The sequence below is a fragment of the Devosia sp. Soil_C_22 genome (assembly GCF_057657195.1).
On record NZ_JBDGIY010000002.1, the window covers coordinates 1 to 113,289 of the forward strand.

General features: G+C 66.1%; 104 protein-coding genes and 2 tRNA genes (1 of these 106 only partly in view). 48 read left to right on the forward strand and 58 right to left on the reverse strand.

The features are described 5' to 3' along the window. Positions 1 to 1,136: 1,136 nt before the first annotated feature. From AC3A6I_RS17040 to AC3A6I_RS17050, 3 genes are all read right to left on the reverse strand, one after another. Positions 1,137 to 2,432, reverse strand: coding sequence for an enolase C-terminal domain-like protein (locus tag AC3A6I_RS17040; RefSeq protein WP_487545676.1), 1,296 nt, complete (start codon positions 2,430 to 2,432; stop codon positions 1,137 to 1,139). Between the two features lie 95 nt (positions 2,433 to 2,527). Next, positions 2,528 to 4,483: an ABC transporter permease gene (locus AC3A6I_RS17045; RefSeq protein ID WP_487545056.1), complete on the reverse strand. Its 1,956-nt coding sequence runs from the start codon at positions 4,481 to 4,483 to the stop codon at positions 2,528 to 2,530. Positions 4,484 to 4,624: 141 nt separating this feature from the next. Then, complete coding sequence (locus AC3A6I_RS17050) at positions 4,625 to 6,028, reverse strand: ABC transporter substrate-binding protein (RefSeq protein ID WP_487545057.1); 1,404 nt, start codon at positions 6,026 to 6,028, stop codon at positions 4,625 to 4,627. A gap of 442 nt (positions 6,029 to 6,470) precedes the next feature. Here AC3A6I_RS17050 and kdgD point away from each other — a divergent pair, with 442 nt between their 5' ends. Further along, a complete protein-coding gene (gene kdgD / locus AC3A6I_RS17055) occupies positions 6,471 to 7,376 on the forward strand; it encodes a 5-dehydro-4-deoxyglucarate dehydratase (protein WP_487545058.1) in 906 nt (301 codons plus the stop codon). Between the two features lie 135 nt (positions 7,377 to 7,511). On the opposite strand, the gene AC3A6I_RS17060 is transcribed toward kdgD, so the two are convergent. Then, complete coding sequence (locus AC3A6I_RS17060; protein ID WP_487545059.1) at positions 7,512 to 8,543, reverse strand: mannonate dehydratase; 1,032 nt, start codon at positions 8,541 to 8,543, stop codon at positions 7,512 to 7,514. Between the two features lie 123 nt (positions 8,544 to 8,666). Here AC3A6I_RS17060 and AC3A6I_RS17065 point away from each other — a divergent pair, with 123 nt between their 5' ends. Then, complete coding sequence (locus tag AC3A6I_RS17065; protein ID WP_487545060.1) at positions 8,667 to 9,389, forward strand: FadR/GntR family transcriptional regulator; 723 nt, start codon at positions 8,667 to 8,669, stop codon at positions 9,387 to 9,389. 138 nt (positions 9,390 to 9,527) lie between these two features. Here AC3A6I_RS17065 and AC3A6I_RS17070 read toward each other — a convergent pair whose 3' ends face one another. The 5 genes from AC3A6I_RS17070 to AC3A6I_RS17090 all read right to left on the reverse strand — a co-directional run bounded on the left by AC3A6I_RS17070 (position 9,528) and on the right by AC3A6I_RS17090 (position 14,966). Then, entirely contained in the window at positions 9,528 to 10,403 is an 876-nt protein-coding gene (locus AC3A6I_RS17070; RefSeq protein ID WP_487545061.1) for a carbohydrate ABC transporter permease, read from the reverse strand. Beyond that, positions 10,400 to 11,281 carry a carbohydrate ABC transporter permease gene (locus AC3A6I_RS17075; RefSeq protein ID WP_487545062.1) on the reverse strand — a complete coding sequence of 294 codons (882 nt, stop codon included), beginning with the start codon at positions 11,279 to 11,281 and terminating at the stop codon, positions 10,400 to 10,402. The genes AC3A6I_RS17070 and AC3A6I_RS17075 overlap by 4 nt, the downstream gene beginning before the upstream one ends. A gap of 69 nt (positions 11,282 to 11,350) precedes the next feature. Continuing rightward, positions 11,351 to 12,625 (reverse strand): extracellular solute-binding protein, encoded by a 1,275-nt coding sequence (locus tag AC3A6I_RS17080; protein WP_487545063.1) that lies wholly within the window; start codon positions 12,623 to 12,625, stop codon positions 11,351 to 11,353. Positions 12,626 to 12,888: 263 nt separating this feature from the next. Continuing rightward, positions 12,889 to 14,298 carry a sensor histidine kinase N-terminal domain-containing protein gene (locus AC3A6I_RS17085; protein WP_487545064.1) on the reverse strand — a complete coding sequence of 470 codons (1,410 nt, stop codon included), beginning with the start codon at positions 14,296 to 14,298 and terminating at the stop codon, positions 12,889 to 12,891. After that, the gene (locus AC3A6I_RS17090; RefSeq protein ID WP_487545065.1) at positions 14,295 to 14,966 is read right to left on the reverse strand and encodes a response regulator transcription factor; all 672 of its coding nucleotides are present in this window, start codon (positions 14,964 to 14,966) and stop codon (positions 14,295 to 14,297) included. The genes AC3A6I_RS17085 and AC3A6I_RS17090 overlap by 4 nt, the downstream gene beginning before the upstream one ends. Positions 14,967 to 15,044: 78 nt before the next feature. On the opposite strand from AC3A6I_RS17090, the gene AC3A6I_RS17095 reads away from it, so the two are divergent. The 5 genes from AC3A6I_RS17095 (at position 15,045) to AC3A6I_RS17115 (ending at position 19,912) form a co-directional block, all read left to right on the forward strand. Further along, on the forward strand, positions 15,045 to 16,106 hold the full coding sequence (locus AC3A6I_RS17095; protein ID WP_487545066.1) for an ABC transporter substrate-binding protein: 1,062 nt from the start codon (positions 15,045 to 15,047) through the stop codon (positions 16,104 to 16,106). 367 nt (positions 16,107 to 16,473) lie between these two features. Continuing rightward, entirely contained in the window at positions 16,474 to 17,424 is a 951-nt protein-coding gene (locus AC3A6I_RS17100) for a Bug family tripartite tricarboxylate transporter substrate binding protein (protein WP_487545067.1), read from the forward strand. Next, the gene (locus AC3A6I_RS17105; RefSeq protein WP_487545068.1) at positions 17,424 to 17,951 is read left to right on the forward strand and encodes a tripartite tricarboxylate transporter TctB family protein; all 528 of its coding nucleotides are present in this window, start codon (positions 17,424 to 17,426) and stop codon (positions 17,949 to 17,951) included. Before AC3A6I_RS17100 ends, AC3A6I_RS17105 begins: the two co-directional genes overlap by 1 nt. After that, positions 17,948 to 19,465, forward strand: a complete 1,518-nt coding sequence (locus AC3A6I_RS17110; RefSeq protein ID WP_487545069.1) for a tripartite tricarboxylate transporter permease — start codon at positions 17,948 to 17,950, stop codon at positions 19,463 to 19,465. The genes AC3A6I_RS17105 and AC3A6I_RS17110 overlap by 4 nt, the downstream gene beginning before the upstream one ends. Before the next feature lie 288 nt (positions 19,466 to 19,753). Next, positions 19,754 to 19,912, forward strand: coding sequence for a hypothetical protein (locus tag AC3A6I_RS17115; protein ID WP_487545070.1), 159 nt, complete (start codon positions 19,754 to 19,756; stop codon positions 19,910 to 19,912). A gap of 1 nt (position 19,913) precedes the next feature. Here AC3A6I_RS17115 and AC3A6I_RS17120 read toward each other — a convergent pair whose 3' ends face one another. From AC3A6I_RS17120 to AC3A6I_RS17130, 3 genes are read right to left on the reverse strand one after another with little or no spacing between them, the layout of a single operon-like run. Next, positions 19,914 to 22,139, reverse strand: coding sequence for a CHASE2 domain-containing protein (locus tag AC3A6I_RS17120; RefSeq protein WP_487545071.1), 2,226 nt, complete (start codon positions 22,137 to 22,139; stop codon positions 19,914 to 19,916). A gap of 27 nt (positions 22,140 to 22,166) precedes the next feature. Beyond that, positions 22,167 to 23,843 carry a FecR family protein gene (locus AC3A6I_RS17125; RefSeq protein WP_487545072.1) on the reverse strand — a complete coding sequence of 559 codons (1,677 nt, stop codon included), beginning with the start codon at positions 23,841 to 23,843 and terminating at the stop codon, positions 22,167 to 22,169. 2 nt (positions 23,844 to 23,845) lie between these two features. Further along, entirely contained in the window at positions 23,846 to 25,213 is a 1,368-nt protein-coding gene (locus tag AC3A6I_RS17130) for a surface lipoprotein assembly modifier (RefSeq protein ID WP_487545073.1), read from the reverse strand. A gap of 306 nt (positions 25,214 to 25,519) precedes the next feature. Between AC3A6I_RS17130 and AC3A6I_RS17135 the strand changes: the two genes are divergently transcribed. Continuing rightward, on the forward strand, positions 25,520 to 26,182 hold the full coding sequence (locus tag AC3A6I_RS17135; RefSeq protein WP_487545074.1) for a L,D-transpeptidase: 663 nt from the start codon (positions 25,520 to 25,522) through the stop codon (positions 26,180 to 26,182). Between the two features lie 253 nt (positions 26,183 to 26,435). Continuing rightward, positions 26,436 to 27,161: a Crp/Fnr family transcriptional regulator gene (locus AC3A6I_RS17140; RefSeq protein WP_487545075.1), complete on the forward strand. Its 726-nt coding sequence runs from the start codon at positions 26,436 to 26,438 to the stop codon at positions 27,159 to 27,161. 6 nt (positions 27,162 to 27,167) lie between these two features. Here the strand turns inward: AC3A6I_RS17140 and cydC are convergent, their stop codons facing one another. Together cydC and cydD are read right to left on the reverse strand one after the other, a co-directional pair. Then, positions 27,168 to 28,826 carry a thiol reductant ABC exporter subunit CydC gene (gene cydC, locus AC3A6I_RS17145; RefSeq protein ID WP_487545076.1) on the reverse strand — a complete coding sequence of 553 codons (1,659 nt, stop codon included), beginning with the start codon at positions 28,824 to 28,826 and terminating at the stop codon, positions 27,168 to 27,170. Beyond that, entirely contained in the window at positions 28,823 to 30,643 is a 1,821-nt protein-coding gene (cydD, locus tag AC3A6I_RS17150) for a thiol reductant ABC exporter subunit CydD (RefSeq protein ID WP_487545077.1), read from the reverse strand. Before cydD ends, cydC begins: the two co-directional genes overlap by 4 nt. 141 nt (positions 30,644 to 30,784) lie before the next feature. Between cydD and AC3A6I_RS17155 the strand changes: the two genes are divergently transcribed. Genes AC3A6I_RS17155 through cydX form a run of 3 tightly spaced genes read left to right on the forward strand, consistent with a single transcriptional unit; the run spans position 30,785 to position 33,693 of the window. Then, a complete protein-coding gene (locus AC3A6I_RS17155; RefSeq protein WP_487545078.1) occupies positions 30,785 to 32,386 on the forward strand; it encodes a cytochrome ubiquinol oxidase subunit I in 1,602 nt (533 codons plus the stop codon). An 11-nt stretch (positions 32,387 to 32,397) separates the two neighbouring features. Further along, positions 32,398 to 33,546: a cytochrome d ubiquinol oxidase subunit II gene (gene cydB, locus AC3A6I_RS17160; protein WP_487545079.1), complete on the forward strand. Its 1,149-nt coding sequence runs from the start codon at positions 32,398 to 32,400 to the stop codon at positions 33,544 to 33,546. Positions 33,547 to 33,558: 12 nt separating this feature from the next. Continuing rightward, positions 33,559 to 33,693 carry a cytochrome bd-I oxidase subunit CydX gene (gene cydX, locus AC3A6I_RS17165; RefSeq protein ID WP_487545080.1) on the forward strand — a complete coding sequence of 45 codons (135 nt, stop codon included), beginning with the start codon at positions 33,559 to 33,561 and terminating at the stop codon, positions 33,691 to 33,693. A 144-nt stretch (positions 33,694 to 33,837) separates the two neighbouring features. Here cydX and AC3A6I_RS17170 read toward each other — a convergent pair whose 3' ends face one another. From AC3A6I_RS17170 to AC3A6I_RS17215, 10 genes are all read right to left on the reverse strand, one after another. Continuing rightward, the gene (locus AC3A6I_RS17170) at positions 33,838 to 35,118 is read right to left on the reverse strand and encodes a metal-dependent hydrolase family protein (RefSeq protein WP_487545677.1); all 1,281 of its coding nucleotides are present in this window, start codon (positions 35,116 to 35,118) and stop codon (positions 33,838 to 33,840) included. Positions 35,119 to 35,403: 285 nt separating this feature from the next. Beyond that, positions 35,404 to 36,309 (reverse strand): dihydrodipicolinate synthase family protein, encoded by a 906-nt coding sequence (locus AC3A6I_RS17175; protein ID WP_487545081.1) that lies wholly within the window; start codon positions 36,307 to 36,309, stop codon positions 35,404 to 35,406. An 11-nt stretch (positions 36,310 to 36,320) separates the two neighbouring features. Further along, entirely contained in the window at positions 36,321 to 36,632 is a 312-nt protein-coding gene (locus tag AC3A6I_RS17180; protein WP_487545082.1) for an L-rhamnose mutarotase, read from the reverse strand. Positions 36,633 to 36,643: 11 nt separating this feature from the next. Next, a complete protein-coding gene (locus AC3A6I_RS17185) occupies positions 36,644 to 37,429 on the reverse strand; it encodes an IclR family transcriptional regulator (RefSeq protein ID WP_487545083.1) in 786 nt (261 codons plus the stop codon). 17 nt (positions 37,430 to 37,446) lie between these two features. Continuing rightward, a complete protein-coding gene (locus AC3A6I_RS17190; protein WP_487545084.1) occupies positions 37,447 to 38,637 on the reverse strand; it encodes an enolase C-terminal domain-like protein in 1,191 nt (396 codons plus the stop codon). Between the two features lie 26 nt (positions 38,638 to 38,663). Continuing rightward, positions 38,664 to 39,662: an ABC transporter permease gene (locus AC3A6I_RS17195; protein ID WP_487545085.1), complete on the reverse strand. Its 999-nt coding sequence runs from the start codon at positions 39,660 to 39,662 to the stop codon at positions 38,664 to 38,666. Then, the gene (locus AC3A6I_RS17200; protein WP_487545086.1) at positions 39,659 to 40,648 is read right to left on the reverse strand and encodes an ABC transporter permease; all 990 of its coding nucleotides are present in this window, start codon (positions 40,646 to 40,648) and stop codon (positions 39,659 to 39,661) included. Before AC3A6I_RS17200 ends, AC3A6I_RS17195 begins: the two co-directional genes overlap by 4 nt. Before the next feature lie 180 nt (positions 40,649 to 40,828). After that, positions 40,829 to 41,881, reverse strand: coding sequence for a sugar ABC transporter substrate-binding protein (locus tag AC3A6I_RS17205; RefSeq protein WP_487545087.1), 1,053 nt, complete (start codon positions 41,879 to 41,881; stop codon positions 40,829 to 40,831). 56 nt (positions 41,882 to 41,937) lie between these two features. Beyond that, entirely contained in the window at positions 41,938 to 42,744 is an 807-nt protein-coding gene (locus tag AC3A6I_RS17210) for an ATP-binding cassette domain-containing protein (RefSeq protein WP_487545088.1), read from the reverse strand. A 167-nt stretch (positions 42,745 to 42,911) separates the two neighbouring features. Beyond that, positions 42,912 to 43,562, reverse strand: coding sequence for a GntR family transcriptional regulator (locus AC3A6I_RS17215; protein WP_487545089.1), 651 nt, complete (start codon positions 43,560 to 43,562; stop codon positions 42,912 to 42,914). Positions 43,563 to 43,807: 245 nt separating this feature from the next. Between AC3A6I_RS17215 and AC3A6I_RS17220 the strand changes: the two genes are divergently transcribed. The 12 genes from AC3A6I_RS17220 to AC3A6I_RS17275 all read left to right on the forward strand — a co-directional run bounded on the left by AC3A6I_RS17220 (position 43,808) and on the right by AC3A6I_RS17275 (position 61,206). Next, a complete protein-coding gene (locus AC3A6I_RS17220) occupies positions 43,808 to 45,133 on the forward strand; it encodes an ABC transporter substrate-binding protein (protein ID WP_487545090.1) in 1,326 nt (441 codons plus the stop codon). 72 nt (positions 45,134 to 45,205) lie between these two features. Continuing rightward, entirely contained in the window at positions 45,206 to 46,126 is a 921-nt protein-coding gene (locus AC3A6I_RS17225) for a carbohydrate ABC transporter permease (protein ID WP_487545091.1), read from the forward strand. Next, positions 46,126 to 47,010: a carbohydrate ABC transporter permease gene (locus tag AC3A6I_RS17230; RefSeq protein ID WP_487545092.1), complete on the forward strand. Its 885-nt coding sequence runs from the start codon at positions 46,126 to 46,128 to the stop codon at positions 47,008 to 47,010. The genes AC3A6I_RS17225 and AC3A6I_RS17230 overlap by 1 nt, the downstream gene beginning before the upstream one ends. Positions 47,011 to 47,070: 60 nt before the next feature. After that, complete coding sequence (locus AC3A6I_RS17235; protein WP_487545093.1) at positions 47,071 to 48,132, forward strand: mannonate dehydratase; 1,062 nt, start codon at positions 47,071 to 47,073, stop codon at positions 48,130 to 48,132. A 283-nt stretch (positions 48,133 to 48,415) separates the two neighbouring features. Further along, the gene (ahcY, locus tag AC3A6I_RS17240; protein ID WP_487545094.1) at positions 48,416 to 49,816 is read left to right on the forward strand and encodes an adenosylhomocysteinase; all 1,401 of its coding nucleotides are present in this window, start codon (positions 48,416 to 48,418) and stop codon (positions 49,814 to 49,816) included. 722 nt (positions 49,817 to 50,538) lie between these two features. Then, complete coding sequence (locus AC3A6I_RS17245; RefSeq protein ID WP_487545095.1) at positions 50,539 to 52,962, forward strand: sensor histidine kinase; 2,424 nt, start codon at positions 50,539 to 50,541, stop codon at positions 52,960 to 52,962. 39 nt (positions 52,963 to 53,001) lie between these two features. Continuing rightward, entirely contained in the window at positions 53,002 to 53,442 is a 441-nt protein-coding gene (gene tsaE, locus AC3A6I_RS17250; RefSeq protein WP_487545096.1) for a tRNA (adenosine(37)-N6)-threonylcarbamoyltransferase complex ATPase subunit type 1 TsaE, read from the forward strand. A gap of 42 nt (positions 53,443 to 53,484) precedes the next feature. After that, positions 53,485 to 56,439, forward strand: coding sequence for a double-strand break repair protein AddB (addB, locus tag AC3A6I_RS17255; protein WP_487545097.1), 2,955 nt, complete (start codon positions 53,485 to 53,487; stop codon positions 56,437 to 56,439). Then, positions 56,436 to 59,867: a double-strand break repair helicase AddA gene (gene addA / locus AC3A6I_RS17260; RefSeq protein ID WP_487545098.1), complete on the forward strand. Its 3,432-nt coding sequence runs from the start codon at positions 56,436 to 56,438 to the stop codon at positions 59,865 to 59,867. Before addB ends, addA begins: the two co-directional genes overlap by 4 nt. A gap of 83 nt (positions 59,868 to 59,950) precedes the next feature. Further along, on the forward strand, positions 59,951 to 60,274 hold the full coding sequence (gene trxA / locus AC3A6I_RS17265) for a thioredoxin (RefSeq protein WP_487545099.1): 324 nt from the start codon (positions 59,951 to 59,953) through the stop codon (positions 60,272 to 60,274). A gap of 149 nt (positions 60,275 to 60,423) precedes the next feature. Next, positions 60,424 to 60,747 carry a thioredoxin gene (trxA, locus tag AC3A6I_RS17270; RefSeq protein WP_487545100.1) on the forward strand — a complete coding sequence of 108 codons (324 nt, stop codon included), beginning with the start codon at positions 60,424 to 60,426 and terminating at the stop codon, positions 60,745 to 60,747. 84 nt (positions 60,748 to 60,831) lie between these two features. Then, positions 60,832 to 61,206, forward strand: coding sequence for a YciI family protein (locus AC3A6I_RS17275; protein ID WP_487545101.1), 375 nt, complete (start codon positions 60,832 to 60,834; stop codon positions 61,204 to 61,206). Here AC3A6I_RS17275 and AC3A6I_RS17280 read toward each other — a convergent pair whose 3' ends face one another. The 12 genes from AC3A6I_RS17280 to AC3A6I_RS17335 form a co-directional block, all read right to left on the reverse strand. Next, positions 61,207 to 62,526, reverse strand: coding sequence for a bifunctional folylpolyglutamate synthase/dihydrofolate synthase (locus AC3A6I_RS17280; protein ID WP_487545102.1), 1,320 nt, complete (start codon positions 62,524 to 62,526; stop codon positions 61,207 to 61,209). It lies immediately after the preceding gene. 58 nt (positions 62,527 to 62,584) lie between these two features. Beyond that, on the reverse strand, positions 62,585 to 63,544 hold the full coding sequence (gene accD / locus AC3A6I_RS17285; protein WP_487545103.1) for an acetyl-CoA carboxylase, carboxyltransferase subunit beta: 960 nt from the start codon (positions 63,542 to 63,544) through the stop codon (positions 62,585 to 62,587). Between the two features lie 132 nt (positions 63,545 to 63,676). Then, on the reverse strand, positions 63,677 to 63,898 hold the full coding sequence (locus AC3A6I_RS17290; RefSeq protein WP_487545104.1) for a type II toxin-antitoxin system HicB family antitoxin: 222 nt from the start codon (positions 63,896 to 63,898) through the stop codon (positions 63,677 to 63,679). A gap of 241 nt (positions 63,899 to 64,139) precedes the next feature. Beyond that, entirely contained in the window at positions 64,140 to 64,970 is an 831-nt protein-coding gene (trpA, locus tag AC3A6I_RS17295; RefSeq protein ID WP_487545105.1) for a tryptophan synthase subunit alpha, read from the reverse strand. Further along, positions 64,967 to 66,187, reverse strand: a complete 1,221-nt coding sequence (gene trpB, locus AC3A6I_RS17300) for a tryptophan synthase subunit beta (protein ID WP_487545106.1) — start codon at positions 66,185 to 66,187, stop codon at positions 64,967 to 64,969. Before trpB ends, trpA begins: the two co-directional genes overlap by 4 nt. Positions 66,188 to 66,210: 23 nt before the next feature. Next, the gene (locus AC3A6I_RS17305; protein ID WP_487545107.1) at positions 66,211 to 66,861 is read right to left on the reverse strand and encodes a phosphoribosylanthranilate isomerase; all 651 of its coding nucleotides are present in this window, start codon (positions 66,859 to 66,861) and stop codon (positions 66,211 to 66,213) included. 11 nt (positions 66,862 to 66,872) lie between these two features. Continuing rightward, positions 66,873 to 67,229 (reverse strand): lipopolysaccharide assembly protein LapA domain-containing protein, encoded by a 357-nt coding sequence (locus AC3A6I_RS17310; RefSeq protein ID WP_487545108.1) that lies wholly within the window; start codon positions 67,227 to 67,229, stop codon positions 66,873 to 66,875. Between the two features lie 15 nt (positions 67,230 to 67,244). Continuing rightward, positions 67,245 to 67,529 carry an integration host factor subunit beta gene (locus AC3A6I_RS17315; protein ID WP_273955781.1) on the reverse strand — a complete coding sequence of 95 codons (285 nt, stop codon included), beginning with the start codon at positions 67,527 to 67,529 and terminating at the stop codon, positions 67,245 to 67,247. A 34-nt stretch (positions 67,530 to 67,563) separates the two neighbouring features. Further along, positions 67,564 to 68,511 carry a signal peptide peptidase SppA gene (gene sppA / locus AC3A6I_RS17320; protein WP_487545109.1) on the reverse strand — a complete coding sequence of 316 codons (948 nt, stop codon included), beginning with the start codon at positions 68,509 to 68,511 and terminating at the stop codon, positions 67,564 to 67,566. Positions 68,512 to 68,566: 55 nt separating this feature from the next. Then, a complete protein-coding gene (locus AC3A6I_RS17325; protein WP_487545110.1) occupies positions 68,567 to 69,283 on the reverse strand; it encodes a Crp/Fnr family transcriptional regulator in 717 nt (238 codons plus the stop codon). 10 nt (positions 69,284 to 69,293) lie between these two features. Then, positions 69,294 to 69,548 (reverse strand): DUF6894 family protein, encoded by a 255-nt coding sequence (locus AC3A6I_RS17330; protein ID WP_487545111.1) that lies wholly within the window; start codon positions 69,546 to 69,548, stop codon positions 69,294 to 69,296. Between the two features lie 62 nt (positions 69,549 to 69,610). Then, the gene (locus AC3A6I_RS17335; RefSeq protein ID WP_487545112.1) at positions 69,611 to 72,097 is read right to left on the reverse strand and encodes an ATP-binding protein; all 2,487 of its coding nucleotides are present in this window, start codon (positions 72,095 to 72,097) and stop codon (positions 69,611 to 69,613) included. Between the two features lie 152 nt (positions 72,098 to 72,249). Between AC3A6I_RS17335 and AC3A6I_RS17340 the strand changes: the two genes are divergently transcribed. Continuing rightward, positions 72,250 to 72,441, forward strand: a complete 192-nt coding sequence (locus AC3A6I_RS17340) for a hypothetical protein (RefSeq protein ID WP_487545113.1) — start codon at positions 72,250 to 72,252, stop codon at positions 72,439 to 72,441. A 3-nt stretch (positions 72,442 to 72,444) separates the two neighbouring features. Here the strand turns inward: AC3A6I_RS17340 and AC3A6I_RS17345 are convergent, their stop codons facing one another. The 3 genes from AC3A6I_RS17345 to AC3A6I_RS17355 all read right to left on the reverse strand — a co-directional run bounded on the left by AC3A6I_RS17345 (position 72,445) and on the right by AC3A6I_RS17355 (position 75,556). Then, positions 72,445 to 72,951 carry a GNAT family N-acetyltransferase gene (locus AC3A6I_RS17345; protein ID WP_487545114.1) on the reverse strand — a complete coding sequence of 169 codons (507 nt, stop codon included), beginning with the start codon at positions 72,949 to 72,951 and terminating at the stop codon, positions 72,445 to 72,447. A gap of 86 nt (positions 72,952 to 73,037) precedes the next feature. Then, entirely contained in the window at positions 73,038 to 74,744 is a 1,707-nt protein-coding gene (rpsA, locus tag AC3A6I_RS17350; RefSeq protein WP_487545115.1) for a 30S ribosomal protein S1, read from the reverse strand. A gap of 173 nt (positions 74,745 to 74,917) precedes the next feature. After that, the gene (locus AC3A6I_RS17355; RefSeq protein ID WP_487545116.1) at positions 74,918 to 75,556 is read right to left on the reverse strand and encodes a (d)CMP kinase; all 639 of its coding nucleotides are present in this window, start codon (positions 75,554 to 75,556) and stop codon (positions 74,918 to 74,920) included. 194 nt (positions 75,557 to 75,750) lie between these two features. Between AC3A6I_RS17355 and AC3A6I_RS17360 the strand changes: the two genes are divergently transcribed. Further along, a complete protein-coding gene (locus AC3A6I_RS17360; RefSeq protein WP_487545117.1) occupies positions 75,751 to 76,176 on the forward strand; it encodes a TIGR02300 family protein in 426 nt (141 codons plus the stop codon). Between the two features lie 162 nt (positions 76,177 to 76,338). Then, positions 76,339 to 76,414, forward strand: a tRNA-Ala gene (locus AC3A6I_RS17365). A 95-nt stretch (positions 76,415 to 76,509) separates the two neighbouring features. Here the strand turns inward: AC3A6I_RS17365 and AC3A6I_RS17370 are convergent. The 4 genes from AC3A6I_RS17370 to AC3A6I_RS17385 all read right to left on the reverse strand — a co-directional run bounded on the left by AC3A6I_RS17370 (position 76,510) and on the right by AC3A6I_RS17385 (position 80,143). Next, entirely contained in the window at positions 76,510 to 76,770 is a 261-nt protein-coding gene (locus tag AC3A6I_RS17370; protein ID WP_487545118.1) for a hypothetical protein, read from the reverse strand. A 243-nt stretch (positions 76,771 to 77,013) separates the two neighbouring features. Next, positions 77,014 to 78,291, reverse strand: a complete 1,278-nt coding sequence (locus tag AC3A6I_RS17375; protein ID WP_487545119.1) for an ABC transporter substrate-binding protein — start codon at positions 78,289 to 78,291, stop codon at positions 77,014 to 77,016. 56 nt (positions 78,292 to 78,347) lie between these two features. After that, entirely contained in the window at positions 78,348 to 79,190 is an 843-nt protein-coding gene (locus tag AC3A6I_RS17380) for a carbohydrate ABC transporter permease (RefSeq protein WP_487545120.1), read from the reverse strand. Next, a complete protein-coding gene (locus tag AC3A6I_RS17385) occupies positions 79,190 to 80,143 on the reverse strand; it encodes a carbohydrate ABC transporter permease (RefSeq protein WP_487545121.1) in 954 nt (317 codons plus the stop codon). The genes AC3A6I_RS17380 and AC3A6I_RS17385 overlap by 1 nt, the downstream gene beginning before the upstream one ends. Before the next feature lie 201 nt (positions 80,144 to 80,344). On the opposite strand from AC3A6I_RS17385, the gene AC3A6I_RS17390 reads away from it, so the two are divergent. Continuing rightward, the gene (locus AC3A6I_RS17390; RefSeq protein ID WP_487545122.1) at positions 80,345 to 80,644 is read left to right on the forward strand and encodes a hypothetical protein; all 300 of its coding nucleotides are present in this window, start codon (positions 80,345 to 80,347) and stop codon (positions 80,642 to 80,644) included. Positions 80,645 to 80,709: 65 nt separating this feature from the next. On the opposite strand, the gene AC3A6I_RS17395 is transcribed toward AC3A6I_RS17390, so the two are convergent. The 3 genes from AC3A6I_RS17395 to AC3A6I_RS17405 are packed head-to-tail and all read right to left on the reverse strand — an operon-like array spanning position 80,710 to position 82,689. Then, positions 80,710 to 81,663 (reverse strand): DUF3618 domain-containing protein, encoded by a 954-nt coding sequence (locus tag AC3A6I_RS17395; RefSeq protein ID WP_487545123.1) that lies wholly within the window; start codon positions 81,661 to 81,663, stop codon positions 80,710 to 80,712. Further along, positions 81,663 to 82,079: a phage holin family protein gene (locus tag AC3A6I_RS17400; protein WP_487545124.1), complete on the reverse strand. Its 417-nt coding sequence runs from the start codon at positions 82,077 to 82,079 to the stop codon at positions 81,663 to 81,665. The genes AC3A6I_RS17395 and AC3A6I_RS17400 overlap by 1 nt, the downstream gene beginning before the upstream one ends. Further along, positions 82,066 to 82,689, reverse strand: a complete 624-nt coding sequence (locus AC3A6I_RS17405; RefSeq protein WP_487545125.1) for a hypothetical protein — start codon at positions 82,687 to 82,689, stop codon at positions 82,066 to 82,068. Before AC3A6I_RS17405 ends, AC3A6I_RS17400 begins: the two co-directional genes overlap by 14 nt. A gap of 238 nt (positions 82,690 to 82,927) precedes the next feature. On the opposite strand from AC3A6I_RS17405, the gene AC3A6I_RS17410 reads away from it, so the two are divergent. Next, complete coding sequence (locus AC3A6I_RS17410; RefSeq protein WP_487545126.1) at positions 82,928 to 85,228, forward strand: putative bifunctional diguanylate cyclase/phosphodiesterase; 2,301 nt, start codon at positions 82,928 to 82,930, stop codon at positions 85,226 to 85,228. A 6-nt stretch (positions 85,229 to 85,234) separates the two neighbouring features. Here the strand turns inward: AC3A6I_RS17410 and AC3A6I_RS17415 are convergent, their stop codons facing one another. Continuing rightward, positions 85,235 to 86,152, reverse strand: coding sequence for a FecR domain-containing protein (locus tag AC3A6I_RS17415; protein ID WP_487545127.1), 918 nt, complete (start codon positions 86,150 to 86,152; stop codon positions 85,235 to 85,237). Positions 86,153 to 86,450: 298 nt separating this feature from the next. Here AC3A6I_RS17415 and AC3A6I_RS17420 point away from each other — a divergent pair, with 298 nt between their 5' ends. Further along, complete coding sequence (locus AC3A6I_RS17420; protein WP_487545128.1) at positions 86,451 to 87,710, forward strand: Hsp70 family protein; 1,260 nt, start codon at positions 86,451 to 86,453, stop codon at positions 87,708 to 87,710. 388 nt (positions 87,711 to 88,098) lie between these two features. On the opposite strand, the gene AC3A6I_RS17425 is transcribed toward AC3A6I_RS17420, so the two are convergent. Together AC3A6I_RS17425 and uxaC are read right to left on the reverse strand one after the other, a co-directional pair. Beyond that, positions 88,099 to 88,428 carry a cupin domain-containing protein gene (locus AC3A6I_RS17425; RefSeq protein WP_487545129.1) on the reverse strand — a complete coding sequence of 110 codons (330 nt, stop codon included), beginning with the start codon at positions 88,426 to 88,428 and terminating at the stop codon, positions 88,099 to 88,101. Then, on the reverse strand, positions 88,425 to 89,837 hold the full coding sequence (gene uxaC / locus AC3A6I_RS17430; protein WP_487545130.1) for a glucuronate isomerase: 1,413 nt from the start codon (positions 89,835 to 89,837) through the stop codon (positions 88,425 to 88,427). Before uxaC ends, AC3A6I_RS17425 begins: the two co-directional genes overlap by 4 nt. Positions 89,838 to 89,991: 154 nt before the next feature. Between uxaC and AC3A6I_RS17435 the strand changes: the two genes are divergently transcribed. After that, positions 89,992 to 90,741, forward strand: coding sequence for a copper homeostasis protein CutC (locus tag AC3A6I_RS17435; protein ID WP_487545131.1), 750 nt, complete (start codon positions 89,992 to 89,994; stop codon positions 90,739 to 90,741). A 41-nt stretch (positions 90,742 to 90,782) separates the two neighbouring features. Here the strand turns inward: AC3A6I_RS17435 and AC3A6I_RS17440 are convergent, their stop codons facing one another. Next, positions 90,783 to 91,757: a helix-turn-helix transcriptional regulator gene (locus AC3A6I_RS17440; protein WP_487545132.1), complete on the reverse strand. Its 975-nt coding sequence runs from the start codon at positions 91,755 to 91,757 to the stop codon at positions 90,783 to 90,785. A gap of 85 nt (positions 91,758 to 91,842) precedes the next feature. Here AC3A6I_RS17440 and AC3A6I_RS17445 point away from each other — a divergent pair, with 85 nt between their 5' ends. Further along, positions 91,843 to 92,076 (forward strand): hypothetical protein, encoded by a 234-nt coding sequence (locus tag AC3A6I_RS17445; protein ID WP_487545133.1) that lies wholly within the window; start codon positions 91,843 to 91,845, stop codon positions 92,074 to 92,076. A 5-nt stretch (positions 92,077 to 92,081) separates the two neighbouring features. Here the strand turns inward: AC3A6I_RS17445 and AC3A6I_RS17450 are convergent, their stop codons facing one another. After that, a complete protein-coding gene (locus tag AC3A6I_RS17450) occupies positions 92,082 to 93,044 on the reverse strand; it encodes a complex I NDUFA9 subunit family protein (RefSeq protein ID WP_487545134.1) in 963 nt (320 codons plus the stop codon). A 149-nt stretch (positions 93,045 to 93,193) separates the two neighbouring features. On the opposite strand from AC3A6I_RS17450, the gene AC3A6I_RS17455 reads away from it, so the two are divergent. Together AC3A6I_RS17455 and AC3A6I_RS17460 are read left to right on the forward strand one after the other, a co-directional pair. Next, positions 93,194 to 93,278 (forward strand) — tRNA-Leu (locus tag AC3A6I_RS17455). Between the two features lie 55 nt (positions 93,279 to 93,333). Next, on the forward strand, positions 93,334 to 93,816 hold the full coding sequence (locus AC3A6I_RS17460; RefSeq protein WP_487545135.1) for a group III truncated hemoglobin: 483 nt from the start codon (positions 93,334 to 93,336) through the stop codon (positions 93,814 to 93,816). A 2-nt stretch (positions 93,817 to 93,818) separates the two neighbouring features. Here the strand turns inward: AC3A6I_RS17460 and AC3A6I_RS17465 are convergent, their stop codons facing one another. Further along, a complete protein-coding gene (locus AC3A6I_RS17465) occupies positions 93,819 to 95,678 on the reverse strand; it encodes a polysaccharide biosynthesis protein (RefSeq protein ID WP_487545136.1) in 1,860 nt (619 codons plus the stop codon). 123 nt (positions 95,679 to 95,801) lie between these two features. On the opposite strand from AC3A6I_RS17465, the gene AC3A6I_RS17470 reads away from it, so the two are divergent. The 9 genes from AC3A6I_RS17470 to AC3A6I_RS17510 all read left to right on the forward strand — a co-directional run bounded on the left by AC3A6I_RS17470 (position 95,802) and on the right by AC3A6I_RS17510 (position 104,041). Further along, positions 95,802 to 96,416, forward strand: a complete 615-nt coding sequence (locus tag AC3A6I_RS17470) for a ribonuclease D (protein ID WP_487545137.1) — start codon at positions 95,802 to 95,804, stop codon at positions 96,414 to 96,416. Positions 96,417 to 96,421: 5 nt separating this feature from the next. Beyond that, a complete protein-coding gene (locus AC3A6I_RS17475) occupies positions 96,422 to 97,054 on the forward strand; it encodes a hypothetical protein (protein ID WP_487545138.1) in 633 nt (210 codons plus the stop codon). After that, positions 97,051 to 97,509 carry a lipopolysaccharide transport periplasmic protein LptA gene (gene lptA / locus AC3A6I_RS17480; RefSeq protein WP_487545139.1) on the forward strand — a complete coding sequence of 153 codons (459 nt, stop codon included), beginning with the start codon at positions 97,051 to 97,053 and terminating at the stop codon, positions 97,507 to 97,509. Before AC3A6I_RS17475 ends, lptA begins: the two co-directional genes overlap by 4 nt. Next, a complete protein-coding gene (gene lptB / locus AC3A6I_RS17485) occupies positions 97,506 to 98,276 on the forward strand; it encodes an LPS export ABC transporter ATP-binding protein (RefSeq protein ID WP_487545140.1) in 771 nt (256 codons plus the stop codon). The genes lptA and lptB overlap by 4 nt, the downstream gene beginning before the upstream one ends. Positions 98,277 to 98,346: 70 nt before the next feature. Continuing rightward, entirely contained in the window at positions 98,347 to 99,393 is a 1,047-nt protein-coding gene (locus AC3A6I_RS17490; protein ID WP_487545141.1) for an aldo/keto reductase, read from the forward strand. Positions 99,394 to 99,584: 191 nt separating this feature from the next. Further along, positions 99,585 to 100,061: an iron-responsive transcriptional regulator RirA gene (gene rirA, locus AC3A6I_RS17495; protein ID WP_487545142.1), complete on the forward strand. Its 477-nt coding sequence runs from the start codon at positions 99,585 to 99,587 to the stop codon at positions 100,059 to 100,061. 280 nt (positions 100,062 to 100,341) lie between these two features. Further along, positions 100,342 to 102,153 carry an ABC-F family ATP-binding cassette domain-containing protein gene (locus AC3A6I_RS17500; protein ID WP_487545143.1) on the forward strand — a complete coding sequence of 604 codons (1,812 nt, stop codon included), beginning with the start codon at positions 100,342 to 100,344 and terminating at the stop codon, positions 102,151 to 102,153. Positions 102,154 to 102,246: 93 nt separating this feature from the next. Beyond that, entirely contained in the window at positions 102,247 to 103,278 is a 1,032-nt protein-coding gene (locus AC3A6I_RS17505; RefSeq protein ID WP_487545144.1) for an aldo/keto reductase, read from the forward strand. 553 nt (positions 103,279 to 103,831) lie between these two features. After that, complete coding sequence (locus AC3A6I_RS17510) at positions 103,832 to 104,041, forward strand: hypothetical protein (RefSeq protein ID WP_487545145.1); 210 nt, start codon at positions 103,832 to 103,834, stop codon at positions 104,039 to 104,041. An 81-nt stretch (positions 104,042 to 104,122) separates the two neighbouring features. Here the strand turns inward: AC3A6I_RS17510 and AC3A6I_RS17515 are convergent, their stop codons facing one another. Continuing rightward, a complete protein-coding gene (locus tag AC3A6I_RS17515; protein WP_487545146.1) occupies positions 104,123 to 104,425 on the reverse strand; it encodes a DUF1127 domain-containing protein in 303 nt (100 codons plus the stop codon). Positions 104,426 to 104,617: 192 nt separating this feature from the next. Here AC3A6I_RS17515 and AC3A6I_RS17520 point away from each other — a divergent pair, with 192 nt between their 5' ends. The 5 genes from AC3A6I_RS17520 to AC3A6I_RS17540 all read left to right on the forward strand — a co-directional run bounded on the left by AC3A6I_RS17520 (position 104,618) and on the right by AC3A6I_RS17540 (position 108,984). Continuing rightward, on the forward strand, positions 104,618 to 105,502 hold the full coding sequence (locus AC3A6I_RS17520; protein ID WP_487545147.1) for a LysR family transcriptional regulator: 885 nt from the start codon (positions 104,618 to 104,620) through the stop codon (positions 105,500 to 105,502). A 53-nt stretch (positions 105,503 to 105,555) separates the two neighbouring features. Further along, on the forward strand, positions 105,556 to 106,080 hold the full coding sequence (locus AC3A6I_RS17525; protein ID WP_487545148.1) for a hypothetical protein: 525 nt from the start codon (positions 105,556 to 105,558) through the stop codon (positions 106,078 to 106,080). 81 nt (positions 106,081 to 106,161) lie between these two features. Then, positions 106,162 to 107,331 carry an MFS transporter gene (locus tag AC3A6I_RS17530; RefSeq protein WP_487545149.1) on the forward strand — a complete coding sequence of 390 codons (1,170 nt, stop codon included), beginning with the start codon at positions 106,162 to 106,164 and terminating at the stop codon, positions 107,329 to 107,331. Between the two features lie 2 nt (positions 107,332 to 107,333). After that, complete coding sequence (locus AC3A6I_RS17535) at positions 107,334 to 108,521, forward strand: MFS transporter (protein WP_487545150.1); 1,188 nt, start codon at positions 107,334 to 107,336, stop codon at positions 108,519 to 108,521. After that, positions 108,514 to 108,984: an MmcB family DNA repair protein gene (locus tag AC3A6I_RS17540; protein WP_487545151.1), complete on the forward strand. Its 471-nt coding sequence runs from the start codon at positions 108,514 to 108,516 to the stop codon at positions 108,982 to 108,984. The genes AC3A6I_RS17535 and AC3A6I_RS17540 overlap by 8 nt, the downstream gene beginning before the upstream one ends. Positions 108,985 to 109,131: 147 nt before the next feature. Here AC3A6I_RS17540 and AC3A6I_RS17545 read toward each other — a convergent pair whose 3' ends face one another. The 5 genes from AC3A6I_RS17545 to rpoN form a co-directional block, all read right to left on the reverse strand. After that, positions 109,132 to 110,802 carry an MBL fold metallo-hydrolase RNA specificity domain-containing protein gene (locus tag AC3A6I_RS17545; RefSeq protein ID WP_487545152.1) on the reverse strand — a complete coding sequence of 557 codons (1,671 nt, stop codon included), beginning with the start codon at positions 110,800 to 110,802 and terminating at the stop codon, positions 109,132 to 109,134. 162 nt (positions 110,803 to 110,964) lie between these two features. Beyond that, on the reverse strand, positions 110,965 to 111,516 hold the full coding sequence (locus AC3A6I_RS17550) for an ActR/PrrA/RegA family redox response regulator transcription factor (RefSeq protein ID WP_487545153.1): 552 nt from the start codon (positions 111,514 to 111,516) through the stop codon (positions 110,965 to 110,967). A 49-nt stretch (positions 111,517 to 111,565) separates the two neighbouring features. After that, positions 111,566 to 112,033: a PTS sugar transporter subunit IIA gene (locus tag AC3A6I_RS17555; RefSeq protein ID WP_487545154.1), complete on the reverse strand. Its 468-nt coding sequence runs from the start codon at positions 112,031 to 112,033 to the stop codon at positions 111,566 to 111,568. 48 nt (positions 112,034 to 112,081) lie between these two features. After that, entirely contained in the window at positions 112,082 to 112,651 is a 570-nt protein-coding gene (locus tag AC3A6I_RS17560; RefSeq protein ID WP_487545155.1) for a ribosome hibernation promotion factor, read from the reverse strand. A gap of 179 nt (positions 112,652 to 112,830) precedes the next feature. After that, positions 112,831 to 113,289, reverse strand: partial view of an RNA polymerase factor sigma-54 gene (gene rpoN, locus AC3A6I_RS17565; RefSeq protein WP_487545156.1) — the final stretch only. 1,050 nt of this gene lie beyond the right edge of the window; 459 of the gene's 1,509 nt are visible here — the last part of the coding sequence; its start codon lies off the right edge, out of view — the gene reads right to left on this strand; the stop codon is at positions 112,831 to 112,833.

Below are 113,289 nucleotides of genomic sequence, written 5' to 3' on the forward strand. Positions count from 1 at the left end.
CCGCCCCGGCATCGGCCTCGAGCTCAACGAGGATGTCGCCAGGAAGTACCAGTATCCGGACACCTCCTGGTTCGAGTGAGGCCTTTGGCGGGGCGGCGCACCAGCCTGCCGCCCCACCCCCTCCCAACCTCCCCCATCAAGGGGGAGTGCTACATCGAGTATGTGGCACGTTCTAGCCAAATCCACCGGCCCCACCTCCCCCTTGATGGGGGAGGCAAGCGCAGCTTGTGAGCGAAGCGAACTAGCGCAGCTCGGAGGGGGTGGGGTCACGAGCTCTGCCAGGGCATAGGCCCCACCCCACCCAGTTGCGCTAGGCCGCAAGCGGCCAAGCTCCACTACCCTCCCCATCAAGGGGAGGGAGACTGCGGGCAACCTCCAGCACCGGGTTCGCAGTCGGGTTCATCCGAACTCTCAGTCGTCTCTCCCTCCCCCTTGTGGGGAGGGGGTACCCGCGTAGCGGGTGGGTGGGGGTGGCCACACGCACTGGACCTGCGGAACAATCTTATCCCCCTCCCTCGCCACCCATCATATCCTCCCCCCGTTCGCTGCACCGAAGCGAGATCATGACGAGTGGTTGGTGCGGTGGAGATTGGGTGGGTCGGCAGTCGTGCCGGCCCAGGCCCAAAGCACGTCGGCACGATCCGGTTCGCCGGGGACGCCGCTGGCAACGCGAGGAGACGCTCGATGCGGAGCGGGCTCCAGGGTCGAGGCTGCCACGCACAAGGCAGCCGCAACGTCGTGGCGGTGGGGCGGATGCCAGCCGTTCATGGCCTGCACGATCAGAAGCGATGCGGTACGGGATGCGCCCGGGCCCACGTGCCATAAGCCCAAAACCCCGATCGGCCGGCGAGGCGGGAGCCTCATTTACACTGCGGACTAACCGCGAGGGGCAAACGCCTCGCCGGCACGTCGCTTCGCTCTTTGACATCCTCCGGGGCCAATGGCCGCCGGATGCATCGGCACGCCCACCGATAGAGACGGCCCCCTCCCGGCCTCCCCCATGAAGGGGGAGGTGAAGAGTCGAGGTCGTGGCTTCGATCGTGCCTCACGCACCGGCAGGGCACCTCCCCCTTTATGGGGGAGGCTGGGAGGGGGTCGTCTGCTTCCCTGACGCACCGAAACCACCCAGCAGGCGCCTACCGCACCAGCGATGGCCGCTTCGCGTCGAACGTCCAGCCCGGGATCAGATACTGCATCGCCACCGCGTCGTTGCGGCCGCCGGCCGGCAGCTTACGGTACAGCTCGTTGGCCCGCTCGAGCGCCACCTCGTCGAGCTCCACACCCAGCCCAGGCCGCTCCGGCACCGCCACCTCGCCGCCGATTATCTTCGGGGGCTCCTTGGTCAGATGCTGGCCATCCTGCCAGATCCAGTGCGTGTCGAGCGCGGTGATCTCGCCCGGGGCGGCGGCGCCGACCTGGGTGAACATGGCCAGCGAGATGTCGAAATGGTTGTTGGAGTGGCTGCCCCAGGTGAGGCCCCAGCGGGCGCAGAGCTTTGCCACGTCGATCGAGCCGCGCGGGGTCCAGAAATGCGGATCGGCGAGCGGGATATCGACGCTCCCCAGCACCACAGTGTGCCCCATCTGACGCCAGTCGGTGGCGATCATGTTGGTGGCGGTACGGATGCCGGTGGCGCGGCGAAACTCGGCCAGCACCTCGCGACCGGAGAAACCCTGCTCGGCTCCACACGGATCCTCGGCATAGGCGAGATACGGTTTCAGATAACGGGCAACCTCGATCGCTTCCTTCAGCGACCAGCCCCCGTTCGGGTCGAGGGTGATGCGGGCATCGGGGAAGCGCTTGGCCAGCGCCACGATGGCCTCGGCCTCCTCCATGCCGCGCAGCACGCCGCCCTTGAGCTTGAAGTCCTTGAAACCATAGCGTGCCTCGGCGGCCTCCGCCTGGCGGACGATCGAGGCCGCATCGAGCGCCGTCCGGTCACGCACCCCGAGCCAGTCGTCACCGCCCTCAGCGCGATAGTCGAGGTCGGTCTTGCTGCTGTCGCCGACATAGAACAGGTAGCCGAGCATCTGGACGCGCTCGCGCACCTGCCCGTCGGCCAGCAGCTCGGCCATCGGTACATTGAGGAACTGGCCCGTCAGGTCGAGCAATGCGCATTCGAGCGCGGCGACGGCGTGGACCGTAACGCGCAGGTCGAAAGTCTGGGCGCCGCGGCCGCCGGAATCGCGGCTGGCAAAGGTCTCGCCGACCTTGCGCAGGATGGTGCGGTAGGCGCCAATCTCCTGCCCGACGACCAGCTCGCGTGCATCCTCGAGCGTGCGGGTGATGTCCTCGCCGCCCGGCACTTCGCCCAGCCCGGTATGGCCGGCGCTGTCGGTGAGGATGACGATGTTCCGGGTGAAGAAGGGCCCGTGGGCGCCGCTCAGGTTCATCAGCATGCTGTCGCGGCCGGCAACCGGCACCACGCGCATGCCCACCACCTTCGGTGTCGCGTTGGTCACTTTGCAGTTCTCTCGATGGAAAGGGCGGGACCCGCAGGCCCCGCCCTGGAAGGATCAGGTCGGGATCAGCCTTTCACGGCGCCGACGGTAAGGCCGCCGACGAGGAAGCGCTGGGCATACATGTAGAGAATCGCCACCGGGATCGCCGTGAGCAGCGAGGCCGCCATCAGTTCGCCCCAGGGCAGGATGTCGCCGACCACCATGGACTGCAGCCCGATCGGCAGCGTCCTGATCGATTCCGAGGTGATGAACACGAAGGCGAACAGGAACTCGTTCCACGCATTGGTGAAAGCGAAGAGCGCGACCGACAGCATGGCCGGCGCCGCGAGCGGCAGGGTGATGCGGATGAAGGCGTAGAGCCGGCTCGCCCCGTCGATCATCGCGGCTTCCTCGAGCTCCACCGGGATCGAGCGGAAGTAGCCGATCAGCACCCAGGTGGCGAAGGGAACGAGGAAGGTCGGGTAGGTGGTCAGCAGCGCGCCATAGCTGTTGATCAGCCCCAGGTCGCTCAGCGTCTGGTAGAGCGGGATGAAGATCAGCGTACCCGGCAGCAGGTAGGTGATCAGGATCGCCGTGGTCAGCAGCCCGGCCCCGAGGAATTTCAGACGCGTCAGGGCATAGGCCGCGAGCGCCGCAATCGCCACCGAGATGACCGTCGACAGCGTCGCGACCAGCACCGAGTTGCCGAGCCAGACGAGGAAACGCGACCCGAAGAGCAGTTCCTGATACTGGTTCAGGGTCGGCGGACTGGGCCAGAAGATCGACTGACGCTGGCTGATCTGGGTCGTCGTCTTGAACGAGGTGATCAGCACCCAGTAGAATGGGAACAGCACGAAGGCCATGATCGGCAACAGGATCAGGATGCGCAGGCCGATGCCCATGCGCTCGCGGCCCTGCGGCTTGAATACCGGCTTTGCCGCCGAGCCGGTCATGCGCTTGCGCAGGACCTGGCCCAGCTTCTCGATGCCGCGGTTCAGCATGTCGAACGGCCAGAACAGGATGTCGAGCAGGAAGCTGAAGATGCCACCAAAGAACTTGCCGATGCCGAGCCCCTTCTTGCTGACACCGGCAGCACGCTCGTCGTGCCGCATGTATTTCGACAGCAGGTAGATGAGGAAGGCCATCAGCGGCGCGACCGAGAGCGCGATGGCGCTACCCGGGCCGTATTGCAGCGAGCCGATCGCCTTTTCGTAGGCGAGGATGGAGTAGAGGCGCGTCGCGCCGCTCGGCCCGCCGCCGGTCATCAGGAAGATGAGGCCGAACTGGTTGAAGGTCGAGATGAAGCTGAGCAGCAGCACCACGAGGATGACATAGCGCATGCCCGGCAGCGTGACGTAGCGGAAGCGCTGCACGGCATTGGCGCCGTCGACTTCGGCGCTCTCATAGAGCTCGGTATCGATGGCCTTGAGGCCGGCGAGCAGCAGCAGGGTGAAGAAGGGAATGCCCTTCCACACGTTCACCGCGATGACGCTGCCCAGCGCAAGGTTGGCGTCCGAGAGCCAGCCGAGCGGACGATTGATGACGCCCATGCTCTGCAGGATGGGGTTGAGGCCGCCGAACAGCGGATCGTAGATCGACTTCCAGGCGAGTGCGGTCACGATCTCGGGCACGATCCAAGGCAGCAGCATGATCGCCGACAGCAGGTTCCGCCATGGCAGCTTGGAGTGGAGGATCATGGCGATGGTCATGCCGGTCACGAACTTGATCGACAGCGACCAGAAGGTGAAGTTGATCGTGTTTGACAGCGACAGCAGGTAGTCCGAATTGGAGAGCAGGCGCTCGAAGTTGCGGAAGCCCACATTTGTCGTCGCGCCGGTCAGGAAGTTGAACGTCGTCGTCGACATCAGGATAGCGCTGATGAAGGGCCAGAAGATCAGGCCGGCCATGAGCAGCACCATGGGCAGCACGAACAGGTAGGCGATCTTCCAGTCGCGACCGAAGATGTTCTTGAGCTTGAACCGGGGACGCGCGGCAGTACCGGCGCCGCCAACGGGCATGTCGAGAGTGATGCGCTTGTCCATGGTCAAGCCTCTTTCCAGCTGAAGCACCCGGTGGTCGAAGGTGCAGGAGTGGGAGCGCCGCCGGGCGTCACAGGGTGACAGCCAGGTCCGGCGCGAGATGAGCGGAGGGCGTCACCGCCCCCCGCCGGGAATAGTGCAGCCTCAGGGCTGCGGAATCCCACCTTCCTCGAAGATGTCACGCATCTTCTGGTGCGCATCCTTCACCGCATCGACGGCCGACATGCGCTTGGCGATGACGTTGCCGATCGACTGCTCGAGCACGCCCTGGGCACGGATGGCATCGACACCAGCATTCGGGTTCGCCGGCCAGGACTGGCCGAGGAACGGATCGGTGACGCTGACCTGCTCCTTGATGACGGCAAGGTTCGGGTCGTTCGCCATCAACTCTTCGGTCCACAAGTTGGCGTAAGCCGGCGTGAACAGCACACCGCCCAGGGCCGAAATCTTGCCGAAGTTGGCCGGGTCGAGCAGGTTAAGCGCCAGTTCCTTGGCGAGCGCCGCGTTGGGCGCGCCCTTGAACACGGTCATCCAGCCGCCGACATTGCCGCCGCCCCGGTTGTCGCCGTTGATCGCCGTCGGTGCCGGCAACAGGACGGTATTCGGATAGACCGGGTTGTTGTCGCGCTTGGACTGCGCATAGACCGAGAAGGCGTTCTGCGTGAAGCCGATCTGGCCGGCGAGCCAGGCTTCGTTGTTGCCCGTGTCGTTCCAGCTCTCGACGCCCGGCGGCAGCATGGCGGCATATTTGCCGTTGCGGTCGTAGGTCTCGCCAAGGAACTCGAACGCGGCCACCGTCTCCGGTGAATCGAACTGCACGATCATTCCGGTTTCGTCGGTGAAGTGACCACCGAAGGCCTGCACGACGCTGATCAGGAAGCCGAAGCCGTCACCCGACTGGTTGGGCGTGAAGCCCCAGCCGTAGAAATCCGGCCCCGAGATGGCAAGGGCGGCCTCGCGGCGGTCGACGATGGTCTTGAGCGAAGCCGGGTCGATGCCCTTCTCGTCCAGCTTGTCCTTGCGGGCGTGGTAGGCGGTGGTGGTGCCGATCAGCGGGATAGCCTTCCAGCGCCCGTCGAACTGCGCGGTCTTGGCGGCATTGAGACCCGGCATGATTTCGCCATAGCGCTTCACCGCCTCGTCGACGACGTCGGTCACGTCCTCGACGAGATCGAGCAGATGCAGCTGCGAGATCGAGACGTTCGAGGTATAGGCGAAGTCGGGCGGATTGCCGGCCTTCACGGCAGCCGTCATCTTGCCCATGAAGTCGCCGAACGACTCCGGATTGGTGGTCGAGATGTCGAGTTGAACGCCATTGCTGTCGGCGAAGGCCTGGACCGTATCACGGAAGGCCGTCTGCGCCGCCTCGAAATACTCGGTGCGGTGAATGACGGTGAGCTTGCCGGAACCGCCCTGCGGCAGCGGCGCATCAGGCGCGGGCGCGTCCTGAGCGAGAGCCGGCAGTGCGCCGGCACCCAGCGCAATACCAGCGCCAGCGACGGCCGTACCACGCAGGATCTCGCGGCGGCTGAATTTGTTGTCGTCCATGGATAGTCTCCTCCTCATTGCTTTCTCAGGCCTGGGCGTGGGTCCCTCAACCGCCGCCCCGGCCCTTTATGGACCGTCAAATCATTGCAGCGACGCCAGCCTCCCTGGGGTCTGGGCCTCGCCAATGGTCGATTCATGCTTGGTTGCGGTCGGCAAAACGATGACCGGCAGATCCGGCCGGGTCAGCCGTATCCGGAGCTTAACGGCGCGGGCAGCTGCAAACCGATGCCTCATGTCGTCTCCCTTGTCGGGTCGTTGCCCGGCCATCGGCTCAAGTTCTGATGCCGAACGTACGTCAATCTGTCGGGCATCGATCTCTCTGTCAACGACGAATCATACTGCTTGTGGACGGTGAGGGCGTTTGAGCGCCTTTCGCTTGCGTTGACACGACTGGTTTGCTGGTGTTAGTCGCGAGAAATCATACTAATTTTCGGAGGCAACGATGACGTTTGAGGAAATCAAGGCCAAGATCGGCTCGGGCCTGCTGTCATTTCCGGTCACCGACTTCGATGCGAACGGCGAGTTCGATGCCGCCGGCTATGCCAAGCGCCTGCAGTGGCTGTCGTCCTATGGGGCTGCCGGCCTGTTCGCGGCGGGCGGCACAGGGGAATTCTTCTCGATCGGCTATGACGAGTATGACGCGGTGATCCGCACCGCGGTCGACAACAGCGCGGCCGACGTGCCGGTGCTGGCCGGCGTCGGCTACGGCACGCGGATGGCGGTCGATCTCGCCAGGCGCGCCGAGAAGGCCGGGGCGGCAGGCATCCTGGTGCTGCCGCACTACCTGATGGTGGCCGAAGAGGCCGGCGTGATCGCGCACATGAAGGCGATCTGCGCAGCGGTGGGCATCGGCGTCATCTACTATGCGCGCGACAACACCAAGCTGTCGCCGGCAGGGCTCGAGCAGCTGGCCGAGGCGTGCCCGAACTTCATCGGCTATAAGGACGGGATCGGCGACCTGCAGCTGATGCAGCGCATTCACTACCGGCTCGGCGATCGGCTGGTGCATATCGGCGGCCTGCCGACGGCAGAGGTGTTCGCACAGCCCTATCTTGAGATGGGCGTCACCACCTATTCGTCCGCGGTGTTCAACTTCGTGCCCGAGCTGGCGCTGCGCTTCTACAAGGCCGTCCGCCAGCGCGACGCGCAGACGGTTGACGCGCTGATGAAGAGTTTTTACCTGCCGGTGATCGAACTGCGCGACCGGAAGCGCGGCTATGCCGTATCACTGGTGAAGGCCGGGGCGGACCTGGTCGGGCGGTCGGCCGGCAAGGTGCGGGCGCCGCTGACCGAGCTCGACGCAGGCGAGCGGGACATGCTGCAGGCGCTGATCGCGGCGCATAGCTAAGCCACTACACGATGTCATCCCGGCGGAGGCCGGGATGCATCCTGAGATGCCTCTACCCTCACTGAATGTGGAAACATCTCAGGATGGGCCCCGGCCTGCGCCGGGGTGACCCTGTGATTGTGGGGAGTTCGAAGGCTAGCGCAAACCGCCCGAAATGCCCGCACCGTAAGGGTCCCAACCGTTGGCCTGGAACAGGGCGATGATGTAGCCGAAGCAGAAGGCGAAGGCGGTTTCCATCGAGTTGTCGGCGTCGATATGCGGCACGTGATCGGGCATGATCATGCCGTCATAGCCGGTCTCGCGGTAGATCTTGAGCGTCGCCGGCATGTCCATGTCGCCATTGTCCGGGAACTCCTCGGTGAAGGAGTAACGGCCGCCCTTGATGTTGCGGAAGTGGACGTTGAAGATTTTCTTGCGCTCGCCGAACCAGCGGATGATCTCGCCGATCTCCTCGCGCGGGTTTTCGAGCCCCTCGGCCACCGTACCCTGACAGAAATTGAGCCCATGATAGGGACTCTCACAGGTCTCGACGAACCGCTTCAGCCCATCGGCGCTGGCCAGCACGCGCTTTTCGAAGCCGCGGAAGCCGGGCGGGGTCATGGGATCGTGCGGGTGGCAGGCAAGGCGCACGCGGTTGGCCGTGGCGACGGGGACCACGCGCTCGAGGAAATACTCGATGCGCTCCCAGAACTGGTCGGCCGTGACCTCGCCGGCAATAGTCAGCGTGGCGGCGTTCTCGGCCTTGTCGGCACGCCAGGTCGAGAGCACCGCGCCGCCGCGGCCGGTTTCGGACGTGGTGCGCGGGATGCCGAGCACGTTGAAGTTGTACTTGGCGGCACCGATCCGGGCCTCGGCCAGCGCCTCGATGATGCGGCAGATGCCGTCGATCTCGCGGTCGCGCTCGCCGGGGCGGCCGAGCACTATGCCGGGGGCCTGATGGTTGCGCTCGATGCCGCCGGACGGCAGCGGAATCTGCACCATGTCGAGGATCAGGCCGGCATTGTCGATATGCTCGGCGTGGCGCATGAGGATATCGCGGTCCCACTGCCAGGGGTCGCCCACGGGGTCGATGCACACATGCCTGACCCCGAGCTGGGCCAACTGCTTGAGATAACGGTCGCCGACCTTAGCGTATTGGTCCCCGCCCAGCTGAGTACCGACGTACATAATCCCCCCTAAGTTCTATGACTTCTGAGAAGAAGTATGATATATTTGCAATTGGGGCAACCCGGCCAGACACTGCCTCACAGCAGCCGGCGGCTGGCCATGTTGATGAACGGTCTTTGAACGATGTCTGTCGTTTCTGTCCACCTCACCGACCGGGTGAAGCTGGACCTGATGCGCCTGATCGAGGCCTCTGGGCTGAAGGACGGAGACAAGCTCCCGCCCGTCGACCGCCTGTGCGAGCAGTTCGCGGTCAGCCGCACCGTGGTGCGCGAAGCCATTGCCACGCTGAAAGCCGAGGGTCGGTTGCGCTCGCTGAGAGGCAGCGGCGTGTTCGTTGCGACTCCGGCAGCACGGCCCAGCGGCGGCGCGATGTTCATGGCGGCGCCGCAGGACATCACCGAGGTGCTCGACCTGATGGAGTTCCGCATCTCGATCGAAGTCGAGGCCGCGGGGCTGGCGGCCGAGCGGCGCACTGAAATCCACCTGTTGCGCATGGAGCAGGCGCTGGCGCAGTTCCGGCACAACCTGAACGACAAATCACTGGCAACCGATGCCGACCGTGCCTTTCACCGCGCGATCGCGGAGGCGACCAGCAACAGCCGCTTCCGGCTGTTCGTCGACGAGATGGGCGACCGGCTGATCCCGCGCCGGGCGCTGGGCGCCGGCTTTGCCGACGACAAGGCCAAGGCCGAGTTCCTCGAAGGGATTCTGGCCGAGCACCGGCGGATTTTCGTCGCGATCTCCGAACGCAAGGCGGACGAAGCGCGGGTGGCGATGCGGAAGCATCTCGAAGATGGCCGCCGGCGCTATCGCGAATGGCGGATATTGCACGACGCCAATGGGTGAGGCAGCCACCGCTTACCGAGATGCCGTATGGGTCCGCGGGTCAAGCCCGCGGATGACAACTGTGGTTTTGGCCGCCCCCTCCACCAGCTTCGCCGGTCCCCCTCCCCCGCCCCGCGGGGGAGGATCAGTGTGGCGCTATCAGCCCTTGATGCCGGCCGACAGCGTGATCGCCTGGGTCACGCGGCGTTGGAACACCAGATAGGCCACCGCCACCGGCAGGCTGGCGAGAACCGCGCCCGACAGCACGCGCGCATAGGCCACGCCGAACGTATCCTGCACCGCCGTGATGCCCACGGTCACTGTCATCATCCGCTCGTTCTGGGCCGCGAGGAATGGCCACAGGAACGAGTTCCACGCACCGATGAAGGTGATGATCGCCAGCGCGGTGGTGATGCCCCAGTTCATCGGGATGAAGATCCGGAACAGCATCTGGAACTCGTTGCCACCGTCGATGACGGCCGCCTCGCGATATTCCTTGGGCACGGAGTCGAAGAAGTTCTTGTAGACGATCACGGTGACCGGGGTGATCAGCATGGGCAGGATGATGCCCGCGTGAGTGTTGAGCAGACCGACACCGGCGATGATGATGAAGTGGTTCACGATCAGGGCGGAAACCGGCACCATGAAGCTCGCCAGCACGGTGTACCAGAGCAGCATGCGGCCTGGGAAACGCAGCTGCGAGATGGCATAGCCCGCACAGGCGGCCATCAGCACGGCGAGTACCGTCACCGACACGGCGACGATGGTGGAGTTGAGGTACCAGATCGGCAACTGCGAATTCTGGATGACGAAGGCGTAGCCATCGAGGTGCAGCCCGTCGGGCAACAGGTTGACGCCGGGGCGCACGGCTTCGTCGTCGGTCTTGAAACTGGTGATCAGCGCCCAGTAGATGGGGAAGAACCAGATCGCGGCACCGACCGCCGCGAGCAGGGTCAGCAGCCAGGCGCCGATATCGAAGAAGCCGCGACGGCGGGAGACAGTGGGGACCGGGCCGGTCAGGGTTTCACTGGTCATTGGTTGCTCCCCCGCATGCGCAGCACCTGGTATTGCAGAAGCGAAAACACGATGACGATGACGAACAGGGCCACTGCGATGGTCGCGCCGTAGCCGCTCGAATTCTTCTGGAACGCCTGCTCATAGATGTACTGCACCAGAACCATGGTGGCGTTGGTGCGGCCGCCCTGGGCGAACAGATAGACCTGGTCGAAGATCTTCAGCTGCAGGATGAGCTGGATGGTGAGGCAGAGCACGGTCACCGGCCAGATCAGCGGCCAGGTGATGGAACGGAACACCTGCCAGCGCGTCGCGCCGTCAAGCGCAGCTGCCTCGTAGAGCTCGCGCGGGATGTTGCGCAGGCCGGCGAGGAACAGCAGGATCGAGAAGCCGTTGGTCCACCAGATGGTCAGCAGCGCCGCCATGGGCAGGAACCAGGGCGTGGTGCGCCACACATTGATGCGCTTTCCGGCGAGCGGCTCGATGATGTACTGGGCGATACCGAACTGCAGGTTCAGCATCCAGTCCCAGATCAGATAGACCACGGTCACCGGCAGGATGAACGGCAGGAAGAAGGCGGCGAGGATGATGCTCTGCACCCAGCCCTTCAGGCGGCTGACCATGAGGGCGATGGACAGCGCCGCCGCCGTGCCGGGCACCACTGTGAGCAGCACGAAATAGGATGTGTTCCACACCGCGGTCCAGAAGATGCGGTCGTCGAACATGCGGATGTAGTTGTCGAAACCGACCCACTCGCCCGCGCCGATCAGCGGGGACTTGGTGAAGCTGATCTGGACCATCTGGATGGTCGGGTAGATGAACATCCACCCGAAGATGAAAACGAAAGGCGCAACCAGTACGGCTGCGACCAGGTATTCGCTCCGGCGATTTCTGAGCATTGGTCGTCCCTCAAGGCCGAAAGGCAACTGGCCGGCACAATGGCCGGCCAGTCAGCTCTGCTTGGATGCTTACTGCAGCGCGTCGAGGGCCTGCTTCATCTCCTCAACGGCCGTCTGGGCATCGACTTCGTTGTTGAGGGCGGCCGTGAAGGCATTGCCAGCCGCGTCAAACAGCGGCGAAGCGACGCCGGCATTGGGCGACTTGGGGTCAAACACCTGGTTGGCGGTCACCTTGGCGTAGGTCGCCTGCGGCTGCATGGCCTTGTATTCCTCGGTCGCAGTGACCGAGCTGTTGGCCGGAATGTGACCGGCGGTGGCCCAGAACAGCGAGTGCTCCGACATCCACTTGATCACTTCGAGCACGGCAGCGTGCTTTTCGGGCGTGGCCGGCTTGCCGACATTGTTCGGGATGGCGAACGAGTGCGAGTCGGCATAGGTGCAGGCGTGGTTGAACATCACGGGCAGCTCGATGGCGCCCCAGTTGAACAGCTTACCCTGGCTCTCGAGATCGGCCATGGTGGGGACTTCCCACACGCCGTTGATCATCATCGCGCTCTCGCCCGAGGTGAACAGGGCCACGGCGGACGGGTAGTCGGTGTATTCGGGCGCGTAGCCGTCCTTCACCCAGTCGGCGACGACCTGAACGCTGTTCTTGAGCTTTTCGAGATTGTCTCCCTCGAGCCAGGCGCCGTCGATACCGATCGAGCCATCCTGCTGGCAGAGGAACGAGTAGATGGTGCGGAAGGCGAAGGTACCGTCGGCGGTGGTGAGCGACACACCATAGGTGGTGCCACCGTCCTTGAGCTTCTGCAGCGCGGCCTTGAAGTTGTCGACGCCATCAAGACCGGTCGGCAGGCCATCGGCGCCGATCAGGCCGGCGGCCTCGAGCTTGTCCTTGTTGTAGTAGAGGACGATCGGGTGCGTGTCGAAGGGCACGGCATACTGCTTGCCATCCACATTGACGGCGTCCCAGGTCTCCTTGGCGAAGGTTTCGGGCGTCATGCCCATGGCCGCCAGGTCATCGGCGCTGAATTCGGCCAGCGAGCCCTGGCTCACAGCGAGCGGGATACGCGAGGCGTGATAGGTCATGACGTCCGGCCCCTCGCCCACGGCGGCGGAGGTCTGCACCTTGGTGTAGAACGGCACGCCCCAATCGAGCGTGGTGCCCTGAATCTCAATCTGGCCGGCATGCTCGGTGTTGAAATCCTCGATGAGCTTCTTCATGCGGACGCCATCGCCGCCACCCAGGAAGTCCCACCAGACTACGGTTTCCGCGGCACTGGCCAGCGATGCGAACGACATCAGCGCCGTCGAGACGAGCGCCGTCCTAAGCAGAGATTTCATATCAAAATTCCTCCCAATGGATGTCCTGCACGGTTTTGCCGGCACCCTGCGGCGGATGGTTATCGGATGGCATCGCCGTGTCAACGGCTTGCATGATATAAATCAGACAATCGAATACCGTAGCCACTTTTGGCAGCACGCCGCCAATTGTGCTGCGCCCGAGGCAAGGGTCGCACCCCACCGGATCGCGGCGTTCGTGGAGACAGATCGCAGCTGCTCAGACTCCGGATATTTGAATCCGACCCGAAGCCGTCGATCGGTTTTCATATCCCTCTTTCGGATATTAAAAGAGCCATCGTTCCGATGTCCTGCAAAGCCGGCTTGAACGTCAGGGTGACGCTGAACCCCTGCCCGGGAGTCGAAGCCAGCTCGAGCCGACCGTCGAAGAGCGTGGCGATCTCCTCGACGATGGACAGGCCCAGGCCGGCGCCCGGCCTCATGGTGTCGCCGCGGCGGAAGCGCTCGCGCAGGGTCGCAAGCCGCTCTGACGGGACGCCGCGGCCCGTATCCTCGACGGTGAGGGTCACGACGTCGCCGGCCGTAAGCCGCACTGTCGCCTCGGCGCCGCGACCGGCATAGGCGAGGGCATTGTCTATGAGGTTGCGCACCAGTTCGCGCAGCAACATTGCATCGCCATGGATCAACATGGGCCCCTCGCCCTCGAACCCGAGGTCGATGCCGGCGGTGCGGGCGGCGACCACGTGCTCGGCGGTCTCGGCGGCGGCGATCTCGGCGAGATCGACCGTGCCGGATTTCAGCCGGTCGGACGCAGCCTCATCGATACGGGCGAGCAGCAGCATCTGAGCGAGGATGCGCTCGGCGTGGACCACCGCGGCGTCGGCGGTGGCGAGCGCGGCGGCACGTTCCTCACTGGTACGGGCGCGGGTCGCGAGCGCGATCTGGGTGCGCATGATGGCGAGCGGGGTGCGCAACTGGTGGCTGGCATTGCCGGTGAAGTGGCGCAGGGCCGCGATGGCGACACCGAGGCGCGACATGAACGAGTTCACCGTATCGACGAGCGGGCGCACCTCTTGCGGAACGTCGTCGGCGATGGGGGCGAGATCGGACGGGCTGCGGCGGGCGATGGCGGTGCCGAGCCGGTGCAGCGGGCCGAGCGCGAGCGATACGGCGAACCACAGGATCACCGCGGCGGCGAGGATCAGCACGCCGAGACGGAGCGCGGAGCGCCACAGCAGCTGCTCGGCGAGCTGGCTGCGGGCGATGGTGGTTTCGGCGACCGTCACGGTGAAGGGGATGGCCTGCACCCCGGACGAGGCGGCGCGCTGCAAGAGGGCAACGCGGATCGGCTCGCCGCGGAAATCGGCGTCGAAGAAGGCGAGCTCGCCGGCGGCGGTGCGGGTCGGCAGGTTCTGGTAGCCGGTGATGAAGCCCGCCGGGCCATCGACGCGGTAGAAGACACGGTCCTGCGCGGCGGAGGTCAGCATTTCGAGAGCGACATAGGGCACGTCGACCTCGAGCGAACCATCCTCGGTGACGATGACGCGTTCGGCGATGGCGAGGACCGAGCCGGCGAGGACGCGGTCCGATACGGTGTTTGAGGTGTTGACCGCCTCGCGCCAGGTATCGAGCAGCGCGAGGATGCCGATGGCGGCGAGTGCCACGAACAGCCCGATCAGCAGCCGGCGGCGCAGCGAATAGGGGCGGCCGCTCAATCGGTGGCCTTGTCGAGATAATAGCCGAGGCCGCGCGCCATGCGGATGGTGAGCCCATGCGGCAGCAGCTTGCGGCGGAGGCGCGAGACATATTGCTCCACCGCGTTGGCGCTGAGATCGTCGTCGAAGGCGGCGAGCGACTGGATGATGGCTTGCTTGGACACGACCTTGCCGGCCCGCCGCATCAAGGTTTCGAGCAGGCCCAGTTCGCGGCCGCGCACGTCGATCAGCTGGCCATGCGCCGAAATGGTGCGCGTCGCGGTATCGAGCGCCAGTTCGCCGAAGGCGATTTCGGCGGAGCGCTGGCCGGCCTGGCGGCGCAGCAGTACGCGGATGCGGGCTTCGAGCTCGGCGACCTCGAAGGGCTTGGTCATGTAGTCGTCGGCACCCAGATCGAGTCCGCGGATACGCTCGTCGAGCGCACCGCGGGCGGTGAGGACGAGGACGGCGGAGCGATTGCCGCGAGCGCGCAGTTGGCGCAGGACTTCGAGCCCATCCATCTCAGGCAAGCTGAGGTCGAGGACGACGAGATCGAAGGCTTCGACGGCCAGCGCGGCGAGGGCCGAGACGCCATCGTGCACGACATCGACGGCATAGCCGCTGCCGCGCAGCACCGCCACGAGCCCATCAGCCAGGGTGCGGTTGTCCTCCACCACCAGTATGCGCAAAGGTGTTCCTCCCGGCCGAACGTTACCCTACCGGGACGGGACTTGTGTAGGCACGGCTCGGGGCTGCATGCTCGGCCTATGCTCCGCCTCCTCGCCCTCCTCGCGCTGATGACTTCGCCGGCCCTTGCCGAAGCGCGGCTCTATCCGGCGCCGGACGGCAATGCGGCAGCGCGGGTGCTGACCGTCTATTCCTCGCTCGACGAGCCGCTGGCCCGGCCGATGATCGCTGCCTTCCAGGCGGCGCATCCCGAGGTGGCCGTCGCCTACGAGGATCTGCAGACGGTCGATATCTACGATCGCGTGGTGGCCGAGACCGATGCCGGCGGCAAGACGGCCGACTTTGCCTTCTCGTCGTCGATGGACCTGCAGGTGAAGCTGGCGAACGACGGCTATGCGCAGGAGAGCCGGGTGGCGCTGTCGCAGAGCTGGCCGCGCTGGGCCAACTGGCGCAACACCGCCTATGCGCTGACCTATGAGCCGGCGGTGTTCATCTACCACAAGCCGAGCTTTGCCGATGCGCCGCCGCCGGCGACGCGGGCCGAGCTGATCAAGTACCTGCGCGCCAATGCCGACAGCCTTTACGGCCGGATCGGCACCTACGACATCGAGCGCTCGGGCGTCGGCTTCATGTTCTTCTCGCGCGACCAGGAGCAGTTCTCCGACCTGTGGACGCTGGTCGGCGCCATGGGCGCGGCGGGGGTGAAGCTCTATTCGACCACCTCGGCGATCGTCGATCGGGTGGCCAGCGGGCAGTTCGTGTTCGGCTACAACATCCTCGGCTCCTATGCGGCCGAGGCGGCGGCGCGGAACCCCGATCTCGGCATCGTGCTGCCGGCCGACTACACCATCGTCACCTCGCGCATCGGGCTGATCCCGGCGGCGGCGGCCAACCCCGACCTGGGCCGCATGTATCTCGAGTTCTTCATGTCGGCCGAGGGCCAGACGATCATGGCCGAGCAGCTGCAGATCGCGGCGCTCAACCCCGAAGTGACCGGCGACAACACCGCCAACGCCATGCAGCAGGCGCTCGGCAACCAGCTGCGGCCGGTGCCGGTCAGCCCGGGCCTGATGGTCTATCTCGACCAGGTGAAACGGGCGCGATTGATCCGGCGCTGGAACGACGCGCTGTCGATCCAGTAGGCTGTGCCGCGCGTGTGGCCGCCCCCTCCATCAGCTTCGCTGGTCCCCCTCCCCCGTTTCACGGTGGAGGACCCGCTGTGGCACGATCTCGCCGTGATCCTCCCCTGCGCAGCGGGGGAGGGGGACCGCCGAAGGCGGTGGAGGGGGCGGCCACACGCACCGGCTACACGACAGGTTCGCGACAGCTTGGTGTGATGTGCTACGAGAATGGCCGAGGGCAAGAGCTCCGGCCGGGAGTCTGGGAGGACCCCGCCACGCATCCGCTTAGCCCCCGCCCCGCATCCTTGTGGGCTGCGACGGCGTTTGGCGCGTGGTGAGGAGATCCGCACCGGATTTGGACGGCGGCACGGCCGCCATGGAGGACACCATGAAGCATTTCGTTGCGACAGCAATCCTGGCAGGCGCGCTTGCCCTGCCGGCCGCGGCCTTTGCCGCCGACTACACCATCATGGCGCCGGCCGCCCCGGGCGGCGGCTGGGACCAGACTGCCCGCTCGCTGCAGGAGGCGATGACGGCCGAAGGCGTGTCGGGCAATGTGCAGGTGGTGAACGTGCCGGGCGCCGGCGGCACCATCGGCCTCGCCCAGTTCGCGCAGGAAGCCAATGGCGATCCGAGTCGGCTGATGGTCGGTGGCTATGTGATGGTCGGCGCGATCCTGACCAACAAGGCCCCGGTAACCCTCGATGCGGTGACGCCGATTGCGCGCCTCACCGGCGAGTATGAAGTGATCGTCGTTCCCGCTGCCTCGGAGTTGCAGACGCTGGCGGATCTCTCGGCCAAGCTGAAGGCCGATCCGGGCAGCGTGTCGTGGGCCGGCGGCTCGGCCGGCGGTACCGACCACATCACGGCGGGCCTGTTCGCCAAGACGGCCGGGGTCGACCCGAAGCTCGTCAACTACATCGCTTTCTCGGGCGGCGGTGAAGCGCTGGCCGCGGTGCTGGGCAACCAGGTGACCGTCGGCATTTCCGGTTATGGCGAGTTCCAGGCGCAGGTGGAGGCCGGCGCGCTGCGCGTGCTCGGCGTTTCGGCGCCCGAGCGTGTCGCGATCATCGATGCGCCGACCTTCAAGGAAGGCGGCGTCGACCTCGTGGTGCAGAACTGGCGCGGCATCTGGGCCGGTCCGGGCCTTTCGGCCGAGCAGACCGCCGCCATCACCGCCGATGTGGAAAAGACCGTGAACTCGGCCAGCTGGCAGAAGACGCTCGAGACCAAGGGCTGGATCAATACCTGGCTGGCCGGCGACGAGTTCAAGACCCAGCTCGCCACCGAGATCGAATCGACCACCGCCATCCTCAAGGAAATCGGGCTGGTGCAGTAATGAGCGAGCCGATGGCTCACAGCGAAACAGAGCGTCGCCCCGACCGGGCGGCGCTTGTCATTGCGGCGGGCCTCATCGTCCTGGGCGGCATCGTCGCCTGGGATGCGTCCCGTATGGGCACCGGTGGTGCCTATGCGCGCATCGGCCCCCAGACCATTCCCTTTGTCATCGCCATCTGCCTCGTCGGGCTGGGCATCTGGACCGCGTTCGAAGCCTGGCGCGGCGATTTCCCCGAGCGCGAACCGCAGGACCTGCAGCCGGTGCTGTGGATCGTCGGTGGCCTGCTGGCGCAGCTAGTGCTGATCCGCTTCACCGGCTTTTCCATTGCCACCGGCCTGCTGTTTGGGCTCGTTGCCCGCGGCTTCGGCGAGCGGCGGCTATGGCTTTCCATTCCGGCGGGGATCCTGATCTCGGCCGCGGTCTGGTTCCTGTTCGCGCGGGGCCTGCAACTGACTTTGCCGGCCGGTCCTCCCGAACAGGCGTTGATCGCGCTGCAGCAAGCACTTCTCGGGGGACCGGCGCGGTGAACACGTTCGAGCTATTGATGCAGGGGCTGCAGACGGCGATCCTGCCGATGAACCTGCTCTATGCGCTGATCGGGGTGACGCTGGGCACCGCCGTCGGCGTGCTGCCGGGCATCGGGCCGGCCACGACCGTCGCACTACTGCTGCCGGTGACCTACAAGCTCGACCCGGCCGGCTCGCTGATCATGTTCGCGGGCATCTATTATGGCGGCATGTATGGCGGCTCGACCACCTCGATCCTGCTCAACACGCCCGGCGAGAGCGCCTCGATCGTCACGGCGCTCGAGGGCAACAAGATGGCGCGCGCCGGCCGCGGCGGCCCGGCGCTGGCGACCGCCGCGATCGGCTCGTTTATCGCCGGGCTGATCGCCACGATCGCGCTGGCTTTCCTTGCACCCTGGGTGGTGAGCATCGCGCTGGCCTTCGGGCCGCGCGAGTACTTTGCGCTGATGGTGCTGGCCTTCATCACCGTATCGGCGGCGTTCGGGGAATCGAGCCTGCGCGGGTTGATCGCACTGTTCATCGGGCTGACACTGGGGCTGGTCGGCATCGACATGCAGACCGGGCAGGCCCGGCTGACCTTCGGCGTGCCGGACCTGCTCGACGGCATCGAGGTGACGACGCTGGCGGTGGCGATGTTCGCCATCGGCGAGACGCTGTTCGTCGCCGCTCAGGGCAAGCGCGCGCCTTCGACAGTGGAGCCGGTGAAGGGCTCGCTGTGGATGACCGCGTCGGACTGGGCGCGTTCGTGGAAGCCCTGGCTGCGCGGCACGGCGATCGGATTTCCGATCGGCGCAATGCCGGCCGGTGGCGCCGAGATCGGCACGTTCTTCTCCTATGCGGTCGAGAAGAAGCTTTCCAAGCACAAGGAAGAGTTCGGCAATGGCGCCATCGAGGGTGTCGCCGGGCCCGAGGCGGCCAACAATGCGTCGGCTGCCGGCACGCTGGTGCCGCTGCTGACGCTGGGTCTGCCGACTTCGGCGACGGCGGCGATCATGCTGGCGGGCTTCCAGCAATATGGCCTGCAGCCGGGGCCGCTGCTGTTCACGTCGAACCCCCAGCTGGTGTGGGGGCTGATCGCCTCGCTGCTGGTTGCCAACCTGATGCTGGTGGTGCTGAACCTGCCGTTGGTGGGCCTGTGGGTGCGGCTGCTCGCCATTCCCAAGCACTGGCTCTATGCCGGCATCCTGCTGTTTGCGACGCTGGGCACCATCGGCGCCAACCCATCCGTCGTCGAACTGGGCATGCTGCTGGTGTTCGGGCTGCTGGGCTTCGGCCTGCGCGTGTTCGGCTTCCCCATCGCGCCGGTGGTTGTCGGGCTGATCCTGGGGCCGATGGCCGAGCAGCAGCTGCGGCGGGCGCTGGCGATCAGCCAGGGCGACGTGCTGGTACTGGTACAATCGCCGATTTCGGCCGTGCTGCTCGGCATCGCGCTGATCGCGCTGGTCGTGCCGCCGATCCTTCGGGCGCGCGGGCGCGGCAAACTGCTGGCGGCCATGGCATCGGACGGGGACTGAGGTACGGACGGGTCACTGCGCGTGGTCGCCCCCTCCACCGCCTGTGCGTAAAGATACCCCCCACCCTGTCCCTCCCCCGCAAGGGGGGAGGTGACCTGCACTCGCAAGTCCTCGTCCCACGAGCACCGCGGGCTGTTCGAGGGTCTCCCTCCCCCCTGCGGGGAGGGGACAGGGGTGGGGTATCCTCCAGCTCGGATGCCTGCATCCACCGCATGCCTCGCTTACCCGGAAACCCGCTACCGAACCGCCGGCCGTCTCCCCATTTGAGGTGGGAAAGGGAGACCTGAGATGAACACTCGTTTCTTCGACCAGACTACCGGCTTTTTCGCTCTGCTCGGTGCTGCCAGCCGCGCCGCCGCTGCGACGGCGGCCAGCCGGGCGCCGAGCAACGAGACGTTGCGCGCGCTCGCTATCGACCCCGATCAGTTCCGTCGCATCGGCCGCTAGGCTAGTGCTTCGATTTGGCGGTGAACACGCCGTCCCACCCGGCTGCGGGCGGGTCGGCTCGTAGCTCGGCGATGCGCTCGGCGTAGATCTCGTGGAGCTTTTCGACCTCGTGCGCGCCATGCGCACGGGCCCTTGCCAGCGCCGCTTCGGCGCGGTCCGGATCGGCGGCGCGATAGGCCGCGATGAGTTCCGCGTGATCCGCCGCCAGCGCCCGGAAACCCTCTGACTTCGCGACGGTTTCATCGCCCACCAGGGCGTGAATCGGCACCGGTTCGGCGCGCCCCACGACCCGCACCAGATCCACCTCGAGGAAGGCCAGTTCAGGCGCCGCCTGCCGTGTCGACTCGGTGGCGAGGATGGCGACGCCGTAGCCCTTGGTGAGCCCTTCGACGCGCGAGGCAAGGTTCACGCCGTCACCGATGGCCGAATAGGAGAAGCGCTGCGCCGAGCCGAGATTGCCGACGCAGCAGGGGGCCGAGTTGAGCCCGATGCCGACCTTCAGCGGCACATCGCGTCCGCGATTCAGCTCTTCGAGCGAGCGCACCATGCCGAGCGCGGCGAGGCAGGCCTTGCGCTCGTGCTCGGCGATATCGAGCGGGGCGTTCCAGAAGCACATGATGGCGTCGCCCATGTACTTGTCGATCGTCCCCTCGCTCGCAAGGAGGATATCGGTCATCGGCGTGAGGAAGCCGTTGAGCAGCGCGGTGAGCTCGGTCGGGTTCATCTTTTCCGACATCGAAGTGAAGCCGCGGATATCGGAGAACAGCACGGTGAGATCGCGCAATTCGCCGCCGAGCGCCAGCGCCTGTGGGTTGGCGGCGAGCCGCTCGACCAGCGTGGGTGACAGATAGCGGCCGAAGGCGCCGCGCACGAACTGGCGCTCGCGGTCGGAAAGCAGCAGCACGATCGGCGTGGTGACGAGGAAGCTCAGGGCCACGGCGAGGCCGGGCAGCAGGGGATCGAGCAGCAGGCGCTGGGTGGCAAAAGCCCACCACGAGGCGCCGACCGCCGAGGCGATCAGCACCAGCGCGACACCCGAAGTGATCAGAGCCCCGGTGCGGCCGGCAAAGGCGAGCAACACGAGGCCGAGCGCCGCGGCGGCCGCGACTTCGGCACCCGGGGCCCAGTCTGGACGCGTAAGGAAGACCTGCCCCACCACCTGGTCGATGATCTCGGCATGCACCCGCACGCCGGGGGTGGAATAGCCCATCGGCACCGAGACGATATCGCGCAGGCCGACCGCGCTCGTGCCGATCAGCACGATGCGGCCACCGACCGCCTGCTGCAGCGCGGCCATGTCGCCCGACAGCACCTCGGCGGCGGGAACGGTCGGCATCGAGGGGATACCGGAATAGTAGATCCAGAACTCGCCGGCGGCGCCGGTAGGCACGTCGAGCGCGCCATCGCGCAGCGCCACCATGGCCGGGCGGCCGGTATCGGCTTCGCCACTGGCCCCGGTGGAACGGATGACGTAGCTGCCCGCCCCCTGCGCCACGCGCAACGCTTCGAGCCCGAGCGAGGGATAAAGGTTGCCCTGGGCGTGGAAAACCAGCGGCACGGTGCGCACCACGCCATCGACGGCGGTGGGGAAGGAGAACGAGCCGATACCCTGTGCCGGGCCGATGATCTCCGGAATGTTGCCGATGCCGCCAGTATAGGCCGGCAGGTAGGTCTTGGGGTCGGCGCCGCCGAAGGCGAAGCCGCCCTTGGGTGGCGGCAGCACGGTATCGGTTTCGTTGCTGATGGCAACGCCGAGAGTGACGCGGTTGCGGGCGATGGCCTCGGCGAATACCGCGTCGTTGCTGACGGCGCCGCCGGCGGGGAGCGTCACCTCGGCGCCGCCCTGGCGCAGCAGCTCGGCCTGCGCCGCCATGGAGGTGCGATCGGGCTCGGGGAAGACGATATCGAAGGCGATGGTGGCAGCGCCCGCCTGCCCTAGCCGGTCGACCAGCTGGGCCAGCGTAGTGCGCGGCCACGGCCACTGCCCCAGTTCGGCAATCGAGGCCTCGTCGATATCGACCACGGCCACCGGCGCGGCGGCCTCGGCCCGCGGCATCAGGCGCTGGTAGGTATCGAAGACGAGGTTGGTCAGCCGGTCGAGCAGCGGGCGCTGCAGGGCGCCGAAGGTGAGGACGGCGGCAAGGGTCGCAATGCCGGCGATCCACACGGCCAGCGCCCGGCGCTTGTCGGCGCGCGAGCGGGTGCGCTTGAGCGGGCCTTTCAGCATCGGTGTGCGCCCGGTCGGAGGGACACGCTAGTGCGGCGTATCCTGCTGGCCGAAGAAGATGCCGCTGGCGCTGTATTCCGGGCCAAGGGTGAAGCCGAAATTGCCTATCACGCCCTGCGCGGCATCCGGCCCATCGTTGACAAATGCGCCCTGAGCCGCACCGACCGTGTCGCCGAATGGACCATCCGTCAACCTACCGAAAAAGCCATTACCTTGCTCGGGCGCGTCGAGATCACCCATGAGGTGGATGCCGCCACCGTCGCCAAGATTCTCGCTGTCGAAATGCTCGATGTGGATGACACCATCACGATCCGCGAAATTCCATGACATGCTCAGGTCGCCAGTGGCGGTATAGCTTGGGCCGTCCTGGCCGTAGGGATTGGTGACCCGGCCGATTGCGTCGCCGGAATAGCTGGCCTCGACATTGGTGGACAGGGCCAAATCCTCGAGTTGGCCGGCCGTCGTCAGGTCGCCGGTGACCCAGTTGGCGTTGTCGACGCTAATGGCTACCGGCTCTTCATCGACCGTGCCTTCCGCCTCCAGGCTCCAGAAGCCCCAGCGAATGAAGTCGCAGGCGCACTCGATCTCCAGGTTCTGGCGATCCTGTTCCGTCGCCTCGCGAATGCTGGCCGAAGTCACATCGATGGTGATCGGCGGCTGCCCCACGATCGGCGGAGTGACGGTTACTTCGCCCGCCGAGCTGTCATAGACAAAGAGCTGACAGTTATCGCAGTCGAGTGTGGTCAGCACCATCGCGATGGCAATCGGATCGCCGTTCGGAGCAAAGGCCACCTCCGCGTAAATGGGCGCATCGCTGTCTTCGTCATACGGAACGAAGCCGGGCAAGGCTCCAGCCTCACCGAAGCCTGCGGCGCCCAGCTGCCCTGCAGCGAAGCCGGAGTGGATCGTCGGCTGCTGGCCGAGATAGGGGCGAATCTCGTCGTAGGTCGCGGCGGCTTCGAGCAGCGCCTTCAGCTCGCTCTCGCTCAGCCCCGGCGGATCGTCGGGCTGGTTGTTCTCGGCGAATTCGGAGTTTCCGACTTCGTCGTCGGTCGGGCCCTTGGGGGCGCCGCCCTTGGTGCCGGGTTTGCCGGCGAGGGCGGCCTGGATCTGGCTGCCCCAGCCGGGCGGGGTCTTCATCACTTCGATCGCGCCACCCTCGCCCAGCACCAGCGAGTAGCCGGCGGCGTAGAGGCGGCCGAGCAATTGCTGGCCCTGCGCGAGCGTCACCTCGTTGCCGAACAGCATGTCGATATGCTGCGGCGTGCCGGACGGCGGATCGAGCACGACATCGACCATGGCGCCACGAATGCCCATGGTGCCGACCGGGGTGTTGAGCGTCACGCCACCTTCGGTCTTGGAGGTCTGGCCTCCGATGAAGCGCAGCACGCCCTTGGTGAAGCTGGCGGTCACCTGCGCGGTGCCGGCACTGGGATCGTAGACGAAGCTGTCGATGACGAGGTCGGAGTTCGGCCCGACCATGAAGGTGGTGCCGTCGCCGAGCAGAATCTGCACCAGCCCATCGCCGCCGGTCTGGATGCGCTCGTTGTAGATGACGCTGTCGCCGAGCGAAATGGTGCGGACATTGCTGCCCACGGTGCCGTTGGCGGACTGGTTGACGGCAGCGGTGACGCCGACATTGGTTTCGGCGAGCGCCGGGACAGCAAGCAGCAGGGCAGCGGCGGCGGCAGCGATGAGGCGCATGGCTAGAACCTCTTGCTCAGGCCGAGGCTGGCGGCCAGGTTGTCGTAGTTGGAGAGGTCGTAGTTGGAGTCCGAAATCGAATAGGTGACGTTGGAATTGAGCAGCACGCCATCGGCGACCGGCACGGCAACGCCGGCGGAGACGTAGCTCACCTGCTTGTCCTCGGCGTCGGGGGTGACCATCGCCGGATCGGGCGCATCGGCGAGCTCGCGTTCGAGGCCGCCGCTGAGCGTCACCGACCACGAGCTCTTGCCGCCCGAACTCCAGCGCACGCCGCCTGATACACCGCCCTGCCAGGTGGTGTGGTAGTCGACCGAGGCGACCTTGCGGTTGAGCTCGAGCGCGGCGAACAGCGCGACATCGGGGGTCAGCAGATATTCGAGGCGCGAGGTGCCGCCATAGGTCTGGCCGGTGCGCTCGGACGATGTTGGACGCAGGTCGCTGTCGAAATATTCCTCGTGCTTGGCATCGACGCCCAGGACGAAGCGCGTGCGCGCATCGAGCAGCAGCGTCAGATCGGCGCCGAGGCCCGCCGACGCGATATAGGGATCGCCGCTCATCAGCGCCGCGCCGAAATCGCCGTGCAGCGCCAGCCGGGCGTTGTCGATGCCGATCGAAGCGAGGTTCAAATCGGGGCCGAGCTGCAGCTGCACCACGCCGGTATTCAGCTCAGTCTGCTCGGCATAGAGAGCGCCGTAGCCGTAGAGGTCGAAGACGAAGCGGTCGCCCTGACTCTCGAGGTCGATCGAGTTGTAGAGGCGGCCGGTGACGTAGCCGTTCCAGTCCTCGTCGCCGAGGGCCGCTTCGTTGAGAGTGAACTCGAAGCCGCCCAGATCGATGAAGGGAGAGCTCGGGCCGGCATTGGCGTTGGTCTGGTAGCGCACGCCGACGCCGAACTGGCCGAAGGAGTAAGCCCCCTCGGCGCGCGCCTCGATGGTCGCCATGTAGGCGCCGATACGAGCGCGGATATCGTCGGGGACCTGCGGCTGGTCGAGCACGGTGGTGAAGTAGGACTTCGCGGTGTTCCACGAGTTGAGCCGGTAGTAGAGCACGCCGAGCTCGAACTGCAGACGCGGCAGGCCGGGCGCGAACACCAGCATGCGCTCGAGCGTCGAGATGGCGGCCTCGAGGTCGCCGGCCCGCTCGGACAGCGCCGCATATTCGAAGGCGAGATCGAGATTGGACGGATCGGCAAGCATGCGCTGGAACAGCTGTTGCCGGCGGGTTTCGAGACCGACACGGTCGGCGGCCGTCACATCGGCTGCAACATTCTGGTTGGTCGTGGCGTCGGTCGTCTGCGCCTGCGCAGCCGGCATCAGCGCCAGAACCAGCGCCGGGACGACCCAATAGCGCCCGTGCCCCCAAAGCATCTTCGAATTATCCCAAGCACCGCAACCTGCCCGCGCCTGCAGGTATATATTTGGTCGAATGGCAATGTACTGGCGCGTCCCGGACGGCGACAATCGCCTGACTCAGAACCGGCTGTCAAACCCCGTTAACGAATTGAATACGGTCGGTTCTTTTCGGCAACATGCGCGGGCTACGGCGCTCTGCAACTTGTGCAGAGCCACGAAGGCGTGATCCGCTTGAGCCGCCGAGTGTTGCCCTCGCGCACTCGACAGGATGGAGCGATTGCGCTTGAAGCTTCAAGGACTAAGCCGTCCATGAGGCCACAATTGACGACCCGTCGCCTATTTCTCGCCAGCAGCGCAGCCCTGCTGCTCGCTGCCTGTTCTTCGACGCGCACCGAGCGCCGCCTCGGTGACGGCCTGACCGTCATCGACGTACCGGAGCCGTGGGCCAGCCATTATTCGCGCCGGATCGACAACGGCTTCGAAATTCCCGGCATCGACATCCGCCGCATCCCGCAGCAGTTCTGGCGGCAGGAAGTCGACTATGCCGGCTCGGAACGGCCCGGTTCGATCATCGTCAACACCACGCAGCGCTTCCTCTACCTGGTTCAGCCGGGCGGACGGGCGATGCGGTACGGCGTAGGCGTCGGGCGCGAGGAAGGGCTGAACTTCCGTGGCTCGGCGACGATCCAGCGCAAGGCAGAGTGGCCGCGCTGGACGCCGACCGCCAACATGATCAAGACCCAGCCGGATCGCTATGCCCAGTATGCGGCCGGGCTCGAGGGCGGTCTCCGCAACCCGCTGGGCGCGCGGGCGCTCTACCTGTACCGCAACGGCAGGGACACGCATTTCCGCCTGCACGGCACGCTCGAGCCCTACACGATCGGGCAGAGCGTTTCGTCGGGCTGCATCCGGCTGATCAACCAGGACATCATCGACCTCTACAACCGGGTGCCGACCGGCACGCGCGTCACGGTCGTTTCCTGACGGCTTGATCCAGATCAACGCGCGGCGGCCGTGTGCATGGTCGGATGGCTTCGTTCATCGGAGCCACCTGCCGTGCCCCCAGAAGCCATCATCGCCGTCATCGTCGTTGCCTGCGCCTTCGGCGCCTTCGCGCTAACCCTGGCCTGGGGCCATAGCCGGGCCGGCAAGCCGCCGACCAACTGATCTCCCCCTCGCTCGCTGCGGCGTCATACCTGCTGCGGTTCGGCCGCGACCACGCTATGGTTGCGGCACGATGGGCGAACGCCAGGACATTCACAACTCGGAAATCCCCGTGCTTTGCCGGAGCTGCGAAGCGCGGCACCGCGGGCTGTGCGGCGTTCTGCAGCCCGACGAGTTGGTCCGGCTCGCGCGGCAGACGCACAAGTCACGCCACGAGGGTGGCACGGAGCTGATCGGCGAGGGCGCCGAGATCGACTCCTATGCCAATGTCATGCGCGGCGTGGTGAAACTCTCCAAGGTGCTGGAGGATGGCCGCCAGCAGGTGGTCGGACTGCAGTTCGCGCCCGACTTCCTCGGCCGGCTGTTCGGCAAGGAAAGCCAGGTGACGGCGGAAGCGGCGTCGAGCGTCGATCTGTGCGTGGTGCCGAGCAAGGCGCTCGAACGGCTCGTTGCCGAGACCCCGGCACTGGAGCATCGGCTGATGCAGCAGACGCTGCGCGAACTCGACGAGGCGCGCGAGTGGATGGTGACGCTGGGCCGCAAAACTGCGCAGGAGAAGGTCGCCAGCTTCCTGTACCTCATTGCCACCCATGCCGACCCCACGGCCGGCGCCGATGATGGCCCGGTGGCCTTCGAACTGCCGCTGACACGCGCCGATATCGGTGATTTCCTTGGACTCACCATCGAGACAGTGTCGCGGCAACTGACCCGGCTCAGGCAGATGGGCGCGATCTCCATCGCCAACCAGCGGCAGGTCGAGATCGCCGACCTTGACGAACTGAAGGCCCTGTGCGGCTGACCGTGGTCAGCTGCGCAGCTCGGCGATGCGGCCGGCACGCAGCTCGAGCACGCGATCAAAGACCGTCGGGATAGCCGCATGCGTGATGACGATCGCCGTGCGACCCGCCGTCAGGCGCGGCAGGTCGGCGAGGAAGGCGGCTTCCGCGGGAGCGTCGAGGCCGCTGGTCGGCTCGTCGAAGACGAGTATATCGGCCGGCGACAACAGCATGCGCGCCAGCGCTATGCGGCGGGCCTGGCCGACCGACAGGGTTCGCCCCGCCTCACCCACCACGGCATCGAGCTGTCCGGACAGGCTGCGCACATGGTCGCCGAGCTGCACCGCGTCGAGCGCGCTCCATAGCTCGGCATCGCCGGCCTCGAAATTGCCGACGCGCAGGTTGGCGCGCACCGTATCGAGAAACACAGGGGCGTCCTGGGTCATCAGCGCAACACGGTCGATCAATGCATCCGGCCCCAGCTCACCCAGGTCGCGCCCATTTATACGGATTGTCCCGGCTTGCGGCTGGGCGAGGCGCAACAGCAGCTGCGCCACGGTCGACTTGCCGGCGCCGCTCGGGCCGATGATGGCGACGCATTCGCCCGTCCGGACCGCAAGATCGAAGTCCTCGATGACAGGATGGGCGGGGTCATAGCCGAAGCGGACATTTTCGAAACGCACCTCGCCACCAGGCGGCAGAGCCCTCGGATCAGCGGATGGCGCGATCGCGGGAGCGCTGCCGGCGACCTGCTCGAGCCGCTCGGCGGCGGCGGCCGCAGCAGCAAGACGCGTGGCGCTGCGGACGAGCATGGCCGAAGCCTCAAAGCTTGCGACCACGGCCAGTACCAGGCCCGCCATCAACGGTCCGTCGATGGTACCGCCGGTCAGCGCGGCAAGTCCGGCAAGCACGGTGCCGACGAGTGCACCTCCTGCGAGAATCTGCACCAGCCCGGCGGCGAGGGCGGCATTGAGGCCGAGCCGGCGCCGGGCGGCGGCGAGGCGATCGGCGGCAGCTCCCGTCTGCCCGATGACGGTTCCCCGGACCTCGAACAACACGAGATCCTGATGGCCATCGAGGCCGTCGAGCACAGCCTGACGCAGCTCGGCGGTAGCTTCCACGGCCGCCATGCCGGCGCGGCGCGAGGCAAGGACCAGACCGATCGGCACCAGCAGCACCGCAGCGAAGAAGAGCAGGGCATACACAGGCGCGGCGGCGGGGAGGAATGCGGCGAGCACCACCGTCACCGCGCCGCCGGCCAGCACCGCGGTGCTGATCGGGCCGAGGGCGACGAGGAACAGGGTGTCGAGCGCCTCGACATCGGCGAGCAGCCGGCCAACGAGATCGCCACGGCCGAAGCGGCGGCCGAGCGGCACCAGCGGGAACAGTTTTGCGAACAGCCACACGCGCAGGTCCGACAGCAGGCGCAGGGTCGTGTCGTGGCCGCTGAGCCGCTCGCCATAGCGGGCGGCGATGCGGATAAAGGACAGCGCGCGGACGCCCGAGGATGGTACGAACAGGTTGAACATCGCGCCGGCCGTGCTGAGGGCTGCGGCGGTGAGGAACCAGCCCGACAGTCCCAGCAGGCCGATGCCGGCAAGGATGGTGATCAGCGACAGCAGCAGCGTCAGCAGCAGCGCGGCCTTCACGCGGCCGAAGAGCGGGGCGAAGGCGAGGATGGCCCTCATGCCGCACCTGCCTTGCCGAGGGCGACCGCGGGACGCGGGGCCGGTAGCAGGCGGCCGCCGGCAATGCGATAGACCTTGTCCATGCGCGCGGCGACAGCGAGCGAGTGGGTGACGACGAGCAGGGTCTTGCCCTCGGCAAAGGCGAGCAGGTCGTCGAGGACGTCCGACTCCGTCGCCGCGTCGAGATGGGCGGTCGGCTCGTCGAGGAGGATCAGGCCGGGGTCGCGCAGGTAGATGCGGGCGAGCGCGATGCGCTGGATTTCGCCACCCGAGAGGCCGATGCCGTCTTCGCCGATCCGGCTCGAGAGTCCGCCTGGCAGCTGATCGGCGAAGTCGGTGACATGGGCGCGGTGCGCGGCCTCGCGCAGGGCGGTGTGATCGCAGCTCTCGCCGCCGAGGCGGATATTGTCGGCGATCGAGCCGACAAACACGCGCGGGCGCTGACCGAGCACGGCGAGGCGCTGGCGCAGCTCGGCTTCGGGGATCTCGCCGAGCGGTACATCGTCGAGGCGGATGCTGCCGACGTAGGGGCGGAGGCCCGCCACGGTTTCGAGCAGGGTCGATTTGCCGATGCCACTGGTGCCGAGAATGGCCACCCGGTCGCCCGGCGCGAGGGTGAGGTCGACGCGTTCCAGCACCACGGTGCCGGCAGGCGAGCGCACGGAGAGGCCGGCGATCTCGAGACGGGAGGGGCCAGGGTAGCCCCGTTGCTCACTCATACGCCGGGTCATCCCCGCGGAAGCGGGGATCTCCGTTTGCGGTGGTTGTGGCGGAACAGAGATTCCCGCTTTCGCGGGAATGACATCGTGGCGAGTTAGTTCCGGCAGCTCGCCAAGCTCGGCCTCCAGTTCCGCCACGGCCGCCTTGGCGGCGGCGCGGTCATGGTAGTGCGCGGCGAGGAGACGCAGCGGCTGATAGATCTCGGGGGCCATCAGCAGGCAGAACATGCCGGCCGCCAGCGTGAGTTCGGCGCCGCCGCGCAGCGATACGAGGTCGAGCAGGGTGAGGCCGATATAGAGCGCAACCCCGGCAATGCCGAGCGCGGCGAAGAATTCGAGCACGGCGGAGCTGAGGAAGGCGATGCGCATCACCCGCATGGTGCGCCGGCGCAGCTCCTCCGACGCCTTCCGCACGCCGGCGATCTCGCGTTCGGCAGCGCCGAACAGTTTTAGCGTGGTCAGCCCGCGCAGCCGGTCGGCGAAGCGGGCACTGAGCCGGTTGAGCGCGGCGGCCTGGTTGCGGCTCGCCGCCTCGGCGCCCCACCCGACCAGCGCCATGAAGACCGGGATGAGCGGGGCAGTGACGAGGAAGATCACGGCGACGACCCAATCGACCGGAAAGATCACCACGGCGAAGGCCACCGGCAGAAGTGCGGCCTGCACCATGGCCGGCAGGTAGCGGGCGAAATAGCCGTCGAGCGCCTCGACCTGCTCGATCACCGCGCTCGACAGCACACCCGAGCTCTTGCCGGCGGTCCAAGTCGGGGCGCGGTGCATCAGCCCCGCGAACATCGACTTTCGCAACCCCGACTTGATCTGCTCGGCGAAGCGCACCGCGAGGATCTCGCCGCCGACGCCGAGCCCGATGCGGACGAGGAGGATGGTGGCGAGGAGTGCGACCGAGGGCCACAGGGCGGCGAGCGCCGCACCCTCGACGATGGCACGATGCAGCACGCCGGCGAGCACCCAGGCCTGCGCAAGCAGCAGCAATCCTGCGGCTGTCGGAAGGATGACGACTGCCGCCAGCAGGCCGCGGTCGCGCTGCGCCAGGCTGCCCAGCCAGCGCCCGCGTGCGACAATTTTCGCCTTCTCGTCCATGGCCCGTTCCGATGAATAACGTCCGGCTACGTGCAATATAGTGAACATGCGTGGCTTTGATCTGGATCAAGGTGACGCGGCCAGTGTGCACCTATGGCAGCAGCGTGCTGGCAGAGCCGGAAAACACAAGGCAAGCAACCAATGGCCGACCCCCTAGTCGTCGATCTATCGCGCATCCAGTTCGCCGCGACGGCGATGTATCATTTCCTGTTCGTGCCGCTGACGCTCGGGCTCTCCATCATCATCGCCATCATGGAGAGCGTCTACGTGATGACCGGGCGCACCGTGTGGCGCAAGGCGACGCTGTTCTGGGGCACGCTGTTCGGCATCAACTTCGCCATGGGCGTCGCCACCGGTATCGTGATGGAGTTCCAGTTCGGCATGAACTGGAACTATTACAGCCACTATGTCGGCGACGTGTTCGGCGCGCCGCTCGCTATCGAGGGCCTGATGGCCTTCTTCCTCGAGGCGACGCTGGTCGGCCTGTTCTTCTTCGGCTGGAGCCGGCTGAAGCCGGTGGTGCACCTGGGCGTCACGTGGGCGATGGCGATCGGCACGAATTTCTCGGCGCTGTGGATCCTCATCGCCAATGGCTGGATGCAGAACCCCGTCGGCGCCCGCTTCAATCCCGACACCATGCGGATGGAGATCACCAACTTCATGGAGGTGGTGTTCAACCCGGTGGCGCAGGCCAAGTTCGTGCACACGGTGTCGGCCGGCTATGTGTGCGGCGCGGTGTTCGTGCTGGGCGTCAGCGCCATCTACATGCTACGCGGCAAGCATCTCGACCTCGCCAAACGCTCGATGGTGGTGGCGGCGAGCTTCGGCCTTGCCTCGGCGCTGTCGGTGGTCGTGCTCGGCGACGAGTCGGGCTATGTGGCGACCGAGCACCAGAAGATGAAGATCGCCGCCATGGAGGCGATGTATCACACCGAAGCGGCGCCCGCCGGGCTGACGCTGTTCGCAATTCCGGGCAGCGACGGCCGCCCGGCCTTCGAGGTGAAGTTCCCGTGGGTGCTCGGCATCATCACGACGCGCTCGTTCGACCGCGACCTGCCGGGCATTACCGAACTCACCGAGCATGCGGCGCTGCGCATCGCCAACGGCATCGAGGCCTACAAGGCGCTCAACGCCATCCGCGCCAACCCCGACGATGCGGCGGCACGCGCCACGTTCGAGGCCAGCCAGCAGGATCTCGGCTATGCGCTGCTGGTGAAGAAATACCGCCCCGACGTCGAGAACGCGACCGGCGAGGAGATCGTGCAGGCCTCGCTCGATACCGTGCCCGACGTGTGGCCGCTGTTCTGGAGCTTCCGCCTGATGGTGGCGTGCGGCTTCTTCTTCATCGGCTTCTTCGCGCTGTGGTTCTACAAGTCGGCGGTACAGAAGCTCGACAGCCAGCGGTGGCTGCTCTGGGCCGCCGTCGCCGCCCTGCCCCTGCCCTGGCTCGCCATCGAGGCCGGCTGGTTCATCGCCGAATACGGACGACAGCCCTGGGTGGTGGAGGGCGTGCTGCCGACCTTCTATGCCGCGTCGGGCCTCCATTTGTGGGATCTCATCATCTCGCTGGGCTTCTTCATGGTGCTCTACACCGTGCTGCTAGTGGTCGAGCTCTGGCTGATGATCCGCACCATCCAGCACGGGCCGTCCGACAGCTCGGTGCTCGATGCGCCGGCCGAGCCGGTGGAGACCATGGAGCCCATCGTCCCTGCCGCGTCGATCGATGCGATCCCCGCCAAGTAAGGAGCAGCGAAATGGACGTCATTCCTCTCGACTATGAAACGCTGCGCCTCGCCTGGTGGGCCCTGCTCGGCATCCTGCTGATCGGCTTTGCGATCCTGGGCGGCATGGACCTTGGGGTGGGGACGCTCTACCCCTTCGTGGCCCGCACCGACGAGGAGCGGCGCGTGCTGCTCAACCTCGCCGGGCCGACCTGGGAGGGCAACCAGGTGTGGCTGATCGTAGGCGGCGCGGCGATCTTCGCCGCCTTCCCGCCGCTCTATGCGGTGAGCTTTTCGGGTTTTTACATCGCGATGATCGCAATCCTACTGGCGCTGATCCTGCGGCCGGTCGGCTTCAAGTATCGCGGCAAGGTGGAAAACACGCGCTGGAAGGCGACCTGGGACTGGGCCCTGTTCATCGGCGGCTTCGTGCCCTCGCTGGTGTTCGGCGTCGCCGTCGGCAATCTGTTCCTCGGCGCCCCCTTCCGGCTCGACGACACCCTGCGTGTCGCCTATGAGGGCAACTTCTTCGGGCTGCTCACACCATTCGCGCTGCTCGCCGGCCTCATCAGCGTCGGCATGCTGGTGACGCAGGGCGCGACCACCATCGCCATGCGCACCGAAGGTGAAATGACCGAGCGTGCCCGCTGGATCGGCCGCATCGCGGCCTTGGCGACGCTGGTGCTGTTCGTGCTCGGCGGGGTGGTGGCGCTGTTCGTGCTCTCGGGGTACCGGATCACCAGCGAGATCAATCCATTCGGTCCGTCCAACCCGCTGCTCAAGACGGTAACGATCAAGCCCGGCGCCTGGGGCGCGAACTACGCTGCCATGCCGTGGACCATGGCGGCGCCGATCCTTGCGGTGCTGGGCAGCCTCGTTGCCTGGTTTGCGCTCGGCGCGCGCTGGAAGCTCGTCGCCTGGCTCGGCTCGAGCGCCGCGATCTTCGGCATCATCGCGACGGCCGGACTGTCGCTGTTCCCGTTCTTCCTGCCCTCGTCGGTCGATCCCAACGCCAGCCTGACGCTGTGGGACGCCTCGTCGAGCCAGCTGACGTTGTTCATCATGCTGCTGGTGACGGCATTCTTCCTGCCGATCATCACCATCTACACCGGCTGGGTGTATCGCGTGATGCGCGGGCCGGTGACGGCGACGAGCCTCGAGAAGAACCCCAACGCGTACTAGGAGCGCTGCGAGATGTGGTATTTTTCCTGGATCCTCGGCCTCGGGCTCGCCTGCACCCTCGGGATCCTCAACGCCATGTGGTACGAGTTCCGCGACGCGGAAGGCCATGCCAAGGCGGCGCCGGACGCTGATCGCCCGGCGCCCTGAAGCAGGTCAGGGCCTTTGCGGCAGCACCCACCGGGTGATCCCCGCGAAAGCGGGGATCACCGTTTGGTCTTGCGCGGAAAACAGAGGTTCCCGCTTTCGCGGGAATGACACCGCGCCTGATGGCACCATCCGTGGCACCGCGCCTTACGGCTCGAGGCTGTTCTTGTAGATCTTGCCGTCCTTCATGATGACCACGAAGTTGTCGGGATCGGCGACCAGTTGGAGATCCTCGAGCGGATCGCCCTCGACGAGCAGCAGATCGGCGTAAGCCCCCTCTTCCACCACACCGAGCTTGCCGGGATAGGGGTTGCGCGGGCCTGAGAGTTCCAGCAGCTCGGCATTGGTGCTCGTCGCCATGACGAGTGCCTCAGCCGGCGTATACCAGCGGATCAGCGAGGCGAGGATGGCGCCCTGCTGCTGGGCCAGCGCCTGTGAGAACAGCACGTCGGTGCCCCAGGCGGTCTTGATGTTGTACTTCTTGGCCAGTTCGTAGGTGCGCGAGATGCCGGGGAAGACGGCGTCAGCGCCTTCACGCTGCACCGTGCCCTCCGGAAAGCCGAGGCGCATGGCTTCGGGCAGGGGCTGGAGGCTCAGCCAGATGCCCTTCTCGGCGATGAGCTGGGCGGTTTCCTCGTCCATCAGGAAACCATGCTCGATCACCTTCACCCCCGCCTCGATGGAGCTCTTGATCGCTCGCGAGGTGAAGGCGTGGGCGGTGACATAGGTGCCCCAGTTGTCAGCCGCTTCCACCGCAGCCCGCAGTTCCGGGACGGTGAAGGTCGAGACGTCGACAGGGCTGAACGGCGACGAAACGCCGCCACCGGCGGTCAGCTTGACCTGGGATGCGCCCTGCATCAGTTGCTCGCGCGTGCGCAGCCGCACCTCGTCAGGACTGTCGGCCACCGCGGCGCCACCCACGGCTTCCACTCTGGACATATGGCCGCCAATGGTGCGCGGCAGCTCGTGGAGCGGCCGGAAATCGCCATGGCCGCTGGTGACGGTGATCATGGCGCCCGAGGGATAGATGCGCGGTCCGGGGGTGATGCCCTCGTCGATGGCGCGCTTGAGACCGAAGACCGGGCCGCCGACATCGCGCACGGTGGTGAAGCCGCGCATCAGGGTGTCCTCGGCCTCGTCGGCCGCCACCAGGTTATTGTACCCGACATCGCCGTTGATGCCCTGCTCCGGCGTATTGCGGATCAGCATCGCGTGCCAGTGCGCATCTATCAGGCCCGGCATCAAAGTACGGCCGCCGCCATCGATAATCTCGGCGCCATCGACTTCGATGGGATCGGTCGAAATCGTGTCGATCAGATTGCCGCGCACCAGCACGTTGCTGGCCGGCGACAGGGTGTCGCTCCGGCCGTCAAATACTCTAACGTTCTCGTAAAGAGTCAGCGCTCCGTCCTGCGCAAATGCCGGCATCGCCAGCGCTGAGCAGGTCAGCAGGGCTGTCAATTTCAGGGTAATTCGTATTCCGACGCTCAAGAACACCGCATTGCTCCACGATAGAATAACATCGCGAGCTTAGCATGGGAGGCAACTGCCGTCCCCAACCATGAACGGTGGGCCGACGAAAGCTTTAATCTACTTGCAGGGGCGTGCTTCCGGACATGCTCGTTGCCGCCTACAAGCAGCACGCCGGCCGGTCCCGAGCCGCGACCGCTCAGGAGGGGTCGCGGCAGGGGTGGTATGCCTTGGACAGGCCAATCAGCCGCGAAAACCCCTGGCTTCGGGGACGATCGCAGCGATCAATTCGTCGATCTCGCGCTGGGTGATGGGATCGATCGCAGTGGTTGGACTGCGCACGAAGGCGGTGCGAATGATGCCGCGCCGGACCAGCAGCTGCTTGTGCATGGCGTAGAAGATGTCGCCACCCTGGTTGCCGAGGCGGTTGACCGCCATGATGGTGGCATCGAAACGCTCGCGTGCGGCCTGCTCGTCACCGGCCTGGAAGGCGTCCCAGACGGCGACGAAATCGGCGGGCTGGCTGCAGAAGGGCATGGTGCCATGGGCGCCGCGCCGCATTTCCTCGATGAAATAGCTGCCACCAGCGCCGCCAAAAATGGTCAGTCGCTCGCCGACCGCCGAAGCCATGGCCTGAACCTTGGAGGTGACCGGCTGGGTTTCGACCTTGATGTACTTCACGTTACGGCAGGCATCGGCGATGCGGAGCGCGAGGCCGGGCGGGACCGGGCCCTGCACGACATCCTGGAGGATGATCGGAATGCCCACGGCGGCGTCGATGGCCTTGTAGTAGTCGAAGATCTCCTCGGCGCTCACCGGCATGAACGAGGGCGGGATAACCATCAGCGCGTCGGCTCCGGCGGCCTCGGCGGCCTTCGAGTAGAACACCGCGAGGTCGGTGCCGGCGGCGCCCGAGTTGATGATGACCGGAACGCGGCCGTTCACGGCGCCGACAGTGGCGCGGGTGATCTGCGCCCGCTCGGCCTCGTTGAACTTGAACACCTCGCTGCCCAGCGCCACGCCGAGGCCGTGGACACCGGCGGCGATGTTGAACTCGATCAGGCTCGACAGGCTCTCCTCATCGATGGTCCCGTCGAGGTGGAACGGCGTGACGAGGATGGGCACTACGCCCCTGATAGCGGAAGTCATGGGCATAGCTCTCAGCGATTTTCGAAGTTGAACATCTCCTCGACCGGGTATTGCACCGGCGAGAAATCGGGATTGGTTTCCATGTAGGGCGCCATCATCTCCCACCAGCGCCAGGTGAGATCACTCGGCTTGCTGTCGGCGGGCGGGGCGCTGTCGCGCTCCATGTAGGCGAACAGGTCGAGCCCGTGGCGGTAGATCGAGAAAGTGCGCACGCCGTCGCGCTTCATGTTCTCCAGCATCTCGGGCCAGATCTCGTCGTGCTTTTGCTTGTAGATCGCCTCGTTGCCGGGCTTCAGCTTCATCATCCAGGCGATGCGGACCATGGTCGTTTCCTTCAGCTGGCGCGCCGTTCGGCGGCGGTCGCGAGGTCGCCGGGCCAGCGGCCGGAATAGCCGAGGCGGTGGCTCACATGGCGGCAGGCATCCTGCAGCATGGCGACGATGGGCAGGATGGCGGGGCCGGCCGCCTTGGCCGTGGGACCACTGACGCTGATGGCGCCAACGGAGCGGCCCATGCGATCGAGGATGGGAACGGCGACGCAGTAGACGCCGACCACGACTTCCTGATCGTCGATGGAATAGCCGCGCTCGCGGATGCGGCCGATCTCGTCGCGCAGCCGCTGCGGGTCGGTGATGGTGTAGGGGGTGATGGCCTCCAGCGGGGCGGCAAAGACCTGCTCGCGCTCGGTCTCATCCATGAAGGCGAGCATCGCCTTGCCGGCACCGCCGTAATAGAGCGGCCCGCGCGAGCCGATCCGCCAGTCGAGCTGCATGCCCTCGTTGCCGCGCACCTTATCGATACAGACGCCGCTGAAGCCGTGCAGCGCATTGAGGTTCACCGTCTCGCCGGTGGCCGCCGCGATGGTTTCAGCGAAGGGGCGGAACAGGCGAGGCAGCTCGATGCGCTCGAGCTGCAGGCCGGTAATCTCGAGCAGGCGGAAGCTCAGCTCCCACTCGCCCGTGGGGGTGCGGTCGACGACGCCGGCTTCGGCAAGATCGAGCAGCATCCGATGCACCGAGCCGAGCGGCAGCTTGAGCTGCTGCGCCACGGCCCGGACCCCCAGCGGGCCCTTGCGGGCCAGCAGGTCCATGGCCTGCACGGATCGGATGATGCTCGACATGCGCCGGTCGCCCTCGATTACCAATGCGTCTTCTTGGTCGTCGCGTTGGGCGCGATCAGGTTGTCGTTGATGTAGTCCCACTCGATTTCGTAGCCCATGCCCGGGCCCTTGGGCAGGTGCACGTAGCCTTCCGCGTCGATCTTATCGACAATGTTCTTCAGGTACGGATGGGGCTTGTCGTAGTCGACGCCCGGCGCGAGGAGGCCCTTCTCGTAATACTCGGAGGTGTCCTCGGAGGTGGCGCCGCAGACCTGCAGGTTGCCCCAGCCGGCCATGTGCATTTCGCAGCGCAGGCCATAAGCCTCGGCGACGATGGCGGTCTTGCGGGCCCCGGTAATGCCGCCGCGGACCACGTCGATGCGGCTCATGTCGCCGGCGCCGCGCAGAATCCACTCGGCGCGCGAGAACACGCCGCCGGCGACGATCTCGGGGCTCAGGATCGGGATCGAGAGTTCCTTGCTCAGCCGGACATAGCTCTCGACCCGGTATTCCGGCATCGGGTGCTCGTACCAGTAGTAGTTGAGCTTTTCGAGCTCGCGACCGACCTGGATAGCTTCCTCGAGGCTCATGTAGGTGCCCCAGGGATCGTACATCAGCACGTAGTCGGGGCCGACAGCCTCGCGCACGAGGTGGATGGTCTCGATGTCCGCCTTGATGTTGGAGGGGCGGCCCGGGGTCGGGGTGCCGGTCTCGGGGTTCCAGAAATAGTGCGGGTGGATCTTGTAGGCGATGTAGCCTTCGTTTTTGCACTGCAGGGCGTGCTCGGCATAGACATGCGGCTTGCCGATATTGGGGTAGGTCGAGGCGTAGGCCTTCACCTTGTCGCGGGCGCCGCCCATGAGCTTGTAGACCGGGAGCCTGGCGTAGTTGCCGGCAAGGTCCCACAGCGCGTTATCGATGACCGAAGCAACGTTTTCCTGGACATTGGCAACCCAGAGCCACTTCCAGATCATCTCGCGATCCATCGGGTCCTGCCCGACAAGCAGATCCTTGATGCGCCACAGGATTTGCTGCTGATCGACGATGTTGAGGCCTTCGGCGTCGCCATGCGAGCCGCCGCCGAAATAGTGACCCTCGACGCCTTCATCGGTGTGGATGGTCAGCACCGTCTGCATCAGCTGGGTATCCGGCATCGGCCGGGCGTAGCCGACATCGAAGCGGTCGGCATACGTCTTGAACGTCTTGATGGTGATGTCCGAGATCTTCACGGCACTGTCCCTCAGAAAAGGTTGGATTACTCGTAGGCATCGCCGCCGCGCAGGCGGTCGAGGAGGACGGCGGCAAGCAGCAGCAGCCCGACGATGATGTTGACGAAATACGGGCTGATGGCCTGCAGATCGAGAATGTTGGAGACACCGGCCACGGCGAGCAGACCGAGCGCGCCGCCGACCGGATTGCCGACGCCACCGCGCAGGATCGAATAGCCGCCGATCATCAGCGCGGCATAGACCTGGAACTCGAGGCCGAAGCCGGTGGCGCGGGCGGCCGAGCCGAGCTGGGCGGCATAGATGATACCGCCCAGGCCGGCGCCGAAGGACGAGAGCAGCAGCGCGGCGACGCGCACCTTTTTCACCGAGATGCCGGCGCGAGCGGCCGCCTTGTCGTCGCCGCCCACCGCCTGCACATGCCGGCCGACGCGCGTCTTGGTGACGATCAGCGCCATGATCAGGGTCAGCACGATGGCGAGCAGGAAGGCCAGCGGCAGGCCCCATAGCGTCATGCTCACGAGGTTGAACATGTCGATATTGAAAGCAAACAGCGCGCCCTGCGGCCCGAGCATGACCCAGGAGATCCCGCGCAAGGCCACCAGCATACCGAGCGTTGCGGCGATCGGTTCGGCGCCGAAGCCGACAATGGCGATGGCGTTGATGGCGCCGAAAGCGAGGCAGGCGAGCAGCGTCAGTGCCGAGGCGCTGACCGGATCGAGCCCGAAGGTGATCATCAGCGCGAACATGGCCGAGGCAAAACCGACCATCGAGCCAATGGACAGATCGACCACGCCGGAGAGCAGGGCAAAGCCGGAGAAGGCGCCGACCACCAGCGGTACGATGACGAAGGTGCCGATGATCGAGATATTGCCGAAGCTGAGGAATTTCGGCCCGACCCAAAACCAGCCCACCGCCACGACGGCGATGAAGGTGAGGGTGATCGAGGCGACCGAGCCGGTGAGGACGGCACGCCAGTCTTCGCTCAGGCCCGGCCCGGTTGCGGGAGCAGCGGTCACGTCGCTCATGGCGTAGCCTTCCGTGCGCGAAACCCGTCGATGGCGACGGCGATGACGAGGATGAAGCCCTGGAAGATCGACTGGGTGTCCGAGCTCAGGCCGAAGAAGACCAGCGAGGTCGGGAGCGTCGAGAGGAATCCGACCGAGAGCAGCAGCATCCAGAAATTACCGCGCCCGCCGGCGAGCGAAATGCCTGCGAGGATGACGCCGGCGATGATGTTGAGCTGCAGGGTATTGGCCGAGCCGGGATTGAACGGACCGGCGGTAGCGGCGAACAGCACGGCGGCAAAGCCGACGAAGCCACCGGCGGCCATGAAGGTGGCAAAGCGGGTGAGCTTCAGCGAGATGCCACGCGCCTTGGCGGCGGCGCGGTTGCCACCGACCGCGGTCATTCGGCGGCCGTAGCGGGTGCGCGGCACGAGGAAGCCGACGATCAGCACCAGCACCAGCATGGGCCAGAAGATGGCCGGCAGGCCGAGGAAGCTGGCGCGGCCGAAATGATAGATGTCCGACCCGATCGGAACTTCGGCGAGCTGGAAGACGAGGAACAGCGCCGCGAGCCCGATGAAGTTGGTGGCGAGCGTCACGATCACCGGATTGAGCTTGGCGAAGACGATGATGGCGGCGTTCACCGCGCCCCAGGCCATGCCGCTGAGGATGGCGCCGACAATGACCACCGGCAGCGGCAGGCCGGCCTCGGCGAGGCGCACGGCGACGAGGCTGGCAAGGATCAGGTTGGCGGGCTGACTGAGGTCGATGAAGCCGCCCGAGATGGCGACGAGCCCCTGCCCGATGGCGAGCACGCCGACCACGGCCATGGTGAAGGTGATGGCCAGCACCGTCTGATGCGAGATGAAATCGGGGCGATACAGGGCGGTGGCGACGATCAGCAGCAGCCATACGGCGGCAAGCATCAGGCCTGTGCCCCAGCCACCGAAGCGCGCCTTGAGCGGCACTGCCGGCGGGGCAGACTCGATAGCTGGGTTGAGGGACATCGGCGGGTTCCGGTTGGCTTTCAGGCTTAGGCAAGGCCCCCTCACCCGGCCCTTCGGGCCGACCTCTCCCCCACAGGGAGAGGTGGTGGTGTGGCGGGATCGCGCCTCAACTTACCTCTCCCTTGGGGGAGAGGTCGCCGCGTCAGCGGCGGGTGAGGGGGCCTTCACTGCAGTTCAGGTTCAGCCCTTGTTGGGGCAGAACAGATCGTATTCCGTCGTCCCAGCGGGCGCAGCCAGCAGCTGGGCGACGCGTTCGGCCATATCCGGCACGGCTGCAGCCTGCTCGGCCGAGACCGGGCACGGCTGGACCTTCGACGCCGGATCGCCGGCATCGGCCTTGAGCGGGGGCACATTGCCTTCCGCGATCGGCTTGATCACGTCCTTGATGGCGTACACGGCGTAGCCCTCGAGGAAGTAGAACACCGAGCCCTTGAGGTGCGGGTTGACGTTGTCGCCGGTGATGAAGGCGCCGTCCTGGCCCCAGCCGAGGACTTCATCGGCGCGGCCGAGCTGCTCGGCAGCGTTGATGAGGGCGAGCACGCCGCCATCGTTCAGGCCGACCACAGCCATTTTCTTGGCATCGGGATGCGCGGCGAGCAGGTCGCGGGCGGCGGGGAGACCCACGGCGGCATCGCCCTGGCCCTCGAAGCTCACCCACTTCTCATCCGGGATGTCCGGGCAGATGTTCTTGACGCCGGTGCGCATGCCGCCCGTACGCCACTCGTTGACGATACCGGCCGCGGCGCCTTCCGACGAGATCACGAGGTCCGGGTTGCAGTCCCACTGCTCCTTGATCAGCTGGCCGAGCGCCTCGCCACCGGCAATGCCGGCGCCGAGATTGTCGATGCCGACGAAATACATGCCGGGATCGGCGATGTCGTAGGTAACGACCGGGATATTGGCCTGCTTCAGCACGGCCGAGATGGCCGGGTTCGACGAGGGCTGGCCGTTGAACTGGATGACGGCGTCGACGCCTTCCTGCACGAAGATCTGTGCGTTCTTCAGCGCGGTCGCCGGGTCGTTGTTGTTGGACAGCTCGACATAGTCCCAGCCTTCCTTCTCGGCGAGGGCGCGGGCGACGTCGCCCTGGGCCTTCATCCACTCGCAGCAGGTGTTGCCACCCACGGCCATGCCGAGCTTGAACTTGTCCTGCGCCTCGGCGACGCCGGCGAGGCCGAGAACGGCCGGGACCGACAACGCCAGCATGGCGAGTGAGCGGGTCGTGTTACGCATCTTAGGTTTCTCCTCCCAGAATATGCGGCAACGTGACGGATCGTGAGGCAACTGCCTCACGCGGCAACTTGGGCGGCGGCGCGCGCCTCGGGCGAGTCGCCCGGGATGGCGCCGGTGATGAGGCCGACGATCTCGGAGACGTCGGTATCCTTGACGGTGCGGGTGGCGATCGAGCGGCCCAGCCGCATCACGGTGATGCGGTCGGCGACGCTCATCAGCTGCTGCATGTTGTGGCTGACGATGATCACCGAGACGTTCTGCTCGCGCAGGCCGGCAATGACCTCGAGCACCTGGCCGGTTTCGCGCACGCCGAGCGCGGCGGTCGGCTCGTCGAGGATGACGATGCGGCGCCCCCACAGAAGCGCACGGGCGATGGCGAGGCACTGGCGCTGGCCGCCGGACATGCCCTTCACGCCGGCGTTGATCGAGGGGACCTTCACCTTCAGCGAGTTCAGCACGTCGCGGGCGCGTTCGCGCATCTTCCGGTCATCGACGAGGTTGAACAGGCGGGCCAGCGGATTGGTCGAGAGTTCTTCACGGCCGAGATAGACGTTCTGGTAGGCGCTCATGGTGTCGACCAGCGCGAGATCCTGGTAGACGGTCTCGATGCCGGCATCCATGGCGTCCTGCGCGCGCTTCAGAGTCACCGCGTTGCCGTCGATGACGATCTCGCCGCCCGAGGGGGCGATGATGCCGGAGAGGATCTTCAGCAGCGTCGACTTGCCGGCGCCATTGTCGCCGACGAGGCCGAGCACTTCGCGCGGATAGAGCTGCAGCGACGCGTCGGCGAGCGCGACCACGGCGCCGAAATGCCGGGAAATATGGCGTGCCTCGAGCACAGGCGCCGTCGCCTCATTCGCCATCACGATCCTCCCAACGCATCATTTTGTTCCGTATCTGGAACGCGCGTTTCATATTGAGAACACGTAAGCGCGGTGCCACGGCTGTGTCAACAGGCCGCGAAATTCGACTTGCGAATGAGGAGGGGTGTCGCCCTTGAGCGCGGGCGTACCTAGCGTCGGCGGCCGTGCTAGGTCGTCAGTACGCGGTGAAGTACGCCCTTGAGGTGGGCATCGAGCCCTTCGATGGCGCCTTCGATGTCGCCGGCCGCGAGACTGTCGATGATGTCGATGTGCTCCTGCATCGACACCACGGTGTTGGCCGGATCCACCGCCTCCGGATTGGTGAGGCGGAGCAGGTACATCTTCTGGGTCAGCCGGGCATAGTTGACGCTGATCTGGTCGTTGTCGAAGGCATCGACGAAGCTGTCGTGGAAGCGCCGCTCCAGTTGCTTCACAGGAAGCCGATACTGGGCTACGTCATTTACTTGATTGACGAAGTCAATGATTTCCCGGTGCTCGGCGCGCATGGCGTCGATCCAGGCGGGCGAAACCGAGCGGCCGAACTTGCGCAGCCCCTCCTTCTCAAGCACGCCGCGGAACTGGAAGCAGTTTCCGACGAATTTCACGTCGGGATAGAAAATGGTGATGCCGACCTTGCGCCGGACGGTGATCAGGCCCTCGGCCTCGAGCAGGGTCGTCGTCTCGCGCATCGGTGACAGCGACAGCCCGAGCACGCCGCACAGGTCGTCCTGCGTGATCGTCTGGCCCAGCTTCAGGCGGCCATCGACGAGCGCGTCGAAGAAGGCGACGTAGCCCGCGTTGTCGATTTCCCCCCTCATCCCTTTCTCCTAGCGCGGCGAGCGTTGACAGCAATTTCAATCGCATAATACGATCTTATTGACGATAATAAATATATTTAATGCCGTTCCGGCGGAAATGCTGCGGTTCGGGGTGCTCGCAGCGCCGCATAAGTGGGACGGTGGGGACGGAAGGACAGCGCTGTCCATTGCGGATGCCGGAGCGGCATGAGTGGCGGCGCTGGCCTCGTGAGAAGACCGCAACAGCTCATCTTGGGAGGAAGAGCATGACCGATACTACCAATACCAATGGCCGCGGCTGGTCGCGCCGGCGCGTGCTGGGCACGGCCGCAAGCGGCCTGGCGCTGGCTGCCGCGAGCAGCTTTCCGATGCCGGCCATCGCGCAAGGCAAGAAGCTCTCGTACTGGGGCGGCCTGATCTTTTCGGACGAGGCCAACAAGCTGCTGACCGACACCATCAACGCCTGGGGCGCCGCCAACGGCATCCAGACGGAAGTGGTGATGATCAACCAGAACGAGACCGTGCAGAAGGTTTCGGCGGCCGTGTCGTCGAACACCATGCCGGACGCGCTCGACCTCGGCCTCGATCTGCTGAACCTCCTGTCGCGCCAGGGCGTGTTCTCGACCGTCGACGACCTCTACACCAAGATCGGCGATGCGCAGGGCGGCTGGTATGATGGCGTGGGCCGTGCCACCGACACGACGGCAATTGCCGGCGGCCGCACCGGCATCCCCTTCGGCGTCAACGGCAACCTGCTGCTGCGCCGCAAGGACCTGCTGGAGCCGGCCGGCTTCACCGAGGCCCCCAAGACCTGGGAAGAGCTGGTGACGCAGGCTGCCGCGATCAACAAGTCGCCGGTTTCGGGTCTCGGGCTCGCCCTCTCCAATGTCGGCGACGCCAACGTGCAGGTGAACGTGCTGCAGTCCTACGGCGCGCGTATCGCCGATGACGAGGGCAAGAAGGTCACCATCAAGTCCGAAGAGATGCGGACCTACCTCACCTGGCTCAAGGATGCCTGGGACAAGGGCCTGTTCGCGCCGGGCAACACCACCTGGGACGGCGCCGGCGACAACCAGGCGTATCTGTCGGGCCAGGTCGGCTTCATCGCCAATACCGGCTCGGTCGGCATCGCCGCCAGGAACGACGATCCGGAGCTCTACGAAGGCTCGGCCTTCTCGCCGCTGCCGGGCGGCCCGGTGATGACGGTATCGCCGGTGACCCCGAACCTGCGCGCCATCACCAAGAACAGCGCCATGCAGGACGAAGCCAAGGCCCTGCTCGAGCATCTGTCGGGGCCCGAGTTCATGAATGCCTATTTCAACGTGGCCATCTACGGCCCGGTGCTGAAAGCCCAGGAAGGCCTGCAGGCCTTCGACGGCACCAACCCGATCCTCGCCGGCCTGCTCGGCCTCGCGCAGAACGGCACCGCGCCGGCCTATCCGGACGTCTACAACGCCGCCTGGGCCGACCTCAGCTCGAACTTCATCATCCCCAAGATGTGCCAGCGCGTCGTCGTCGACGGCTGGGACTTCGACCGGGCGATGGACGAGGCCCAGACCCAGGGCCAGGCGATCTACGATAAGTACGCCTGATCCAGAGTTCCTCCCTGCCGCGGGTGGCTTCCCAAGCGCCATCCGCGGCTTTTTTCTCATATGTGGTGGCCGATGACCGTAGCGCTCGACCAAGCCAGCCCGCCGCCCAAGCGCTCGCGCTTCGGCGGCGGCTTCAAGCTCAAGCTGTTCGCCTATGCGCTGGTAGCGCCGGTGATCCTGTTGATCCTCGGCCTCGTGGCCTACCCGTTCCTGTTCGCGATCTGGGTGTCGTTCACCGACCAGGTGATCGGCAGCGTCGGCAACTTCATCGGCTTCCGCAACTTCGAATATCTCGCCGGCACCGCCACCTTCTGGGCGGCGATCTGGAACACCATCACCATCGTGGTGGTGTCGGACGTGCTCAAGCTCGTCATCGGGCTGGGCCTCGCCATCCTCGTCCACCAGAAGCTGCCGGGCCGCGGCATCTTCCGCTCCTTCCTGATGCTGCCCTGGGCCATGCCGGCCTTCGTCGCCTTCCTCACCTGGCGCGTGCTGTACCAGCCGATCGGCGGCGGCATCAATCTGATCCTGACCCAGACGGGCCTGCATAGCGAGGTCATCGACTTCCTCGGCCAGCGCTCAACCGCCATGGGCTCGGTGATCGTCGCCTCGGTATGGCGCGGCTTCCCGTTCTGGTTCGTCTCCATCCTCGCCGCGCTGCAGTCGGTGCCCAAGGAGCTCTACGAAGCGGCCATCGTCGATGGCGCCAATGCCTGGCAGCGCTTCTGGAACGTGACGATCCCCTCGATCATGCCGGTAATCATCGTCACGACGCTGCTGTCCTCGATCTGGACGGCCAACGGCTTCGAGCATGTCTGGCTGCTCACCGCCGGCGGCCCGTCCGATGCCACCATGGTGTTCCCGGTGCTCGCCTTCTTCGGCATGCAGACGCAGCGCATCGGCGAGGCGGCGGCGGTCTCGGTCTACATGCTGCCCGTGCTCGCCATCCTCGTCATCTTCGCCACCTCGCTGATGATGCGGAGGGAGGAATAATGGCCACCCTCGCCGAAATCTCCAGCGCGGCACCGGAAAAGCAGGGCGCCGCCGCCCGTCGGCGCCTGTGGACCGGCCGCATCATCGTCTACGCGCTGCTCGTCGTCGCAGTGATCCTGGTGCTGTTCCCGATCTACTGGATGATCATCACCTCGCTGAAGCTGCCGCGCGAAATCTATCGCGTGCCCTCGCTGTGGCCGCAGACCTTCACCTTCAATAATTTCGAGAAGCTGCTCGCCGACGGCCAGTTCCTGCTCGCCATCCGCAACAGCTTCATCGTCGCCTCGGTGGTGACGGTGATCTCGGTGATCATCTCGAGCTTTGCCGCCTACTCGATGGTCCGCTTCCGCTACCGCTTCCGCGGACTGTTCGGCCGCATCATCCTGTTCGCCTACCTGACGCCCGGCTCGCTGCTGTTCATTCCGCTGTCGATCGTGATGGCGCAGCTGAAGCTCGGCAACTCGCTGCAGGGCCTGATCCTCGTCTACCTCACCTTCTCGCTGCCGCTCGCCACGTGGCTGCTACAGGGCTATTTCCGCGGCGTGCCGCGAGAGCTCGAGGAACAGGGGATGATCGACGGGCTGTCGCGCTTCGGCGCGCTGGTGCGGATCGTCTTGCCGCTGTCGGCGCCCGGCATCGCGGCGGTCGCCATCTTCACTTTCACCGGCGCATGGAATGAGCTGTTGTTCGCGCTCGTCCTCACCACGTCGGAAAGCGTGCGGACCGCGCCCCTGGCGCTCAACTACCTCATCACCAGCGACGTGCTGCCATGGGGGCCGCTGATGGCGGGCGCCGTGATCTCGTCGGTGCCGCTGATGATCCTCTACTTCGTCGCCCAGCGCTTCATGGTCGCCGGCATGACCGAGGGCAGCGTGAAGGGGTAATCGATCGCGCCGACCCGGCGGGTTTGAAGAACGTTAGTCTAGATTGGGAAGAGAGAAAGAATGGGTATCAGAGTTGCGGTTGGCCAGTTCCATGAGTTGACCGAAGACCGGCTGAAGTTCGCGGCGCAGATCGGCGTCAACGGGTTGCAGATGAACAACCCGACCCTGCCGGGCGACAGCCGCTGGGAGGAAAAGGACGTCCGCGAGCTGGTCAAGAAGACCGAGGAAGCGGGCCTCAAGTTCGAGGCGATCGAGAACGTCCCGACCCACTTCTACCACAAGGCCATGATGGGCCTCGAAGGCCGCGACGAGCAGATTGAGAACTACCAGGCGACGATCCGCGCCGTGGCGCGCGCCGGCGTGCCGGTGCTGGGCCTGCACTTCATGCCCAACTCGGTGTGGACCACCAACCGCCAGGGCAAGACCCGCGGCGGCGCCAATGCCCGCCAGTTCGACATGAGCGTGGTCGAGGCCCATATCGACGATCTCGAAAAGCTCCGCAGCTTCATGCCGACGACGCTCGGTCGCGCCTCGTCGATGCCGCTGTTCGGCAAGGATGGCCCGTTCATCACCGAGGACCAGATGTGGTCCAACTACGAGTACTTCATGAAGGCCGTGCTGCCGGTGGCCGAGGAAGAAGGGCTGAAGCTCGCGCTGCACCCCGACGATCCGCCGGTGCCGATGCTGGGCGGCGTGGCGCGCCTGTTCTACAAGCCCGAGAACTTCAAGAAGGCCTATGAGCTGGTCGGTAAGTCGCCGTCATGGACGCTCGATCTCTGCCTCGGCTGCTGCTCGGAAATGGTCGGCGGCAAGGAGAACGTGCGCGAGATGATCGAGTATTTCGCGCCCAAGAAGGCGATCTCGTACATCCACTTCCGCGACGTGCAGGGCACGGTGCCGAACTTTGTCGAGTGCTTCATCGGCGACGGCAATTTCGACCCCGCCGAAGTCATGCTGCTGCTCGAGGAGAACGGCTTTGATGGCTTCCTGCTCGATGACCACGTGCCGCGCATGGATGGCGACAGCGACTGGGGCCATCGCGGTCGCTCGCACGCCATCGGATACCTCCAGGGTCTGATCAACATGGCCCAGTTTTTGGGGAAGATGAAGAAGAGCGCGTGAGCGCTCGCTCTTCTCCTCACTCGCTCCACCCACAGGATGTCATCCCTGCGAAAGCAGGGATCCATGGCGCAGCCAGCGCGGGCTGAGAGTTGGACCCCTGCTTTCGCAGGGGTGACAGCCGGTGGGGCGGCAGCCTCGGGACCAATTCAAGCCCCGGCCCCCACGCCGGGGCTTTCGTTTTGCGCCACCGGAACAGACATAAAGATTTCTTTATATCCCCGGTTGCGAGCCTTTTCCGCCTTCAGTATAAGGCCGGCAATAGCTGCGACATGGAGATGGGCCGATGGCCGCGAACAACGACTATCTGGTGCAGGACATTGGCCTCGCCGATTTCGGGCGCAAGGAAATCGGCATGGCCGAGATCGAGATGCCCGGCCTGATGGCGATCCGCGAGGAATTCGCCAAGGACCAGCCGCTGAAGGGCGCCCGCATCGCCGGCTCGCTGCACATGACCATCCAGACCGCGGTGCTGATCGAGACGCTGGTCGCGCTCGGCGCCGACGTCCGCTGGGTCAGCTGCAACATCTTCTCGACCCAGGACCATGCCGCCGCGGCCATCGCCGCCTCCGGCGTCTCGGTGTTCGCCAAGAAGGGCGAGACGCTCGAGGAATACTGGGACTATACCGACCGCATGATGGACTGGCCCGGCGGCCAGACCCCGAACATGATCCTCGACGATGGCGGCGACGCCACCATGCTGGTGCTGGTCGGCGCCAAGGCCGAGACCGACCCGTCGGTGCTCGACAACCCGCACTCGGAAGAAGAGGAAGTGTTTTTCGCGCTGATCAAGAAGCGCCTCGCCAAGGACCCGACCTTTTACTCCCGGATCAAAGCCTCGATCCGCGGCGTGTCGGAAGAGACCACCACGGGCGTGATGCGGCTCTACCAGCTGCAGCAGAAGGGCGAGCTGCCCTTCCCGGCCATCAACGTCAACGACAGCGTCACCAAGTCGAAGTTCGACAACAAGTACGGCACGCGTGAATCGCTGGTCGACGCCATCCGCCGCGGCACCGACGTGATGCTGGCCGGCAAGGTGGCGATCGTGTGCGGCTATGGCGACGTCGGCAAGGGCTCGGCCCAGTCGCTGCGCGGCGCCGGCGCCCGCGTGCTGGTCACCGAAGTCGATCCGATCTGCGCGCTGCAGGCCGCCATGGACGGCTACGAAGTGGTGACATTGGCCGACGCGGCCGGTCGCGCCGACATCGTCGTCACCGCCACGGGCAACAAGGACGTCGTCAGCCTCGACGATATCCGCGGGCTCAAGGACATGGCGATCGTGTGCAACATCGGCCACTTCGACAACGAGATCCAGGTTGCCGAGCTCCGCAACTACAAGTGGACCAACGTGAAGCCGCAGGTCGACATCGTCGAGCTGGCCCCAGGCAAGCGCATCGTGCTGCTCAGCGAAGGCCGCCTCGTCAACCTCGGCAACGCCACCGGCCACCCGAGCTTTGTGATGAGCGCATCGTTCTCCAACCAGACGCTGGCGCAGATCGAACTGTGGACCAACGGGCAGGCGCTCGAGCACAAGGTGCACGTCCTGCCCAAGCATCTCGACGAAAAGGTCGCCGAACTGCACCTCGCCAAGCTCGGCGCGAAGCTGACCAAGCTGAGCCAGGCCCAGGCGGACTATATCGGCGTGCCCACCGAGGGGCCGTTCAAGCCGGAACAGTACCGGTACTGATCCGACTGCTCAGGTCGGTCTCAGCCGCCCAACCACACTCGATGTCATCCCGGCCTCCGAGCCGGGATCCATCGCGCCGCCAGCGCTGGTGGAGAGTTGGATCCCTGCTTTCGCAGGGATGACAGCCGGTGGTCCTGGTGAACTTAAGACCGAACGACAGAGGGCGTCCTGCGGGGCGCCCTTGTTGCATGGACGCGCCGGTGCGTGGGGCCGCCCCCTCCACCGGCTCCGCCGGTCCCCCTCCCCCGTAAACGGTGGAGGATTGGAGAGGCCGGTGCTCGATGTCGCCGTGATCCTCCCCTGCGCAGCGGGGGAGGGGGACCAGCGAAGCTGGTGGAGGGGGCGACCACAAACACGGAACTATCCAAGGGCGCCCACGCGCCGCCCTCCGCATTTTCACGGCACCCACACCGGAAATAATCCCGGCAAATCACCTCCGCGTTAACGAAGCGTTCACTGTTCGGACTCGGGTCAACTCCCAAAGTCGAGCACTTCCCCGCTGTTCACACGCAATTTGACTCTTTTTGCGCGAATCCTCGCCCGGTAATGTCGGGTGATTCGGCGGTTACGGGTTTTGACCGTCCGATCGCGCGGCGATCGATGGGGCTCGACGCGTTCTCGAGTAGTCGCGGTTCTCGCGGCGGCGTAGCGGCATTATCGGTTCAGGGGCAGTGCGTATGAGGCCGGATCGCTTCCGGAGCGCTTGGGGATTCGCGGGTTCGGTGACGAGCCTCCTGGCCCTGCTGACTGCATCGCCCGCCCTGGCCCAGGGCATCAACACCGCCAGCGTCATGGGGGCCGCCCCGATCGCCATCGCATTGGGCGCCGGCGCCTTCGCGCTCATCGCCGTAGCGCTCGTGCGCCGTATCCTCAAGGACAATGAAGCGGCCCGCCAGCGCGCCGGCGAGCAGGTGGCCGGACTGCGCGCCCGGGTCGACGAATACGAGGCGCTGCTGTCGGGCGGGCGCGAGATCGTGGTGCTGTGGAGCGGCGCCGGCCAGGGGCCGCGTTTCCTCGGCCAGGCCTCGGCGCTGCTGCCGCCCGGCCGTCGCGCCGAAGCCGTGCTCGATTTCGGCTCATGGCTGGGTGAATCCGATGCCGACCGCATGGCGCGGGCCATCGAGAACCTGCGCGTCGGCGGCCGCGGCTTCGAACTCAGCCTCAAGGCCAGCGATGGCCGCACCATCCGCGCTTCGGGCTCACTGCTCGGCAATGGCGCGGCACTGCGGCTACGCCCGGCAGCGACGCAGGGCATTGCCGAGATCGCGGCGCCGGCGCCTGTGGCCGCCGCGCCGGTGGCGCCCGATCATTCCACCGCCCGCACCGTGCTGGCGAGCCTGGGCAAACCCGCCTTCCTGCGCGATGCGACCGGTCGGCTGATCTTTGCCAATGCCGCCTATCACGACCTCGCCCGCGCGATGGGCCGGGCCAGCAGCGACAACCAGCCGTGCGAGCTGTTCGATGCCGGGCTGCTGCAGCGCAACCGCGCCGTGCAGGGCGATGCCCGCAAGCCGCAAACCACCAAGGTAACCCTCGGCGAGCTCGGCGATTTCGACGTCGTCGACTTCCCGGTCAATGGCGGTTCGGCGGGTTACCTGCAGTCCCGGCAGGAGCAGGGTCAGAAGGAAGCGGGGCTCTCGCACCTGTCGGCCATCATCGATGCGCTGGCGACGCCGATCGCCATCTTCAACGCCAATCGCGGGCTGGTGCAGTTCAACCGTGCCTACGCGATGCTGTGGGGGCTCGATCCCGAATGGCTGAAGCTCGGCATGGACGAGCGCGCCATCCTCGACAAGCTGCGCACCGATGGCAGGCTGCCGAACGACCCTGACTATCAGGGCTGGCGGGCGCGCCACCTCGAATCCTACCAGCTGCGCGGGCCCAGGGAGCTGGAGCCCTGGCACCTGCCCGACGGGCGCACGGTACAGGTGATCGCCGCGCCCGCCGGCCCCAAGGGCGGCGTGATCTATGTGTTCGAGGACATTACCGACCAGCTCAAGCTGAAGAGCCAGCATCGGGCCGTGCTCGACGTGCAGCGCTCGACGCTCAACGCGTTGAGCGAAGCCGTCGCAGTGTTCGGCACCAATGGGCGGCTGACGCTTTCCAACCCGAAGCTTTCGACACTGTGGAAGCTGCCGGCGAACCTCCTCGCCGACAACCCGCATATCGACCAGATCGCCGATGCGGCGTCGCGGGCCCTGCCCGAGGATGGCGCCACCATCTGGCGCGAGCTCAAGCGTTCGATCATCGACCTCAACCCGACCCGCTCGGACAAGCAGGCGCGCATCACCCGCGCCGACGGCAAGCTGATCGACTATGCCATCGTCCGCCTGCCCGACGGGCAGACTATGATGACCTTCCTCGATGTCACCGAAAGCGCCAACTACCAGCGCGTGCTCAAGGAGCGCAACGACGCGCTGGTCACCGCCGACCGGCTGAAGGACGCGTTCGTGCAGAACGTTTCCTACGAACTGCGCTCGCCGCTCACCAACATCATCGGCTTTGCCGACCTGCTGGCCTCGGGCGTGGCCGGCGAACTCAACGACAAGCAGGCGAGCTACACCAACTATATCCGAGCCTCGTCGGCGACGCTGGGCGTGTTGATCGACAATATCCTCGATCTCGCCAATGTCGATGCCGGCATCGCCGAGCTGCAGCCCGAGCCGCAGAATATCGCGGCGCTGGTCGAAAAGGCACGCGCCGGGCTGAGCGCCACCTTCCCCGAAGTCGATGGGCAGCAGGCGCTCAACCTCAAGGTGGTGATCGAGCCCGACCTGCCGCCCTTCGTTGCGGACGGCACGCGCATCGTCAACGTGCTCTACAACCTGCTGTCGAACGCAGCGCGCTTCTCCGAGCCGGGTGGCGAGATCAAGCTCAGCGTCTCGGGCCGCACCGGCCGCATCCAGTTCGTCATCGAGGACGAGGGCGCGCCGATGAGCGAGGAGATGCGGCAGGCGCTGATCGACCGTAACGACGCACTGGCCGGTGCAGTGCGTCAGCGTGGCGCCGGGCTTGGCCTCGCCATCGTCCGCGCCTTCGTCAACATGCATGGCGGCACGATCAGCCTCGAGCGACGCGAACCGCGCGGCACGCGGGTGATCGTCAGCCTGCCCAGCGATGCGGCGATTGCCGGCGCGGCCGAATAGGGTTTTGCACCGGCCGGGCCTCTCGGCTATGCGAGAGCCATGACGCAGAGCCTGTTCCTCGCCGACGACGACGCCACCGCCGCCCTGGGCCGCAGCCTCGCGACCCTGTTGCGCCCGGGCGATCTCGTGCTGCTGCAGGGCGATCTCGGCGCCGGCAAGACGGCGCTGGCGCGCGCCATCATCCGGGCGCTGGCCGGCGACGACCGGCTCGACGTGCCCTCGCCCAGCTTCGCACTGGTGCAGCCCTACGAAGCCAACGGCCACCCCATCCTCCACGCCGACCTCTACCGCCTCGGCGACGCGCGTGAGGTCGACGAGCTCGGCCTGTTCGACAGGGCGGATGCGATCGTGCTGGTCGAGTGGCCGGAGCGGTCCGCCGAGGTGGTCGCCAACGCCACGGTGCGCGTGGCGCTGTCGGTGCCGCCGGGCGGCGCGGGGCGGAATGTGAGCATCGATTTCAGCGATGGACGGGCGATCTAGGTCGCTGGACTTCCCCGGCCTCACCCGTTCAAATCCCCCACCATGCGCCGCGACTCGCTTTTCTCTATCGCGCCCCACGCGCCTTTCCTGCCGCTGCTCGTGGAGCGCGTGCTGGATGGCACGTTGCTGTCGGGCTGGACGCGGGAAGGGGCGTTCTGGCTGAGCGATGTTACCATCGTGCTTCCGACACGTCGCGCGCGGCTGGCGCTGGCAGCGGAGTTCGCGCGCCGTCTCGGGGGGGCCGCGCTGCTGCCCGACATCCGCACGTTTGGCGGCGAGTACAAGGACGAAGAGCCATTCCTGCCGCCCTACGACATGCCCGCCCTGCCGACAGGGGCATCCGCACTCGAGCGAAGGCTGGCGCTCAGCGGACTGGTGCGCGCTTTTGCCGAGCGTGCGGGGGGCTTCGCCACTCCACCAAGCGCCTCGGAAGTGTTCTGGCTGGCGGACTCGCTCGGCGAAGTAATCGACGACCTCACCATCGAGGGCGTGCCGGCATCTGCCTTGCGACAGCTTGTGCCGGACGAGCTCGCCGGCAACTGGCAGCAGATCCTCGACTTTCTCGACGTCGTGCTGAAGGCGTGGCCAGCCGTGCTGGCCGAGCGTGGCAAGCAGGACGAAGCCGCGGTGCGCAACGAGCGCCTCGCGCGCCAGGCCGCCGCTTCGACTGCGCTCTACGGCGAACGCCCGGTGATCGCGGCCGGTTCGACCGGCTCCATTCCGGCGACGGCGAATCTTCTCGCCGCTATTGCCGATTTGCCGCGTGGGGCGCTCGTCCTGCCCGGGCTCGATACCTCGTTCAGCCCGGATCAGCATGATGCGATGCTGAAGGGCGAGGCGTCGCAGGGACACCCCCAGTTCGGACTGATGAAACTGTTGCGCCGCCTGGGCGCCGCGGTGTCGGACGTCAGGGAGCTGGCCGGCACCCATCCGCGGACGCAACTCGTACGGGCCGCACTGGCGCCGGCGGTTGAAACGCCGGATTGGCCGCGGCTGCGAGCGGCGCTGCCGGTAGCCGGCGCGCTGGACGGCGTCGCGATCATTGCGGCCCGCAATGCCGATATCGAGGCGCGGGCCATTGCACTGGCAGCGCGGGCTGCGCTGGTCGAACGCAAATCGGTCGGAATCATCTCCCGCGACCAGACCCTGGCGCGGCGCATTTCGGTGGAGCTGAAGCGCCATGGAGTGGTGGTGGACGACGCCGCCGGCACACCACTATTCCAATCCGCAGCCGGCCGACTGGCGCGGCAGGTGCTGGCCGTGGCGGACAGCGATTTCGGTGCGGTCGACATCGTGGCTTTGCTGCGCAATGGGTCGGTGACGCTGGGGCGCGAGCGATACGACATCCATCGGGCCGCCAACGATCTCGATGGGCTGCTGCGCTACCAGCGGCCCGAGGCCGGCCTGGATGGGCTGCGCAAGCTGGCCAAGGCCGAACTGCTGACCGAGGTGCTCGATTCGCTCAGGGACGCCTTCGAGCCGGTCATTGCCTTGACCGCGACATCGCAGGTCAGCGCCACCGACCTGGCTTCGGCGCTGATAGCGGCCATGGATGCGCTCACCGGCGGCGGGACGGATATCCCGGGTTACGAGGAGTTGCGGCGGTGGGCCGGCGAGGTCGCGGGCCTCGGCGCGTCCGGCGCCCCCTTCGAGCCACGCTTCCTCGACCAGGTCCTGGCAGCCCTGCTATCCGGAGCGACGGCAGAGGGCAGGCCGACCGAGCGCGACGACATTGCCATCTGGGGAGAACTCGAGGCGCGGCTGCAATCGCCGGACCTGATGATCCTCGCGGGGATCAACGAGGATATCTGGCCGCCGGTCGCCGACCCGGGTCCGTGGCTCAGCCGTGGCATGCGGATCGGCATCGGGCTGGAGCCGCCGGAGCGGCGGCAGGGGCAGGCGGCGCATGATTTCGCCATGGCGATCGGCAATGCCGAGGTGCTGATCGCCTATGCCGAGCGGATCGGCACTTCGCCCGCGCTACCCTCTCCCCTGCTGCAACGGCTCGATGCGTTCATGGGCGCTGAGGCGGCCGAGATGCTGCGGGCGCGTGGGGCGCACTGGCTGGCGCAGGCCGAGGCAGTCGACGCCTCGGGGACACCGCGACCAGCGAGGCGACCGGCACCCAACCCGCCAGCAGACATCAGGCCGCGGCGGCTGTCGATCACCGAGATCGAGCCGCTGATGCGCTCGCCCTATGACATCTACGCCCGCCACGTGCTGCGGCTTCGGCGGATGGAGCCGCTGGGCAAGGAGCCCGACGCGCGTGAGCGCGGAACCATGATCCACAGCGTGTTCGAGAATGCGATCAAGGCCGGCATCGATCTCGAAGCGCGCGAGGCGTTGCGCCAGATGATGGCACTGGCCGAGGAGAAGTTCGCCGGACTCGACGCAATCACCGAGCGGCGCGACATCTGGCTCAAGCGTTTCGAACGGGCGGCGATCCAGTTCCTCGCCTACGAGCGCGAGCGCGACGGCGAGATCGCCGAACGGCACGCCGAAAAGAAGGGCGAGTGGGTCTTTCCCGCACTCGACGGCTTCACGCTTTCGGGTAAGGCCGACCGCCTGGATGTGCGGGCCGACGGCACACTCGAGATCATCGACTTCAAGACCGGCGGCGTGCCGGCGCCCAAGGACATGACGGCGTTCGACGCGCCGCAGCTGCTTCTCGAAGCCGCCATGGCGGAAATGGGCTGTTTCGCCGAGATCGGGCCACGGACGACGAGCGAGCTCACCTATATCAAGATCGGCCTCGGCCCGGCTGCCTTCCAGATCAAGCCGTTCAAGCTGCGCAACGGCATGGCGTTGATGGAGGCGGTACATGAAATCGTGCGGCGCATGCAGGGGCATGTCGATGTGTTCCTGCTGCACGACACGCCGATGACGGCGCGCATCCGCCCGCGCGTGGAAACCGGGCGCAAATCGTACCCGGGCGAGTTCGACCACCTGGCGCGCACCGACGAGTGGACGCTGACGGCCGGGGTCGACGATCCATGAGCGAGCGGCGTCTGCTGAACCCCATGCCGGCGGCGATCGGGCTGGCGCAGGGACAGGCATCCGATCCGGCACGCTCGGTCTGGGTGCGCGCCAATGCCGGCTCGGGCAAGACTTACGTGCTGACGGCGCGCGTGCTGCGCCTGTTGCTGTCGGGCGCAAGGCCGGAAGAGATCCTCTGCCTCACCTACACCAAGGCGGCAGCCGCCGAGATGCGCAGCCGCGTCGGCGCGAGGCTGGGTCAGTGGGCGCTGGCAAGCGATGCCGAGCTCGACAACGACCTCGAGGCGCTGAACGGCACCAAGCCGGAGCCCGGGATGCGGCTGAGGGCACGATCGCTGTTTGCCTACGCGCTGGAGACACCGGGCGGGCTGCGCATCCAGACCATCCATGCCTTCTGCGAGGCGATCCTGCATCGCTTTCCGCATGAGGCGCAGGTGCCGTTCGACTTCAAGGTGCTGGAGGAGCATGAGCGCGACGGCATGCTGCTCGAGGCACGCGAGGCCGTGCTGTCGGCTGGCCTTCGCGGTGGCGGCGAGGCGGCGGCGGTTGAAACGCTTTTCGACCTGCTCAGCGATTTTTCCATCGAGCAGGCCATCATCGAGGCGCTGAACCAGCAGCGCACGCTGCGCGAAGTGCTGGCCGACGTGCCCGCGAGCAAGCGCGAGTTGCGGCGTCTGGTCGGGCGAGTGGGCACGATCGGCGAGATCACCCACGAGATCAGTTCGGGCTACTCCATCTCGGAAGACGACCATGCCCAGCTCTTTGCCATTGTCCGGCCCGATCCGGCCGGCGATAGCTTGGTGGACAAGCTGGCGCGGCTCGACCTCGATCATCCCGATCCGGAAGATCTGCTCGATGCCTTCCTGACCCAGGCCGAGCCGCGCTCGATCCGCAAGACGCTGCTCAAGAAAGCCACGGCGGCGCTGCTCCCGGATGTGGCACAGCGGCTGGCCGACGAGGCGGAGCGGCTGTTCGATCTCTACCGGCAGCTCGTTGCGGCCGAACTGCTGGCGCGCTCGGAGGCGATGCTCGATATCGTCGCCGCCATCTCGGCGCATTACGAAAAGCAGAAGCGAGCGCGCTCGTTGCTCGATTTCGACGACCTGATCGAAAAGCTCGCCGCGCTGCTGACCAACCCCCAGCATGGGCCGTGGGTGCGCTACAAGCTGGACGCCGGCATCAGCCACATCCTCGTCGATGAAGGCCAGGACACCAATTTCCAGCAATGGCAGGTGGTGGATGCACTGGTGGAGGACTTCTTCGTCGGCGAGAGCGCTGCGGATCGGCCGCGCACCATTTTCGCGGTGGGTGACCAGAAGCAATCCATTTTTTCTTTCCAGGGGGCCAACCCAGAGGAGCTGGTGAGCGCGGGCCGGCGCTACACGTACAGCGCGCGGGCCGTGCATGCCGAGGTCACGGACGTACCGCTGCGTCATTCGTTCCGCACGCTGCCCGAAGTGTTGCGGGCGGTGGATGCCGTTTTCAACAACCGCCCCGACCTCAAGCAGGGGGCGATGGAAGAGGAAGGGCTGCTGCACGAGACGGCTCGCGCCGATAGCGGCGGCACGGTGACCCTGTGGCCGCCGATCCAGGATGAGCCGGAGGCCACCGATCCGCATAACTGGCCACAGCAACCGCCGGCCGCGGCGATCAAGTCGGCGCAGCGTCGGGTAGCCGAGCAGATCGCCAGGCGGATCAAGGGCTGGATCGATGCGCGGCGGCCGCTCGGGCCGCGTGGACGGCCGGTGCGCGCCGACGACATCCTGATCCTCGTGCAGGTGCGCAGCGTGCTGTTCCACGAGATCATCCGCGCCCTGATCCAGGCGGGGGTGGCGACGCCAGGCGCCGACCGGCTGGCCGTCACCAGCCATATCGGCGTGCTCGACATGATGGCGCTGGGCGACGTGCTGTCCAACAGCGCCGACGACCTGCAGCTGGCCGCCCTGCTGCGCTCGCCGCTGTTCGACATCGCCGAGGATGACCTGCGCGCGGTCGCGAACACGCGGGCCGAAAAGCAGACGCTGTGGCGGGCCATGGAAGCCAGCGCCATCCCGTCGGTGCAGGCTGCCTTCACCGAACTGAAGGGCTGGCGCAGCCGGCTCGATTTCGAGCGGCCGTTCAACTTCTACGCCGACGTGCTCTACGCGCATGGCGGGCTGAAGCGCATGCGTGGCCGCTTCGGCAGCGAAATCGACGATGTGATGGCCGAATTCCTGGATCTGGCGCTGGCGCACGAGCAGGCCGAGCAGCCGTCCCTGCTGGGCTTTCTCGCCGAACTGCGCTCGCGTGACGTCACCATCAAGCGCGAACTGGCCGACGGTGGCGCCGGCGTGCGGGTAATGACCGTGCACGGCGCCAAGGGCCTCGAGGCACCGATCGTGATCATGGCAGATGCGGCGACGACGGAGCGCGGGCGCGACCGGCGCGCGATCTACATGACCGCCGTGCCGCCGCTTTTCTTCCACGCCGCATCGGAAGCGACCCATATCGAGGCGACGCGCGACTACAAGGACGAGGCAACCGCCGCGCAGCAGGCCGAGTACTGGCGCAAGCTCTACGTCGCCATGACGCGGGCCGAGGACGAACTCTACGTGACCGGCTACCTGACCAGGCAGGGCAAGATCGACGGCAGCTGGTACGAGGCGATCGAGCAGGGCCTTGCGCCGGACAGCGAGACGGTGCGCGATGCCGACGGGGCGGTCGAGGCAGTGGTCTATCCTCGCGAACGCGCCAGCCTCGCGCCGGCCGTGCAACCGGTCCAGCTTACGCTCGACATGCCGGCGCCGTTGGTGTTGCCACCACTACCAGAGCGTGCGGCGCCACAGATCATCCGCCCGTCGCTGGTCGATGGCCCGGCGAACCCGGTCCGCGTGCTGGCGACGCGGCTCGAGGAGAGTCTCGATCCGGCCACGGCGCGCGAGGCTGGCACGGCGTTGCATACTTTGCTGCAGCATCTGTCGCGCGTGCCAGACGGACAGCGCGCAACTGTGGCGGCAAATGCGCTGGCGACGCTATTGCCAAGCGCGCCGCACCTGCATGCGGACGTGGCAAGACGGGCCATCTCGATCCTGACCCGTCCCGACCTCGCGCACCTGTTCGGACCGAACAGCCGGGCCGAGGTTCCGTTCCTCGCCGATGCACTGCGCAAGGGCGAGCGGGTGACGATCGCCGGGCGCATCGACCGGCTGGTCGAGACGCCCGAGGAGATCCTCCTGGTCGACTTCAAATCCGATGCCAACGCAGTGATGGAACCGGCCGCCATACCTGCGGCTTATCAAAGGCAGCTCGGGCTCTATGCGCTCGTTGCACACCAGCTTTTCCCTGACCGGGCGGTCAGCGCGGCTATTCTCTGGACTAGCTTGGAATCGCTGGTAAAATTGCCGCCGGCTGCTTTGGCGGAAGCGGCCGGGGGCTTCACCATCCGGTGACGTTCGTTGAACGGACACTGGACTCTACCTAGCTTTTGGACCAAACAGACCGCCGCTTTTCAACCCAAAAGGCAATCACTCCAATGACAACCCACGTTTCCGACGCCAACTTTGGCGAGGAAGTCCTGTCCTCCAAAGAGCCCGTGCTCGTAGACTTCTGGGCCGAGTGGTGTGGCCCGTGTCGCGCCATCTCGCCGGTCCTCGAGGAGCTGTCGAGCGAGCTCGAGGGCAAGGTGAAGATCGTCAAGCTCAACGTCGATGAGAACCCGAACACCACCGTCAAGTACGGCGTCCGGTCGATCCCGACGATGATCCTGTTCAAGGGCGGCGAAGCCGCCGACATGAAGATCGGCGCCGGCACCCCGAAGGCCGGTCTCGCCAAGTGGCTCGAGGGTCACTCCGCCTAACGGCGCGGACTCCCGACTCAAGACTCCCAGAAACGCCGCCGGATCCACCGGCGGCGTTTTCATTTGCACCTCCTCCCGCGCAAAGCCATTTCTTTCCTTCGCTCGCGACTCCCGTTAGCCTCCATCGGCAATCAACGATGGAGGGCGACATGGCCCAGCGCGTGAACGATCAGAATTTCGATGCCGAGGTGCTTGCCGCCAAGGAGCCCGTGCTGGTCGATTTCTGGGCCGAATGGTGCGGACCGTGCAAGGCGATGGATCCGATCCTCGAGGACCTCTCCACCGAGCTCGCCGGGCGGGTGAAGATCGTCAAGCTCGATGTCGACGGCAACCCCTCCACTGTCGTGAAGTACAACGTGCGCGCCATGCCCACCATGATGGTGTTCAAGAACGGCGAGCCCGTCGACATCAAGGTCGGGGCCGGCCAGTCGCGCGTGCAGCTGATCAAGTGGCTGGATCAGTTCGCGGCCTAGATCGCGGCCTCGCAGACGCCGCTACTGAATGTCGATTCGGCCCGCCTCCGTTCGACCAGACGGTCAACCGCGAAAGGTGCGACCATGCGCTTTGTCTGTCTGTTCCATATCGACGCCGAACTGATCGGCAAGCTCAGCCCCGCCGAACTCGAAGAGTTCGACCGGGCCAACCGCGATGCCGATGCGGCGCTGATCGCCAGTGGCCGCTATGTCACCGCCCTGGCGCTGGCCCCGCCGGTACAGGCCAGAAGCGTGCGGCGGCGGCACGGAAAGCTCTCAACCACGGACGGGCCCTATGCAGAGACCAAGGAGCAGCTGGGCGGGCTGCTGATCATCGAGGCCAGGGATCTCGATGAGGCCGTCGCCATCGCCCAGGACGGGCCGATGGCGGATTTCGGCACGGTCGAGGTCTGGCCCGAACTGAATGTCGGCTGGCAGCGCGAGCAGCAGGGCCGCTGATCACGTCGGCGGCGTGCCGTTCTGGTGCAGCACGTGGCCGGCGAGGTAAAGCGAACCGGCGAAGATGACGCGGGCGGGGCCGCCCTCCGCCGCAGCACGCAGAGCGTTGAGGATCGAACGCTCCTCGGTCGCGGCAAAGCCCGAAGCCCGCGCCTGGCTGACGATCTCGGCGGCCGGGTGGGCGTTCGGCTCACCCGGGATGGCGAGGGCATAGACATGCTCCACCATGCCGGCGAAGGGCGCGAGGAAGTCGGCGGGCTTGCGCGTGTTCATCAGGCCCATGATCAGCCGCAGCGGCATGGGCCGCTTGTCGTTCATCTCCTGCAGCGCGACTGCGAGCGCGGCGGCGCCATGGGCATTGTGGCCGCCATCGAGCCAGAGCTCCGACCCCTCGGGCAGGAGCCCGAGCAGCGTGCCGCGAACCGGCTGCAGGCGGGCCGGCCACTGCACGTTGCGCAGGCCCTCGGCGATGTTCGCTTCGCTGACCGGCAGGCCGAAATGGCGCGTCGCGGCGATGGCGAGGGCGGCGTTGTCGAACTGGTGGGGGCCGGCGAGCGCCGGGGGCGGCAGGTCGAGCAGGCCCTGCTCGTCCTGGTAGACGAGACGGCCCTCCTCGGCGCGGCCATCGAAATCCTCGCCGGCGATCAGCGGGGTGATGCCGAGCCGGGCCGCCTCGCGCACCAGCACGGCGCGGCCCTCGTCACGCTGGCGGCCGAACACCGCCTTCGCGCCGCGTTTCAGGATGCCGGCCTTCTCCATGGCAATGCCGGAGAGCTTGTCGCCAAGGAAGTTCTGATGGTCGTAGTCGACCGGAGCGATGATGGTGCCGAGCGGGTGTTTCACCACGTTCGAGGCGTCGAAGCGGCCGCCCATGCCGGTCTCGAGCAGCAGGTAATCGGCCTTCACCTCGGAGAACAGCTTGAACGCCGCCGCGGTGGTGATTTCGAAGAAGGTGATCGGCTCGCCGCCATTCGCCTGTTCGCACAGTTCCAGCGCCTGGTTGAGCCGGCGGGTCGAGACCAGCTTGCCGGCGAGGCGAATGCGCTCGTTGAAGCGGACGAGATGCGGCGAGGTCATCACGTGCACCTTCTTGCCCGACGCCTCGAGGAAGGCACGGATATAGGCGAGGGTCGAGCCCTTGCCGTTGGTGCCGGCGATATGGATCACCGGCGGCAGGCGATCCTGCGGGTTGCCGATGCGTTCGAGCAGCCTGAGTTCGCGATCGAGCTTCAGGTCGATAAGCTTGGGATGCAGCGCCAGCAGGCGCTTCAGGATGGCGTCGGTGCGGGACACGGGGACGAGATTCTCGAACAAGAGCATGGCGCGCTTCTAGCACCCGGTACCCAGGCGTTGAAGGGCCGGAAAGCCGGCCCCAGGCTTACTCGGCGTGCGCCGCCTCGGGGACGCCGATCAGGTCGTCGCCGGCATTGGTGGGCACGGGGGCAGCGAGCTGCGCCGGATGGGTTTCGCTCAGCTCCTCACGGGCCGGGGCCTTGGTGAGGATGCCGACGATCGAGCCGATGGTCTCGCGCAGGTTGTGGCGGTGGACGACCATGTCGACCATGCCATGCTCGTAGAGATATTCCGAACGCTGGAAGCCCTTGGGGAGCTTCTCGCGAATGGTCTGCTCGATGACACGCGGGCCGGCAAAGCCGATCAGCGCGCCCGGTTCGGCGAGGTGCACATCGCCCAGCATGGCGTAGGAGGCGGTGACGCCGCCGGTGGTGGGGTTGGTGAACACCACGATGAACGGCAGCCCGGCCTCACGCAGGCGCAGCACCGCCACGGTGGTGCGCGGCATCTGCATCAGCGACAGGATGCCTTCCTGCATGCGGGCGCCGCCCGAGGAAACGAACAGCACGAAGGCGGTGCGCCGCTGCGCCGCGGCCTCGAGGCCGGTCACGATAGCGGCACCGGCCGCCATGCCGAGCGAGCCGCCCATGAAATCGAAGTCCTGTACCGCAACCGTCACCGGCTGGCCGAACAGCTCGCCGGTGGCGACGGTGATCGCGTCATCGGCGCCGGTCTTCAGCCGCTGTTCCTTGAGGCGATCGACATAGCGCTTGCTGTCACGGAACTTCAGCGGATCGGTCGCCACCGAGGGCAGCGCCACGGTGTCGTACTTACCGTCATCGAGGAAGGTCGCGAGCCGGTCGGAGGCCTTGATCTTCATGTGGTAGCCGGAATTCGGCACCACCCACATGTTGGCCTCGAGATCGCGGTAAAACACCATCTCGCCGGACTCGGGATCCTTGACCCACAGGTTCTCCGATCCGGTATCCTTGGGCTTCAAGAACGAGCGGATGCGGGGGCGGACGACGTTGTTAATCCAGTTCATAGCCTCGGGCCTGTTCCGGGTTGGGCGGCAGTCCCGCCTATATGGTGATTGTGGCGATTATTATCAGCCTAACCGCGCGTGGTTAAGACGCGCGGCGCGGTTTGGTAACCGGTTTCCGGGGTCGTACATAGGTTAGGCGATGGCTGCAACCCGCGACGGCGGCGGCACGGCCCGGCCGGCATCACGAGCGGCCTCGATCCACATCTCGATCGCATCGCTCACATTGGCGACCGCCTCCTCTGGCGTATCGCCATCGCTCATACAGCCCGGCAGATCAGGTACGGTCGCCACGAAGCCACCACCATCCGCATCGCTGAGCGGAGACACGATCACGGGGTAGGTCAGCTGGCTCACGGGATGGCCCTCACGGCTTCGACAAAGGCAACGAGCTTGCGAATATATACGGGCTTGATCGGGCGCTTGAAAGGTACGGTCAGGATTTCTAGGACGGCCGGATGCCAGACCTTATAGTGCGAGCCTCCACCGCGTGGCGGCCCGCACTGAATGTTGAACTCGCGACAGACCGCCTCGACGTCTGAGATCAACCAGCCTGCACGGGGATTTTCGGCCATCCGTGCAAGCCGTTTACTCATCGCTAGGCCGCCGCTCTGGCCCGCTTCACGCCACCAGCGAGGCCGGCGACCAGGGTCGTGACGGCCGAGACCGTGCCGGGTGTCGCCTTGCCGTTGTCGAGCGAGGCCTGAACCATGTTGCAGATGGCGGTGCCAACCACGACACCGTCGGCATCGCGGCCCATCGAGGCGGCATCGTCGGCAGTCTTGATGCCGAAGCCGACGGCGACCGGCAGATCGGTGTGGCCCTTGATGCGGCGGACAGCCTCGCCCACGGCGGCGTGCGACTTGATGGTGGCGCCGGTGATGCCGGTCATCGTGACGTAGTAGACGAAGCCCGAGGTGTTCTTCAGCACCGCCGGCAGCCGCTTGTCGTCGGTGGTCGGGGTGGTGAGGCGGATGAAGTTGAGGCCGGCCTTGAGGGCCGGGAGGCACAGCTCCTCGTCCTCTTCGGGCGGCAGGTCGACGACGATCAGGCCATCGACACCGGCGGTCTTGGCGGCGACGAGGAAGGCATCGACGCCGAAAATGTAGATGGGGTTGTAGTAGCCCATCAGTACGATCGGGGTCTTGTCGTCCTTGCGACGGAAGGCTTCGACCATCGCCAGCGTCTTGCGCAGGGTCTGGCCGGCAGCCAGAGCGCGCTGGCCTGCCGCCTGGACCCCGGGGCCATCAGCCATCGGGTCAGAGAACGGCATGCCGAGCTCGATGATGTCGGCGCCGGCGCCCGGCAGGGCATCGAGGATAGCCTGGCCGGTCTCGAAATCGGGATCACCGGCCATGGTGAAGGTGACGAAAGCCGGACGGCCCTCGGCGGCGCATTTGGCGAAGCGGGCGGGGATGCGGGTGGTCATTCGTTCATCCCCAGATAGCGGCCAACCGATTCCACGTCCTTGTCGCCACGGCCGGAGAGGCAGAGGACGACGGTCTCGTCCTTGTTCATGGTCGGGGCGAGCTTCATCACCTGGGCGAGGCCGTGCGAGGATTCGAGCGCCGGGATGATGCCCTCGAGGCGGGTGCAGAGCTGGAAGGCTTCGAGCGCCTCGTTGTCGGTGATGGGCACGTAAGTGACGCGCTTGGTGTCGTGCAGATAGGAGTGCTCCGGGCCGACGCCGGGATAGTCGAGGCCGGCCGAGATGGAGTGGCCCTCGAGGATCTGGCCGTCGGCATCCTGCAGCAGATAGGTGCGGTTGCCGTGCAGCACGCCCGGGCGGCCGCCGGTCATCGAGGCGGCGTGGCCATTCTCGACCTCGATGCCGTGGCCGCCGGCTTCGGCGCCATAGATCTTGACCGAGGGCTCGTCGAGGAAGGCATAGAACGTGCCGATGGCGTTGGAACCGCCGCCGACGCAGGCGACCAGCGCGTCGGGGAGCTTGCCCTCGGCCTGCTGGTGCTGGACCTTGATTTCCTCGCCGATCACCGCCTGGAAGTTGCGCACCATCTCCGGATAGGGATGCGGGCCAGCGGCAGTACCGATGAGGTAATAGGTGGTGTCGACATTGGTGACCCAGTCGCGCAGCGCCTCGTTCATGGCGTCCTTGAGCGTGCCGGCACCAGCCGTGACCGGGCGGACCTCGGCGCCGAGCATCTTCATGCGCAGCACGTTCGGCCATTGCCGCTTCACGTCGGTCGCGCCCATAAAGATGGTGCAGGGAAAGCCGAAGCGGGCGCACACCGTCGCCGTCGCGACGCCATGCTGGCCGGCGCCGGTCTCGGCGATGATGCGGGTCTTCCCCATGCGCTTGGCGAGCAGGATCTGGCCGACGCAGTTGTTCAGCTTGTGCGAGCCGGTGTGGTTCAGCTCTTCGCGCTTGAAGTACACCTTGGCGCCGCCCAGGTGCTGGGTCAGGCGCTCGGCGAAATAAAGCGGCGAGGGGCGGCCGGTATAGTGCTCGCCCAAATCCTTCAGCTCGGCCTGGAACTCGGGATCGTCCTGCGCGGCGCGATAGTGCTGCTCGAGATCGAGGATCAGCGGCATCAGCGTCTCGGCGACGAAGCGGCCGCCATAAAGACCGAAACGACCCTGGTCATCGGGGCCGTTGCGAAGGGAATTGGCCCCGGTCGCAGTCACTGGTGAACTCCTATGCGTGCCGATCAGGCATGGGCCTGGCGCGCGTTGTCGATGAATGCCCGGATCAGGGCGGCGTCCTTGACGCCGGGGGCGGTTTCGACGCCCGAAGAGACATCGACGCCGAAGGGCCGGACGGCCTTGATCGCCTCCCCCACCGTCTGGGGCGTGAGGCCCCCGGAAAGCATGAAGGGGAGCGCCGGGTCAAGCGCCTTGAGCAGGGTCCAGTCGAAGGGCACACCCAGCCCGCCCTGCCGGTCGGAGCCCCTGGGCGGCTTGGCATCGAGCAGGATGCGGTCGGCCACCTCGGCGAAATCGGCGACATGGGCAACATCGTCAGCCGAGCCGACGCCGAGCGCCTTGAGGATCGCGATACCCGCCTCGTCGCGGATGGCCTCGACCCGGTGCGGCGTCTCCGGACCGTGGAGCTGGATCCAGTCGGGCGACAGTGCTGCGATCTCCATGACGCAGCTATTGTCGGGGTTCACCAGCACGACGCAGGTCTCGACCCGGCCACGGGCGGCCGAAATCAGCTCCTGCAGGGTCTCGAGGTCGACATAACGCGGGCTGCGCTCGACATGCATGAAGCCAACGATGTCAGCGCCGGCCTCGATGGCGGCGTCGAGCAGCGCGTGGGTCTTGATGCCGCAAATCTTGACAATGAGGGGGTCGGCCATCTCGGGTCTGGTCAGTTAGGATGAGCAAAGTCCTCGGCCCCTAGCGCCATGGGCGTCTCGGCCGGAGAACGGCGGGCAACCTCGAGCTCGCGGTGGAGCCGCTCGGTTTCTCGCTTGAAGTGACGTTCGTCGCGCCGGTGCGGCCCCTGCGCGAACCAGGTGGCGACGCCACCGAGCAGCACGCCGCACAGCAGCACGGCGAAGATGACGAGGAAGAGCGGCACACCGACGCCGGGCGCGGTAAGCGCGTCGACCGGCGCGAACGGGTTGAAGTTCACCACAACGAGCTGGCGGTTGGCGAGCGCGAACACGATCAGGGCCGCACAGAGCGGCACCAGCACAAACCAGCCGACAATTCGCCTAATCATGGATGGAGCCAGACATCAGCCAGCGCGATTGATCCGTTCGCGGATTTCCTTGCCGGCCTTGAACTGGGGCACGTATTTTTCGCCCACGTCCACGGTTTCGCCGGTTCTGGGATTGCGCCCGACGCGAGCCGGCCGGTTCTTGACCGAGAAGGCGCCGAAGCCGCGCAGTTCCACCCGATCGCCCCGGGCCATGGCGTCGCCAACCTCATCGAGGATGGCGTTGACGATGTTCTCGATATCCCGCTGGAACAGATGCGGATTCTCTTCGGCCAGTCGCTGCACGAGTTCGGACTTGATCATACCGCCCCCCGGCGCTCCTCCACGGAGATGGATGTCACATCGACGGTTGAGCGTGCCAAAGCGAGACCAGCCCGTCAAGCGACATTGCCCCATCGACGCCGGACCGAACCATCTCGGCGGCGCTCCTGCCCAGCCAGCGGGTGATCCCCGCGAAGCCTTCATCGGGCTTTGGATAATAGTCGACCACCGGCAGATCCGCCACTATGTCGCGCTCGGCTTCGAGCCAGGCGATGGCCTCGGCCTCGCCGCCGATGGCGTCGATCAATTTCAGGTCAAGCGCCTGCCGGCCGGTGATGATGCGGCCGTCGGACAGCGCCAGCGTCTCCGGACGCGGGATGGCGCGGCGCTCGGCGACAATATCGACGAACCACTCGAAGCTGTCATTGACGAGGCGCTGGAGAGAGTCGCGCGCCGGGCCCGCCAGCGGCTCATTGAAATCCGGCTCGGCCTTGAGCGGCCCGGTCTGCACCTTGTCGAAATCGAGCCCGACCGTATCGAGCAGCTTGCCGGCATTGACGTGCTGGTACAGCACGCCGATCGAGCCGACGATCGACAGCCGGCGGGCATAGATGCGGTCGGTGCCGATCGCCGTCATGTAGGCGGCGGAAGCACCGAGCTCGCTGATCACCGCGACGACCGGCTTCTTGGCCCGCAGCGCACCCAGCGCCTCATACAGCTCCTCGCCGCCGGCAGTCGTACCGCCGGGCGAATTGATGGCGACGATCACCGCCTTGACCCCGTCATCCTCGCCGATGTCCTCGAGCGTCTTCAGCCGGTCGCGATCGGTCAGGATGGTGCCGCCCACAGTGACGCGGGCGATGCGGTCGCCCGGGCCGCCGCGTTCGAGCGCGAAGCGGCCGGCGACGGCGAGAATAGCGATGGCCAGCGCGACGAAGAACAGCACGCGCCACCAGGCGCGCGACTTGCGCAGCCTGGAATTGGCGGGGATCAGGTGCGCAGGATCGCCGGAGAGCTCAGTCATCATCGCCTCTTGACGCGGGCTTCCTGAGGTAGCCGGGGCCGCAGGCGAAAGCAAGCTAGCGCGGCAGCTTCTCGAGATGGAGATAGGTGGGATCGAACTGACCGAGGTCGGACAGCGCGTCCCAATCGCGCACCTCAACGATGCCGTCCTGCCAATCCACCGCCCCGGTGCGGCGCAGGCGTTGCAGGGTGCGGTTGGTGTGGACGATGGAAAGGCCGAGCGCATCGCCCAGTTGCGTCTGGGTGAGCGGCAGCGAGAACCGGCCGCCGTCGTTCAGTCCGGCGATGCGGGCGCGCGCGAACTGCTCGCAGAGAAAATTCGCCATGTGCTCGTCGGCGGTGAGCCGGCCCTTCGCCACCATCCACTGCCGATGAACGGCGCCATCGAGCAGGGTCACGAGCCAGAGCATGCGGGTGAGGTGAGGCAGCGTCTCGGTGATCTTCTGCAGTGCCGCGTGGGGGAACATCGCCGTGGTGCAGGCGGACACGGCTGCCACCGAATGATCCATCAGCTTGAGGGGGAAGGAGTGCAGATCGACGAAATCGCCGGCAATATGCAGGCCGGTGATCTGCCGGCCGCCATCCTCGACGGTGGAATAGCGCGCGGTCATGCCGGAGAGGACCAGTGTACTGGTCGTAGGCCGATCGCCCTGCTGCACGATGTCGGTGCCGGCCCGATAGCTGCGCTTCTCGCCAGCCGCATCGAGCAGCGCCTGCCGTTCGGCGTCGGACAGCCGGTCGCGTGCCGCGAGGGCAGCGAAGAAAGGCTTCATTTCGTCTGCATCAGGTTTGGCCATCGGAGTTCTGGATGTCACGGATGGACGACGAAGCGACGGCCTCGAGACATTTTCCGCCCGGTTCGACACGGATTTCGATGAGCAGGCTCACCTCGTCGCGGCGCCGGAAGGTTTCGGACGCCATTTCGGCCAGCGTGCGTCGCGCTTCCTCGCGGGCGGCATCCAGCGAGGCGAGCTCGACGCCGTCCCTGTCCATGCTGGGCTTACCGTTCTCAAAAATGTCGAAGAAAAAGCGCGGCATGGACCGATCCCGGGAGCAATCGTGCAGTCAATGCGCGGCAAGCATAGCCGTTCCAAGCGGAATCAAAGACGGAGTCGGTTCCGCTCGGGCGTAGCGAAGCCGACGAGGTGATCGGCCTCGAACAGGCTGAGCGTGCGCCCCTGCTGCAGCAGGCGTTCGCACTCGCCGGCCGGCAATGCCCGCTCGAGAAGGGCCATCAGCCGCTCGCGCTGAGTCTCCTCGGTGGCCTGGCGACCATCGATCCAGCCTTCGAAGGCGCGATCGGTGAAACCCAGCACCAGCGCCGCATCGGCGAATGCGCCGCGATTGGCGGCCAGCTCCGCCATGCCCTGCAACAGGCACCAGTGCCAATGCCCGCCATCGCGCGGCACCACATGAATGGCCTCGCGCAGGTAAGGCTCGGCGGCATCGGGCTGGCCGAGGGCGAAGTTGTAGGCGGCCATGTTGGTGAGCATGATGCACAGCTGCAGCGAGCTGCCATCGTGGCGCAGGTCGGGAAGGATCTGCTCCGCGATGCGCAACGCCCGCTCCGTGTCCTGCCAGCGGTGCAGCATCTCGCACAGGTTGATGGCCGAGCGGTATCGCCCTTTCAGATTGCCGAGTTCGCGGTGCATGGCAAGACCCGCCTCGGCACGGGCGAGGCCGGCGGCATGGTCGCCTTCGACCCAGGTTTGCACGCCCACCGCGACCAGGCCCCAGGCCTTGACCTTTGCATCGTCGAGACGCGGCAGCAGCTCCTGCAGCTCGCGCACCAGCGGCTCCGCCTCCCCGGGCGTGCGGAAGAAAATGGTGATCCAGGCGAGCAGCACGAGCGACTGTGCGTAACGCAACCGGTCGGGCGAGGCGCGGAAATGAATCAGCGCCGGTTCGAGCCCCTGGCGCGCCCGCACATCCATGGCGTTGAAGCGGCAGATCTCGCCCAGCGCCAGCTGCAGCCGCGCGGCCGCGTCGGCTGGTACTGTGCCTATGAGCGCCATGCCGGCATCGATGGTCTCAAAGCCCTCGGCGCCCAGCTGTTCCTGCACGAAATAGCGGTAAGACGCCGCGGCGAGCTCGACATAAAGCGGCCAGTTGGCGCGGGCGCGGGCCCAGGTGAGGGCGGCACGCAGATTGTCGCCATCCGGCCGATAGAGCCGCTCCCATTCGAGATCGGACAGGTTCTCCCAGAGCTCCAGGCTCCGGGCAAAATGGCTCTTGACCCAGACGGTGTGCTGCTCGCGCGCCGACAGCTCTTCGTCGGCCTCGGCGAGCTTGTCGGAGGCGAAGTGGCGGGTGGAGTCGAGCAGTCGATAGCGCGAGCGATCCTGGCCATCGCGCACGACGAGGAAGCGGCGCACCAGTTCGGCGATGCGCGGCGCGACATCCTCGCCCACGACAGCGCTGACGGCCTCGATCGAAAAGCTGCCGTGGAAAACGGCCAGCGTGCGCAGGATGCGCTGATCCTCGGGGGCCAGCAGGTCGTAGCTCCAGGCCAGCGAGGCGGCAAGCGAGCGGTGACGCGCCAGCGCCGGGTCCCAGTCAGCCTCGAGGCTTGCGAGTTGCTGCTCGAGCTGGCGGTCGACGGTCTCGATGCCGACGGTGGCAGCACGGGCCGCGGCCATCTTGATGGCGAGAGCAACGCCGTCGAGGCGGCGACACAGGCGGGCGACGATGGGCAACTCGTCGGCAGAGAGGTTCTCGCCGAACATTTCGTAGCAATAGGCGAGGAAACGGGTCGAAGCGGTGTCGGCCTTGGTGCCGGCGGCATCGACCGCGAAGGGGAGCAGCTTGAACACATGTTCCTCGGCGAGACCAAGCGCTATCTGCGAGGTGGCGAGGATGCGGATGCCGGGCGCGTCGGCCAGCAGGGTGCGGGCGACGCGCGCGACGGCGCCGCGGACATGCTCGCAGTTGTCGAAGACGAGCACGGCGTTGCTGGCGCGCAGATATTCGGCGATCAGGTCCAGCGACTTCGAGCCGGCGCGGAAGGGTACGGCGAGGGTCTGGATCAACACGCTCTCGACGAATTCCCCCGACGAGATCGAGGCGAGGTCGATCATCCAGATGCCGCCTTCGGTATGGTCGAGCGCACTGGCCACCGTGACGGCCAGAGTGGTCTTGCCGACCCCGCCCGGGCCGACAATGCTGACCAGGCGATGCTGGCTGACGAGCTGGCTGACGGCCGCGATCTCGGCTTCGCGCGCCACGCAATCGGCGCGGTAACGGCCGATATTGCCGCCGGCGCCGGCCCGCGGCCGGACGGGCGGCGCCTCGCCCTGGCGCGGCGGCGGGCCAACATATTTGTAGCCGCGGCCATGCACGGTGGCGACAAAACCCGGCCCCAGCGCCTTGCGCAACGCCGACATATGGACCTGGAGGGTGTTCTCCTCGACGACGACGCCGGGCCAGACGGCATCGAATAGCTCGCCCTTGTCGAGCAACTGCTCAGGCCGCTCGAGCAGGGTACGCAGCAGGTCGAACGAGCGCCCCGACAGCTCGACCGGACCGTCCGGACCGATCAGGTCGCGCTCGTGCAGTCGCAGCCGATAGTCACCGAACAGCATTTCCATGGTGCGCAGAGCCTAGAGCAGTTCGCCGCCGGGAAGAAAACCGAAATCCTGATCCGGGCATCAGGATCGCTTCAGAACTCTTCAGGTTTGCGCCAAGGACCGCATCGGCCGGGCGGCGCATGATCCTCGCATCGAGACGAGGAGAACCGAAAATGCTGTACAAGGCCAAGCCCCAACGCAATGCCGCGACGATCATCCGTCGGACGCTGGCATTCTTTGCCGGAATAGTCGCTCAGGTGAAACTGGAGCGCGCCGACCAGGCCTATCTCGACGGGATGCGGCCACAGGAGCTGGAAGAACTCGGGCTACGCCGCGCCGAGGACAACCGCTACCGGTTCTACTGAGGTTCAGCCGAGGCGTTTGACCATATAGCGCGCGGCTTCCTCGTAGCTGAGCAGCTTGCCGTAGAGCTCGTCGATCTCGGTCACCGCGAAGCCGTGGCGCTCCCAGAAGGGGACGGAGCCGTTGACGGCGACGAGCGTCATCGTCGGATAGCCCTCTACCGTCGCGTGCTTGACCAGCGCCTCGACGATCTTGCTGGCCGCGCGGACCCGGCGGGCGACGGGTAACAGGCACAGGTCGTGCAGGTAATAGGTGTCGGGCTCGGCCGGCAGGCGCTTCAGCAGCGTGTTGAGCGGGGGCAGGCTGGCATAGGTCCAGGGATGGCTCAGTACGTAGCCGGCAGGCTTTTCGCCCAGCTCGAGCAGGTAGCAGCCGTGCTGATAAAGCTTCAGCCGCTCGGCCAGTACCTCGGGACTCTCGAAGAAATCGACGTGCACGGTATCGGCGATGCCCTGCACGGCCGGCAGGTCATAGGCGGTCATCGCCCGCCAGGCAAAATCTCGCAGATGCATGAAATCCCCCAAACAAAGGGCCCGCACCATGACGGTGCGAGCCCCATATCTGCAGCTCCGCGAGGCGGAAGGCCTCGCAAAGACCCTTACTTGTCGTCGCGGCCCTTGAGCGCGGCGCCCAGGATGTCGCCGAGCGAAGCGCCCGAGTCCGACGAACCGTAAGCGGCCACGGCTTCCTTCTCCTCGGCGATTTCGAGCGCCTTGATGGAGAGCTGGATGCGCGAGGTCTTGCGATCGTACTGGGTGACGCGCGCATCGACCTTCTCGCCCTTGGAGAAGCGCTCCGGACGCTGGTCGTTGCGGTCACGCGACAGATCGGCGCGACGGATGAACGCCGTCATCTCGGTGTCGTTGATACGCACCTCGATGCCGCCATCGTTGACTTCGATCACGGTGCCGGTGACGACCGCGTTCTTGCGGATACCGCCCTCGGCGCCGCCGGCATCGGCAGCGGTGTCACCAACGGCGAGCTGCTTGATACCGAGCGAGATGCGCTCCTTCTCGACATCGACGTCGAGCACCTTGGCCTGCACCACGTCGCCGCGGTTGTAGGTCTCGAGGGCCTGCTCGCCGGGCTTCTGCCAGTCGAGATCGGAGAGGTGCACCATGCCGTCGACATCGCCATCGAGACCGATGAAGAGACCGAACTCGGTCTTGTTCTTGACCTCGCCCTCGACGGTCGCGCCGATCGGGAACTTGTCGGCGAAGGTTTCCCACGGATTGGCGAGGGTCTGCTTCAGGCCGAGCGAGATACGGCGCTTCTCCGGATCGACCTCGAGCACCATCACTTCCACTTCCTGCGAAGTGGAGACGATCTTGCCCGGGTGGACGTTCTTCTTGGTCCAGCTCATCTCGGAGACGTGGATCAGGCCTTCGATGCCCGGCTCGAGCTCGACGAACGCACCGTAGTCGGTGATGTTGGTCACGCGGCCGGTGAACTTGGCGCCGACCGGGTATTTCGACGCGATACCATCCCACGGATCGGCCTGGAGCTGCTTCATGCCCAGGCTGATGCGGTGGCTCTCGTGGTTGATGCGGACGATCTGGACCTTGATGGTCTCGCCGATCGACAGCACTTCGGATGGATGGTTGACGCGGCGCCACGCGATATCGGTGACGTGCAGCAGGCCGTCGATGCCGCCGAGATCAACGAACGCACCGTAATCGGTGATGTTCTTGACCACGCCGTCGACCACCTGGCCCTCTTCGAGCTGCTGGACGATTTCCGAACGCTGCTCGGCGCGGCTTTCCTCGAGAATGGCACGACGCGAGACAACGATGTTGCCGCGGCGCTTGTCCATCTTCAGGATCTGGAACGGCTGCGGCACATTCATCAGCGGCGCGATATCGCGGATCGGACGGATGTCGACCTGCGAGCGCGGCAGGAAGGCCACGGCGCCCTCGAGGTCGACGGTGAAGCCACCCTTGACCTGGTTGAAGATGATGCCTTCGACGCGCTGGTTGGCGTTGTACAGCTCTTCGAGCTTGACCCAGCTCTCTTCGCGCCGGGCCTTCTCGCGGGAGAGGACGGCCTCGCCCATGGCATTCTCGACGCGGTCGACATAGACCTCGACTTCCGAACCCACCTGGATGGTGCCGTCACGGCCGGCGGCGCCGAATTCCTTCAGCGCGATGCGGCCTTCGGTCTTCAGACCGACGTCGATGATGGCGAGATCCTTCTCGATCGCCACCACCTTGCCCTTGACCACGGTCCCTTCCAGGGGCTCGTTCTCAAGGAAAGAGTCCAACAGCATGGACTCGAAATCGTCCTTGGTTACAGTTTGAACTGCCAAGCTTTTTCTCCATTTCGCGCCCGGTTGTTGGTGTTGAAGGGCTCGCTGTCATCGCCATGTGAAAGGCGATCCGGTGCGCCGACGCGCGAGCCAATGAAAGTCGTGATTGAGTTTCCGCTGCCGGCTCTTGGGCTATGCCAGAGGGGAAAAGCCGCAAGGTTTGGTTTTGAAGCCTAGGGCTTCCCCTTGCGCGCCATGACCCCGTCGACAATGGCGACGGCTGCGCGGAGTGCGGCCTCTATATCGAGAAGCGTCGTATCCAGCAAGTGGGCATCGGGCGCCGGATAGAAGCCGCCATTGGGGTTCGCCATGTCGCGGGCGTCCCGCTCCTCTATCTGGTGATAGAGGGCGTATCGATCAACCACCTGCCCGCGCGCCTCGAGCTGGCGGGCGCGGCGCTCCATGCGCGCCTTGCTGTCGGCCCGGATGAACAGCTTCACATCGGCATCCGGCGCGATCACTGTGCCGATGTCGCGGCCGTCGAGCACGGCGCCGCCGGGCTGCAGCGCGAACTGGCGCTGGAACTCGAACAGCGCCTGCCGCACCTCGGCGATGACCGCGACCTTGGAGGCCAGCACCCCAACCTCAGCGGTCGAGAGCGCGACGGGATCGAGATGGGCGGGATCGATGGTTTTTGCCGCGGCGATGGCGGCACCCTCGAAATCCGGCGTCTCCTCCAGCCCGGCGACGGCGCGGCCGACCGAGCGATAGAGCAGTCCCGTATCGAGTTGGGGCAGGCCATAGTGCCGGGCGAGCCCACCGGCCAGCGTGCCCTTGCCGGATGCCGCCGGTCCATCTACCGCGATGATCATGCCGCCTCCCCTGCCCGGGCCCTCTGCATCCCCTAGAGCAAGTCACGCCGGGGGCCAAGCGGGTGCGCGGCAACCCCCAGGCAAGCGCGCCCTGCAGGCGCGCATTTTGGGTTTGACAGGCAAATGCTTTGGCCCTAACCGGACCAATCTCCAGCGGGGCGGCATGTGCCCCAGCGTTTCTAAGAGGCAAGCAATTGGCCAAGGACGAACGCGGTACGAAGCGGGAAGACCCCGATACCGGCAAGAAGTTCTACGATCTGAACAAGAATCCGATCGTTTCGCCTTATACCGGCAAATCCTACCCGCTCTCCTTCTTCGAGCAGAATGCCGCCGCCGCGGTGCGCGCGAAGGCTTCGGCCGAGCGTAAGGACGAAGAGGAAGAAGAAGAGGTCGAGACCGAGGACGCCGATCCGGCGGCTCCCGAGGTCATCTCGCTCGAAGACGCCGACGCCGAAGAGGGTGGCGGCGACGACGAGGGCGAGGATATCCCTGATGTCGAGGATGTCGAAGACGTCGAGGATATCGGCGACGACGACGAGGACACGTTCCTCGAGGAAGACGAGGACGAAGATGAAGACCTCGACTTCGACGTAGGCGGCGGCAACAGCGACGAGCGCTGAGCCGCGGTTTTTCCCGAGTGTCACGCGGCTTTCAAAAAAGCCGCTTGCCACACGGGGATCACCCCGCTAGATAGCACCCGCGCTGGCGACGGAGACGCCGCCCGCGCAAATCCCAAAGCCCGGTTCGCCGGGCATCCGGATGTGATCCACGCGATCGTTGATGGGGCCATAGCTCAGTTGGGAGAGCGCTTGAATGGCATTCAAGAGGTCGTCGGTTCGATTCCGATTGGCTCCACCAATTCCAAAAAGCCCCGGCACTGCCGGGGCTTTTGCGTTTGGGGCCGCTCGACGGCGCGAGAAGAGGCCCCGGCATCGCCGGGGCGCCCTGATCGATCAGTATACGTTCGGCAGATCGATAATGATGACCGGCGGCCGGGGGGCCGACCCGTCGGTAACGGGAAGCTTGACGTTGTTGCCCTCCATCGTGCCACAGAGGCGGGCGTGCTCGGCATCGTTGAACAGCAGCCCGGCGCAGCGCATCTGGTGCGCCAGGTACTCGCGCTGCGAGTTGATCTGCACGGGCTCGGTGGGGGAACCGGCCATGGCGGGACCGGTCAGGGCTGCGGCGAGGGCGAGAGTGGCGATATACTTCATCTGTCGATCTCCATTGCGAGCATGAGCGCTCTGAGCCGACACCCGGCGCGGGTCGTGGAGCACTCGGCTCACACGCTCGCATCGGTTTGCATCGAACCACCGCCGTCCTCGCCCCCTCAGGTTCGGTTGTCGGCGGAAGCACTACAGTCCCCGGCACTTGAACCGAGCGTGAGATCGCTGTTCATGAAGTGTTAATGGACAAAGCCGGGCGCGGGGCGCCCGGCTTTGTAATGTTCGTCCGGCTCAGTATTTCGCGGCGAGCTTCTCGACCTCGGCCTGCGCCCAGGCGACGGCCTCGTCGACGGACATGCCGTCCACCACGACCTTCTGGAACGACTGGCTGACGATCTTGGCGACGCCAACCTCGGCGTTGAGGGCCGACGGCGGACCCTTGTAGCCGTCAACGATGCCGCTGCCGGCCATCTCGTTGAAGTTGGCGAAGGCCGGCGTGTCCTTGAACAGCGGCATCGAGGCGGTGAGAGCGGGGTAGATCGGCACCCAGCGGCCGCCGACGGTGTCGATCAGCTTCTCGTAGCGGGCCGTGTCGAAGAAGTAGGAGAGCCAGGCCTTGGCGTCGTCGGGCCGGTCGGTGGCCTTGGAGACGATCCACACCCACGAGCCGGCGCTGGAACCGGAGCGGCCGGCCTCGCCCGGGCCCTTCGGGATGGCGATGAGCTCGGTGTTCTCGAGCAGCGTCTGGTCGTTGTCGACCATCCACGAGTAGATCGAGGGCGGGTTGATGGTGAAGGCGGCGCGGCCGGTCTGGTAGGCGGTGTTGTTGCCGGCATCGTCCCAGGTCAGGGTGGAACGCGGGATGGTGCCTTCGGCGAACATGTCGGCGAGGAACTGGTACGCCGCCTTCGTCTCGGGCGAGTTCCAGGTCACGGTCTTGCCGTCCTCGGCGAACATGTGCCCGCCGAACGACCACACCACCTGCTTGATCTGGCCATCGGCATCGTTGGCGGTGCTCGTGGGCATGGCGAACGGGGTGATGGTGCGATCCGCCGCGAGGATCTTCTGGCTGGCGGTGCGCAGCTCTTCCCAGGTCGTCGGGACGCCGAGGCCCTGGGCCTCGAGCAGGTCCCTGCGGGCGTACATCGGCACCACGTCGACCTCGAGCGGCACGCCGTGAACCTCGCCCTCATACATGATCTGCGAGACCATGCCCTCGTAGATGCCGCCTTCCTTGGCGCGCATTTCCTCGAGGATCTCGGGGATCGGCAGGGTCAGGCCGAGCGAGGGATAATACTGCGCCTGCCCACCTACCTGCATGAACACGTCCGGCGGAGAGCCACCCTCGAAGGCGGCGGCAAGGCGCTCGTTGAGCACGTTGGCCGGCACGACGACATATTCGGCGTTGATGCCGCGCTCGGCCCCGAAGGCTTTCACGGTTTCGCCGATATACTGGTCGGCCGCCTCGTTGAAGGCCTGCAGCCCCCAGATCGTCAGGTCCTGCGCCTGTGCCCCGCCTGCCAGCAGCAGGCCGGTCGTGGCGAGCAGGACGCGTGTCAGTGACTTCATGGTTCCCTCCTCGGTGAGGCTCCCGCTGGAGCCCGCTTTGCGTGCCGGTTGTCCGGTCACCCCTTCACACTGCCGGCGGCGAGGCCTTCGACAATGTATTTCTGCGCAACGATGTAGATGATCAGGATGGGGATGATGGCGATGACGGAACTCGCCATCAGCTGGCCCCAGATGAAGGTATCGCCCATCATCATGCTCGTCAGGCCGGTCGTCAGCGTCTTGGCGTCGTTCGAGTAGACGAAGACGATGGCGTAGAGAAACTCGTTCCAGGCGTTGGTGAAGGCGAAGAGCGCCACCACGGCGAGGCCCGGCGTGGCGATGGGCAGGATCACCCGGGTCAGCACCTGGAAGCGGTTGGCGCCGTCGACCACCGCAGCTTCGTCGAGCTCCCTGGGAATGGTCTTGAAGTAGCCGATCAGCATCCAGGTGCAGAACGGCACCGTGAACGTGAGGTAGGCGACAATCAGCCCGGCCTTGGTGTCGACGAGGCCCATGCGCTGGATGATCAGGAACAGCGGAATGAACAGCAACGAGGGCGGCAGCAGGTAGGCGAGCACGATGGCGCGCGCCGTCGCCGACTGTCCCTTGAACTGCATGCGGGCGATCGGGTAGGCGGCCAGCGCGCCGATGACGGCGGAGATCAACGTGACGATCACCGCCACGAAGCCCGAGTTGTAGACGAAGCGCGGGAACTCGGAGCGGAACAGGGCCTTGTCGAAGTTCTCGAGCGTGGGGAGCATCGGGAACAGGGTCGGCACGGCGCCGTAGATTTCCTTTGATGTCTTGAAGGCGGTGACGACCACCCAGTAGATCGGCGCCAGCGCCCAGAACAGCGCGATGGCGAGCCCGACATAGGTGGCGACGCGCTTGACGATGCGGGTGGTGCGGCCCTCGACCATCAGGAATTCTCCGTTTTCAGCATGCGCTGGGTGAGGATGAAGATCAGCACCAGGAAAATCGGGATCACCGAGACGAGCACGGCGGCGCCGAGCCCGAGCTGGGAGCGTACGATGCCGTATTCGAAGGCGAGCGTGGGGAGGATCTGCGTCCGGTTGGCCGGTCCGCCCTGGGTCAGCACGTAGACCATGTGGAAGGAATTGAAGGTCCAGATGGTGGAGAGCATCACCGTGATGGCGATGACGTTGCGCATCTGCGGCAGCGTCACCGAGAAGAAGCGGCGGAACGGCCCGGCGCCATCGATGGCGGCCGCCTCGGTGAGCTCGGACGGGATCGAGGTCAGGGCCGCCAGGAACATCATGGTGTAGAAGGGCAGCCCGTGCCAGACCATGGCGATGCCGACCGAGATCAGGCCGACCTTTGGATCGGAGAGCCAGTAGATCGGCATGTCGGTGAGCCCGAGCGCCAACGACAGGTAGGTGAGGATGCCCACCTGCTCGTCGTAGATCCATTTCCAGGCGAGGCCGGCGATCAGCCCGGGCACGGCCCAGGGCAGGAAGACCAGCGCGCGGAACAGTCCGCGGAACGGCATGGGCTGGGCGAGCACCAGCGCGAAGGCCATGCCCAGCACGGCCTTGATCAGCACCACCCAGACGGTCAGCCAGAACGAGTTGTAGGCCGCACGGGCGAAAATCTCGTCCTCGAACAGAGTCAGGAAATTCTGGAAGCCGACGAACTGGCCGCCGCGGGCGATAACGCGATCAGTGAAGGCGGTCGCGATGCCGTCGACCAGCGGATAGACGATCAGTCCGCCGAAGATCAGGAAGGCGGGGATCAGGAAGAGATAGGCCGTGAGGTCGGCGCGGCGCGATTTCGGCTGCGGCCGCACGGGCGGAGGCGGTGAGCGGAAGCCGGCAGGCAGGCGACGGTCAAGTGTGGCGGGATCAGCCGCCACGACGCTGGCTCCGCGTTCGATTCACGGGCGGAAATGAGCTGCGGCAAATGTGGCGCGGGGCCTGCCCGCGGTCATGGGCAACTCCAGACATCGGCGTCTCCTCCCCTTCCCCGCGTTCGTTGGCGCGGGCTCCCAGTCGGGAAATAATTCACGTCAGCAAGTTAGCGAATGCATCGCCGACCTCGTCAACGTAGCCAAAAGATGCAGGCGCGCACCCCTTGGCACGGCAGACTCGATATTTCTGTCAGCTTGCAGTCAGCTGGGCCGGCGCAGCCTGACATCATGCCCGAGCTCATGATCACCTTTGTTGTACACTTGCCCACCAGTGAGAAATATCGGCTCGGCATGTTCGGCAGGGACGCGTTGCAGATCGTACCCGCGCACAAGCTGGCGAGCCTGAAGCCGGACCGTTCGGTGGTGGTAGTGCGCTCTCGCTACCCCACCATCGCCAAGATCGCGACGATGTTTCCGCACTGGCAGTTCGAGGCCGTAGTCGAATAGCAAGACCCGGCTCCGAAGAGCCGGGTCTCGTCGCGGGGTTCTGGTGAGGGCACTCCCCCGCGAATTCAGTGATAATCCGTGCGCGGTGCGCTGTTGCCACGCACCTCGTCATAAAGCTGGGCCGCGCTTTCCTTGCCGCGCTCGTAGAGATCGGCAGCCTTCTCCTTGCCCTCCTCATAGGCATCGGCGGCCAGGTCGGCGGCCTTGCCCTTCACCTGGTCGGAGACTTCGCCGACCAGCTTGTCCTCCTCCCGGGTATGCGGGAGCGCCGCGCCGAGGGCCGCGCCCGCGGCAAAGGCGAGGGCACCGGCGACGAGCGGCTGGTGCTCGAAGCCCTGCATCATCATGCGGCTCGTGCGATCCATCTGGTGCTGCGCTGCACCCCCGAGATTGTGGGCCTGGTCGGTGACCTGATCCATGGCAGCGCCGATGCCGTGCCGCACATCGTGCAGGCGGTGCGAGGCCCAGCCGGCAGCCTCGTCGAAGCGGTTGCCGGCCTCGTCGGTAAAGTCGCGGACCCGGTGGCCGGTATCGTCGATGAAGCCGCCGAAGGCACGGCCGGTGTCATCGAGGAAATGACCGATGCGGTGCCCTTTCTCATCGGACTGCGCCTTGTAGCGCTTGCCGCTCGAGTCCTCGAAATGGCTGTACCAGGTGCCGGCGCCGTCGACCGCGTGACTGACGCGGCGCATACCGCCCGAGACCGTCGCGTAGGGATATTCGGGCTCGGAGCGATAGTTCTGTCCCGTATCGGCATGGTTCTGCTTGGCGCCCTGACCCGACATCAGCCAGATCAGGCTGACGCCCAGCAACGCCGCCGGCAGCGGATTGCCGGCAATGGTGCTGCCGAAGTTCGACGCGAACTGCTGGCCGCCATTCTTGGTGTAGCTCAGCACCTCGTCGACCAGTTGGCCGGGCGACAGGCGCTGGCGGATTTCGCCGACGCGATCCTCGATGCGCTGGCGCTGTTCCTCGATTTCGCGCTCGAGTTGAGCGGAGTCCTTGCCGAAGCTGCTCATCAGAAGCTCTCCTTGACGACCTCGGCATCGCGCGCGAGGGAGTGGGTGGTGCGGTCGAGATTGAGGTGCGAGGCCTTCCAGGCCTCGATCCCCCTCGAAATGAAGGTCCAGGCAAGCCCGCCGGCGATCAGCGCGACCGCGAGCGGGGCCACGAAATCAGCCGCCTGCTCGGACATGCCCATCGCAACCAGCGCCCAGCTCAGGCCGGTGACGATGGCGGTGAGGAAGATGCCGAGAGCGCCGATGGCGAGCACGGCGCCGACGACGAGGCCCTTGGAGGCATCAAGCGCATGGTCGAGCTTTTCGCCCGCCTCGGTCTTGGCAAGCTGGATTTCCTTGCGGAACAGGCCCGAAATGTCACCCGCGAGCGAAGTGACGAGATCAGCCAGCGAAGGCTGGTGTTCAAAGTCCGGCATCGCGACCTCCCACGGCCTGGGAATAATCGGGGGTGGAGTCGGTGTACGACGTCACCGGCGAAGACTGCATCTTGTGATCCGGGCGGGTCGTCTCGGCCGGACGGGAGGCACTCGCCATCACGAAACGACTGGCCGCAAAGCCGAGCAGGGCGGCGACGCCGAGGAAGGCGGCCGGCTGCTTGCGGCCGAAGTCCTGCGCCATGGCGAGGATCTGGTCGACATCCTTGTCGCGTAGCGTCGAGGTCAGCTTGTCGGCGCCGTCGGCGATCATGCGCACATACTGGGCGCCTGATTCCTGACGCCCCTCGAGCTCGCTGGCGGCATTCTGCAGAGCCTCGGAGACTCCGCCGAGCTGGCCAGCCAGCAGATCCTTCTGCTCGCCCGCCATGCCCTTGGCCTTCTCGGCCATCTCGCCAACCTGGGTCCTGGCTTCCTCGCCCAGCGCCGCCGCCTGCTGCTTGACCTCGTCGCCGATGGCGGAGGCTTGCCTTTTGACTTCGTCGCCGGCACTGGCCAGATCGCTCTGCGCGGTCGTCGCCAGCTCGTCGGTGGTCCGGTCGAGAGATTGCGATTCGGTTGAGGAGTAGGTGGGGGTATCGGGGGCGCTCATCGCATGGCTCCTGAGTTGGAGATGGTGGCCTGTCGACGGACGCTTCGTCTGAGCCTGATGCAGACTAATGAGCATGCCGCGCCCCGGTTCCGCGCAGCGGGCCAATCATCGACCATCCGGCGGCAGGACAGTGTCGAAAAATCGGCCATCATTCGCGAAATGGCGGCTCGGGGGGCGCGTTAATTCTTCCAAGACCGCTGTGCTCTAGTGTGCCCGGCCGGTGCATCTGGAGGTCGGCTTGCCGCTCGTTCAGCGTCTTGGACTCGTGGCTCTCATGCTTGCCTGCGTGCTCGGCGCCGCGGCGGCGGGAGCGTTTGCCTCGCTCGACCGGCTGCTCGCGGACGTACGCTTCGAGCTGACCAGCCGGCCGGCCAGCGGGCAGGTCGTATTCGCCGACATCGACAGCGCCAGCCTATCGGCTGTCGGCGTCTGGCCATGGCCACGTGAGGTCCACGCCCGGCTGCTCGACCGGCTGATGGCCGCGGGCGCCGCCGAGGTGGCCTTCGACATCGACTTCTCGGCCCGCTCCAACCCCACCGGCGATGCTGCCCTGGCCACCGCACTGGAGGCGGCCGGGGGTTACGCGATGCTGGCGGCATTCGAGCAGGTGGATGGCGCCACCGGCGAGCGGCGGCTCAGCCTGCCACTCGAGATATTCTCGAATCACGCGCAGCCGGTTTCGGTGAATGTCGCGGCGGGAGCGGATGGACGCGTCGAGAGCCTCCCGACCGCGACGCAAGGCATTCCGGCACTGCCGATTGCGCTCGGCGGCATCACGCCGAACCGGGCCGACCTGCATATCGATTTCGGCATCGACCTCAGAACCGTCGACCGCATTCCGGTCGCCGATATCCTTGCCGGCACGGTCGCCCCGTCGCGGCTCGCCGACCGGCAGGTGGTGATCGGCGCCAGCGCCATCGAGCTGCGCGATATCTTCCCCGTGCCGCGCTATGGCCTGCTCGCCGGCCCACTGCTGCAGGTGGCGGGGATCGAGACCCTGCGTGCGGGACGCGGCCTCGTTCCGCTCGGACCGTGGCCGGGTGCCGGGCTGGCCCTGCTGCTGGGTCTAGGCTGGGCCCTGTTCGGCCGAGACTTGCGGGCCTGGCAGGGCATCGGCCTCGCCTTGGGCGCCATCGCGCTGGCCGAAGTCGTCGCCTGGCTGGCGCAGGCGGCCTTCGGCATCACGGTGCAGACGGCCGGCTTCATCGTCTCGACCTTCCTCCTGCTCGGCCTCCATGTCGCCACTGGCTTTGCCGTCGAGTTCGCCCGGCGCCGGCGCGCCGAGGCGCAGCTCGTCTACCTGGCGCGGCATGACCCCGTCACCGGCCTGCCGTCGCGCCTCGGCCTGGCCGAGCGCATGGCGCGCGATGCGCAAGGACCGATCCTGCTCGTCGCACTGACGCGGCTCGACCTCGTCCGCGACGCACTCGGCCGCGCCGTTGCCGAAGCTGCGCTGGCGGAGGCCGGCAAGCGGCTGTCGCAGCTCGGCGCCTGGCCGGTCGGGGTGATCGATCGCGACGTGTTTGCCCTGATGCTTCCACCAGCTGCCAGTGCCGAGGCGATCGGGCCCGAGGTTCGCCGGGTGCTGCGGCCGGCTTTTGCGATCGAAGGACACGAAGTGCATGTCGGCGCCGTGCTCGCCGCGGCCGACGCCGATCCGCCCGACCCTGCGGAACTGCGGCTGCAGCGGGCCGAACTGGCTTTGCGCGAGGCACTGGCAGCCAATGCGACCGGTGTCACCAGCTTCAACGTCGCGACGGAAAGCGACGTCGCGCGCCGCCGGCTGCTCGATGCGACACTGCATCAGGCCATCGAACGCGGCGAGCTGACGGTCGTGTTCCAGCCACAGGCGCGCATCGCCGACGGCGAGCTGGTGGGAGTCGAGGCGCTGGTGCGCTGGACGTCACCAGACCTGGGCGTGGTGTCACCGGCGGAGTTCATTCCGCTGGCCGAAGAGACGGGCCTTATCGTACCGCTCGGGCGCTTCGTACTGACCGAGGCCTGCCGCCTCGCCGGACAATGGAATTGGGAGGGGCGCCTGGCGGTGAATGTCTCGGCGACCCAGCTCAAGCTCGGCGATGTCGCCGAGATGGTGGCCGATGCCCTGCTCGAGACCGGCTATGACCCGAGGCGGCTCGACATGGAGATCACCGAAAGCGTGCTGGTCGATGGCGCCGGGCCGTTGTCGCGCACCCTCGATGCACTCCGGCAGCTGGGCGTCGGCGTCGCCATAGACGATTTCGGCACCGGCTATTCGTCGCTGAGCTACCTGAGCCGGCTGAGTTTCGACAAGCTCAAGATCGACCAGAGCTTCGTGCGCCGACTGGCCGACGGCACGGCGGAAGCCGCGATCGTACAGACCGTCATCGAGCTCGCCCAGCGACTGGGCAAGACCACCGTTGCCGAGGGCGTGGAGACCGAGGAGCAGCGCGCGCTGCTGGGCCGGCTCGGTTGCGACATCGCGCAGGGCTGGCTGATCGGCAGGCCGGTCGCGGCCGAAGAGATCGCCGCGCGCATCGCTGCGACGCGCGCGGCGTGAACCGTCCTACAACAGCTTCTTGCCGCCGAGGCTGAGCGAAACCCCGCCACCGCCGACACTCACCCCGACGCTCGTCCCGCCGACACTGGCGCCCGCAGTGACGCCACCGCTACCGGCGCCGACGCCCGCGGTCACGGTGTTGCCGACGCTTGCGCCGGCACTGACCCCGGTGGAGCCGGCACTGGCAGAGACCTCCGCCACATCGCCGAGGGACGCATCGACCTCGATACCCGCCGCGCCGGCCGAAACACCGGCGCTGACCCCGCCCGGTGCGCCTGCGCCGACCGACACCCCACCGCTACCCGTCGGCGAGCCGGCAGCCGTCGGCGCTGTCGCCAAGACCTCGCCATTGGCGCCAACGACCGGTGTCGTCCGCGCGCCGCGACCCTCGACGACAAAGCCACCACCGGCACTGACGGTCGCCGTCTGGCCCTTGGGCACGAGCGCATGCGCGCCGCTATGGCTGTCGGTGACCTCCACCTTGCCGCGCTTCACCTGCACGCTCGCCTGCGCCTTGTCCGACCGGACGACGAAGCGGGTACCCTTCACCACTGCCGCCAGCAGCGGCGTCTCGACGGCGAAGTGGCGGACGTTGCGCACTTCGGCCTCAACCTCGACAGTGCCGAAATGCTGCTCCACGGTGGTGAAGCGCTCCCCGGCCCGATCGTGTATCTGGACCTGGGTATCGGCACCCAGGCTGATGCTTTCCTTGTCGCGGCGAAACTCCACCCGCCCGCTGGCGCCGGTCCGGATGATGCGGTCATCCGGCACGACATCGCCACGATCGATTTCGGCCCACTGGCCGTCGATGAACTGAAGCACCTGGCCGCGCAGCTTCACCGCCACCCAATCGTCGCCCAGCGCTGTCGCCGGCAGCAGCAGCGCCAGCACCAATCCCATTATCGCAAACATCCTGTTCGGCATTCCGCCCTCCTGGCGCACGCGTGAAACACGGCCATTAGGGGTGGTCCGCTGGTAGCCGAATCCTTAACGGGAGCTGTGCGCGGGCCCTGGGGCTGCTCACATGTGCACCGAGGGTAAACGCGTAGAAGCGCAGATCGTCAGCATTCTACCAATCGGTCGGTCCCGCACGACCCCGTCGATATCACCGGGCGGAGTGCAAGTTCGGCGCGTTCGTGCTCTGCGAGCAGCGGCGGGTAGACAGCCGCCCGCTCGCCGCCTATACCGCCCGCCCCGGCAAAACCCGAACGCGGAGACGGAAATGGCGCGCATCCATTGCGGCATGGATTTCGGCACGTCCAATTCGACCGTCGCGGCGGCCGGCGGCAATGCCGCGCCGCAGCTGATCCCGCTCGAGGACGGCAAGCCGACCATCCCCTCGGCCATCTTCTTCTCGTTCGAGGAGGACCGCACCTATTTCGGCCGGCAGGCGGTGAGCGAATACGTCACTGGCGCCGACGGGCGGCTGATGCGCTCGATCAAGAGCGTGCTCGGCACCTCGCTGTTCTCCGACACAACGCGGATCAAGCGGGACGCGCTGAAATTCTCCGACATCCTCGGCCGCTTCATCGGCGAGTTGAAGCAGCGGGCCGAGGGCGTACTCGGCCATGAGATCGAAGAGATCGTCTGCGGCCGGCCGGTGCGCTTCGTCGATGACGACGACAAGGCCGATGCCGAGGCACAGGCCCAGCTGGAAAGCGCCGTGCGCGCCCAAGGTTTCCGGCACATCGCCTTCCAATTCGAGCCGATCGCGGCGGCGCTCGACTACGAGCAGCAGGTGACGCATGAAGAGCTGGCGCTGGTCGCCGATATCGGCGGCGGCACCTCCGACTTTACCATCATCCGCCTGTCGCCCGAGCGCGCCCGCGCCAAGGACCGCAAGGCCGACATCCTAGCGACGGCCGGCGTCCATATCGGCGGCACCGATTTCGATCGGCTGCTGTCGCTGAAAAAAGTGATGCCGCTGATGGGCTACGGCACCGAGACTGCGGACGGCAAGCGGCCCCTGCCCTCCGGGCCCTACTACGACCTCGCCACCTGGCACCGGATCAACCGGCTCTATAATGCCAGGGTGATGGCCGAGCTCGGCTCGACCCGGCAGGAGGCCCAGTTTCCCGACCTCGTGGCGAAGTTCATCGCCCTGGTCGAGGACCGGCAGGGCCATCGGCTGGCCGGACGGGTGGAAGAGGCCAAAATCGCGCTCAGCGAGACGCCGCAGACCCTGTTCCGCTTCATGACCCGCGACGCCCGGCTCGAGACCGAGATCACGCTGGGCGAACTCAACGCCGCGGTCGGCGCGGCAACCGAATCCATCGGCAACGCGATCGACCGCACGCTGGCACTGGCGGGGGTCGGCGCCGACCGCGTTGACACGCTCATCCTCACCGGCGGCTCGACCCGCGTGCCGGCGGTGGCCGGCGAGCTGCGCGCCCGCGTGCCGGCGGCCCGCGCCGTCGAGACCGACGCCTTCGGCAGCGTGGGCCTCGGCCTCGCCATCGACGCGGCGCGGCGCTTCGGCTGAACCAGCCGCACCCTTGATAGGGGGGCAAGCGCAGCTTGCGAGCAAAGCGAACTAGCGCAGCTCGGAGGGGTGGAGTCACCAGCTCCGCCGCTTCCCGCTCCCCCCCTCATCCGCCCTTCGGGCACCTTCTCCCACAAGGGGAGAAGGTGATCACCGCAGACCTCCCAGTCACTCCACCGGCCGTCATCCCGGCGCACGCCGGGACCCACTGCTCAACTGATAGCCCAAAGCTCACACCGCGCCGGTCCATCCCGGCAAGGTTGGCACCATCGGTGCGCGGGATAGCTCCGCGCACTGGGTCCCGGCGTGCGCCGGGATGACGATCGAGGATGGCAGCACAACCACTCTTCCAGCCGAGCATTACCCACCGGCCAGGAGTTACCGCAGGCTAGAGGAAATCGTCGCGGCGAGGGGTGAAGCTGTCGATCAGCTTGCCGGCTTCCAGCGCCTTGACGCCGTGGACGAGGCCGGTGGGCACGATGTAGGCGCCGCCCTTGCCGATGGTCTCGGTCACGCCGTCGATCGTGACCTCGAACACGCCCTCGGCGACGTAGCTGGTCTGCACATGCGGATGCGAGTGCAGCGCACCGACGCCGCCCTTGTCGAAAGTGAACTCGACCAGCATCAGCTCGGGCAGATCGAGGATGACGCGGCGGGACGAGCCATCGAGCTGGGTGACCTTGCCGTCACCGGCCTGGGCAAAGAGCTTCTGGGTCATAGCTTGTAGGCCTTGCGCACGAGGTTGTAGGCGAGGTCCCTGGCCACCTCATGCGCCTCGTCCTCGTCGAGCCGATGCTCGGTGACGAGGCGGGCGAGGAAGGCGCAATCGACGCGGCGGGCCACATCGTGGCGGGCCGGGATCGAGGGGAAGGCGCGGGTGTCGTCGTTGAAGCCGACGGTGTTGTAGAAGCCCGCCGTCTCGGTGGCCATCTCGCGGAAGCGGCGCATGCCCTCGGGGCTGTCGTGGAACCACCAGGGCGGGCCGAGCTTCAGGGAGGGGTAGACGCCGGCGAGCGGCGCAAGCTCGCGGGCGATCACGGTCTCGTCGAGCATGAACAGGATGATCGACAGCCGCGGATCGGTGCCGACGGCATCGAGCAGCGGCTTCAGCGCGCCGACGAAATCGGTGCGAGTCGGAATGTCGAAACCCTTGTCGCGGCCGAACTGGGCCAGCACGGTCGGCGAATGGTTGCGCCAGGCGCCGGGATGGATCTGCAGCACCAGGCCGTCGTCGATCGACATGCGCGCCATCTCGGTCAGCATCTGGGCGCGGAACAGCGCCTTCTCGGGCGCATCGGCCTTGCCGGTGCGGACCTTGTCGAAAAGCTGTCCCGCCTCCTTGGGATTGAGGTTCGCCGTCTCGGCGGTGGGATGGCCATGGTCCGACGAGGTCGCGCCATATTCCTTGAAGAAGGCGCGGCGCTTGCGGTGGGCGTCGAGATAGCCCGACCACAGGCCGGTATCCTCGCCGGTCAGTTCGCCGAGACGGTCGATGTTCTGGGCAAAGCCCGCAAAGTCCGGATCGACGACGGCATCGGGCCGATAGGCGGGGACGACGCGGCCCTTCCAGCCCGACTCGCGGATCATCTTGTGCCACTTGAGCTCGTCGGTCGCGGCGTCGGTGGTGGAGATGACCTCGAGGTTGAAGCGCTCGAACAGGGCGCGCGGGCGATAGTCGTCGCGCTGCAGCAGCTCGGCGATCTGGTCGTAGATCGCATCGGCATTCTGCTCGGTGAGGCGCTCGGTGATGCCGAACAGGGTCGCAAACGTGTGGTCGAGCCATATGCGCGTCGGCGTGCCGCGGAACAGGTAGTAGTTCCTGGCGAACAGCCGCCAGATCTTGCGGCCATCGGTTTCGACGGCCGAGCCGTCGGTGGTCGGCACGCCCAGATCCTCGAGCCGGATGCCCTGGCTGAACAGCATGCGGAAGACATAGTGATCGGGGACGATCAGCAGCTGGGCCGGATCGGGAAAATGCGCGTTCTCGGCATACCAGCGCGGCTCGGTATGGCCGTGCGGGGAGACCAGCGGCAGGTCCTTGATCCCGGCATAAAGCGACCTGGCGATGGCCCGCGCCTTGGGCTCGGCGTCGAACAGCCGATCCTCGTTGAGATATGCCGCAGCCATGCTGTTCCTCCGAACCGATTAGTTACTTAGCGTTTCGGCGCACCATAGAAAGCCGCCCCGCCGCCTGTCCAGCCTCAGTCGTTTTCAGCAGCGGGGACTTGCTCTGAAAAGCGCCGCTTGCCATGGCTGGCGCAGCATTGTCACGGAGACTTCCATGCGCCGCATCCCGATCGAAATCTGCGTCGAAGGCATTGATGGTCTGGTGGCGGCGCACGAGGCGGGCGGTGACCGTGTCGAGCTTTGCGCCAGCCTGCTCGAGGGTGGGCTAACGCCCAGCATGGGCACGATCCGGCGGGCCAAGGCACTGGACCTCGTGCCGTTCCACCCGATCATCCGGCCGCGCGGCGGCGACTTCCTCTATTCCGAGCTCGAGTTCCAGACCATGCTGGACGACGTCGCCGAGTGCCGCGAAGTCGGCGTCGCCGGCGTGGTGTTCGGGTGCCTCACGGCAGAGGGCATCTACGACGAAAAGCGCATGACCGCGCTGCGCGAGGCCGCCGGTCCGCTGTCGACCACCAGCCACCGCGCCTTCGACATGACCCGCGACCCCGAGGAGGCGATCGAGGCTTTGGTACGCTGCGGCATCGACCGGGTGCTGACCTCAGGCCAGCGCGACACCGCGCTCGAAGGCCTCGGCGTCCTCGCGCGCACGGTGAAGGCGGCGGCTGGGCGGATCAAGATCATGGTGTGCGGCGGGCTCGATGCGAGCAACATCGCCGAAGTGCTGCGGCGCTCGGGCGCCGACGAGGCGCATTTCGCGGCGCTGACGACGGTGCCGAGCCACATGGGCTACCGTAACCCCAATGTCGGCATGGGCGGCACCGCGATCGAGCGCGAGTTCGAGCTGACGCTGACCGACGTGGGCGCGGTCCGCAACACGATCGCGGCAGCGCGGGCGGCCTAAGCTGGCCACCTGGGCTTGTCCCACCGATCCGGCCGCGCCAGTTATTCGCCAGAGACCCTGTAGAGACGCGCCATCTTCTGCACATTGCCGACGACGCGAGCGCGCAGCTCGGGTGGGCTCAGCACTTCGACATCGTCGCCGAGCTTGATGAACTCGAAGCTGGCCCAGCCGACCTCCTCGATCGGGATGTCGAACTCGACCCAGCCATCCCCGCCGGGGGTGGGGTTCAGTGTCTCGACGGCGCGGCGCACCGTGTCGCTCAGGTCCTTGAGCTTGCGCAGGCCTTTCTCCGTGGCCCGGACATGGGCGGTGCCAACATAGATGTCGCGCTCGAACTGCTTGGTCGCCTCGGCCCAGTGATTGGGCAGGTCGAACTCCTTTGGGCGGGTGAAGGTCTCGCCGGTGGGGCCGAGGGCCTGGATCTGCGACAGCCGGTAGGTGCGGATATTGCCATCACGCTGCGCCACGACGTACCAGACGCCACCCTTCAGCACGAGGCCGAGCGGCTCGATCACCCGGTCCTTGGTTTCCTTCCAGCTCTCATAGCGGATGGCGATGCGGGTTTCGCTCCACACCGCCTCGGCGACGAGCTTCAGGAACTCCGGCTTGTGGCCGGGCTGGAACCAGCCGCGCGGATCGAGATGGAAGCGCGAGCTCATGCGCCGGGCCTCGGCCTGCCAGTCGGCCGGCAGGGCGGAGAGCAGTTTCAGTTCGGCCTGCGCCGCTTCCTCGCCGAGGCCGAGCTCGCCGGCTGGACCGGGGAGACCGGAGAAGAACAGGGCGCGGGCTTCCGGCGCGGTGAGGCCGTTGAGGCGGGTTTTCCAGCCATCGAGCAGGGCGAAGCCGCCATTGCGGCCGGTCTCGGCGTAGACCGGCACGCCGGCGGCACTGAGCTGGTCGATGTCGCGATAGACCGTGCGAACGGAAACCTCGAGCTCCTCGGACAGCGCCTCGGCGCTGGTTCGCCCGCGGGTCTGGAGGATCATCAGGATGGTCAAGAGCCGGCTTGCACGCATGAATCTTCTCTACCGCAGTTACCCTGACAGCCGGTGTCAGTGTTCCTGGAATAGAGTCGTTTCGCAACAGACGAGGAGAAGCGGAATGACCATTCAGGATCGCCTGCAGACCAACGCATCCAGCACCGAATCACGCGGGTACCTCGATCTGCTCCCTATCGAGCGCAAGCCGACCCTGATGGAGCGCGTGCGGCTCTTCGCGCTGCGCCGCCGCATCAACGCCATGCTGCGCCGTACGGTCGGCCCGGTGCACTACGAGGAGGCGGGCAAGCTGCCGGCCTACCTGCTGCGGGATATCGGAATCACTCCGCCGATGTGAGGCGGTTAGGCCGTCTGCCGGTCGAACTGGCCGTGGCGCATGAAGCGCCACAGGTAGCTCGGCAGGATCGCTTCCATGCCGGTGGGCGTGATGCCGAAGGCGGCGAGCGTGCGCTTGTCGCGACTGGCCGCATCGGAGACGACATTGTCGGCCTGCAGCAGATCGACCTGATCGCCGGTGAGCAACGGGCTCGGCAGCAGAGCGAACGGGATGGCGGCGAGCCGCGCGAGGCCGGCAGGCAGCGGCAGCAGCATGTTGCGGCGGCCGGTATCGGCCAGCACGCGCTCGATCAGCTCGCGATGGGTCATCACATCGGGGCCACCAAGCTCGTAGATCTTGCCCCCCTTCACCGCACCCTCGGCCGCGGCAACGATGGCCTGGGCGAGATCGCCGACATAGATGGGCTGGAACCTGCTCCTGGCGCCGATCACCGGCAGCACCGGCAGCATGCGGGCGAGCATGCCGTAGCGGTTGAAGAAGCCATCGCCGGGTCCGAAGACGATCGAGGGCCGCAATACCACGGCAGACGGAAAGGCAGTCAGCACCTCGGTCTCACCCAGCGCCTTGGAGCGGGCATAGCCACTGGCGCTCTGGGGATCGGCGCCCAGCGCCGACACATGAACGAGGCGCTCGACCTGCAGCACCTTCGCGGCGTCGGCGATGTTCTTGGCGCCCAGCGTGTGGACGGCGCGAAAACGCTGGCGGCCGCGCTCGAAACCGATGCCGACGAGATTGATGACGAGACCGGCGCCGCGGATGGCGCGGGCCACGGAATCGGCGTTGCGGATATTAGCCTGGATCGGCATCACCTGGCCGACGGCGCCGAGCGGCTTCACATGGCCCGCGAGATCGGGGCGGCGCACCGCGACGCGGACGCGATAGCCCTTCTTGGCCAGGAGCTGAACGACCTGCGTGCCGATAAAGCCCGCACCCCCGAAGATGGTCACGAGATTGGGGTTGGTCTCCATGGCGCGATCGGCTCCACAACAGGCTCTGGGCAAGGTCGTGCCGCTTCTAGCGCGAGGGCGACGGACTGTCGAGTGGCGCACCGACGCGCCGCGCGAAAGCGAGTTGACAGCCCGCGCGCCTTACCCTAGGGAACGGCGCCCATCGGTTTGCCCTGGTGGCGGAATTGGTAGACGCGCACGGTTCAGGTCCGTGTGTTTAACGACGTGGAGGTTCGAGTCCTCTCCAGGGCACCAACGGTTCGAAGGCCTCCCTCCGGGGAGGCTTTTTGCTTTCGGAGACTTTGTGCTCATGGATCGTCCTGAAAAGCCGCGGCTGCATCCGACCGGGCGGCTGATTCCGCCCGAACTCGACGAGAAGATGGTGCGTGCGGTCGTGGATACGTTCTACGCTCGGGCGCGGGCCGACGAGGTGATCGGGCCGGTGTTCAACCGCGTGATCGCCACGGACGAGTGGCCGAAGCATCTCGATACGATCACCGATTTCTGGAGCTCGCTGATGCTCGGGACCGGCCGCTATACGGGCCGGCCAATGCCCAAGCATTTCGCCATTCCCGAGCTCAGCGACAAGCATTTCGCGCGCTGGCTGAAGCTGTTCCGGCAGACGGCGGGGGAGCTTTGCCCGCCAGAGGCGGCGGCGCTGTTCGTCGACCGGGCCGAAACCATCGGCAATAATTTTCGCATCCGGCTGGCGCAGTTCCGCGGCGAGGATCCGCGGGCGCTGAAGCCGATGCGAGCGGGCGAAGAGCCGGCCGCGTGGTCGCCGCCGGAGTGAGATCAGGTTTCGACGAAATCGAACAGCACACGCCGGACTTCCGCCTCGTCCCCGGCATCGAGCGCGGCGCCGAGTTGGTCAAGCGCGGCCTCGATGCCGTTGGTCGGACGCGAGCCCGGCGGTGAGCGCAGGATGCGCGGCTGCTCGGTCGGCAGGGCGTTGGCGGGGTCGAAGAACAGCTCTTCCTCGAGTTTCTCGCCCGGGCGCGCGCCGGTTTCGACGATGGCGATATCACCATCGGGGTTTTCGTCCGATTTCACCGTAAGGCCCGCGAGCCGAACCATATTGTCGGCGAGATCGCGGATGGCGACGGGCTTGCCCATGTCGAGCAGGAAGATGTCACCGCCTTCGGCCATGGCGCCGGCCTGGACGATCAGCTCGGCGGCCTCGTGGATGGACATGAAATAGCGCGTCATGCGCCTGTCGGTGAGCGTCACCGGACCGCCGGCGGCGATCTGCTCGCGAAAGAGCGGGACGACCGAGCCGTTGGAGCCCAGCACATTGCCGAAGCGGACAGCGCAATACCGGCGGCCAGCGCCCTTGCCGTAATGACGCACGATCAGCTCGGCCCAGCGCTTGGTAGCCCCCATGACGCTCGCGGGTCGCACCGCCTTGTCGGTGGAGATGAGGACGAAGCGCGGCACGTTCTCGGCCACCGCCGCCTCGACCAGCGTGCGGGTGCCGAGCACATTGTTGCGCACGCCCTCGAGCACGTTTTCCTCGAGCAGCGGCACGTGCTTGTGGGCGGCGGCGTGGAAGATGACGTCGATACCGTGAGTGCTAAGCGTGCGGCGGACGAGCTGTGTATCGCCGACGGCGCCGAGCACCGGCACGATCGGTACGTCGTCGGCGAGCAGTTTCAGCCGGCGCTCGGCCTCATAGAGTGCGAACTCGTTGGCTTCGAGCAGCACCAGTTTTTTCGGCTTGCGGCGGACGATGAGGCGGGTGAGCTCGGAACCGATGGAGCCGCCGGCGCCGGTGACGAGGATCACCTTGCCTTCGAGCATGCGCTGCATCAGCGCAGGATCCGCGGGCACGCCGGGGCGGCCGAGCAGATCGTCGATGTCGATCTCGCGTAGCTGGTTGACGAGATACTTGCCGGCGGCGAGATCCGAAATGGCCGGCAGGGCCCGGATCTTCACCGGCAGGCGGCTCAACTCGGCGATGATCTGGCTACGGCGGGTCGCATCGGCCGAGGGTACGGAGAGAATCACCTCGCGGATGCCGCGGTTGCGGATCAGCTCTTCCAGCCGGTCGGGCGGATAGACACGGACGCCGCCGATGTCCCGGCCCCACAGATCGCGATCATCGTCGAGGAAAGCCGCAACGTAATTGCGATGCTGGCCACGCAGGGCTTCGGCGAGCTGCGAGCCCGCGGCGCCGGCACCGTAGATGACGACGCCCGAGGCCGGGCCGATGTCGCGCTCGGGTAGCCACAGCGCGTATTTGGCGGCAAAGCGCGAGCCGGCGACGACGAGCGTGCCGAGCACGAAATAGATGAAGGGCACGGTACGCGGGAACACGGCAAGACGCGTCGCTTCGGCGACGAACAGACCGAACACCCAGATGAGCGTGGCGAGCGCCATGGCCTGGATGATGGTCCACAGCGCGCGTTCGGGCAGATAGCGGATCACGGCGCGATAGAGACCGAGCCGGATAAAAACCGGAATGGCGACGACCGGCGCAAGCAGCATGAGGACGAGGTGGGCCGGTTGCGGCGTGAACTGGGCGCCCAGCCGGGCCGAGAAGCTGAGCCACAGCACGCCGAGCAGGGCCAGGGTGTCAAAGGCCATCAGCAGGAACTGCTTGCTGTTCCGTGGCAGCGCACTTACCCGGTCACGGACCTGACCCAGAATATCCATTCAACTCACTTGCCGCCCCGCCGCGGCGGGGACGCGGCAGAGAGGTTTGTAGCGACGCCGCCCGGCCTTTCCAACGCCTTTATGCTATGGCATCACACCGCATTCATTTTCTCAGGACCTGACATGACCATCCGGCTGCACCGTGGCGATCTGCCCGATCTTTCCCGTTACGGCCGGGAGGTGGCGATCGACACCGAGACCATGGGCCTCGATCCGCATCGCGACCGCCTATGCGTAGTGCAGTTGTCGCCCGGCGACGGCAGCGCCGACGTGGTGCAGATCCCGCAAGGGCTGAACGAAGCGCCGAACCTCACCAGGATGCTGGCCGATCCCGGCGTCACCAAGATTTTCCACTATGCCCGCTTCGATATGGCGGTGCTGAAGCACCGCTTCGGCGTAGTCACCGGACCGGTCTACTGCACCAAAATCGCGTCCAAACTGGTGCGCACCTATACCGACCGGCACGGGCTCAAGGACCTGGTGCGCGAGCTGTTGAACGTCGATCTCAACAAGCAGCAGCAAAGTTCGGACTGGGGCGCCGAAAAGATCAGCGAGGCGCAACTCGATTATGCCGCGTCCGATGTGCTGTACCTGCATGACGTGAAGCGCCATCTCGACCGCATGCTGAAGCGCGAGGGCCGCAACGAGCTGGCGACGGCGTGCTTCGAGTTCCTCAAGCACCGGATCGATCTCGACCTGATGGGCTGGGACGAGACCGACATCTTCGCCCATAGCTGATGGCAATGACCGGGGTCACGGCTGACACCCGCGCGCGGCTCTACACTCGCCTCGCGCACCGCAACCAGATGGTGGCGGTATTGCGCTGGGCCGTGCCGGCCACCGGGGCGCTGGTGCTGATGGTCGTGGTGGCCGGCATCATCATTGCCAGCCTCAGCCAGCGTTTTGGCTTTTCCAACATCAGCATCGATCGCGACAAACTGGTCGTGGAAACGCCGGAGCTGACCTCAACCGTCGAGGATGGCACGGTCTATGCGCTGGGCGCCACGGCGGCAAAGGTGTCTCTGCTCCAGAGCGACATTGTCGATCTGACTGAGGCAACGCTCACGGCCACGACGGTTGCCGGCGTGGTAACCAGGGCCACTGCTTCAGCGGCGCAACTGCAGACCACCGACCAGCTGGTCAACGTGCCGGGAACGACAGCGATCGAGAGCAGCGAGGGGCTCAAGGGCACCCTGGACATGGTGTTCCTCGATGCCCTGAACTGGACGATGGCGGCAGGCGGCAAGGTGGATGTGACGCTGCCCGATGGCACGCATGTGCTGGCCGACAGCATGACCTATGAACGGGCCAAGCAGCATTACACGTTCCGCAACGTGACGCTCGAGCTGCCGACGACACCGGGAGACAACCAGTGAAGCTCAGAACTCTCTTGCTCGCCGCCCTGCTGGCCGCCAGTACGCCGGCATTGGCCGTCGATCCGGTGAAGGTCACGGCCGACAGCATGGACCTCGACGACCTGACCAAGAATGCGGTGTTCAGTGGTAATGTGGTGATCACCCGTACTGGTATGACGGTGTGGGCCGACAAGGTCGTCGTCACGTATGGCAGTGGCGGACAGACCGATATCGATAGCCTGACCGCCACGGGGAACGTTCGGATCAAGACACCGGAGCAGACCGCCACCGGGCGGCAGGCGGTGTTCGATCCGGTGACGCAGATCCTGACGCTGAGCGACAATGTCACCGTGACCAACGAGCAGGGCACCGTGCAGGGGCCGGAACTGACCATCAATCTCGCCACCAACCGCTCCACTTTCCGTGGCAATGACAGCCAGGGCGGCCGCGTCACCGGCGTGTTCACGCCGCGATGAAGGAAACAGCCTCACCACCGGGCGAGCGGACGTCGGTCGACCAGACCGGCTGGCTGGTGGCGCACGGGTTGAAGAAAAGCTTCGGCAAGCGTGCGGTGGTCGAGAATGTCAGTCTCGCCGTGCGGCGAGGCGAAGCGGTGGGTTTGCTCGGGCCGAACGGGGCGGGCAAGACCACGGTGTTCACGATGATCATGGGGCTGGTGAAGCCCGATGACGGCAAGATCCTGCTCGATGGGCGGCCAATCACCGACCTGCCGCTGTTTCAGCGCGGGCGGCTCGGTATCGGCTACCTGCCGCAGGAAAGCTCGATCTTCCGGGGCCTGAGCGTCGAAGGCAACATTCTTGCCGTGCTGGAGCGGCACGTCCCGAGCAAGGCGGCGCGTTCCGCCCGGCTCGATGAATTGCTGCACGAGTTCGGCATCGAGCATATCCGCAAGGCCAATGCGATGGCGCTGTCGGGCGGTGAGCGGCGACGCGTCGAGATCGCGCGGGCGGTGGCGACCGATCCGGTGTTCATGCTGCTCGACGAGCCCTTTGCCGGCGTCGATCCGATCGCCGTGGGCGAGGTGAAGGCGCTGGTGAAGCACCTGACGCGGCGTGGTATCGGCGTGCTGATCACCGACCACTCGGTGCGCGATACACTGTCGCTGGTCGACCGGGCTTACCTCGTGCATGCCGGCCGGGTGATGATCCAGGGCAAGCCCGAGACCATCGTCGCCGATCCCGAGGCGCAGCGCGTCTATCTGGGTGACACGTTCGAGGTGTAGCCCGTCGATCGGGGCTTGCGCCGTGCACCCGCCGCTTTAGTTTCCGCGCAGTATCTGGAGGGCATTTTCCATGGACTACCGCCTGCTCGGCCGTTCCGGCCTCAAGGTTTCATCGCTGTCGATCGGTACCGCCACGTTCGGTGGTGACGGGTTGTGGGGGGATACCGATCTCAAGGACGCACAGCGCCAGATCGATCTCTGCCTCGACCACGGCGTCAACCTGATCGACACGGCCAATGTCTACTCGAAGTCGGTGTCGGAGACGATCATCGGCGAGGCATTGACCGATGGCCGGCGCGACCGCCTGCTGCTCGCCACCAAGGTCCGGTTCTCGACCGGCAAGGGCCCGAACGATCGCGGCCTCAGCCGCTACCACATCATCCGCGAGGCCGAGAACTCGCTGCGCCGGCTGAAGACCGACGTGATCGACCTCTACCAGGTGCACGAATGGGACGGCGAGACGCCGCTCGAGGAGACGCTGGAAGCGCTCGATACGCTCGTGCGCTCCGGCAAGGTCCGTTACATCGGCTGCTCGAACTACTCGGCCTGGCACCTGATGAAGGCGCTTGGCACCTCCGACGCCAAGGGCTACCAGCGCTTCGTCTCTCAGCAGATCCACTACACGCTGCATTCGCGTGAGGCCGAGTATGAGCTGGTTCCGCTCGGGCTCGATCAGGGCGTGTCGCTGCTGATCTGGTCGCCGCTTGCCGGCGGGTGGCTGTCGGGCAAGTATACGCGCGACACCAAGCCGACCGACGGGCGCCAGGTGCGCGGCTTCAAGGAGCCGCCGATCTACGATCCGGAACATCTGTGGAAGATCGTCGACGTGCTCAATGCCGTCGCGGGCGAGCATGGCGTCTCCGGCGCGCAGGTGGCGCTGGCCTGGCTGCTGCAGCGACCGCTCGTTGCCTCGGTGATCATCGGCGGGCGGAATTTTGCGCAGTTCGAGGACAACCTCAAGGCGGCGGACCTCAAGCTCAGCGCCGACCAAGTGGCACGGCTCGATGCGGTCAGCCAACCGCCGCTGATCTACCCCTACTGGCACCAGAGCTTCACCGCACAGGACCGGCTGGGTGCGGCGGACCTCGCCTTGCACAAGCCGTACATGGGTAAGTAACGCCGGCAGAGCGGTGCTCACGGAACTTGACGCCAATCTTGAACGATGGCGTCAAGTTTTCTTGACTTAGTTTAGAACCGTTATAAGTTAGGGTCTGGTTCCAAGGCCCATCCAGCCGGGCAAACGCCAACCAAATCAAGCGTTTGACCGTGGGCGTGCAGCAAGATCGGCATCGCCGACTCGGAGTTTCGATGAGACTGACTCGCCAGTCCAACTACGCCATACGTACCCTGATCTATTGCGCGGTGAATGACCCCGGCCTGAGCCGCGTTGCCGACATCGCCAAGGCGCACGGTATTTCCGAACTGTTCCTGTTCAAGCTGATCAAGCCGCTGGTCGAGAACGGGCTGATCGAGACCGTGCGCGGCCGTCGCGGCGGCATCAAGCTGGGCCGTCCGGCCGATGAGATCACCCTGCTCGACACCGTTCGGCTCACCGAGGAAAGCTTCTCGATGGCCGAGTGCTTCGAGGACGGCGACATTTCCTGCCCGCTCGCCGACAGCTGCGATGTGAATGCGGCGCTGCGCGAGGCGCTTGGCGCGTTTTTCAACGTGCTCGAGAGCCACACCATCGCGGACCTCGCTTCGAAGCGCCGTTCGCTGCGCCAGCGCCTCGGCCTCAGCTTTGAGGAGATGGAGCCGGTGCTGATCGCGCAGGCAGCCCACTGAAACAGATAGAGCGGGTGTCGGACCGACTCCAAAAGTCCGACACCCGCCCTCATCACCACACACGCCCGACCCGGAGGGCGTTTTTTTCGTGCGGCGGAATTCGAGATCGCCCCGCGATCACAGGCGGCAGAATTGCGCCCGGCGGTTGAACGCTCACTGATCCCCGCGTTAAGGCCACGTTCAGAATTGCTTCAGCTCAGGTTCATGCGCGGCTCGTCGCGTTGATCTTGGCTGGCATGCATGCTCTATGCCGCCATCCCTTCACAGACGGACTATCGCCTTGGCTCCCGCGCCCGTTCTCACCCTGCAGCAAATCCGGCTGCGACTCGGCTCCGCCGACCTGCTCGAAAGCGCCGAACTCTCGCTGCTGCCGGGCGAGAAGGTGGCGCTGGTCGGCCGCAACGGCTCGGGTAAATCGACGCTCCTGAAGATCGCCGCGGGCGAGATCGAGCCGGATGGCGGGCGACGCTTCCTGCAGCCGGGCGCAACCATCCGCTACCTGCCGCAGGAACCGGACCTTTCGTCGTATCCCAACACGCTCGCCTATGTCGAAGCGGGAATGCAGGCGGGCGACGACCACTATCGCGCCACCTACCTGCTCAACGCGCTCGGGCTCACCGGCAACGAGGAGCCGCAGCGACTATCTGGCGGCGAGGCCCGCCGCGCCGCGATCGCGCGGACCCTCGCGCCGGAACCGGATATCATCCTGCTTGACGAGCCAACCAACCATCTCGACCTGCCGGCGATCGAATGGCTGGAGAACGAGCTGAAATCTATCCGCTCGGCGCTGGTCATCATCAGCCACGACCGGCGTTTCCTCGCCGACCTCACCAACGCCACCGTATGGCTCGATCGCGGGCTCACCCGCCGGCTAGACCGCGGTTTCGGAGCCTTCGAGGAATGGCGCGACCAGGTGCTCGAGGAAGAGGAAACCGCCCGGCACAAGCTTGATCGGCAGATCGTGCGCGAGGAGCACTGGCTGACCTATGGCGTCACCGCCCGGCGCAAGCGCAATGTCCGCCGCCTTGCCGGCCTCCACAATCTCCGCCAGGAGCGACGCGAGCTGAAGCGGTCGGTCGGCAATGTCAGCATCGTCGTCACCGAGGGCGAGACGTCGGGCAAGCTGGTGGCGGAAGCAAAGGATGTATCGAAGGCCTATGGCGAGCGCGTCATCGTCAAAGACCTGACGACACGCGTCATCCGCGGCGACCGGCTCGGCATCATCGGCGCCAATGGCGCGGGCAAGACGACGCTGATCAAGCTGCTCACCGGTGAACTCGCGCCAGACAGCGGCACGATCAAGCTGGGCTCCAATATCGAGCTCGCGAGCCTCGACCAGCGCCGCGCTGCGCTCACCTCGGACATGACGCTCAAGGAAGCGGTGACTGGCGGCGGCTCCGACACACTGACCATCAACGGGCAGCCCAAGCACTTCATGGGCTATTTGAAGGACTTCCTGTTCGCGCCCGAGCAAGCCGGCACGGCCGTCAGCAAGCTGTCGGGCGGCGAGCGCGGGCGGCTGGCGCTGGCGCGCGTCCTCGCCCTGCCCTCCAACGTCATCGTGCTCGACGAGCCGACCAATGATCTCGATCTCGAGACGCTGGAACTGCTGCAGGAAATGCTGGGCGAGTATCCGGGCACGGTGATCGTCGTCAGCCACGATCGCGACTTCCTCGACCGGGTCGCGACTTCGGTGATTGTCGCCGATGGCGGCGGGCAGTGGACCGAGTATCCGGGCGGCTATTCCGACATGGTGACGCAGCGCGGTTACGGCGTCACGGCGCCGGCCAATGCTGGCAAGGTCAGGGGCGGCAAGCAGGCCGCGCTGCCGCAGACGACGTCGCATCCGCAGAAGCAGAAGCTGAGCTTCAAGCAGAAGCACGCACTCGAAACGCTGCCCAAGGAGATGGCGCGGCTCGAAAAAGAAATCGCGCGGCTGAATGGGGTGCTGGCCGATCCTGGCCTCTACGCCAGGGACCCCAAGAAGTTCGAAGCGACCAGCGCCGAGCTCGACAAGGCCCAAGCGGCGCTAGGCAAGGCCGAGGACGAATGGCTGGAGCTCGAGGCGCTGCGCGAGGAGATCGAAGGATAGTCACTCCATCGCCATCGGCCGATGGTCTAGTCGACTCCGTTGCGCACAGCGCATAGGACGGGTTGAAGCGATTCAATCGGAGCGGAGGATTTCATGCAGTATCGTAAGCTCGGCAATAGCGGCGCAGCCGTATCGGTCCAGACACTGGGCGCCATGACCTTCGGCGCCGAGGCGGACGAGGCCACCTCTTTCGCGTTGATGGACGACTACGCCGCGGCGGGTGGCAACCTGATCGACACGGCCGATGTCTACTCGTCCGGCAAGTCCGAGGAGATCGTCGGGCGCTGGCTCAAGGCGCGGCCGGAGACAGCAGCCCAGATGCTGATCACCACCAAGGGCCGCTTCCCGATGGGCAAGGGGCCGAACGATCTCGGCCTGTCGCGCCGGCATCTCGGGCAGGCGCTCGACGCCTCGCTGAAGCGGCTGGGGCTCGAGCAGATCGACCTCTACCAGATGCACGCCTTCGACGCGCTGACCCCGCTCGAGGAGACGCTGCGCTTCCTCGACGACTCGATCCGCAACGGCAAGATCTCCTATTACGGCTTTTCCAACTTCATCGGCTGGCAGCTGACCAAGGCGTCCTTCCTCGCCAAGATGGGCAACCTCGCCCCGCCGGTGACGCTGCAGCCGCAATACAACCTCTTGGTGCGCGACATCGAACACGAGATCGTGCCGGCGGCGCTCGATGCCAATATCGGGCTTTTGCCGTGGTCGCCGCTCGGTGGTGGCTGGCTGTCGGGCAAGTACAAGCGCGACGTGCAGCCGACTGGTGCGACGCGCCTGGGCGAGAACCCGAACCGCGGGCAGGAAGCCTACGCCGCGCGCAATGCCAAGGACCGCACCTGGCGGATCATCGGCGCGGTCGAGGATGCGGCGAACGGGCTCGGTGTCTCGATGGCCGAAGTGGCGCTGGCCTGGCTCGCCGGCCGGCCGGCAGTGACCTCGGTGATCCTCGGCGCCCGCTCGCGCGAGCAGCTGGCGGCCAACCTCAAGGCGGCCGACCTGAAGCTCGGCGACGACGTGATGCAGGCGCTGAACACGGCAAGCGCGCCGGACGTGGCCGAGTATCCATACGGCAATGGCGGCGTGAACCAGCGTTTTCGCAAGATCGAGGGCGGACGGTAGTCCATACTCAATGCGCAGCGCACATTGCCCGCCTCCTCCCTCCGTCGGGGAAAGATAGCGAAGCTTGGGAGCGGGGGGTTAGCTGTCGCCACGCGGCCAGACCGTGCTGGAAAACGCTGAGCCGTTCTAACGCCTCGCCATCGGCAGGGCAGGAAATTCTGCTTTGATGCCAGTTATTCGGATGCGCCGATCTTTCAAACCGGACACGTATGGTCTAGTTCACCGCCGGCCTCGACCAAAGCACAGATTGTCGATGCGGCGGCCGTGGCCGTAGAACTGTCGCGTGGCCGCCTTTTGTCTGCCACAGAAAAGCTGCGGGGGCGGATGCACAATCGCCCTCATTGGAATCACCCTGGCTGATCGCCAACCGGGAAGGAGACGAAAATGCACATCGCAATTCGCACCACTCTCCAAACCGGGATTATCGGCAAATGGGTAGATCGCTCCAACGGGTGTTACCGACCCAAACGAATGTGACTGCTGTCACCCATTCGTCTCAGAGTTCAGGTAACACCCCGGCCGTCGCGATCGACGCGCCGAATGGAGAGATTCCATGCAGCACGCGCATTTCGAAAAGCCAAAGAGCGCCAAGCCCATAGCCATCGATGTCGATGGCGAGCCGAAGGGCGTTTTGGTCACGCTCGATGAAGGCTTCCGGTTCATCGCGGTCAAGCTCGACGCCTTCGGTGTCGACGGCCAGGTGTTCCAGACCGTCGAGGCCGCCGAAGCCGCGGTCCGCGACGCCATGCGGCCGGGCGCCTGACGCCCGGCCTATTCGCGCGCCAGCGGCCGGTCGATTTTGGCTATTGCCGCCTCTGATAGCGGCCCAGCTTGAGCGTCTGGTTCATTTCCCCGTTCCTGAAGAAGAAACGGCGGTGTGCTTGCGTGGCGCATAGGCGTCGGCGACGCGCCGGCCGTCGGCCCGCGAACCGCGCGGAATGCGGGGATGCGGGCTGCCAAGCGCAACGGCTGGTTGGGCGGCGGGTGGATCGGCGGGCTTCAGCAGTTCGCCGCGGACATAGCGTGGAATGTCCTCGCGTTCGATCCCCAGATCGGCCAGCAGCCGGTCATCGAGATGGGCGAGCCGCTCGATGCCGCCCTGCACGGTCCACCAGTCCTTGAGTTGCGATATGAGGTCGTGCAGCATTTCCGGTCTCCTTCATTGGTGCAAAACGCCGCTGCCGTCGGTCCATCCAGGCGGATGATCCGGAGCAGAGTTGCGGGGCGCTGCGACTTGTCGAAGCCAGTTAATCCCTACGGCTACCGACGAGGCATACTTGCACGATGGCGCCTTGAACCGATACAACAAGGGTCGCAACGTATTTTTCAGGAATGAAAAATGGCGACGATCGACGCATTATCCTGGGATGACCTTCGGCTGTTTCTCGATGTGGCGCGGCTCGGTGGGCTAACCGCGGCGACCACCACGACGGGCCTCAGCGCCGCGACGCTAGGCCGGCGGGTCACCGCACTCGAGCACCAGATCGGGGAGCCGCTCTTTGTCCGCCGGCAGACCGGCTACGAGCTGACGCGGGCGGGCGAGGAGCTGCTGCGGCGAGCCGAGGATGTCGAGCAGGCCATGCAGGCGGTGAGCCGCTGGCGCGAGGGCAATATCGGCGAGAAAATCGTCCGCATCTCGGCCGGCACCTGGACCTCGGTGTTCCTGTCCCGCCATATCGGCGAGCTCTGGCATGTCGATGACGGCATCCGCATCGAGCTGGTCACTGCCAACGAGAAGGTCGATATCGGACGCCGGGCAGCCGATATCGGGCTGCGCGCGGCGCGTCCGACTGAACCTTTCCTCGCCGGCAAACAGATCGGCAAGGTCGCGCACGCGCTCTATGCCGGGCGCAATCTCATCAACGGAGTGGAGGCCGGGCTGTTCGTCGGTGTGGTCGGCGATGCGGCCAACCTGCCGACGGCACGCTGGCTGATGGCGCACCATGGCGACCGTGTCAGCGCGCGCGGCAACGATCCGCATTCGGTGATGGAGCTGGTGGCGGCGGGCGCCGGGCTCAGCCTGTTCCCGTGCTTCGCGGCCGACACCGAGCCACGGCTCTCGCGCGTTGCCGCTCCGATCGACGAGCTGATGCAGGAGCAGTGGCTCGTGACCCACCACGAGGACCGGCACCGACCCGAGGTGCGGCGGGTGGCCGACCGGATCACTGCGCTGATGCAAGCAAATGCGCCGCTGTTTCGTGGCGAACGCCGCTGGCAGGGTTAACGCGGCGGCAAGCCTGTTGGGCCACACTGCGCGCCGATCCGAGGGAGCCTCCCGTGCATCGCCGCGCCTCCGCCTTCATCGTCGGTCCCAATGATGGTCCCGGCGCCGCGCTGACCGATCTGGCGCGCTCGATCGGCTTTGCCAGCACGCTCGCCTACACCACCATTGCCGCCGCCGAAGCCCAGGCGCAGCAGACGCCGCTGATCTTCTTCCTGTTCGCAGCGGTCGACGACGTAGCCACGCTGAAGCCGGCAGCCGATGCGATCCGCTTTTCGCCCAGCCGGCGCATCCGCTTCTCGCCGCTGGTCTATTTCGCCGAAAGCCCGCAGGCCGAGGCGATCCGCGATTGCACTGCGATGGGGTTCGACGACGTCATTACCCTACCCTTCACACCCAAACGCGTGCTGACCCGGCTGAGCCGGCTGATCGACCGCACGCAGGTCTATCACGAGACGGCGAGCTATCTCGGGCCCGAGCGCAATGCACTTGCCGCCGACCGGCAGGTGCGGCGGCTCGAGATCTTCCGCAGCGCAGTGAGCGGCGTCAGCGTCATGCGCGACGAGATGCGGGCCGGATAGTCGCACCATCGCGCCCGCCCTTGTCGGTTTGAACCGATTTAATTAAGGTCGCGCGCCTTTCCTGAGTGGGTTTCCCGGAACATGAGATTCGGTCTCGAACTGCCGCCGCAGCAACGCGTCTATGGCGGCTTTTTCATCTACTCGTTCTGCATGGGGAGCCTGCCGCCCCGCCTGCCCGATATCCAGCACGCCATGGGCATTGAGGAAGGTGCGCTGGGCTTCGGCCTGATCGGCGCCGCGGTCGGCACGCTGATCTCCCTGAGCGTCGCAGGGCCGTGGCTGGAAAAGTTCGGGTATCGCCGTTCGATCCTGACGCTGATCCCGCTGCTGTCGCTGTGCTACGCGCTCGCGAGCTTCGCCACCGGGCCGCTGATGTTCTTCCTCTTGCTCCTGCCGGTTGGCCTCGTCATCGGCGGCATCGAGATCATCCTCAATCTCGAGGCGGATCGGACCGAGCACCAGATCGGTCGGCGCATCATGAACCGCGCGCATGCGTTCTGGAGTTTTGGCTTCTTTTCGGCCGGACTGGTCTCTGCCGCCGTGGCGCAGACCGGGCTCGAGGTGCACCTCCACCTCCTGCTGATGGTGCCGGTGGTGATCGTCGGCGTGGCTCTGCTGCTCGGCCGCTTCGATCCGGCGCCGCACCGCACCGGGGCCTCGGTCGATGAAACCAAGGGCTTTGCCACGCCGACCCTGCCGATCATGATCCTCGTCATCGTCACGCTGTCGGCCATGATCATGGAAGGCGCCGGGATCGACTGGTCGGCGATCTACATGCGGGACGAGTTCCAGGTCTCGCCCTTCCTCGCCGGCTTCGCGGTAGCGCTGGGCGCCTTCACCCAGGCCGTGACGCGTTTCTTCGCGGACAGTTTCGTGGAGCGCTATAGCCCGACGGTTGTTTCGCGTGTGCTGCTCTCGATCCTGCTGGTCGGCGCACTGCTGATCTTCTTCGCCACGGCGGACTGGATGGCGCTCGTCGGCTTCGCTCTTGCCGGCGTCGGCACCTCGGCGATCTTCCCGCTTGCGATGTCGGCGGCCGCGCAACGCACCGATCGGCCGGCCGCGACCAATGTCGCATCGCTGGCGCAGACCAGCTTCGTTGCCTTCCTGCTCGGCCCCCCGCTATTGGGCTATATCGCTGAGCATTTCGGCATCCGCTGGGCCTTCGGTATCGGTATTCCACTGGTTATCCTGAGCCTCATTTTCGCCGATGCGCTCGGCAAGAAGCCCATTCCGCACGAAGTCGACTGACCATGACCATTCCTGCCCACGTCCGCATCTATTCTGTGTTCTTCCTGTTTGCGCTGGCGCTGGGCGGACTGTTGTCGCGCATGGCCGATCTGCAGCACCAACTCGGGGTCACAGAGTCCGAACTCGGACTGACGCTGATCGGCATGGCGATCGGGTCGTTGATCTCGCTGACGATTGCGAGCCCGATCATCAACCGGGTGGGGGCGCGCTGGACCGCCATTGTCACCGTGTTCGGTACGGCGACGCTTTACGCGCTGGTGCCATGGTTGCCCAATGCGCAGGCGGTATTCGGGGCTCTGTTCGTTGCCGGCTTCCTCGCGGGGGCGCTGGAGATCAACGTCAACATCGAGACCGATAAGCTCGAGGCCCTGCTTGGCCGCCGCATCATGAACCGGGCGCATGGCATGTGGAGCCTGGGCTTTTTCGTCACCGCGCTCATCGGCGCCGGCATGCGCCATTTCGAGGTCTCTATCCAGGCTCATACCGGCATCATGTTGGCATTCGTGCTGATCATCGGCTTGGTCACTATTTCCGGCATGACGACGGCCCCGGAACGCCCCGACGCGCATGAAGGCGAACATCCGACCTTCGCCGTGCCGACCTGGGGGCTCCTGCCGCTCTGCATGATCGGTATCGCTGCCTTCCTCGTCGAGGGCGCGGGCGTCGACTGGTCGACGATCTACATGCGCGACGTGTTCGACGCCGAGCCGTTCGTCGGCGGATTGGGACTGACGCTCTTCACCTTCTTCATGGCAATGACCCGCCTGTTCATCGATCCGTTCGTGGATGGGCTCGGGCCGCGCCGCGTCGCGGGTACGCTGCTCGTCGTTTCGGCGGTGGGCGTCCTGTTGGTCGGCTTCGCTCCAGCCGACTGGGTGGCGCTGACAGGCTTTGCCCTGCTCGGCATGGGCTGCAGCGCCGTCTACCCGCTGGCAGTGTCGGCGGCGGCGCAGCGCACCGACCGGCCGGCGGCGGTGAATGTCGCGGCGATCGGACAGGTGACGTTCATCGTGTTCTTCCTCGCGCCGCCGCTGCTCGGCTTCGTGGCGCAGTATCTGGGCATCCGCAACTCCTACCTGATCTGCCTGCCGGTGATCCTTGTCGGCCTGCTCGCCATCCCGGCGCTCACGGGCACATCCAAGGCCAAGGGCGTGCCGAGCGTGCCGGAACCGCTGACGCCCAATGGCTGAGCTGCCACCCATCGTCGACCTGCGGCAGTCGCCGACGGCGCTGAAGGTTCAACGCGGGGTGATGCGGTTTCTGCGGCAGGCGCATGATTTCTGCTGTTTTGCCGAGGTGCCGCTGGCCAACGGCCGGCGCGCCGACGTGCTGGGACTGGGTCCGAAGGGCGAGATCTGGATCGTAGAGATCAAGTCGTCGCTGATCGACTTCCAGGTCGATCGCAAGTGGCCGTTCTACAAGGAATTCTGCGACCGCTACTTCTTCGCCAAGCCGCCCGAGCTCGATCCGGATATCTTTCCGGCCGACGAGGGGCTGATGGTAGGCGATGGGCACGACGCCGCGATCCTGCGCATGGGAGCGGAAGACCCGCTGCCGCCGGCGCGGCGCAAGGCGATGATGCTGAAGCTGGCGCGCTTGGGTGCGGACCGTATCCACACGCTGATGGATCCGGAGGGAGGGAATTTTCCGTGAGGGAAGCGCTTGGGCGCCCCTCACCCCCGGCCCTCTCCCCAGAGGGGCGAGGGGGCGGTGTGGCACTGCCCGTGGTCTTGCGTCCCCTCGCCCCTCTGGGGAGAGGGTTAGGGTGAGGGGCAGCCAAGCGAACCGAAGCCGGAGGAATTACTCCCCGCTCGGTTCCCCATGCAGCACCGGGGCTGCCCCGGCTTGCGTTTTCAGCGGTAGCGGCGGGGCGACCGGGCCGGTCGAACTCAGCGTCGCCTTGAGGGCGTCCATAATGGCGACGCGGCGCTTGTCATCCGTCGCCGTCTGCAGCTGATTGCTGAGGTCGATGATGAAGCTCGCATAGGCATTATGCCAGTCCGAGGTGACCTGGGTGAGATCGACGCGACGCTCGGCCGGCTTCTCGACCCCCACGATACCCTCGGCGCGCAGCTCGAAGGCATCATCGAGCAGCGGGGCGATCACCTGGTCGCTGGCGAGGCCATCGTCATGCATCAGCGCGGCGCGTAGCGCCGCCCGCTCCTCGTCCTCGCCATGGGTGAGGAAGATTGCGCCATGCGCCGGCAGGCGCTTGGTGACCCAGTCGACCAGCTCGGAGTGATCGGCATGGGCGGAATAGCTGCCGAGGCTGCGCACCCGGGCGCGGACCGGCACGAGCTCGGAATGGATGCGCACCTCCCTCGCGCCGGACTGGATGATCTGGCCCAGCGTGCCGGGCGCCTGGTAGCCGACGAACAGCACCGTGGCGTTGGCGCGCGGCAGGTTGTTGCGCAGGTGGTGCTTGATGCGGCCCGCATCGGCCATGCCGGAGGCCGACATGATGATGGCGCCGCCGCGGATCGAGTTGATCGCCTTGCTCTCGTCGACCGCCTCGACGATGCGAAAGCGGGAATCGTTGAACAGCTCATCGGCGCCAAGCTCGACGTCGTCGAACATCGAGGCGTACTTGCGATAGACGCCGGTGACCTTGGAGGCCAGCGGGCTATCGAGGAAGACGAGGCTGGGGCTGATCTCGCCGGTCTTGATGAGGAGGCCGATGTCGTGCAACAGCTCCTGGCTGCGCTCGACAGCGAAGGTAGGGATGACGAGGTTGCCGCCGCGGCCGAGCGCGTCGTTGATCTCCGTCTTCAGCGCCTCACGCCGGGCTTGCAGCGTGTAGTCCTCGCGCTCCCGGCCGCCATAGGTGGATTCGGAGAGGATGTAATCGTAGCCCGAGGGGGCATCAGGGCCCTCGTAGAACACCTTCTGCTCGGGCCCGAGATCGCCCGAGAACAGGATGCGGATGGCCTTGCCGTCGCCATTGTCGACCTCGACCTCGATCGAGGCCGAACCGAGGATATGGCCGGCATTCCAGTAGCGGGCGCGCACGCCTGGACCCGGCTCGATCCACTCCTCGTATTTCACGGGCTTGCGGTGCTTCAGCGCCTCGGCGGCATCCTCCATGGTGTAGAGCGGCTGGAACGGCTCCTCGGCGCGGCGGCTGCGCTTTCTGGTTTCGCGCTCGGCTTCGCTCTCCTGGATGCCGGCAGCATCGGGCAGCAGATATTCGAGCAGGCCGCCGGTCGGCTCGGTCATCCACATGGGCTTGCGGTAACCGAGCTTGGCAAGGCGCGGCAGCAGCCCGGCATGGTCGATATGAGCGTGCGTCAGCAGCAGGAAGTCGATCGCTTTGGGATCGAAGGGAAACGGCTTGTAGTTGAGGTCGCGAACCGTCTTGTTGCCCTGGAACATGCCGCAATCGACGAGGAACTGGCCCCGCGGATGGACGACGCGATAGCACGAGCCGGTCACAGTGCCCGCCGCACCATGGAAATGCAGGGTGACGCTCATCGGTGTGCTCCGTGTCCGTTTGCGACGCTTATCCAAACTCGGTGTCATTCCGGCGAAGGCAGGAATCCACCCTGAGATGCCGCTATCCGTCTTGAGTGAAGAGACCTCAGGCTGGGCCCCGGCATCCGGGGGGTGACCCCGTTGGTTGGGACAGTCTCGATGTTACTTCGGGGCGCGCTTGGCGAGGATACGTTGCAGGGTGCGTCGGTGCATGTTGAGCCGGCGCGCCGTCTCGGAGACGTTGCGATCGCACAACTCGTAGACGCGTTGGATATGCTCCCAGCGCACCCGGTCGGCCGACATGGGGTTTTCGGGCGGGGCCGGCGCCTTGTCGCCGTTGGCGAGGAGGGCGTTGATCACGTCCTCGGCGTCGGCGGGCTTTGACAGGTAATCCACCGCGCCGAGCTTCACCGCGGTCACCGCCGTGGCGATGTTGCCGTAGCCCGTGAGGACCACAGCGCGGGCATCTTCGCGCTTCTGGTGGAGGGCCGCGACGACATCAAGGCCGTTGCCGTCCTCGAGGCGGAGATCGACGACGGCATAGGCCGGCGGCGACTCGGAGACCGCGGCGAGGCCGCCCGCCACTGTATCGGCGATGCGGACATCGAACCCGCGCTTCTGCATGGCCCGCTCCAGGCGGGTCAGGAAGGTCTTGTCATCATCGACCAGCAGCAGGCTGCGATCGGCCGCAAGAAGTTCATCGACTGTGCTCATCGGCGCCTGATGTAGGTGCTTTCAAGCGAAAGGTCAAAACTTGGGCAGTTCAGGCGGCCTTGGTCACCGGTAACGGTTGCGTCAGAATCTCGTAGATCTCACGCGCATCGCTCGAGCGGCGCAGCCGGGCGACGACGGTATCGGTGCGCAGGATGCGGGCGATGCGCGCCAGCGCCTTCAGATGGTCGGCGCCGGCGCCGATCGGCGCGAGCAGCATAACCACGAGATCGACGGGCTGATCGTCCACAGCCTCGAAATCGATGGGAGGATCGAGCCGGGCGAACACGGCCGCCACACCGGGCAGCCCAACGAACTTGCCATGCGGAATGGCGATGCCGTTGCCAAGCCCGGTGGAGCCCAGCATCTCACGCGCATTCACGGCTTCGTAGATGGTCGATATGTCGTGACCGGTCACCTTGGCGGCGCATTCGGAAAGCTTTTTCAGGACCTCTGCCTTAGACTTGAGTCCTGCGCAAACAATCACGGCCTCCTCGGAGAGGATATCAGCCAATTCCATCAAGACGTTCCTATCGTGGAAGCGGAGAGGACGCGTTGCGCCACAACCTCAGTTTGGCTTGAGGGCCGGATCAATCCAGCCAATATTACCGTCCGCGCGGCGGTAGACCACATTTAGGCCACCATGTCCAGCATGGCGGAATACGACCACTTCTGCCTGGGTCAGATCAAGCTGCATGACGGCTTCACCCACAGACATCTGGCGCAGGCTGGAGGTCGTCTCGGCCACCACGGGCGGCGAGTAGTCTTCCTGCAGCTCGTCCTCGTCGTCGGGCGCCTGCAGCACATAGGCGGACGCTTCCTCGTCGACGCCGTTCGGGTGCTTGCGGTGGGCCTTGAGCTTGCGGTTGTAGCGGCGCAGGCGCTTCTCGATGGTGTTCGCCATGATCTCATAGGCCGAGATCGGATCGCCACCATAGGCGCTCGACTGCAGCATGGCGCCGGAATCGAGGTGCACCATGCACTGCGCGGCAAAGCCCGATCCTTCGGGCTCGAGCGTCAGGTGGCCGCTGTAGTTGCCGTCAAAATACTTCTTCACGACAGCGTCGAAATGCCCTTCGGCCTTGGACCGCAGGGCCTCGCCGACATCCATGTTCTTTCCAGAAACACGCAGAGTCATGGAAGTCCTCTTCTCGTTGGTGATTCCGGCCGGAGCGGCCTCACCCTGAGATGTGATCCCTCCCCGGCGCGAATGGGAGTCTAGACCGACCCCGCGCGGGGGGCAATGCGGGGGAGCATGCGTTGGTTGCGGCATATGGACGAAAGGCAGAGCCCGGTCCGGCGGGCTCAGGAAAGCCCTTAGCGGGCGGCCACCAGCGCCCGCTTGGCGCGCCGGCGGATCACCGAGGAAGGGATGTTCATGCCCTCGCGATATTTTGCCACGGTTCGGCGGGCGACCTCGATGCCTTTTTCCTTCTGCAGCATCTCGGCAATGGTGTCGTCGGAGAGAATATCCTCCGGGCGCTCGGCATCGATGATCTGCTTGATACGATGACGCACAGCCTCGGCCGAGTGGTCGCCCTCGCCGGTCGAGGAACCGAGCGCGGTGGTGAAGAAGTATTTCATCTCGAACAGGCCGCGCGGGGTCGAGACATATTTGTTCGAGGTGACGCGGCTGACCGTCGACTCGTGCATCTCGATGGCGTCGGCGACCAGCTTCAGGGTCATCGGCCGGAGGTGAGTGATGCCGTGATGCAGGAAGCCATCCTGCTGCTTCACGATTTCGGCGGTGACCTTGAGGATGGTCTGGGCCCGTTG

Coding starts and splice junctions, on each gene's coding strand:
- AC3A6I_RS17425 (WP_487545129.1), bottom strand. CDS start 88,428: ATGACCCAGAAGCTCTTTGCCCAGGCCGGTGACGGCAAGGTCACCCAG.
- tsaE (WP_487545096.1), top strand. CDS start 53,002: ATGACGCAGAGCCTGTTCCTCGCCGACGACGACGCCACCGCCGCCCTG.
- AC3A6I_RS17045 (WP_487545056.1), bottom strand. CDS start 4,483: ATGGACAAGCGCATCACTCTCGACATGCCCGTTGGCGGCGCCGGTACT.
- AC3A6I_RS17470 (WP_487545137.1), top strand. CDS start 95,802: ATGACCATCCGGCTGCACCGTGGCGATCTGCCCGATCTTTCCCGTTAC.
- AC3A6I_RS17180 (WP_487545082.1), bottom strand. CDS start 36,632: ATGGTCCGCATCGCCTGGATGATGAAGCTGAAGCCCGGCAACGAGGCG.
- AC3A6I_RS17040 (WP_487545676.1), bottom strand. CDS start 2,432: ATGCGCGTGGTGCCGGTTGCCGGCCGCGACAGCATGCTGATGAACCTG.
- AC3A6I_RS17060 (WP_487545059.1), bottom strand. CDS start 8,543: ATGTACGTCGGTACTCAGCTGGGCGGGGACCAATACGCTAAGGTCGGC.
- trpA (WP_487545105.1), bottom strand. CDS start 64,970: ATGACCACCCGCATCCCCGCCCGCTTCGCCAAATGCGCCGCCGAGGGC.
- AC3A6I_RS17335 (WP_487545112.1), bottom strand. CDS start 72,097: ATGGAAATGCTGTTCGGTGACTATCGGCTGCGACTGCACGAGCGCGAC.
- AC3A6I_RS17205 (WP_487545087.1), bottom strand. CDS start 41,881: ATGCGTAACACGACCCGCTCACTCGCCATGCTGGCGTTGTCGGTCCCG.
- cydB (WP_487545079.1), top strand. CDS start 32,398: ATGGACGTCATTCCTCTCGACTATGAAACGCTGCGCCTCGCCTGGTGG.
- AC3A6I_RS17105 (WP_487545068.1), top strand. CDS start 17,424: ATGAGCGAGCCGATGGCTCACAGCGAAACAGAGCGTCGCCCCGACCGG.
- cydX (WP_487545080.1), top strand. CDS start 33,559: ATGTGGTATTTTTCCTGGATCCTCGGCCTCGGGCTCGCCTGCACCCTC.
- AC3A6I_RS17375 (WP_487545119.1), bottom strand. CDS start 78,291: ATGAAGTCACTGACACGCGTCCTGCTCGCCACGACCGGCCTGCTGCTG.
- AC3A6I_RS17075 (WP_487545062.1), bottom strand. CDS start 11,281: ATGCTCAGAAATCGCCGGAGCGAATACCTGGTCGCAGCCGTACTGGTT.
- AC3A6I_RS17460 (WP_487545135.1), top strand. CDS start 93,334: ATGGATCGTCCTGAAAAGCCGCGGCTGCATCCGACCGGGCGGCTGATT.
- AC3A6I_RS17330 (WP_487545111.1), bottom strand. CDS start 69,548: ATGCCGCGCTTTTTCTTCGACATTTTTGAGAACGGTAAGCCCAGCATG.
- AC3A6I_RS17225 (WP_487545091.1), top strand. CDS start 45,206: ATGACCGTAGCGCTCGACCAAGCCAGCCCGCCGCCCAAGCGCTCGCGC.
- AC3A6I_RS17405 (WP_487545125.1), bottom strand. CDS start 82,689: ATGAGCGCCCCCGATACCCCCACCTACTCCTCAACCGAATCGCAATCT.
- AC3A6I_RS17305 (WP_487545107.1), bottom strand. CDS start 66,861: ATGGCCGACCCCCTCATTGTCAAGATTTGCGGCATCAAGACCCACGCG.
- AC3A6I_RS17200 (WP_487545086.1), bottom strand. CDS start 40,648: ATGTCCCTCAACCCAGCTATCGAGTCTGCCCCGCCGGCAGTGCCGCTC.
- AC3A6I_RS17520 (WP_487545147.1), top strand. CDS start 104,618: ATGGCGACGATCGACGCATTATCCTGGGATGACCTTCGGCTGTTTCTC.
- AC3A6I_RS17050 (WP_487545057.1), bottom strand. CDS start 6,028: ATGGACGACAACAAATTCAGCCGCCGCGAGATCCTGCGTGGTACGGCC.
- AC3A6I_RS17140 (WP_487545075.1), top strand. CDS start 26,436: ATGGGCGAACGCCAGGACATTCACAACTCGGAAATCCCCGTGCTTTGC.
- AC3A6I_RS17095 (WP_487545066.1), top strand. CDS start 15,045: ATGCTCCGCCTCCTCGCCCTCCTCGCGCTGATGACTTCGCCGGCCCTT.
- AC3A6I_RS17175 (WP_487545081.1), bottom strand. CDS start 36,309: ATGACTTCCGCTATCAGGGGCGTAGTGCCCATCCTCGTCACGCCGTTC.
- AC3A6I_RS17155 (WP_487545078.1), top strand. CDS start 30,785: ATGGCCGACCCCCTAGTCGTCGATCTATCGCGCATCCAGTTCGCCGCG.
- addB (WP_487545097.1), top strand. CDS start 53,485: ATGCGCCGCGACTCGCTTTTCTCTATCGCGCCCCACGCGCCTTTCCTG.
- AC3A6I_RS17535 (WP_487545150.1), top strand. CDS start 107,334: ATGACCATTCCTGCCCACGTCCGCATCTATTCTGTGTTCTTCCTGTTT.
- AC3A6I_RS17185 (WP_487545083.1), bottom strand. CDS start 37,429: ATGTCGAGCATCATCCGATCCGTGCAGGCCATGGACCTGCTGGCCCGC.
- AC3A6I_RS17510 (WP_487545145.1), top strand. CDS start 103,832: ATGCAGCACGCGCATTTCGAAAAGCCAAAGAGCGCCAAGCCCATAGCC.
- trxA (WP_487545099.1), top strand. CDS start 59,951: ATGACAACCCACGTTTCCGACGCCAACTTTGGCGAGGAAGTCCTGTCC.
- AC3A6I_RS17345 (WP_487545114.1), bottom strand. CDS start 72,951: ATGCATCTGCGAGATTTTGCCTGGCGGGCGATGACCGCCTATGACCTG.
- AC3A6I_RS17420 (WP_487545128.1), top strand. CDS start 86,451: ATGGCGCGCATCCATTGCGGCATGGATTTCGGCACGTCCAATTCGACC.
- AC3A6I_RS17395 (WP_487545123.1), bottom strand. CDS start 81,663: ATGAGCAGCTTCGGCAAGGACTCCGCTCAACTCGAGCGCGAAATCGAG.
- AC3A6I_RS17530 (WP_487545149.1), top strand. CDS start 106,162: ATGAGATTCGGTCTCGAACTGCCGCCGCAGCAACGCGTCTATGGCGGC.
- AC3A6I_RS17275 (WP_487545101.1), top strand. CDS start 60,832: ATGCGCTTTGTCTGTCTGTTCCATATCGACGCCGAACTGATCGGCAAG.
- AC3A6I_RS17380 (WP_487545120.1), bottom strand. CDS start 79,190: ATGGTCGAGGGCCGCACCACCCGCATCGTCAAGCGCGTCGCCACCTAT.
- rirA (WP_487545142.1), top strand. CDS start 99,585: ATGAGACTGACTCGCCAGTCCAACTACGCCATACGTACCCTGATCTAT.
- AC3A6I_RS17215 (WP_487545089.1), bottom strand. CDS start 43,562: ATGAGGGGGGAAATCGACAACGCGGGCTACGTCGCCTTCTTCGACGCG.
- AC3A6I_RS17400 (WP_487545124.1), bottom strand. CDS start 82,079: ATGCCGGACTTTGAACACCAGCCTTCGCTGGCTGATCTCGTCACTTCG.
- addA (WP_487545098.1), top strand. CDS start 56,436: ATGAGCGAGCGGCGTCTGCTGAACCCCATGCCGGCGGCGATCGGGCTG.
- AC3A6I_RS17555 (WP_487545154.1), bottom strand. CDS start 112,033: ATGGAATTGGCTGATATCCTCTCCGAGGAGGCCGTGATTGTTTGCGCA.
- lptB (WP_487545140.1), top strand. CDS start 97,506: ATGAAGGAAACAGCCTCACCACCGGGCGAGCGGACGTCGGTCGACCAG.
- AC3A6I_RS17450 (WP_487545134.1), bottom strand. CDS start 93,044: ATGGAGACCAACCCCAATCTCGTGACCATCTTCGGGGGTGCGGGCTTT.
- AC3A6I_RS17235 (WP_487545093.1), top strand. CDS start 47,071: ATGGGTATCAGAGTTGCGGTTGGCCAGTTCCATGAGTTGACCGAAGAC.
- AC3A6I_RS17540 (WP_487545151.1), top strand. CDS start 108,514: ATGGCTGAGCTGCCACCCATCGTCGACCTGCGGCAGTCGCCGACGGCG.
- AC3A6I_RS17445 (WP_487545133.1), top strand. CDS start 91,843: ATGACCATTCAGGATCGCCTGCAGACCAACGCATCCAGCACCGAATCA.
- AC3A6I_RS17465 (WP_487545136.1), bottom strand. CDS start 95,678: ATGGATATTCTGGGTCAGGTCCGTGACCGGGTAAGTGCGCTGCCACGG.
- AC3A6I_RS17505 (WP_487545144.1), top strand. CDS start 102,247: ATGCAGTATCGTAAGCTCGGCAATAGCGGCGCAGCCGTATCGGTCCAG.
- AC3A6I_RS17325 (WP_487545110.1), bottom strand. CDS start 69,283: ATGAAGCCTTTCTTCGCTGCCCTCGCGGCACGCGACCGGCTGTCCGAC.
- AC3A6I_RS17065 (WP_487545060.1), top strand. CDS start 8,667: ATGTCTGTCGTTTCTGTCCACCTCACCGACCGGGTGAAGCTGGACCTG.
- AC3A6I_RS17120 (WP_487545071.1), bottom strand. CDS start 22,139: ATGCTGAAAGGCCCGCTCAAGCGCACCCGCTCGCGCGCCGACAAGCGC.
- ahcY (WP_487545094.1), top strand. CDS start 48,416: ATGGCCGCGAACAACGACTATCTGGTGCAGGACATTGGCCTCGCCGAT.
- cydD (WP_487545077.1), bottom strand. CDS start 30,643: ATGGACGAGAAGGCGAAAATTGTCGCACGCGGGCGCTGGCTGGGCAGC.
- sppA (WP_487545109.1), bottom strand. CDS start 68,511: ATGACTGAGCTCTCCGGCGATCCTGCGCACCTGATCCCCGCCAATTCC.
- AC3A6I_RS17440 (WP_487545132.1), bottom strand. CDS start 91,757: ATGCGTGCAAGCCGGCTCTTGACCATCCTGATGATCCTCCAGACCCGC.
- AC3A6I_RS17490 (WP_487545141.1), top strand. CDS start 98,347: ATGGACTACCGCCTGCTCGGCCGTTCCGGCCTCAAGGTTTCATCGCTG.
- AC3A6I_RS17310 (WP_487545108.1), bottom strand. CDS start 67,229: ATGATTAGGCGAATTGTCGGCTGGTTTGTGCTGGTGCCGCTCTGTGCG.
- AC3A6I_RS17415 (WP_487545127.1), bottom strand. CDS start 86,152: ATGCCGAACAGGATGTTTGCGATAATGGGATTGGTGCTGGCGCTGCTG.
- AC3A6I_RS17195 (WP_487545085.1), bottom strand. CDS start 39,662: ATGAGCGACGTGACCGCTGCTCCCGCAACCGGGCCGGGCCTGAGCGAA.
- AC3A6I_RS17515 (WP_487545146.1), bottom strand. CDS start 104,425: ATGCTGCACGACCTCATATCGCAACTCAAGGACTGGTGGACCGTGCAG.
- trxA (WP_487545100.1), top strand. CDS start 60,424: ATGGCCCAGCGCGTGAACGATCAGAATTTCGATGCCGAGGTGCTTGCC.
- AC3A6I_RS17315 (WP_273955781.1), bottom strand. CDS start 67,529: ATGATCAAGTCCGAACTCGTGCAGCGACTGGCCGAAGAGAATCCGCAT.
- AC3A6I_RS17390 (WP_487545122.1), top strand. CDS start 80,345: ATGCAGGCGCGCACCCCTTGGCACGGCAGACTCGATATTTCTGTCAGC.
- AC3A6I_RS17545 (WP_487545152.1), bottom strand. CDS start 110,802: ATGAGCGTCACCCTGCATTTCCATGGTGCGGCGGGCACTGTGACCGGC.
- AC3A6I_RS17220 (WP_487545090.1), top strand. CDS start 43,808: ATGACCGATACTACCAATACCAATGGCCGCGGCTGGTCGCGCCGGCGC.
- cydC (WP_487545076.1), bottom strand. CDS start 28,826: ATGAGGGCCATCCTCGCCTTCGCCCCGCTCTTCGGCCGCGTGAAGGCC.
- accD (WP_487545103.1), bottom strand. CDS start 63,544: ATGAACTGGATTAACAACGTCGTCCGCCCCCGCATCCGCTCGTTCTTG.
- AC3A6I_RS17125 (WP_487545072.1), bottom strand. CDS start 23,843: ATGCGCCTCATCGCTGCCGCCGCCGCTGCCCTGCTGCTTGCTGTCCCG.
- AC3A6I_RS17435 (WP_487545131.1), top strand. CDS start 89,992: ATGCGCCGCATCCCGATCGAAATCTGCGTCGAAGGCATTGATGGTCTG.
- AC3A6I_RS17170 (WP_487545677.1), bottom strand. CDS start 35,118: ATGCCGGCATTTGCGCAGGACGGAGCGCTGACTCTTTACGAGAACGTT.
- uxaC (WP_487545130.1), bottom strand. CDS start 89,837: ATGGCTGCGGCATATCTCAACGAGGATCGGCTGTTCGACGCCGAGCCC.
- AC3A6I_RS17080 (WP_487545063.1), bottom strand. CDS start 12,625: ATGAAATCTCTGCTTAGGACGGCGCTCGTCTCGACGGCGCTGATGTCG.
- AC3A6I_RS17115 (WP_487545070.1), top strand. CDS start 19,754: ATGAACACTCGTTTCTTCGACCAGACTACCGGCTTTTTCGCTCTGCTC.
- AC3A6I_RS17230 (WP_487545092.1), top strand. CDS start 46,126: ATGGCCACCCTCGCCGAAATCTCCAGCGCGGCACCGGAAAAGCAGGGC.
- AC3A6I_RS17560 (WP_487545155.1), bottom strand. CDS start 112,651: ATGACTCTGCGTGTTTCTGGAAAGAACATGGATGTCGGCGAGGCCCTG.
- AC3A6I_RS17340 (WP_487545113.1), top strand. CDS start 72,250: ATGCTGTACAAGGCCAAGCCCCAACGCAATGCCGCGACGATCATCCGT.
- AC3A6I_RS17550 (WP_487545153.1), bottom strand. CDS start 111,516: ATGAGCACAGTCGATGAACTTCTTGCGGCCGATCGCAGCCTGCTGCTG.
- AC3A6I_RS17210 (WP_487545088.1), bottom strand. CDS start 42,744: ATGGCGAATGAGGCGACGGCGCCTGTGCTCGAGGCACGCCATATTTCC.
- AC3A6I_RS17100 (WP_487545067.1), top strand. CDS start 16,474: ATGAAGCATTTCGTTGCGACAGCAATCCTGGCAGGCGCGCTTGCCCTG.
- AC3A6I_RS17475 (WP_487545138.1), top strand. CDS start 96,422: ATGACCGGGGTCACGGCTGACACCCGCGCGCGGCTCTACACTCGCCTC.
- AC3A6I_RS17070 (WP_487545061.1), bottom strand. CDS start 10,403: ATGACCAGTGAAACCCTGACCGGCCCGGTCCCCACTGTCTCCCGCCGT.
- kdgD (WP_487545058.1), top strand. CDS start 6,471: ATGACGTTTGAGGAAATCAAGGCCAAGATCGGCTCGGGCCTGCTGTCA.
- AC3A6I_RS17370 (WP_487545118.1), bottom strand. CDS start 76,770: ATGAAGTATATCGCCACTCTCGCCCTCGCCGCAGCCCTGACCGGTCCC.
- AC3A6I_RS17355 (WP_487545116.1), bottom strand. CDS start 75,556: ATGATCATCGCGGTAGATGGACCGGCGGCATCCGGCAAGGGCACGCTG.
- AC3A6I_RS17280 (WP_487545102.1), bottom strand. CDS start 62,526: ATGCTCTTGTTCGAGAATCTCGTCCCCGTGTCCCGCACCGACGCCATC.
- AC3A6I_RS17130 (WP_487545073.1), bottom strand. CDS start 25,213: ATGCTTTGGGGGCACGGGCGCTATTGGGTCGTCCCGGCGCTGGTTCTG.